This is a genomic window from Stenotrophomonas sp. CFBP8994 (assembly GCF_034044835.1).
GTDB classification, from domain to species: Bacteria; Pseudomonadota; Gammaproteobacteria; order Xanthomonadales; family Xanthomonadaceae; genus Stenotrophomonas; species Stenotrophomonas rhizophila_A.
In genome coordinates this window covers 115,344-229,369 of record NZ_JAXCWT010000006.1, presented here as the reverse complement: position 1 = coordinate 229,369, position 114,026 = coordinate 115,344, and the positions used below count along the sequence as shown (strand labels likewise).

The following is a 114,026-nucleotide window of genomic DNA, read 5'->3' as shown; positions in this document are numbered from 1 at the left end:
TCAGGCGCAGCAGGCGCGGCCCGATCACGTTGCAGGTGAGGATCACCCCCAGTGCCCCGGCCACGTAGCACAAGGCATCGGCAACGCCGACATGGGCGATGTAGCGGGCCTTGAGCGCGTCATCGATGGGCAGGCGCTGGATGGCCTCGCTGGCCGTGCCCATCGCCGGCGATTCGGTCAGGGCGCCGGACATCATGCCGGCCGCCAGGCCCGGATCGAGCTTCAGCGCGTGGGCGACGACCAGGGCGGCCAGCAGCCCTACCACGGGCATGAATACCGCCAGCACCGCATAGCGCCAGCCATCGCCCTTCATCGCGGACAGGAAGCGCGGACCGACCTCGTAGCCGATGCCGAACAGGAACAGCAGGAACACCAGCGATTTGGCGGTGGCCGCCACCGGGACATGGAATGCCCAGCCAATCAGCATGCCCACCAGCAACGAACCGGTGACACCGCCGAGGTTGAACCCATGGACCTTGATGCCGCCCAGCCAGTGGCCCAGCGCCAGGGCCAGGTACACGGCAAGTTCCGGATAGCGGTCCAGCAGCGATGCGAAGCCGTCCATGTGCGCCCCTCCGGATGGGTGGATCAGAGTCCCGGCGGATCGTAGTAGACCAGCAGCCGGAGGTCGTCCAGGTCGCTGGTCTGCGGACCCTTCTGGCTGACGTGCGCGTAACGCACCCGCATCATCAGGCCTTTCAGCGGCCCGTCGGCCGCCGTCCATTGGGCGTTGAGGTTGTACTCGTCCTTGGCGTAGTCGGTGGGCGCGTCCGGATCGGAGCCATCCACGTACAGCGCATAGAAGCTCAGCCCCTTGACCGATTGGACGTTGTACGCCGCACGCAGCAGCCAGGCGCCTTCGCCATTGCGGTTGAAATCCTCGACCTGCACGCTGGTGTAGCCGGGATAGCCGCTCCACGGGTTCTGCATGTTGGTGCCGCCACTGGCACGGGTGTAGCCGGTGGTGAACAGCGCTCCCTTGTAACCCAGTTCCAGCTTGCCACCCCATTGGCGGGCGGAGAATTCATCGCCGCGCAGCAGGTTGTCGCCCGCACTGTCCTGGTCGGAGTACTGCAGCGCCAGGTTGAGTTTGGCGGTGTCGCCCAGCGGAAAGGCGTACTTCGCCTCGGTGTAGAAGATGCTGATGATGTCGTTGCTGTGGTAGTAGATCGCACCGGCGCTTAGCCGGTCGCGGGTGTAATTCGCGCCAAGCGTATACACGCCGCGGTCGACCCAGGAAGGCGCGCCGGCGTCCCTGGCCATGGACACGAAAGTGTCGGCGTTGCGCTCCTTGATCTTGTCGAAGTAGCCGGCACCGAATTTCCATTGCGGTGCGCCGCCGTCGCCGCCGTACACTCCCTGCACGGTCAGGGCCTGGAAGGTGTTCGGGGTCATGCGCGCGTCATTGCGGTTGACGTAGGGGGTATCGATGCCGAAGCGGCCGAGCTTGAGCCGGGTGTCATCGTTGATCAGGAACTCGCCATAGGCTTCGCCCAGCACGGTGTAGCCTTCCTGGCCGGGTTTGAGCAGCAGGGTGCCGTCCTTGTCATCCGGTCCGTACAGGCGCTGGGAGGTGTAGCCGGTGGCGCCGAAGGCGAGGCGTTCGCGGAAGTAGCCGGTCTTGAACCCGGCCGAGCCGCCCAGTGCCCACGCCGTGCTCTGGCTGTCGTCGTACTTGTCGCGGTCCAGGTAGAAGGTGCGCGCCTGCACGTCGAAGGCGGTGTCCTTCCACGCCTGGCGGCGCATTTCGCGGATCCAGGCAGCGCGGTCGCGCGGGACGAACGCTTCGTCGAGGGGGGTCTGGCCCTGTTCGGTGGAACTGGGGGACGCGTCGGCCGGGGCCGGGTCATCGGGCGCAGCGGACTGCGCCCAGGCCAGGGCGGGCAGCAGCGCCGCTGCGGCCAGCATGCATGCGAGTGGCTTCATGTCCGTCTCCTAGTGCGAGAGCAACATCGCGAAGTAGCCAAACACGGTGTACAGCACGCCGGACACGGCATAGCCGACCGGGAAGCCCACCCAGGGCACGGTACTGTCGATCTCCTTGGCGGCCTCGCGCGCGGGACCCGAGTGCGACCGGGAGCCGGCCACGCCGCCCATCAGCACGGCGGGATTGATCTTGAATAAGTGGTACCCCACCGCCCAGGTGATGAAGGGCGGCACCGTGCTGGCGACGAAGCCCGCCAGGAAGATCTTGAGCGCGATGGCGCCGGTCAGCTGTTCCAGCAGCGTCGCGCCGGCATTGATGCCGACGATGGCGATGAAGGTCACCAGGCCCAGGTCCTCCAGGATGTTGCGGGCGGCGTTGGGCGTGCTGCCGAAGAAGCGCAGCCGCGACACCAGCGACGACACCAGGATGCCCGAGAGCAGCAGGCCGCCCGCGTTGCCAAGGCCGACCGAGAAGTCGCCGATCGGCACGTTGATCTTGCCGATCAGCAGGCCCAGCACCATGCCCCCGGACAGCGTCAGCAGGTCGGTGGTAGTGCTGGGACGGGCGATCTTGCCGAGCATGCCGGCCGCACGGTCCACCGCACTCTTCAGACCGGTGACGAACAGCACGTCCAGGCGCTTGAGTTCGGTTTCGGCGCCGGCCGGGATGGGTTCACCGGAACGTTCCAGCCGGGTGACCTGCAGCTGCCCCGCGAAATCCTCGCCGGCCAGGCTCCTCAGCGGCTTGCCGACGAAGTCCTTGTCGGTGACCAGGATCTCGGCCTGGTCCAGCGGAATGTTCAACGCCTTGGGGTCGTCCACCTCCGCACCGAGCAGGCCGATGTTGTCGGTGAGGTCCTGCAGCCGTCCACCCAGCGCGACCACGTCGCCCTGCTGCAGCACCAGGCCGGGGTCCGCGCCCAGCGTTTCCTCGCCGCGGCGCACGTTGACGATGCGGTACTGCGGATACCTGCTGCGGAACTGGCCGATGCTCTGCCCGGCGCTGGTGGCGTTGTCCAGCCGGTAGGCACGCAGGCCACCGCCGCGGTAGCCTGACAGCGCGGCATCATCGACGTTGCGCACGCCGTGTTCCAGCTCGTACTCGCGTGCGGCCTTGCGTGCATCCACGCCCCACCAGCGCGGCAGGTACTTGCAGACCAGGATGATGCCGACCGTGCCCCAGATGTAGGTGACGCCGTAGCCCAGCGCGATCATTCCCGAAACCTGCTCGGCGGTCGTCCCGGGCGGCAGCTGGTAGGCGCCTTGTTCGACCGCCATTTCGGCGGTCCCGATCGCGGCCGACATCGTCTGCGACCCGGCCAGCACGCCACCGGCCGCGCCGGCCGGCAGCCCGAGCAGCCCGGACATCAGCACCACCAGCAGCAGGCCCAGCACGGCGCAGATCACCGCCAGGACGGTGAACTTGATGCCGTCCTTCTTGAGGCTGTTGAAGAACGCCGGCCCCACCCGCAGGCCCACGCCGTACATGAACAGATAGTAGAAGAGCGACTTGGCGAAGTTGTCCAGCTGCAGCTTCACGCCGTAGGTGGACGCCCAGGTGGCCAGCGCCGCGCCGACCACCACCGCTGCGGCGACCATGCCCAGGCCGTAGCCCTTGACCGAAAACTTGCCCGCCAGCACCGCCATGCCGACGGTGAAGAACAGCAGGATATAGGGGTTGTCAGCGAGAAACTGGAAGAAACCTTGCATGACGTGTGCTCCTGTCCGGGGGACGGCGGTTCACTGCAGGGAACCGGCACGCAGGCCGGCCAGCGCATCGGGTTTGATCAGTTTGATTCCCTGCGCGGCGTGGTAGCCGTGGATCTCCTTGACATCCAGCTTGCGCATGAAGGCAATGGTGTCGGCGGTGATCACCTGGCCGGGCACCATGATCGGGAAGCCGGGCGGGTAGGGGATGACGAAGTTGGCAGAGACCATCTGCGGTCCTTCGGCCAGCCGCCGGTCGACGTCGTCGCTGTGCAGCCGCACGAATTCGCAGTTGGCTTCCTCGTAGGCCATGAAGAAGGCCGGGCGCATGTGGCCTTCGTTGCTGGCCCCGTCCGGCGCTTCGCGGAAGGCATCGTGGAACTGGCTGAAGTTGGGCAGGTCGGGCACGTCGGTCATCAACGCGCGGACCCGGTCGGCGAAGACCTGGCGACCGTTGGCGCCTTCCTGTGCCAGCCGCGCTTCGATTTCGCGCGAGAGGTCGGCAAGGGCCTTGATCAACAGCGCCGCGTCGCTGTGGGTGTTGTTGATGTTGGTCTGGACCAGGATGCTGTTGCGCGAGGTCTTGTTGATCTGGATGTCGAAGCGCTCGGCCAGCAGGCCCTTGAACTGGGTGCCGTCGAAGCCGGCCGCGCCGCAGATCACGGTCAGCCGGGTCGGGTCCAGCGCGAACTCATCGTCGTCCCACGCCTGCAGCGTCTCCACCCAGCTGGCATTGGGCGGCCCGTAGTCGCGCAGGCCGGAGGCGCGGAACTCGGCCGGGATCATGTCTTCGGGCGTGGCGACGTGGAAGTACTTCGAGATCAACGGGTGGCCGTTGATGGTGCGCCGCAGGCGCAGCGCCAGGTCGGTCATCTTCAGCGTCAGGCCGTAGCCTTCCAGTTCCATCTGCCGCCGTGCCAGGTCAAGCGAGGCGATCAGCTGCAGGTTGGGCGAGGTCGAGGTATGGGCGAAGAACGCTTCTTCGAACGGGCCTTCCACCTCGTGGAAATCCTCGTCCCAGACCAGCATCATCGACCCCTGCCGGAAGGCAGACATCGACTTGTGGGTGGAGTTGGTCTGGTATACCCGGATGCGCACCTTATCCGGATCGGGCAGCAGATGTTCATCCAGCTGGGCCGGGTCGCCGGGCTCGACCTTGCCGCGCTGCGCCTTCCAGGCTTCGTATTCGGTGCGGTACGCCTTGCTGCGATAGCGTTCGGTCAACGCGGCCGCGGCGCCCAGACCGGTCCGCCGACGGTGCAGCGGGCTGAAGCGGGCGAAGCCGAACCAGGCTTCGTCCCACAGGAAGATCAGGTCCGGCTTGATCGCCAGGCACTCCTCCATCACCCGTTGCGGGTTGTACATGTGGCCGTCGAAGGTGCAGTTGGTCATGTCGATGACCTTGACCCGGTCCAGCTTGCCGCCGGCCTGGCAGTCCAGCAGCGCCTGTTTGATGGTGCGCAGCGGGACCGCGCCGTACATCGAATACTGGGTCAACGGGAACGCTTCCACGTAGTAGGGCTGCGCGCCGCTGAGCACGAAGCCGTAGTGGTGCGATTTGTGGCAGTTGCGGTCGACGATGACGATGTCGCCGGGCTTGCACACCGCCTGCACCACGATCTTGTTCGAGGTGGAAGTGCCGTTGGTGCCGAAGTAGGCGCGCTTGGCGCCAAAGGCCCTGGCCGCGGCGGTCTGCGCGCGTTTGATGGTGCCGGTGGGTTCCAGCAGGCTGTCCAGGCCACCGGTGGTGGCCGAGGATTCGGCGAACAGGATGTTGGTGCCGTAGAAGTGGCCCATGTCGCGGATCCAGTTGGAGCCGAAGATGGACTTGCCGCGTGCGATCGGCAGCGCGTGGAAAGTGCCGATCGGGCGCAGCGCGTACTTCTTGAGGTTGTCGAAGTACGGCGTTTCGTAACGGTCGGCGATGCCATCCAGCAATGCCAGGTGCACTTCCATGGGTTCTTCGACGTGGTGGAAGACGCGGCGCAGCGGCGCGGCTTCGTCGCTGCCGGCCAGACGCTCCGGGGAGCGGTCGGTGAGCAGGTAGAGGTCCAGCTCCGGTCGGAAGTGCTTCAGGGCGCGGGCCAGCGAGGTGGACAATGCGCCGGCCGTCGACGGCTCGTCGTCGCTGCCGAGGTTGCGGGCGAGGAACTGCTTCAGGTCCGGGATGTCGAGCAGCGAGGTGAAACGGAATCCGTCGACGATGACCACCGCCTGCACGTCCGCATTGACCATTGCCGCCAGCGCGGCATCCTCGAAACTGCCGGCGTGGGTGACCGCGTAGTGGAACTGATCGTCGACGCGGCGCATGGCGCGCATTTCCTCGCGGGCACGTTGCCACAGCGCCGGTTCGTTGGGGGTCACGATCAACACTTCGAAGTAGGGCTTGTCCGGCGCGCCCAGCAGCTCGGGCGGCAGCGCATCGAGCAGGGTGCGGTCGCCGTCGTCGTCGGCGTTCCAGGCCTGTTCGTCGCGGCGGAAATCGCCGGACAGGATCGCGGCCGAAAGCTTGCGTGCCAGCCGCGCGAACTGTGCGGCGTCGTTGTCGGCCAGTGCCGCGGCCAGCGCGCCCAGCAGGCGTTCGCCGGGGTAGGCCCAGCACTGTTCGAGCGGGCGCAGGTCGGCCAATGCTTCGACGCAGGCGCCACGCCGTTCGGCGCTGTCGGTGCCTGCAGCCGCCCACGCACGCGCATACGCGTTCAGTTGGCGCCAGTGGTCGGCGCGCATCGAGGCGGCAGCCAGCACCGTGGACAGTTGCGGCAGGGCAGCAGGGTCGGCATTCATGGCAGGGCTCCGGCGGGGAACGAAAGGAATCCGCCACGCGCTCGAGCAGGCGCGGCGGCCACTACGCAGCGCAGGCTAGACCCCTGCCGCAGGGCCGGGAATTGGCCCTTGGTGCCATGCCCGGCGTATGGCCCCAAGGGCCAATTGCCGGCCGGGTGGCCCACGCCTAGCGTGGTTCATCGTCCTCGTTCCTGGAGCTGCCCCATGTCCACCCGCACCGTGTCCCGCGCCGCCGCCCGCCTGCTGCTGGTGCTGGTCGGCCTCACCTCCCTGGCCGCGCTGGCCGCCGATCCGGCCAAAACCAGGCTCAAAGGCGTGATCACGGCCGTGCAGGGCGACACCATTACCGTGGTGGACCAGGCCCGAACCGCACACATCGTGCAGGTGTCGGCCGACACGGTGTACAAGAAGACCAAAGGGCTGACCAACGTCATCCATGAAAAGACCGATGCCAGCGTCCTGGCGGCGGGGCTTCCGGTCACGGTCGAAGGCAGCGCCGCGGGCGATGCGCTGGCCGCGCGCGAAATCAGCTTCCGCTCCGAGGACCTGCGCACCACCCGGCAGATCCAGGCGGGCATGGCGCCCACCACGGAAGAGGTCGGTGCGATGAACAAGCGCATGGACGAGTTCGGCACGTACGAGCAGCTGGATGCGGCGGAAGTAACGTTCGACTCGGGCAGCGCAAAGCTCTCGGCCAAGGCACGTGGCGACCTGGATGCATTCGCCGCCAAGGCCAAGCAGACCCACAACTACGCAGTGGTGCTGCAGGGCTTCACCGATTCCACCGGCAACGCCGCCGCCAACCAGCGCCTGAGCACCCAGCGTGCCGCAGCGGTGGCCAACTACCTGCAGCAGAATGCCGGCCTTGCACCGGGCAGGGTCCGCGCTGGCGACGGCATGGGCGTGGCACCGGATGCGGGCAGCGGCAGCAACGGCGCAGCGCGCAAGGTGGTGGCCAAACTGGTCGTCGACAAAGGTGTACAAGCGGGCGTCAAACCCTGAACCCTGGCCGCAGGCGCACGGCGCATTGAAGTGGAGGTCGCATGCACACCTACCTGACATGGGCACGGCTACCCACGCTGGTGCTGGCACTGGCCTGCACGGCGGTGACGGTGCGCCCTGCCGTCGCTGCCGCACCCGTGCCCGCCAAAGCAGCGGCGAGCCAAGGCACCTTCACGCGCGAACAGCTGGACCAGATGCTGGCGCCGGTGGCGCTGTATCCGGACGCGCTGCTGGCGCAGGTGCTGATGGCCTCCAGCTATCCTGGCGATGTCACCGATGCGGTGGCGTGGTCAAAGGCACATCCTGATGCCAAGGGCGAAGACGCGGTGCGCCAGGTGGCCAACCAGGCGTGGGATCCCAGCGTGCAATCACTGGTTGCGTTCCCGCAGCTGCTGGCGGTGCTGGGGCAGGACCCGGCCTGGGTACAGAAGATGGGCGACGCATTCCTGGCCCAGCCCGACGCCGTGATGGATTCGGTGCAGCGCCTGCGCCGGCAGGCCCAGACCGCGGGCCACCTGGACAGCAATGAACAGCAGAAGGTCAGCACCCAGCCCGCGGCGTCCTCCGCGCCACAGACCATCGTGATCGAATCTGCCGACCCGCAGGTGGTGTACGTACCCAGTTACAACCCCAGCGTGGTGTACGGCAGCTGGGCCTACCCGGCCTACCCGCCGTACTACTACCCGCCGCCGCCGTATTACTACCCCGGCGGTGCGCTGCTCAGTTTCGGCATCGGCGTGGCCGTGGGCGGTGCGCTGTGGGGCGACCTGGACTGGGGGCACGGCGATATCGATATCGACGTGGACCGCTACAACGAGTTCAACAGCAACCGCCAGATCAACCGCGACGACAGCAGGTGGAAGCACAACGCGGCCAACCGTGACGGCGTGCCCTATCGTGACGGGGCTACCCGCGAACGCTTCGATGGAGCGCGCGACAGTGCGGCGCAGCGGCAGGACTATCGAGGTCGTGATGATGCACGGGCGGCCGAGCGCGACCGCGCACGCCAGTCGATGGAACGCCGTGGATTCGATACGCCCGCCACCACCAACCGTGAGGCGCGCGACCGCGCCGGTGCGTCGCAGCGAGAGCTGGGCCAGCGCCCTGCGCAGGGGCGCAACCCGTCCGGCAGCAATCAGTTCCGCAACCAGGGGGGCGCCGGCCACGGTCGCCCGCCGGGCAGCCATCCGGAGAATGCGTTCAATGGTGCGCGCAATCCCGGCCAGTCGCTGGGTGATGCCGATCGCGGGCATCGCAGCGTGCAGAGTTCGCAGCGTCCCGCCGGCGCACGCCCGCAGGGGCGGCCGATGAATCGGCCGGCCGCTCCGCGCGGTGGTGGCGGCGGCGGTCGTCGTCGTTGATCGGAGATCTGCCATGACCCTTCGTCTTTCCCTTTTGAGCGTGGCCTGCCTGCTGCTGGTCGCGCCCGCCCAGGCGCAACAGCCCTATCCCAGCGCCGCTGCCGCGGCCGATGCCCTGGTGGCAGCGCTGCAAGTGCGCGACACGCAGCCCGGACAGGTCTCGGTGGTACTGGGCGACGACTGGGAGGATTACGTGCCGCGCGACGATATCGAGCGCAAGGACGTGGACACCTTCATCAGCCAGTACCAGCGCAGGCACGCGATAAAGCCCGTCGACGCCAGCCATGCGCTGGTCAGCGTGGGCGCCGAAGGCTGGACGTTGCCGGTGCCACTGGTGAAACAGGGCAGCGGCTGGGCCTTCGACCTGGCTGCGGCCGCACCCGAACTGCGTGCGCGCCGGATCGGGCGCAACGAGCGCGAAGCGGTGCAGGCCGTGCTGGCCTACCATGACGCGCAACGCGAATACGCACGCCGTGACCGCAACGATGACACGCTGCCCGAGTACGCCGCCCGGCTGCGCAGCAGCCCCGGTACGCATGACGGCCTGTACTGGCCTGCAGACGCGGGCGGCGAGAGCCCGCTGGGGCCGTTGTTCGGCGGCGAGACGCCGGACGATGAGTGGCATGGCTACCACTACCGGATCCTGCAGGGGCAGGGCCCTTCCGCACCGCGAGGGGCGTACCCCTACTCGGTGGCCGGCGCCATGACCCGCGGCTTCGCGCTGGTGGCCTGGCCGGCGCGCTACGGCGACAGCGGCGTGATGAGCTTCACCATCAGCCATGCCGGCCAGGTCTATGAGAAAGACCTGGGGCCGGACACCGACCGCGAGGCCCGCGCCATGACCCTGTTCGATCCGGACAGCAGCTGGACGCAGGTCGATACCGCCGACTAGGTTTCGTCGCTGGCCGGCGCCGGCCGTCCTTCCCAGTGCGCCTTCGGCACCACCTTGGCCTGTTCCGGGTCGCCTTCGTAGTTGGGCGACATGATCTGCACTCCTGCCGCATTGAACGCGTCCTGGATATGCGCATGCAGCGCGCTGCGCACCTGCCAGCGGCGTTCGACCTCGACCACGCGCACGCGCAGCACGTAGCGCACCGCGACGTCGCCCAGTTCGGACTGCACCACGTGCGGTGGTGGATCGGCCAGCGCCCCGTCGGTGGCCGCTGCGGCCTGCAGCAGCAGCCGGTGCACCTGCCGCCACGGCGCGTCGTAGCCGATGGTGAGCGCGCTTTCCAGCCACAGGCCAGGCCCCTGCGGATCGCGCGAGTAGTTGCGCAGCTCGCCGGCAAGCACCACGTTGTTGGGGATGCTGACCTCCACCCCCAGCGGGGTGCGCAGGCGGGTGGTGAACAAGCCGATCTGTATCGCCAGGCCTTCGGTGTCGCCCACGCGCACGACATCGCCGACCATCAGGGTGCGTGAGTAGAGCAGGGTGAAGCCGCTGGCGGCCTGGCCGACGATGCTCGACGCACCCAACGACACCATCAGGCCGACGAACACGCTCAGCCCCTTGAACGCGTCGGTCTCGGCACCGGGCAGGTAGGGGTAGGCCATCGCCAGCGCGAACAGCCAGATGACCACGGTGATGATCCGCCGGGTCGGTTCGGCCAAGGGCTGGTCGATGCCCACGAACTGGAACCGGCCGCTTGCCACCCCGTCAAATACGATGCGTACCGCCTGCACCACCAGCCGTGCGGCCAGGAAGATCAGCGCCGCCGTGAACAGGTCGGGCAGCGCCTCCAACACGCCACGGCCAAAGCGGGCGACGCGTTCGCCGATCCAGCCGCCCATCGCCGCCGACCAGGGCTGGGTGTAGGGGAAGCGACTGAACACGAAGCGCAGCCATTCCTCCAGCACCACCAGCACCACCAGCCAACCCACCAGCCGCCCCAGGCTGCGCGCGCTGGTCACCAGCCCCAACAGCAGCTGCCGCGCCGAAACGCTGCGCAGCTGCTGCACACGCTGCTGGACCCAGCCATCCACCCGTCGGCGCATGCGCCGGCTGCACCAGCGCAGCCCCCACAACACGCCGATGGCAATGGCGGTGGCCAGCAGCGCCCACGCGGCGCCTGCCAGCAGCCGCTGCGGCAGGCGGGCCTGCTCGGCGGCCGCCAACGCCACCTGCATGCGGGCCACGGTGCGGTCGCGCAGTTCGGGCAGGGTTTCATTGCCCAGTGCGTTGCAGTCGGCCGGGGTCAGCACGGTGACCAGCTGCCCGCCGGCCAGGATGACCACGCCCTGCGGCACCGGCTGGGCCCGCAGGGTGGCCTGGCCGGGCAGGTCGACGATGCGTGCAAGGTTGGCTTCGGTGGCGCGTGCACGCATCTCCGGCGTGTTGCCGTACAGCGGTGCGCGGAAGGTCACCAGGTCACGGTTGAACCAGCGCGCCGTGGCCGGCGCGGGCGCGCCGCCCGCGATGAGCGCCCAGGCCAGCAGCCAGGCGCCGCAGGCACAACGCACCACCAGCCGAAGCGCGGGCATGTCGATCAGAACCGGTAGATCACACCCACCCGCACGCCGCTGTCGACGAAGCGCAGGTTGCCATCCAGCCGCGAGGCATCCACGTCCGCTTCGATGCGGCGCACCGTGTAGTCGAGCGAGAAACCCCAGTTGTCCCACGGGAAGTACTCCACGCCGCCACGGCCGAAGGTGACGTCGGCATCGACGTCATTGAGGCTGGCGCTGAAATAACCCGCGTCGGCGCTCAGGCGCCAGTGCTCGCCAGGTGCCCAGCGCCAGCTGCCGCCGATCGTGGGCGCCGGCAGGTCAGCATTGACGTTGTTGCCCGCGCGGGCATTGACGGGGTCACCGTTGACATCGGCGGTGGCGCTCAGGTCCAGGTCCATCTGGTACCAGATCAGGCCCACGCGGGGACCCAGGGCCCAACGCCCGTCGCCCCACGCCCACCAGGTGTAGTAGCCCTCGTAGGCATCCAGGTCGAACTTGGCGCGGATCCGGGTGTGGGTGGCGTAGTGCTGGCCGTTGAAGTCGATGTCGCGGTCGGTGTTGCGCTCGGCATCGGCGCTGTCGCGGTACCAGGACAGGCCGAACTCATGCTTTTCCCACGGGCGCCAGCTCAGCGCGATCACGCCGATGGCGTTGTTGTTGTCCAGGCCCAGGTCGCGGTGGAGGTCGATGCGGGTGCCTTGGCCGGTCTGGCCGTCGGCCCGCACTTTCGTATCGAAATCGGTGATGTAGCCGCCGGCGCGGACGCTGAAAGTATCCAGCGGTTCAACCGCCCAGCACGGGGCGCTGGCGAGCAGCAGAAGGAACGAGGGCAGCAGGTGCGGGCGTTTCATGGCAGGCTCCCGGGGGCGCGATGGGTCAGGGGGATCGATCGGTGCTGCGCAGGCCGACCAGGCGCGCGACCAGCAGCGCCAGGTAGAGCTGGCCGGCAATCGCTTCGAGCGTGGCCAGCCCCCGCGCGACCTGGCTGACCGGGGTGATGTCGCCGTAGCCGAGTGTGGCCAGGGTGACGAAACTGAAATACATCGCGGTGCCGATGCCCAGGCCATGCGCCGTGCCCTGGCCGCCCACCGCCATGGCGCTGGGTGAAATGGCCGACAGCGCGGCGAAGACCACGCCGCCACATACGCCCAGCAGCAGGTAGGCGCTCAACGCGGCGGCCAGGTGCTCGGTGCGCACGCGCTGGCTGGACAACGAAAAGCGCACCGCGTGCCAGGCCGCGATGGTGGCCAGCACGCCCCACAGCACCGCGCCTGCCATGGCCACCGCGCCACCGGCGTCGCTGGCCAACCAGCGCAGCAGCTGGGCGACCAGCACCAGCACCAGCAGCACGTGGCGCTGCAGGCGCTGCCCGATCGGAAACAGCGCCGCCAGCAGGCTTGCGCACAGCAGCAGTTCCATCAGCCGGTGGCCGAACGACACCGCCTCCAGCAACGGGCCCAGGGTGACTGTCACCAGCAGCGCACCGAACAGGAAGGCGTAGCGGTGGCGGTGGATCAGCAGGGCGGGCGAGGAGCGCATGCGCGGTCATGATCCCGTGTCCGGCACGAACCAGAACAGCGTGGCCAGGATCACGTACAGCCCGAGCAGCTGGACCCCGCGCAACCAGTCGGCACGGCCGTCGCTGGCGACCTGACCGGTGATGATCACCGCCACCAGTACGCTCAGCACCAGGCCGGGGCCGAACTCCAGGCTCATCGGCTGCGGACCGATCACGTAGCTGAGCAGCACCAGCAGCGGCGCGACCAGCAGCGCCAGCTGCACGCCCGAGCCCAGCGCGATGGACAGGCTCAGGCTCATCTGGTTGCGGCGTGCGGCCACCAGCGCGGTGGCCTGTTCGGCTGCGCCGCCGATCACGGCCAGTACGAACACGCCGGTGAATGCATCGGAGAAGCCCAGCTGCTGGCTGGCCGGTTCGACCACGCCGACCAGGATCTCGCTCATCCAGATGATGCCGATGCTGGTGCCGCCCAACAGCAGCAGGGCGCGGGCGTTGGACAGGCCGGCATCGTGGCCGTGGCCGGCGGCGGGGCCGCTGCCCTCGCTTGCCGCGCTGCGCAGGGTGAACACCACGGTGGCCAGGTACACCAGCAGCAGCAATACCGACAGCACCAGGCTGATCGACTGCAGCGCGGCATCGGCCTCGGGCACCACCGCGCGGTAGGACGCCGGCAGGATCAGGGTGATCACCGCCAGGGTCAGCATGGTGGCCTGCATGCGGGCGTTGGCGGCGTCGTAGCGCTGCTGGCCGTGGCGCAACCCGCCCAGCACCATCGACAGGCCGAGCACGAACAGGATGTTGCCGATGATGGTGCCCGCGATGGACGCCTTGACCATGCCGTGCAGCCCGGCGCGCAGCGCCGCCAGCGCAATGATGAATTCGGCGGCGTTGCCGAAGGTGGCATTGAGCAGGCCGCCGATGCTGGGCCCGAGCCGCGTGGCCAGCGCGCCGGTGGCGCGCGACATCAGCGCCGCCAGCGGCACGATCGCCAGCGCGGTGGCGCCGAACACCAGCAGGGCGTTGCCCGGCAGCAGGTAGTGCAGCGCGATCGCCAGCGGTACCAGCAGCAGCATCCAGTACATGCACTTACTCCGGGGAGGGGGAGGGCGGGCTGGCAGGCGCCGCGGCGTCTGCCGTGGCGTAGTCGCCGCCCAGGGCCAGGTACAGATCCACGCGCCGGCTCAGCCGTTCGCGGCGCACGCCCAGCAGCGCCGAACGTGCGGCCAGCGCCTGCATTTCCTGGGTGGCCACCGCGCGGTGGTCGGCCCGGCCGATCCGTTCGGAATCGCGCACCTGCCGCACCACCTGTTCGTTGTTGGCCAGCACCTGCCCGAGCAGCTGTTCGCGCTCGGCCAGCACGCGTTCGGCGGTCAGTGCGTCTTCCACCTCGCCCAGCGCCAGCAACGCACGCCGCGCGTAGTCGGCCACCGCCTGCTTCTGTTCGGCCGAACGCAGTTGCACCTGGCCGCTGAGCGCACCGCCCGTATAGAGCGGCATGATGCCGGTGGCCGAAACGCTGGAGGTGGTCTGTTCCAGGTCGTCCCGGGTGCGCACGGCCGCGTTGCTGAGCCGTCCGTAGCCGGCCGACAGCGACAGCGTGGGCAGCATCGCCGCGCGCGCCTCGCCAACCCGGTCGAAGGCGGCCGCCACCCGACGTTCGGCGGCATGCAGGTCCGGGCGCCGGTTGAGCACATCGATGGGCATGCCGGCCGGCACTTCGCCGGGCAGCGCGGTGAGCGCGGCCGGCGCGGCCAGCGTCGCGCCAGGGTAGCGGCCCAGCAGGATCTCCAGCGCGCGGCTGGCGCTGTGGGTGGCCAGGTCGGCCTGCTGGCGGGCATCCAGGTAGCTGGCGGCGCTGGCGCGCGCGGCCAGGGTTTCATTGGAACTGCCTGCACCCACCCGTTCGCGCTGTTCGGCCAGGCCGACCAGCTGCTCGCCGCTGCCGGCCATCTGTCCGGCGATGTCGTACTGCAGGCGTGCTTCGGTCACCGTGAACCATGCACGTGCGACGCTGGCGGCCAGCGATTGCTGGGCATACCGGTAGTCGGCGTTCTGCGCATCACTGGCGGCCATGGCGGCATTGCGTGCGTACCGCAGGCGCCCCCACAGATCGATCTCCCAGCTCAGGCGCAGCATCAACCCGCTCAGCAGCGGCACCAGGTCGGCGATCGGCTTGGAGCCGCCGCGGCCGATCAAGCCAATGGCGGGGCGCAGCTGGGCCTGGGCGATGTCGACCTGGGCATTGGCCTGTTCGACCCGCGCCGCGGCAATCAGCAGGTCCGGATTACGGGCCAGCGCTTCGTGCACCAGAGCGGTCAACTGCGGGTCGGCAAACGCGTCGAGCCAGCCGCGGTCGACCTGGGCCTGGCTGGCCTGCGCCGACCAGTTCGGTGGAATGGCCACCGTGGCCAGCGCGTCGGCGCGGATCTGCTCGCTGCCCGGCTCCGGCGCGGTGGCACAACCGGCCAGCGCCAGGGCCAGCGCCAGCATCAGCGGGCGGGGCAGGGCACCACAGCGGCGGCGCGGTGCGGTCATGTCAGTGCAGCTTCAGGACCAGCCAATCCAGCTTGCTGCCCACGCGCAGGATCACCCGGCGCACGATGTGGATCAGCTTGCCGTGCTCGGTGTAGATCGCGCCCTGGCCTTGTGCTCCCATGGCGATGAACACATCGCGGTCGCGCCCGTCCGGGCGCAGCCGTACCGCGATGCGCCCCGGCGGCAGCGGACTGGTGCCGGTCTGCGGAATCATGCCGCTGATCGGCAGCTGGCCGGTGCCGGATGCCCACACCACCGAATCCACCCGGCACTTGATGATGCGGTTGGGATAGACCTTCAGCGCGATTTCCGCTTCGTTGCCCGGCGCCACGTTGCCCAGTTCGTTCTGCGAGTACATCGCCAGGATCCACTGCTCGCGCTCGACGAAGGTCATCACCGGGGTCAACGGCAGGCTGGCGGCGTAGGAGCCTTCGCGCAGCTGCAGGTTGATCACGCTGCCATCGGCCGGGGCGCGCACCACGGTCTGCTCCAGCTGCCAGCGTGCTTCCACGATCTGCGCCTGCAGCTGGACCATGCCGGCCTGGGCCTGCGCCACTTCGGACAGTTCGCCGTCGCGGGTCTGTGCGGATAGCTTCTGCTGCACCTGCGCCATCTGCGCGGTGGTGGATACCAGGTCCGAGCGCAGGCTGGCCGCTTCGGTCTGTGCCTGCTCATGGTCGAAGCGGCTGCCGGCACCGCTGCTGGCCAGCTCACCGGTCTGGCGTTGGCGGCGTTCGGCCAGCTGCAGGCGCACGGCCAACGCCTCGCGGGTGGCGCGCGCGCCGCGCAGTTGTTCGCCCAGTTCACGCTGGTAGGCATCGGCACTGTCCACTTTGGCCGACAGTTCAGGCAGCTTCGCTTCCAGCGCCGCCAGCTGCTGCTGGTAGGGCACCGGGTCGATGCGGAACAGCACCTCGCCCTTGCGCACCGGGCGGTTGGCTTCCACCGGCACCTCGATCACCCGCCCGGTGACGCGCGGCACCACCTGCACCACGTAGTTGATCGCACGCACGTCCGAGGAGGAGGGTGCCACTACGTTCAGGACCAGGATCAGCGCGGTCATCGCGAAGATCGGCAATGAGACCACGACCACCTGCGACACGAAGTTCCACGGCAGCCACTTGAACTTGAAGAAGATCAGCCAGACGAAGAACGAATAGATGAGCAGCAGGATGACTTCCATGGTTCAGCCCTCCGGCCGTGTAGACGGGCCCGGGCGCAGGCGCTCCATCTCCGCCAGGCGCCGTTCGAGTGCATCTACCCGCTGCTGCCACGCAGACGCGTCCACGGGGGTGGGCAGGTCCGGTTCGACCGGCACCACCCGGGCATCGTGCAGGGGCGCCAGTGCGGCGTCGCCGTGTCCGTGGTCGATCTGGTCGGTGCCATAGGCCAGCTTGTGAAGCACCGGGCGGGTATAGGCCCACAGCCACGCCAACGGCCACAACAGGCCACCGAACAGCAGTGACAGCAGGCACAGGGTCTTGATCGCATCCAGCTGCGGGTGGTGGCGCTTGTGCGCGATCTTCTCGGGCAGGATGTGCACCATCCAGAACACTGCAATCAGGACCACCGGCACCACCACCAGGGCCAGCCAGGCGATCACGTTGGCCGCCGTATCCAGCGCCTCGCCACTGAGAAATGAAGCGTGCGCATCGGGGGCTGCGCCGAGCAGCAGGGCGGGCAGCAGCCACGTGGCGGCGGAAGCATCGACGGAACAGCGGGGACGGTTCATGGGGACTCCGGCCGACTGCGCGGGGGGGAGGGAGGGTTGCGCGCGCCGCGTTCGATCGCCGCCTGCGTGGCGTTGATCAGCGCATCGCCATCCACGGGTTTGCACAGGTACGCGTCGGCGCCCCCGGCCAGCGCCTGGTGGCGGCTGGCGGCACTGTCGTCGGCGCTCAACACGACCACCGGGATCGCCAGCTGCTGGGCGCGCAGCGCGGCCTGCACCTCGAATCCGCTGGGGCCGGGCATGCGCAGGTCCAGCACCACGCAGTCGGGCAGGCTGCTGGCCGCATGGCGCAGGAACTCCGACCCCGATTCGTAGGCCAGTACGTCGTACCCGGCCGAGCGAAGCAACCGGCGCAGTGCAAGCCGCACGTCGTCTTCGTCGTCGACCACCGCAACCACTGGCGCTCGCTTGGTCATTGGCGGTCAAGATCGCCCGTGCCGGACCCGGCCAGCAATTGGCCCTTGGCCCCATGCCGGCGCGGTAACCGGTAGTTTTGCTGGCTGGGCTGCGTAGTTATGCGGATGACCATGAGCTGGCCGCGGGCTAGGCTGGAAGCCAATTCACTGCCCGGAGTGTCGTGTGATGAAAGCCTTTGCGATCGCGGTCCTCGCCACCTCGCTGGTGGCCTGTGCCACCACGCCAACCGTTCACACCGACTTCGATCCGGGGGCGAACTTCGCCTCGTTCAAGACCTACAGCTGGGCGATGAAGCCGCAAGGTGGCTCCCCGCTGATCACCCAGCGCATCGTGGACGGCATTGACTCGCGGCTGGCGGCCCGTGGCTGGCGGCAGACCCCCAGCGACGGCGACGTCGCGCTGGCCGCGCATATCGTGACCAGCCAGCGCCAGACCCTGGACACCTTCTACAGCGGCAGCAACATGGGCGGTTGGGGCTGGCGCGGCGGTGGCTGGGGCGGTGGCATGGGCATGGGCAGCGCGACCACCACGGTGCGCACCTATGACGTGGGCACGCTGGTGGTGGACATGTTCGACGCGCGCAGCAAGCAGGCGGTCTGGCGCGGCACGGCCAGCGCCACGGTGCCGAGCTCACCGGAGCGGGCCAACGCGGCGGTGGAAGCGGGCCTGGACAAGCTGTTCGCCGGCTTCCCGCCGGGCAGTGCACCGGCCAGGTAATGCGCTGACACCCTTCGACGTTTCACCGCGCGGCGCCGCACCGGGGCCCATCCCTCCCACCGGTCCGGCGCCGCGCACTTCCATCGAGGTGCCTCTTGGCGATTCCCACGCCTGCGGGCATGCGCCTGCTGCTGGCCTGCCTGCTGGCGCCGGGTGCATCGCTTGCCGCCGGGCCGGCCACGACGCTGGACGGCACGCAGTGCGGTCACCGCGACAGTGGCGACACGCGTCCCCGCATCGGCGTGGCGCTGGGCGGTGGCGGTGCACGCGGCATCGCCCATGTGCGCATCCTGCGCCAGCTCGAGGCGCTGCATATTCCGGTGGACTGCATTGCCGGCACCAGCGCCGGCGCGCTGGTCGGTGCGCTGTATGCGTCCGGCAAGACGCCGGCGCAGATCGAGCAGGTGGTGCTGGATACGCAGTGGATGGCGATGTTCAGTGACACCCTGCCGCGTCGCGAGCGGTCGCTGCAGCGCAAGGCCGACGACTACCAACAGCTGGCGCCGATCGGCATCGGCCTGGGCGGGCAGGGCAAACGGGTGCAGATCTCCGGCGGCGTGTCGCAGGGAGAACGTCTGATCGCGCTTTTCGAGACCGCCACCGGCGGCAGCCGGGTCACCGGTGATTTCGACGACCTGTCCATTCCGTTCCGTGCGATCGCTACCGACCTCAACACCGGCGAAGCGGTGATCCTGGACCACGGCAGCCTGCCGATGGCCATGCGCGCCAGCATGTCGTTGCCCGGCATCTTCCGGCCCATCACCATCGACGGGCGCGTGCTGCTTGATGGCGGCGTGTCCAACCAGGTGCCCATCGACGTGGTGCGGGCGATGGGCGCCGACCGGGTGATCGCGGTGGATGTGGGCACGCCGCTCAGCGCGCTCGACCGTGACGCCAGCCTGGTGGACGTGATCGGGCAGCTCAGTGGATTTCTGACCACGCGCAATGCCCAGCGCCAGCTCGACACGCTCGGCCCGCAGGATCTGTTGATCACACCCCAGCTTACCGGCAAGGTCGCTACCGGCGATTTCGACAAGGCGCCCGAAGCGCTGGCGATCGGTCAACAGGCCGCGGACCAGGCGGCCCCAGCGCTGCGTGCCTTCTCGCAGCCGGCGCCGGTGTACCAGCGCTGGTACGCCACCCGCGAAACGCGCGCTGCGCCGTCGGCTCCTGCGCCCATCGCCTACATCGAGGTCCGCAACCACACCGGTTATGCCGATGAGCTGCTGTTGTCCTACCTGCCGGTGGAACTCGGCAAGCCGCTGGACAGCAAGGCCATGCAGGAAGGCGTGCTGCGTGCGTACGGCATGGATACCCTGGCCAGCATCAGCTACGAGCAGGACCGCCGCGACGACGGCCAGGTCGGGGTGGTGATCACCGCGTATGAGAAGCCCAACGGCCCGATCTACCTGGAGGCCGGCTGGACCCTGAGCAACGACCTGGATGGCAACCACGAAAGCAACCTGCGCGCCGGCCTGCTGTTCGCGCCGCTGTCGCCGTATGGCGCCGAGGCGAGGGTGACCCTGCAGGTGGGCAGCGAACCGGCGATACGCGGGAGTTACTACCATCCCTTCGACGTGGGCAACCGCTACGCGTTCGAAGCCCTGGGCGGTTACGAAACCCGCAGCTTCAATGTGTTCGACGACGCGGGCAACAAAACCTCGCGCTACCGGGTCAGCCGCACCGGTGCGGGCGTGGACCTGGTGCGCAATGTGTCCAACGTGCTGTCGGTACGCGCCGGCATCGAGCGATACACCGGCAGCGCGCGCATGGACATCGGCTCGCCCCGGGTGCCAAGCACCGATTTCGACGACGGTGGGCTGACCGCCAGCGTCACCTACGACAACATCGACAGCCTGTACTTCCCGCGCGACGGCTTCCTGGTCAACCTGGGGACCTACCAGTCGCGTGAGGCCTTGGGTGCCGATACCCGCTTCGGCCAGATCGACCTGGATGCGGTGGGCGCGTTTCCGTTCGGACGCAGCGCGGTGCAGCTGGGCCTGCGTTACCACGTGACCTCCTCGGGCACCGCACCGGTACAGAGCATCTACCGGTTGGGCGGGCGCTGGCGGCTGGCCGGGTTCCAGCACAACCAGCTGACCGGCCAGGACTATGCGCTGGGGTTTGCCGGCTACACCTATGAACTGGGCAAGGTGCTGGGCCGGTCCGCGCAGGTCGGTGGCACGGTGGAGTACGGCAATGCCTGGCAGCGCCGTTCGGACATGTCGATCAGCGATGGGATATGGAACGGCAGCCTGTTCCTGGGCTTCGATTCGTGGATCGGGCCGCTGATCTTCGGCCTGGGCATGCGCGAAGGCGGCGACCGGGTGGTGTTCATCGAGTTGGGGCAATCGCTGTAGCGCATCCCGGTACGCCGAAGGCGTTACAGCACCTGCGACAGGATTACGGCCAGTGCGCCGATCCAGCACACCAGCACGAACCAGGCCAGCACTGCGTTGGCGGTGATGCCGCGCTTGCGCACCAGCAGGCTCACCACCAACGCGGCCACCAGCGGCACCAGGAACAGGGCCAGGAACCAGATCCAGGGGTGCTGCAGCGTCATCGTGGCGCGTCCACCACGATGTACTGCACGGTGGTGCCCACGTAGCGTGGCTGGTACCAGCCATTGCTGCACTGCTGATAGCCGATGCCATCCACCACGATGGTGGTGCAGTCCACCGGCAGCGAGTACACCACCGAGCGGGTGGTCGCGGCCATGCTGGACTGTGGCAGCGCACGCAATGCCTTGCCCATGCCGGTCAGCGCGCCGATGGCCTCGGGATCGACGGCGGCGGACGCTGCGGTATCGGCAACGGACGGCGCAGCGCTGGCGGTATGCGACGCCAGCGGAACGGCCAGCAAGGCTGCAAGCAGCAGGCAGCAACGGCAAGGACGCATGGTGCTCTCCTGTGGGTCCGGGCCTGCCAGGCAGGCCATGCCCCACTGTGCGCACCCGCTACGGAGCGGACAACCGGAGTTACACCGACGCGGCCTAGGTATTTCTACCGGTCACGGCGCGCGACGTGGATCACCGCCACCACCGGCCACCCACGCGTCCACGGCCTGCTCCACCACGGTCATCGGCATCGCACCGTTGCCGAGGATCAGATCATGGAAGGCGCGGATGTCGAAGCGATCGCCCAGCTGCTTCTGCGCCTTGGCGCGCAGCGCCAGCAGGCGCAGCTGGCCCATCTTGTAGGACGAGGCCTGGCCGGGCTGCACCAGGTAGCGGTTGACTTCGATCCGCACGTCGGACTCGGTCATGCCGGTCTTCCCGCGCATGTAGGCCACGGCCTGCTCGGGCGTCCAGCGCTTGCGGTGCAGGCCGGTGTCCACTACCAGGCGCACCGAGCGGAACATCTCGGCCTGCAGGCGGCCGATGTCGCCGGCCGGATCGTCGCGGTAGACGCCGGCTTCTGCCATCAGCTGCTCGGCATACAGTGCCCAGCCTTCGGAAAACGCACTGGGATTGAGGCTGCGGCGCAGCAGTGGCAGGTCGGTCAGGGTCTGCCCGATCGAGATCTGGAAGTGGTGGCCCGGCGACCCCTCGTGGTAGGTCAGGGTGGGCGTGCTCCAGCGGGTGTTGGAGGCCATGTCACCCAGGTTGATGAAGAAGGTGCCCGGGCGCGAGCCGTCCATCGCCGGCGGGTAGTAGTAGCCGCCGGGCGAGGTGGCCTGCATGTGCGCCGGCACCGGCTGCACCAGCAGCTTCTGCGGCGGCAGGTGGCCGAAGTAGGTGGGCAGCAGCGGGTCGAGGTCACGCAGGCGCTGTTCGATATCGCCGATCAGTTCCCTGCGGCCGGCATCGCTGTCGGCGTAGCGGTAACGCGGATCGTCGCCCAGGGCCCGGATGCGCTCGGCCACGGTGCCATCGCGCAGGCCGATCTCGCGCAGGCGCGCGTCCATGCTCTTTTCCAGGCGCGCCACTTCGTCCAGGCCGATCTGGTGGATGGCATCGGCGCCCAGGTCGGTGCTGGTGTACCAGCGCAGGGCCGCATCATAGAACGCATCGCCGTGCGGCAGCGCCCACATGCCCTTGTTGCCGGGGTGGGTGGCCTGCAGTGCCTGCACGCGGTCGAGCAGGCGCTGGTAGCCGGGGTTGACCGAATCGCGAACGGCCACGGTCGCCTGTTCGAGCAGCGCGGCGCGCTCGGCGACCGGAATCGCCGGCAGTTTGTCCAGCTTGCGCTGCAGCGAAGCCACCCACAGGCTGTCCTCCGGCGCCGGTTTGAGCAGTGTGCGGAACTGGCTGGCCGCGCCGGCCAGGGCCAGTTCCGGCGGCACCACGCCCTGCGCGGCCTGCATGTCCACGTTTGCGCGCACCTGGTCCAGCTTGCTGCCCATGGCGTCCAGGCGGGCGATGTAGTGGCGCGCCGTGGTCACATCGGTGACGGCGTGCTGGTTGTCGAAGAACTGCGGAAGGTTCACCGGCAGGCTGAACAACTGGTCCACCGCATAGGTGCTGCCCCCCACCGGCAGCCATGCCGCGGCCCACGGCACCGCCATCAGGTCGATCTGTGCCTGGTAGAACCAGCGCGCCAGGCCGTCGCTGAGCTGTTGCTGCGGGTCCAGCGGTGCACCCTTCCAGGCCTTGATCGCAGCCAGGTTGTCGGCCAGGAAGCGCCGGTTGACCTCACGCTGGGCCAGCGACACGTCGGTGAGCCGGTCGGAGGTATCGGCCGCGCCGTCGCCGCTGATCCCGAGCAGGGTTTTCAGTTCGGGATCGGCTTTGATCGCGGCCATGGTCTGCGCATCGAGCAGTGCATTGAAGCTCTGCGCGTGCGGCACGCCTGCAGTAGCGGGTGCAGCCTGTGCAGCGGCGGTGACCGGCAACAGCGCGGTGGCGATGGAGAGGCAGAGCAGGGCGGGGACGGCGAGCGTGAATGACGGCACGGGGCGGACTCCTGCAGCGGGCGGGTGCCCCGCAGCCTAAGCCAGTGCGGGCGCCGCGTCAGCTGCGCCGTTCGAAGCCATCGGCGCTCCAGTCCTCGCTGCCCACCCCGTGATGGATCACGAACAGGCTGTCCGGGTCATAGCGCCGCTTGGCCGCCAGCAGGCGAGGGTAATGCGGGCCCCAGAACGACTGCTGCCAGTCGCGCTGGAAGAAGTCGCACTCGGACACATAGGTCGGTGCACGCGGCAGCACCGCGCGCAGGGCGGCGTAGGAACGCCCGACCCGCGCTGCCCCTTCGCGGGCTTTGGCTTCATCCACCGTTCCGCCACTGCCCGCGTACACCGGGCCACCGGCATTCCCGATCAGCGCCAGCGCGAAGGCATCCAGCACCGCCGGATGGGTCGCGGTGTCGCCGCTGGCGGCAAGGGCGTCGGCCGGGGCGCCAAACAGCCCCTTGTTGCAGTGCAGTTCGACCGGCATGTGCGCGGCCGCGCTGCAGATCGCTGCCGCCGCTGCATCGCGCTGTGCATCGCCGAGCAGCGCCGAGGGCATCCACGCCGACGCATAGCCATGCAGGTACCAGCCCACCTGGCCCTGGTCGCCCTTCCAGAGCATGTGGGCAGGCGCGGCGCCCGGGCGGGTGTCCCCGGCGATCAGCGTCGGGGCATGCTTGCGGAAGAAGTCCGCGTCCCACATGTGCTGGGCGGGCAACGCCAACGCCTGCAGGGGATCGATCACGGTGTATTGCGGGCGCGCGGCCACCCACGCTTCAAACGGGGCCCACACCGCGGCGGCCTGTTCCTGGCTCAGCCCCTGGAACACCATCGACGCCCCGAAGGTGCGATGGCTGTCGAAGCGCAGCTGTTCGCCCCACTGCGGCGTGCACAAGGCATCGCGGCAGAAGCGCAGTACTTCGGCGGCCAGCGCCTGGAAGCTGTCGTCGCTGTCGGCCCGCACCTTCATCGACACCCCGCCAAACGTGGCGGGCAGTACATGGGTGCGCAGCGTGATCCGGGTCACCACGCCAAAGCTGCCGGCGCAGCCGCCCTTCAGTGCCCAGAGCAGCTCGGGATCCTGGGTCGCGTTGACCACCCGCACACGGCCGTCGGCGGTGACCACTTCGGCTTCGAGCAGGCTGGCCGCTGCGGTGCCGAAACCCTTGGAGAAGCTGCCGAAGCCGCCGCCGGTGACCAGCCCGGTCACGCCCACCGAGGTGCAGCCGCCGCCCTGGACGTAGCGGCCGGCGCGGGTGGTGACCGCATCGTAGGCATCGATCCACATCGCCCCGGCACCGAGGCTGACCGCCGGCTGCGCGGCGGTACCGGCGGGCGCGCCCTGCGCCACGAAGGCATCGTGCAGTTCCACCGCGTTCATGGCGCGCGTCCAGACCAGCAGCGAATCCGGCGCGCAGGAGGTGCCGTGGTAGCTGTGCCCGCCGCCCTTGACCACCAGCCGCAGCCGGTGCCGCCGCGCGAAGTCGACTGCCGCGGCGACATCGGCGCTGTTGGCGGCAGCTACCACCCGCGCGCTGGGCCGCGACAGCCAGGCCCCGTGGTAGCCACTGGTCTGGGTCAACCCAGGCTGGTCGCCGATGAAGAACGGGTTCTGGATCTGCGCCAGTGCCTCGGCGCGGGTGCCGGCATCGCCGAGGAAGGGCGACACCGGGATCGACAGCCGTCCACCGACGGCGTTGGAGAGCTGGTCCCATTCGCTGGCAGAGGGCCACCCGGCGGTACCGGGACGGACACGGGCGAGGGCATTCCTTGACCCGGCTGAATTGCCCGCGGCCGCTTTTTGAACCAGCGGGAGCAAGGGCAGGGCCAGCCCGGCTTTCAGGCAGTCACGACGTTTCATGGCAGTCACAGGCAGAGGGCGATGAACCCAGCATGTGCTCGTCAACCCTTGCTGTCATTGGCGTGGGGCCGAATGACGGTCACCCGGGACGAATGGCGGCCGCGGGGTGACGTGGGTGTTGGCCGCTTCGCGGTCACGCGGCCCGGATCGACCAGCACGCGGCGGTGAACACCACCCGATCACCCCGCACGAACGGTGCGAACGCGTCGACCACGGTCGACAGCACCCCCTGCCGGACGTCCGGATCCAGCCCTTCGGCGCGCAGTGCCTGTCCGACCGGTCCCAGCAACGACACGTAGGTCGGCAAGGCGTCGCGGGCGATGCTGCATTCCACGTCGAGCGGGGCGATGTCGATGTGATCCCAACCACTGTCATCCAGGATCTTCCGCACGACGCCTGCATCGGCAAACGCAAACTGTCCCGGCCCCCCTTCGGCCCGTGCCGGCAGGGTCAGCAGCGGCGCTGCCGCGCGCTCGGCGGTGGTCATGAACGGATTATCGGCCGGACTGCGCCAGGCAATGGCATGCAGGCGGCCACCACGCCGAAGCGCCTGCCGTAGGTTGCCGAACGCGCGCACCGGATCATCGAAGAACATCACCCCGAACCGCGACACGATGCGGTCCAGGCTGGCGGGGGCAAAGGGATGCTGCTGGGCATCGCCCACGGCGAAATCGATGGTTTTGCCCGCCGCCAGCGCCCGCTCGCGCGCCACGGCGATCATCGGCGCGGAAATATCCACCCCGCTGCAGCGGCCCTGCGGACCCAGCCGATCGGCAATGGCCAGGCAGACCGCCCCGGTGCCGCAGCCGACGTCCAGCACGCGCGCATCGGGCTCGGCGGCAATGGGATCGGCAAGAACCGGCTCGAAGCCGGCGAACATGCCGTCGAGCAGCGACTGCGCCTGTACCCAGGCATCGCCGGCCGGGCCGTTCCAGAGGTCGTGCTGCGAAGGCGGGGATGCGGCGTGGGGCATGTTGGGCACTCCGGGAGGATTCCGCGCACTGTGCCACCTCAACCGTGATTGAGGTCAAGCGCCGGGCAGGGCCTGCGCATCACCCCGGATCACCCCATCAACGTCCCGGCCAACAGCTTTACGTTGAGCACCACGATCACCGCGGCAATCACCCAGGCCAGCGTCAACAGCCAGCGTGGCGCGACCAGCGTGCCCATCCGTGCCTTGTCACCGACGAACATCACCAGCGGAATCACTGCGAACGGCAGCTGCATCGACAACACCACCTGGCTCAGCACCAGCAGCCGCGCCGTTCCCTGTTCGCCATAGATCGCGGTGACGATCACCACCGGCACGATGGCGATGCCACGGGTCAGCAGGCGGCGCGCCCAGGGCGCGATGCGCAGGCGCAGGAAGCCCTCCATCACGATCTGCCCGGCCAGGGTGGCGGTCACCGTGGAGTTGATGCCCGAGGCGAGCAGCGCCACCGCGAACAAGGTCGATGCCAGCCCGACCCCCAGCATCGGCGCCAGCAGCTCATGGGCCTGTTCGATCTCCTGCACATCGGTGCGCCCGTTGGCATGGAACACCGCCGCGGCCAGGATCAGGATCGAGGCATTGATGAACAATGCCAGCATCAAGGCGATGGTGCTGTCGGTCACCGCCCAGCGCAGCGCGCTGCGCCGGCCGCTGTCGGTGCGCGGGTAGGCGCGGGTCTGCACGATGGACGAATGCAGGTACAGGTTGTGCGGCATCACCGTGGCCCCGATGATGCCGATGGCCAGGTACAGCGCATGCGGGTTGGTGACCACCTCCGCGCGCGGGATGAAACCGCCCAGCACCGCCTGCAGCGGCGGCGCGGCCAGCGCGATCTGCACCGCGAAGCAGGCGAAGATCACCAGCAGCAGGGCAATCACGAACGCTTCCAGCGCACGGAAGCCACGATGCATCAGCCACAGCACCAGCACCACGTCCACGGCGGTGATGATCGCGCCCATCATCAGCGGCAACCCGAACAGCAGCTTGAGCGCGATGGCGGTGCCGATCACCTCGGCCAGGTCGCAGGCGATGATCGCGATCTCGCACAGCACCCACAGGCACAGATTCACCGGTCTGGAGAAATGGTCGCGGCAGGCCTGCGCCAGATCGCGCCCGGTGGCGATGCCCAGCCGGGCCGACAGCCCCTGCAGCACGATGGCCATCAGGTTGGAGAGCAGGATCACCGACAGCAGCAGGTAGCCGAACTGTGCGCCACCGGCGATATCGGTGGCCCAGTTGCCCGGGTCCATGTAACCCACCGACACCATGTAGCCGGGGCCCAGGAAGGCCAGCAGCCGGAACCACCAGTGGCCGCCCCTGGGTACGGCCACGCTGGCGTGCATCTCGCCCAGGCTGGGGCGATCGCCGGTAGCCTGCGGCCATGCGCTGGTGGTCGGGGAGGTGGGGTCCGCGCTCATGCGGGCGAATATAGCAGAGGCTATGTTATCAAGGTGAGGGCATCGGCCACGAACGCATGCCATGGGTATGCGGCAGGCTGGCCTTCATGGCGTCGATGAAGGCGCGCAGCCGCGAGGGCATCTGGCGCGCGGCCGGATAAACCAGATGCACCGGCAACGGCGGCGCCTCCCAGCCAGGCACCAGCTGCACCAGTCGGCCGTCGCGCAGGTCATCGCCCACCAGCCACGCCGACACCACCGCCGCGCCCAATCCGGATACCGCCGCGCGGCGCGCCACGAACAGGTTGTCGGTGAGCAGGCGCGGCTGGATGTCCACCCGCAGCGCTGGACCGTCATCGGCCGGCAGCAGGGTGAAACGGTCGCGGTAGAAGGTGGTCAGGGCGATCCACGGCAGGCCGGGCAGCAGGGTCGGGTCGCGTGGGTCGGCCGCTTCCAGCAGCGAGGGCGCGGCGATGACGATGCGCGGCACTTCGGCCAGCGGAACCGCCACCAGTTGCGGTTCCTCCACGCGTCCCACCCGGATGGCGCAGTCGATCCCGTCGGCAATGAAGTCCACCGGCTGGTCCTCCAGCATCCACTCCAGCGTGACCTGGGGATGGCGGGCCATGAACTGCAGCATCGGTTCCAGCAGTTGGGCCTGGCCGAAGGCATGTGGCACCACCACCCGCAGGCGCCCGCGTGGCACGTCCACGTCACCACGCAGGTCGGCCTGGATCGCGTCCCAGTCGTCCACCAGGGCCCGGGCGTGCGCATAGCAGCGTTCGCCGTCTTCGGTCAGCGTCATCTGGTGGGTGGAACGCTTGATCAGGTGCAGGCCGAACAGCCGTTCCAGGGTCTGCAGGCGGCGGCTGACGGTGGGCTGGGTGGTGCCCAGCTGTACGGCGGCGGCGGAGAGGCTGCCGCTTTCGACGATGCGGACAAAGGTGGCCAGCAGGTCGATACGGTCCGCACCCGGTGCCGCGGAAGGAGTGCTCATACAACCTTCGTATGATGGATATGTACCGAAGCCTACTACACGCCTTCTCGTTCAAGGAGGATGCTGGCGCCACTTTCTTCAGGCGTGGAGTGGCTCATGTCCAGCGTGCATATTCCGGCGGTCGCCGTCCCCCGGCCTGCGGTGCCGTCGCGGCTGATCGTCGCGATGGCGGCCGGGGCCGGGTTTTCGGTGGCCTCGATCTACTACAGCCAGCCCATGCTGGGCGTCATCGCCAGCGGGCTGGGCAGCGACGCGCAGTCCACGGGCATGGTTCCGACCCTGACCCAGCTGGGCTACGCGTTGGGCATCCTGCTGCTGGCGCCGCTGGGCGACCGCGTCGACCGCCGGCAGCTGATCCTGCTCAAGTCGCTGGTGCTGGCCGCCGCGCTGGCCGGCGCGGCGCTGTCGGGCAGCCTGCCGACGCTGCTGCTGACCAGCCTGCTGATCGGGTTGATGGCCACCGTGGCCCAGGACGTGGTGCCCTCGGCGGCGATGCTGGCACCGGAAGCCGAACGCGGCGCGGTGGTGGGCAAGGTGATGACCGGCCTGCTGCTGGGCATCCTGCTGTCGCGCGTGGCCAGCGGGCTGGTCGCCGAGGCACTGGGCTGGCGGGCGATGTTCGGTATTGCCGCCGGCTCGGTGGTGGTGATGGCGCTGGTACTGGCGCGCGAGCTGCCGCACCTGGCACCGACCACGTCGTTGCGGTATCCGGCGTTGCTGCGTTCGCTGGCCCACCTGTGGCGTGGACAGCCGCAGCTGCGCCGTGCGGTGTTCGCGCAGGGGCTGCTGGCGGTGGGCTTCAGTGCGTTCTGGTCGACGTTGGCGGTCATGCTGCACGACCGCTACCAGCTGGGCAGTGCGGTGGCCGGTGCCTTCGGCATTGCCGGTGCTGCGGGTGCGCTGGCGGCGCCGCTGGCCGGGCGCTGGGCCGACCGGCTGGGCAGCCACGCGGTGGCGCGCATCGCCATCGGGATTGCGCTGCTGGGCTTTGCGATGCTGCTGCTGGATGCGTGGTTGCCGCGGGTGGCGATCGTGCCGTTGCTGGCCATCAGTGCGGTGGTGTTCGACTTTGGCTTCCAGGCCGCGTTGGTCTCGCACCAGACGCTGGTCTATGGACTGGCGCCGGAAGCGCGCAGCCGGCTCAATGCGCTGCTGTTCACCGGGGTGTTCCTGGGCATGGCGGCCGGTGGTGCGCTGGGCGCGGTGGTGCTGGCGCACTTCGGGTGGCCGGGCGTGGCGACGCTGGCAACCGTGTCGGCAGGCGCCGCCCTGCTGGTCCGCATGCGCTGAGGCCGCAGTTGCCGGCCCTAGCGGTCGTGGGTGGCGTCGTCCAGGCTGATGATGCCGCGCTTGAGGGCCAGGGTGACCGCGTGGGTGCGGTCGCGGGCCCCGAGCTTTTCCATGATGTTCTTCATGTGCGCCTTCACCGTCTGTTCGGAGATGCGCATCTGTTCGCCGATGCCCTTGTTCGAGCGACCGCTGGCGACGTGGCCCAGCACTTCGGTTTCGCGGGGGGACAGGCTGTCCTCCACCACGTGCGCGGCGATGCTGGCGGCCAGGGTGGCCGGAATGCCGGCGCGGCGGCCGCTGTGCACGGTGCGGATGGTGTCCACCAGTTCGTGGCGCAGCATGTCCTTGAGCAGGTAGCCGCTGGCCCCGGCCTGCAGCGCACGCACCGCCCGCACATCGCCGCGGTAGGTGGTGAGCACGATGATGCGCGCGCGCGGGTCATGGTGGCGGATGCGGGTGATCGCTTCCACGCCGTCCACGCCGGGCAGCTGCAGGTCCATCAGCACCACGTCCGGGTGCAGGGCCAGGTACTGGGCCACGGCCTCCTCGCCATCGGCGGCTTCCCCGAGCAGGCGCATGTCCGGCTGCATGTCCAGCAGGGCAGCCAGGCCATCGCGCAGCAGGGGATGGTCGTCGACCACCAGGATGCCGATCGACGGGGAGGAAGGGGTCATGCGGAATCTCCAGGGTGCGCCGCCAGCGCCAGGGAAGGATTGTCGCAGGCGCGGGGCCGGCCACGCCCCCTCTTTCGGGTGAGCGCCTCCCCCAAAAGAGTAGCTGCGTTCACCACCCAAGGGGGGTAGGGCAACCGGGCCGCGGCCGCCACCATGGCCTTACCCGCCCACCAAGGATTTCCCATGACCACCGCCACCGCCGTTCCCGGCGCCTCGCTGCTGTCGCCCGCCGACCACGCCCTGGTGCTGATCGACTTCCAGTCGCAGATGGCGTTCGCCACGCGCACCATCGATGTCGCCGCGCTGCGCAACAATGTCGCGCTGATCGCCAAGGGTGCCGCCGGCTTCAAGGTGCCGGTGGTGCTGACCACCGTGGCCGAAAAGTCGTTCTCCGGCCCGATGTTTCCGGAGATCGCGCCGATTTTCCCCGGCCAGAAGGTGTTTGACCGCACCTCGATGAACTGCTGGGAAGACCAGGCGGTGATCGATGAGATCAACCGCATCGGCAAGCAGCGCGTGGTCATCGCCGGTCTGTGGACCAGCGTCTGCATCGTCGGGCCGGCGCTGTCGGCGATCGACCAGGGCTTCGAGGTGTACGTGATCACCGACGCCTGCGGCGATGTCAGCGACGAAGCGCACGAACGTGCGGTCACCCGCATGGTCCAGGCCGGCGCGGTGCCGCTTACCTCGGTGCAGTACCTGCTGGAACTGCAGCGCGACTGGGGCCGCAGCGCCACCTACGACCTCACCACCGGCATCGCCCGCGAACACGCCGGCGGCTATGGCCTGGGCATCCAGTACGCCAAGAGCATGTTCGGCGCACAGGAAGGCGGCCACTGAGCATGGGCGGCGCCACCGGCCTGGATGTGGGGCTGCTGGTGCTGCGGCTGGCGGCAGGAGGATTCCTGCTGCCGCACGCGTTGGGCAAGCTGTTCGGCTGGTTCGGGGGTCCCGGGCTGGCCGGTTTTGCCGAGGAACTGCGCGGGTACCACCTGCCGGCGCCGGCACCGGTGCCACTGCTGCTGGCCGTGGTGCAGGTGCTTTCCGGCCTGGCCGTGCTGATCGGCTGGCAGGCCCGCCCGGCCGCCACGGTGGGCGCGCTGTTCCTGGCCATGACCGCCGTGCTGGCCCTGCCCAAGGGCTGGTTCTGGATGCGGGGCGGGATCGAGTATCCGTTGTTCTGGACACTGGCCCTGTCGGCCATTGCCCTCGCCGGTCCGGGCGCGCTGGCGTTGCACCTTTGATTGAAGAGAGAAACCCATGACGACGCTGCTCCTCCGCAATGCCCGCATCACCACGCTGGACCCGCGCCTGCCGCAGGCCGACGCACTGGCGGTGGTGGACGGGCGCATCGCCGCGATCGGCACCGAAGCCGAGGTGCGCGCCGGGCTGGCCGAGGCAACCGTGATCGACGCGGGCGGCCGCCGCCTGGTGCCCGGGCTCAACGACAGCCACACGCACCTGATCCGCGGCGGCCTCAACTACAACCTGGAGCTGCGCTGGGACGGGCTGCGCTCGCTGGCCGACGCCATGGCCATGCTCAAGGCGCAGGTCGACATCACGCCGGCACCGCAGTGGGTACGCGTGGTGGGCGGATTCACCGCCGAGCAGTTCGTGGAAAAACGCCTGCCGACGCTGGCCGAGCTCAACGCCATCGCGCCGGATACGCCGGTGTTCCTGCTGCACCTGTACGACCGCGCGCTGCTCAACCGCGCCGCGCTGCGCGCCTGCGGCTACGACAAGACCACGCCGGACCCGCCGGGCGGGCAGATCGTGCGCGACAGCCTAGGCAATCCCACCGGGCTGCTGCTGGCCAAGCCCAACGCACTGATCCTCTACGCGACGCTGGCCAAGGGGCCGCGCCTGCCGATCGAGTACCAGGCCAACTCGACGCGGCATTTCATGCGCGAGCTGAACCGGCTGGGGATCACCTCGGTGATCGACGCCGGCGGTGGGTTCCAGAACTACCCCGAGGACTACCAGGTCATTGAGCAGCTGCATCGCGACGGTGAACTGACGGTGCGCATCGCCTACAACCTGTTCACCCAGAACAAGGGCAAGGAAGCGCAGGACTTCCAGCACTGGAGCGAGATCCTGGCCCCGCGCCAGGGCGACGACTTGCTGCGCCACAACGGTGCGGGCGAGATGCTGGTGTTCTCCGCGGCCGATTTCGAACTGTTCAACGAGCCGCGACCGGAACTGCCGCCGGGCATGGAGCCGGAACTGGAGGAAGTGGTCAAGCTGCTGGTGGAAAAGCGCTGGCCGTTCCGCATCCATGCCACCTATGACGAGAGCATCGACCGCATCCTGGATGTGTACGAGCAGGTCAACCGCGAGATCCCGTTCGATGGCCTGCACTGGTTCATCGACCATGCCGAAACCATCACCCCGCGCAACATCGACCGCATCCGCGCGCTCGGCGGTGGCCTGGCGATCCAGCACCGCATGGCCTACCAGGGCGAGGCGTTCGTGCAGCGCTACGGCGCCGACGCCGCACGCCACACGCCTCCGGTACGGCGCATGCTGCAGGCCGGCGTTCCGGTCGGTGCCGGTACCGACGCCACCCGCGTGGCCAGCTACAACCCGTGGGTGGCGCTGTCCTGGCTGGTCACCGGTCGCACCGTCGGCGGACTGGCGCTGTATGGCGAAGAGAACCTGCTCGAGCGCGAAGAGGCGCTGCGGCTGTGGACCCAGGGCAGTGCCTGGTTCTCCGGCGACGAGGGCCGCAAGGGCACGCTGGCGGTCGGCCAGCTGGCCGACTTCTGCGTGCTCTCGTCGGACTTCTTCGCGGTGGACGATGCCGGCATCGCCGATATCACCAGCGTGCTGACCGTGGTCGGCGGGCGGGTGGTGCACGGCGATGGTGACTTTGCCCCGCTTGCGCCGACCCTTCCTCCGGCGATGCCGGACTGGTCGCCGGTGAACCGCTTCGGCGGGTACCACGTGGGCGGCGCCGCCACCGGCCTGGTCGCGCATGCGCATGCGCACGCCCACGGCGGCGCCTGCCGCACCCATGGCCACGGCCATGCAGCGGCGCACCCGGTGCCGACCGACGCGCCCACTGCGTTCTGGGGCGCGCTGGGATGTTCGTGCTTCGCGTTCTGAGCCTGGCGTTGGCGACGGCACTGCCGTCGCTGGCATCTGCCTGCACGCCTGGCGATACCGGTCGCTGCATCGCGCTGGACGGCGGCGGCGACGTGCAGGTGGATGCCTCGCTGCGCCTGCGGGGCATGTATTACGACCCGACCCGGTTCGGCATACAGGGTAGAGAGGACGGATACGGCCTGCTGCGCGCGCTGGGGTCGGTGGCGGCGCACCGCGGTCGCTGGGATGGGCTGGTGCAGCTTGGCGTGCACGCAGAGCAGGGGCGCGCCGGCGGGCCCGGCGGCACCGACCAGGGCGCGCTCGACCTGCAGCAGGGCTTCGTGCGCTGGCAGGGCGACCATGCAACGTGGCAGCTCGGCCGGCAGGAGGCCGCTTATGGCAGCTCGCGCCTGCTTTCGGTGCGCGATGGGCCCAACATCCGGCTGGCGTTCGATGGCGTGCGCGGGCGGTGGCAACAGGGCGCGCTGAAACTCGACGTGATGGCGCTGCGCCCGGTCGACAACCGCAGCGGCGCCTTCGATGACCGCGGCGACCGTGGCCAGTACCTGCTCGGCAGCTACGCCACCTGGCAGCCTGGGCGGCCGGGCACCGGCATCGACCTGTACGTGCTCGACTACGCTCGCGATGGCGCACGCTTCGCCAGCGCGGTCGGCGACGAACGCCGTACCTCGCTCGGCACGCGCGCCTTCGTGCTGCAGCCACGCTGGGACGCCAACATCGAGCTGGTCGCGCAGCGCGGCACCCTGTCGCGTGCCCAGGGCAACCTGGCGATCCGCGCCTGGACGCTGGCCACCGACAGCGGGCTGCGCTGGCCCACGCGGCGCTGGCAGCCGCGGCTGGGCGTCAAGCTGGACATCGCCAGCGGCGACCAGGACCCCGGCGATGGCCGCTTGAACACCTTCAACGCGATGTACCCCAAGTCGGCGTACTTCAGCGAAGCCAGCCTGCTGGCGCCGGCCAACCTGATGGACGTGCAGCCGACGCTGACCTTGACCCCGCGCCCGGGCCTGACCACCGACATCGGCTGGCAGCTGGCGTGGAAGCATCGCCGCAGCGACGCGGTCTACACCACGCCGGCGCCACTGGCCGCGGTGCCGGGCACGGCCGGCACGCCGCGCCGCATCGGCCAGCAGTACAAGTGGGAAACCAGCTGGGAGGCCAGCGATCACTGGACCTGGAAAGGCCAGCTGGCCTGGTTCGAGGCCGGTCCTGGCCTGCGTGCGGCCGGTGGCCGCGACACCCTGTTTGCATCGGTAGTAGGAGCATGGCAATGGTAAGTACACATGACAGCGCCGCCCCCGGCGCGTGGTCGCCGCTGAAGATCCGGCTGTTCCGCGCGATGTGGCTGGCCATCCTGGGCAGCAACGTCGGCACCTGGGTCAATGACGTTGCCGCCGCCTGGGTGATGGCCGAGCGCACCGGATCGCCGCTGATGGTGGCGCTGGTGCAGTCGGCCACCACGGTGCCGGTGGTGCTGCTGGCGCTGGTCGCCGGCACGTTGGCCGACATCGTCGACCGCCGGCGCTACCTGCTGTTCACCCAGGGCTGGATGCTGCTGGTGGCCGCCACGCTGGCCACCCTGACGGCACTGGGCATGCTCACGCCCCCGCTGCTGGTCCTGCTGACCTTCGCGATGGGCTGTGGCGCGGCCATGGCGATGCCGGCACAGGCCGCCATCGTGTCCGAGCTGGTGCCGCGGCCGATGCTGGCATCCGCGGTGGCGTTGAATTCGATCGGCATCAACATCGCGCGCTCGCTCGGCCCGGCCATCGGCGGCCTGATCGTGGCGCAGCTGGGCGCGGGGTGGGCGTTCGGCCTGAACGCACTGAGTTTCGCGGCCATGCTGTGGGTGCTGTTCAACTGGAGACCCGATGCGCTTGCCTCCGCCTTGCCGCCGGAAGGCTTCGGTGCCGGGCTGCGCGCCGGCGTGCGCTACGCGTTGCGCGCCGGCCGCCTGCAGGCGGTATTGATCAAGTCGGCAGGATTCTTCTTCTTCGCCAGCGCGGTGACCGCGCTGCTGCCGCTGGTGGTACGCAGCGAACTGCACGGCGGGGCAGGCACGTACGGGCTGCTGCTGGGCTGCATCGGCATCGGCGCGGTCAGCGGCGCGCTGGTGCTGCCGAGCCTGCGCGCACGGCTGGACCGTGACCTGCTGGTGCTGCTGGCCACGCTGGCCTGCGCGCTGAGCCTGTTCGGGCTGGCCTGGCTGCGGCACATGGCGCTGTTGCCGCTGGCGATGCTGGTGAACGGGTTTGCCTGGATCACGGTGCTGTCCTCGCTGCAGATCGCCGCGCAGACCGCGGTGCCGGCGTGGGTGCGGGCGCGCGCGCTGTCGCTGTACATCATGGTGTTCTCGCTGGGCATGGCTGCCGGTGGGCTGAGCTGGGGCAGCATCGCCCAGCGCACCTCGATTCCGCTGGCGCTGACCCTCGCGGCAGTGGGCGCGGTGATCGGCGGGTTGCTGGTGTGGCGGGTGCGCATTGCCGGCAGCGAGGAACTGGACCTGCGCCCGACCGGGCATTGGCCCGCGCCCGAGCTGGCGGTACCGGTCACCCACGACCGCGGCCCGGTGCTGGTGACGGTGGAGTACCACATCGATGATGCCGACCGTGTCGCGTTCCATGCGTTGTTGGGTGAGCTCGGCCGTACCCGCCGCCGCGATGGCGCGGTGATCTGGGGCGTGGCCGAGGACGTGGCCACGCCAGGCATCCACCTGGAATATTTCGTGACCCCGTCCTGGATCGAGCACCTGCGCCAGCATGAGCGGGTCACCGCTGAAGACCGGATCCTGCAGGAGAAGGTCAGGGCGCTGCACCGCAACGAGCATGCGCCGATCGTGCGCCATTTCGTAGGCGGCACCGGCGCCTTGAAGGCGTTGCAGCACGGTCACGAGCATCCGGCATTGGGTTGATGGCATCTTCTTAACCGCAATGCGCGTATGGTCGATGCTCTTTGAGCTGGAGTGGATGCATGCGCTGGATCGTGTTGTTGGCCGCCTTGGCCATGCCGTTGGTGGCGTGGTTGTCCCAGACCGGTCAGTTCGGCCCGACCAACGGTGCGATCTCCGACCGCTATCCCACGTTGCTGGTCGCGGCCGGCTATGCGTTTTCGATCTGGGGCCTGATCTTCCTGTGGGACGTGGCCTTCGGGCTGTGGCAGCTGCGCCAGCGCCGGCCCGATGACAACGCCGGCGCGCGCGGCTGGGCCGCCGCCGGGTTCGCGCTGACGGCGGCGTGGATGCCGGTGTTCTCCAACCAGGCGTTCCTGCCGGCGCTGGCCATCATCTGGCTGGCGCTGGTGTGCCTGCTGGTTGCCGCGGTACGCGCGGCGCCGGCCACCGCCAGTGCCGGGCAGCGCGCCTTCGCCGCCTATCCGCTGGCGCTGCACGCGGGCTGGCTGACCATGGCCGCCTTCCTCAACACCGCCCAGGTGATCGTGGCCTACCAGTGGCTGCCGACCGGCGACATGCTGTCGTGGAGCGTGGTGCTGCTGGCGCTGGCCACGCTGCTCGCGTGGGTGATGAATTACCGCCTGCGTGGGCACTTCGCCTACCCGGCGGCGGTGATCTGGGCGCTGGTGGGCGTGTACATCAAGCAATCCGGCTGGCGCCTGCCGGGTGCCGATACCGTTGCGGTGCTGGCGCTGGCCGTGGCCGCGCTGCTGGTGCTGCAGACCCTGCTGCTGCGCACCCGGGCCTGGCGCGCACCGCGCGTGGGCGTGGTCGCCGCACACCGCCATCGTCGTTGATACAGGAGATCCGCATGCGCGCTGCATTGCATGAACAGTTTGGTGACCCGACCGTCGTCCTGCATGGCGGTGAGGCCGCCACGCCTGAACCCGGTGCGGGCGAGGTGCGCATCCGCACCGTGCTGGCGCCGATCCACAACCATGACCTGTGGACCGTGCGCGGCCAGTACGGTTACAAGCCCGAGCTGCCTGCCATCGGCGGCAGCGAAGGCACCGGCGTGATCGACGCCCTGGGCGAGGGCGTGACCGGCCTGCAGGTGGGGCAGCGGGTCAGTGCGGCGTCGGTGCATGGCACCTGGGCCGAACAGTTCATTGCACCAGCGCGGATGGTGATTCCGATGCCGGACAGCATCAACGATGAAACGGCCGCGCAGCTGATCGCCATGCCGCTCAGCGCGTTGATGCTGCTGGAATTCCTGCAGGTGGGAGCCGGCCAGTGGATCGTGCAGAACGCGGCCAATGGTGCGGTCGGCAAGGCATTGGCGATGCTGGCCAAGGCGCGTGGCGTGCACTGCGTGAACCTGGTGCGGCGCGATGCGGGCGTGGCCGAAATGGCGGCGCTGGGCATCGACAACACGATTTCCACCGCGCAGGCGGACTGGCTGGCGCAGGTGCAGGCGCGGGTAGGCGAGGGTGCGGCGGCGGCGGTCGATTCGGTCGGCGGGCGTGCCAGCGGCGAGTTGCTCGGGCTGCTGGGCGAGGGCGGCACGCTGGTGTCGTTCGGCTCGATGACCGGCGAGCCGATGCAGCTGGGCTCGGGTGACGTGATCTTCAAGCAGGCCGTGGTGAAGGGCTTCTGGGGCAGCAAGGTGAGCCAGAACATGGCCCCGGAGAAGAAACGGGCGCTGGTGGGCGAGCTGCTGAAGCTGGCCGCCACGGGCGGGTTGAGCCTGCCTGTAGATGCCGTGTTCGGGCTGGATCAGGTAGCCGAAGCGGCGAAAGCCAGCCTCGAACCGGGCCGCAACGGCAAGGTGCTGCTGCGCCCGTGACGGCGTGGCGTTACACGCGCAGCGCGTCGATCACCACGCGCAGTGCGCTGGAGGACTGCCGGCGGCTGGGGTAGTAGGCATGGAAGCCGTCGAACACATCGCACCAGTCCTGCATCACCCGTTGCAGGCGCCCGGCGGCGATATCCTCCAGCACCATGTCTTCCAGCAGGTAGGCCAACCCGGCACCGGCCAGTGCGGCGCGGTGCATGGCGATGCTGCTGTTGAAGGTCCACTGGCCCTGTACGCGCACGTTGACGTTCTGCTCGTCCTTGCGCAGGTCCCACACCATCAAGCCGCCATGGGTGGGCAGGCGCAGGCCGATGCAGTCATGCGCGGCCAGGTCGCCCGGCCGTTGCGGTGCGGCGTGGGTCCGGAAGTACGCCGGACTGCCGACGATCGCCATCCGCTGCGGGCCGGTGACCGGCACGGCGATCATGCCCTGCGCGACCCGTTCACCGAGCCGGATGCCGATGTCGTAGCGCTGTTCGACGATATCGGCCAGCCCGTAGTCGATGGTCAGTTCCACCTTCAAATCAGGGTAGCGGGGCAGTACATCGGCCAGGCGGGGCCACACCACCGTGTTGGCCACGTGTTCGGACGCGGTGATGCGGATGGTGCCGGCGGGGTGGTCACGGTACTCCGCCACCGCCGCGATTTCCGCTTCGATTTCCTCCAGCCGCGGTGCCACGCTCAGGTAAAGACGCTCGCCGGCCTCGGTCATCGACACGTTGCGGGTGGTGCGGGTCAACAGCCGCACCCCGAGCCGTTCCTCCAGTGCGCGTACGGTATGGCTGAGCGCGGACTGCGAAACACCCAGCTGCGCCGCAGCGCGGGTGAAGCTGCGCTCGCGTGCCACGGTCACGAAGACCTGCAGATCGTTGAAATTTTCGCGGGCCATGAGGGCAGCGGAGGCGCATGACGGTCATGCCAGCCCATGATGGCCGGGAGCCACGGCGATTGGTAGGGGCGTGGGGTGCAGGCTAAAATCGCGGTTCTTCCGTGACAACCGCGAGCCCGCCATGAATGACACCCGCTTCTATCCCATCGGTACCCCCGGCCAGCCCTGGGGCGCTGCAGAGAAGGCGGAGTGGCGGGCGCGGCAGTTGCCGGTGCGGCGCTATGCCGACAATGTGCTGCCGGTGCTGGAACGGCTGCGCGCCGGGTTCGAGGTGGTCCAGTACGGCACCCTGGAGTACGCACCGGACCGCTACCCGCTGTTTGCCGTGCGCAGCCGCGACTGGAACCCGGCGCTGCCGTCGGTGCTGGTCACCGGTGGCGTGCACGGCTACGAAACCAGCGGCGTGGAAGGCGCGCTGCAGTTCCTGGCCACGCGTGCGGCCGACTACGCCGGGCGTGCCAATGTGCTGGTCGCGCCGTGCGTGAGCCCGTGGGGCTACGAGCGCTTCCAGCGCTGGAATGCCGATGCGACCGACCCGAACCGCTCGTTCGTGGCCGACAGCCCGGCGCAGGAGTCGGCGGCGCTGATGGCGCTGGTGGCACCCCTGCGTGACGGCATGGTGCTGCACATCGACCTGCACGAAACCACCGACAGCGACGAAAGCGAGTTCCGCCCGGCGCTGGCCGCGCGCGATGGCAAGCCGTTCGCCCCGGGCCTGATTCCCGATGGCTTCTACCTGGTGGACGACACCGAAAACCCGCAGCCGGCGTTCCAGCAGGCGGTCAACGCGGCGGTGGAGCAGGTGACCCATATCGCCCCGGCCGACGACAAGAACGAAATCATCGGTTCGCCGGTGGTGGCGCCTGGCGTGATCGAGTATCCGCTGAAGAAGCTGGGGCTGTGCGCCAGCATCACCGGCGCGCGCTTCACCACCACCACCGAGGTCTATCCGGACAGCCCGCGCGCGACCCCGCAGCAGTGCAACGATGCACAGGTGGCGGCAGTGTGCGCGGCGATTGATTACGCGCTTGCCCATTGATTGAGCGTTGCATGCACACAGGGCGTGAGCCTACGCCCTCACCCAGCGTGCGGTGATGCCGACCAGCAGCAGGGCAGCGGCCACCAGGCAGAAGGCCGTTACCAGGCTGCTGGCCTGGGCGACGAAGCCGATCAGTGCAGGGCCCGCCAGCACACCGGCGTAGCCCAGCGTGGTGATGGCGGGGATGGCCAGGCTTTCGGGCATGGTCTTCTGGTTGCCAGCCATGGAGAACAGCGCCGGCACGATGTTGGCGCAGCCCAGGCCGATCAGTGCGTAGCCGAGCAGGGCCGGCAGCAGGGCGCCGGCAAAGGTGGCGATGCCGAAGCCGGCCGCGGCCACGATGCTGCCCAGCAGGATCGCGCGCAGGCGACCGAGTTTCGCCACGATGCCGTCGCCGACCAGGCGGGTGAGGGTCATGGCGATGGCGAAGGTCATGAAGCCCAGGCCGGCGCGGTCCGGTGGTACCTGCTGCACTTCATGCAGGAACACCGCGCTCCAGTCGAGCATGGCGCCTTCGGCAAGGAAGGCGACGAAACAGAGCACGCCGATCGCCAGCACCACGCCATGCGGGATCGCAAACACCGGCGCGCCACTCGGCGCGCGGTCACGCCGCCAGTACGGCACTGAAACCGCCAGCACCACCACCATCGCTATCGAAGCGAGCACGCACACCCACAGCGGTGGCAGCCGCAGCGCGAGCAGCGCGGTCATCGCAGCGGCCCCCACCGCACCGCCGATGCTGTAGAAGGCGTGGAAGCCGGACATCATCGGCCGCCCGCTGTCGCGCTCCACCATCACCGCCTGGATGTTCATGGTGCAATCGCAGGCGCCCACACCGGCGCCGAACACGAACAGGGCCAGGCCCAGTGTCCACGGCGAGGGCGCGACCGCCAGCAGCGGCAGGCTGGCCATCACCATCAGCAGGGTGGCGATCATCACCGCGCGGCAGCCATGGCGGGCGGCCAGGATGCCGGCCAAGGGCATCGCCAGCAGCGAACCGGCGCCCAGGCACAGCAGGACCAGCCCCAGAGAGCCTTCATCCAGCCCGGTACGGCTCTTGGCGAACGGCACCAGGGGTGCCCAGGCGGCGGTGGCGAAGCCGGGCAGGAAAAACGCCGCACGGGTGGCGTGCTGTTCGGCGCGCGTGCCGCGCGCGGAAAGAGCGGAATCGATCATCACGGCAACCTCAGTACGGCGCAGCGCGCTGGATGTAGACGCCACGACGCGCGAATGCGGCTACCTGCGCGTCAGGAGCGTCGTGCTCGATCACCAGCAGGTCGATCTGCTCGACCCCGCCCACGCGGTAGGCGGCCTGCGTGCCGAGCTTGTCGTTGGTGGCTACTGCAACGCAGCGGCTGCTCGCCGCCAGCGCTGCCCGCTTGAGAGGAGCTTCTTCGCCATCGATGGCCCACAGGCCCGCCTCCGCATCGACCGCGCAGGTGCCGATGAAACAGACATCTGCGCGCAGCCCGGCCACCGTCTCCAGCGCCTGCGCACCGATGCAGGCACCTGCGCGGGGATCCAGCCGCCCGCCGATCAGGGTCACCTCGATCCCGCCGCGCGCCAGCAGCGCCAGGGCGATGTCGGGAGCATTGGTGATCACATGCAGGCCCTGCTGTTGCGGCAGGCACGCGGCGATGGCGCTGTTGGTGGAACCGGCATCGAGCAGGATGCGCTCACCTGGGCGGACACACGCAGCGGCGGCCAAGGCCAGCGCGTGCTTCTGCGCCGGCTGCTGCGCGTGGCGTGCGGGCAGGGGCGGGAATTCCACTGCCGCCGGCAGCGCACCGCCGTGGACTTTCCGGCAGAGCCCCTGGCTGGCCAGCTCGCGGAGGTCGCGTCGGATCGAGTCCTCCGACACCTCCATCTGCAGCGCGAGCTGGGCTGAAAACACGCGGCCCTGTTCGCGCAGCAGGCGCAGGATGGTCTGTTGGCGTTCGCCGGGTAGGGTATCGGGAGTCATCATGCGCGAACTGTACCTGATTCAGTGCGCGAATGTGCATGAATGTGCGTGATAGCGCGTGTATGCGCAGTTGCGGTTCAGTCCAACCGCTGCAGCTCCGGCGTGACCAGCGCCGCCATCCAGTCCATGAAGGCGGCCACCCGGCGTGGCAGATGTCGTCGCTGCGCGTACAACAGGGTCACCGGCATGGGCTCGGCCACGCACGCCGGCAGCACTTCCACCAGCGTCCCAGCGGCCAGCGCCACGCGCGCACCCAGCCGTGGCACCTGGATGATGCCCAGCCCCGCCAGCGCCGCGGCACTGTAGGCCTCGCCACTGTTGACCGTAATCGCGCCGCGCATCGGCACACTGCGGTAGGCCTGGCCGTCGTGGTACTCGAAGCCCGGCGAGCGCTGGCCCAGCGTGCCCACGTAATGCACCAGCGCATGGTGGGAGAGATCCTCCAGCGAGTACGGCATCCCCCGTGCAGCCAGGTACGCCGGGCTGGCGCAGTTGACGATGTGCATCACCCCCAGCGGGCGCGCCACCAGCGTGTTGTCGTCCAAAGGGCCGACCCGGACCACGCAGTCGAAGCCTTCGCGGACCAGGTCGACGCGGCGGTCGGTACCGCTCAGCTCGATCTCCAGTCCCGGGTGCCGGGCCAGGAAGTCCGGCAGGTGGGGAATCACCAGCTGCCGGGCCAGCCCGCTGGACATGTCCACCCGCAGCCGGCCCTTGAGCTGGGTGTCACGGCGGAACATGCCCTGCAGATCCTCCATGTCGTCCAGCAGGTCGCGGGCGCGCTGCTGGAACTGCGCGCCGTCGGCGGTCAGCCGCACCCGGCGGGTGGTCCGGTGCAGCAGCTGCACGCCCACTTCCGCTTCCAGCCGCTGCACGGCCAGCGACACGCTGGCCTTGGGCAGGCCCAGCTGCTCGGCAGCGGCGGTGAACGAGCCCAGTTCGGCAACACGCAGGAAGCTGCGCAGGTGGTCGAGGCGGTCCATGGATTGTTCGCTCTGGCTGGACAGTCAAATCAGGATCGCGCGGTTTATGTGATGGCGCAATGCCAATAGTCTGGCGTCACACCTCACCCAGGAGCACCCCATGTCCCACTCCCCCTCACGCGTTGTCCTGATCACCGGCGGCAGCCGCGGTCTCGGCCGCAATGCCGCCCTGGCGCTGGCCGCCGACGGTGCCGACATCCTGCTGACCTACCGCAGCCGGGCCGATGCGGCCGACGCCGTGGTCGCCCAGATCGAGGCGCTGGGCCGACGTGCCGCCGCGCTGCCGCTGGACATGGCGGACAGCGCTGGCTTTGCCGGCTTCGCCGAGGCCGTGCAGGCGCAACTGCAGGCCTGGGGCGCGGCCGGCCTGCAGGGGCTGTTCAACAACGCCGGCGAAGGCCTGTATGCCGGTTTCGCCGACACCACGCCGGCCCAGTTCGACGAGCTGGTCGCCGTGCACCTGAAAGGGCCGTACTTCCTGACCCAGGCGCTGCTGCCGCTGATCGCCGATGGTGGCCGCATTCTCAACGTGTCCAGTGGCCTGGCCCGCTTCTCGCTGCCGGGCAGTTCGGCCTACGCGATGATGAAGGGCGGCATCGAAGTCTTCAGCCGGTACCTGGCCAAGGAACTGGGCGCGCGCGGCATCAGCGCCAACACGCTGGCACCCGGCGCGATCGAAACCGACTTCGGCGGCGGGCACGTGCGCGACAACGCCGACATCAATGCGATGGTGGCCGGCAACACCGCGCTGGGTCGCGCAGGGCAGCCGGACGATATCGGGCCGGTCGTCGCCGCGCTGCTGTCGCCGCGTACGGGCTGGATCAACGCGCAGCGCGTGGAAGCGTCGGGCGGCATGTTCGTCTGAGTGCGAAAGCGTCGCATTCGCGCAAGACGGTATGATGGGCGGCCTTGTCGCCCCTGCAGAGACTGTCTTGCGCGCTTCCGTACCGTTGCACCCGATGGGCCGTGTGTTTGCCGTTGTCGCCTTGTTCGAGGCGTTTACCTGGGCCGGGCTGCTGGTCGGCATGTACCTGAAGTACCACGCCGCCGAGCCGACCACCGCCGGCGTGGCGCTGTTCGGGCCGGTGCATGGCGTGGCCTTCATGGTCTACGTGGTGGTCACCGTGCTGGCGGCGGTGAAGCTGCGCTGGCCGTGGTGGGCCGCCGGCCTGGCGCTGCTGGCAGCGGTGCCGCCGCTGGTGACGCTGCCGCTGGAAGGGTGGTTCAAGCGGCGTGGCCTATTGTCCACGCAGCTCACCACCGATAGCTGAGTCCCAGCTGCGCGCTGCGCTGGAAATAGCCCTGGCCCTGCTGCAGCGACAACCCGCCCCACGCGCCAAACCCGTTGGCGAACACGAGCGAGGCGCCGGCACTGAATTCGCCGCGGTTGCGCGGAATGCGCGCATCCACCCGCTCATCATCCATGCGCACGCGCGCGTCTGCGCCGGTGCGGATCCAGTGTGCGGCGATGTACGGCTGCACGCTGGCCGCCAGGCCGTCCCACCGGGTCACGCCGGAAAGGCGGACACCCACGCGGCCGAACGTGCCGTTGGCGTCCTCGGTGGTGACCAGGGTGCCGTTCTGTTCAAGATGGCGCACATCGTTCCAGCGCGTGTAGCCCACCTGCAGTTGCGGCTCGATGAACACGCCACCCTGTTCGCCGCGGCCGAGGCGGAACGCGTGGCCGGCTTCCAGCGCGCCCTGCCAGGCGCGGGTGTCGTAGCGTTCGGTGGCCAGCCCGGCGCCTTCCACCCGGTTGGAAAAGCGCGCGTGCTGCAGCGAGCCGTCCAGGTAGAACCCGGTGTACGGATCGGCATCGCCGGCGGAGCGCCATGTGGCATACACGCCCAATGCGGCCCCGCGCACCTTGCCGCGCGCGTAGTACCCGGTCAGTGTGCTGGTCGAGGTGCTGGAGGCATTGCCGCTGGACAGCATCACCCCGAACGCGCTGCCCTGGGCATTGCGCAGCAGGTCGGTACCCACGCTCAGCGCCTGGCTGCTGCCATGTACATCAAGCTGGGAACTGTCGGCATCGAAGCGCGAACGCGCGCCGTCCACGCGCACCCAGGCACGCCCGCTGTTCTGGCCCGCGTGGCGCTCGTGATAGCCGAGCCGGAACATGCCTTCGGCAGCCTGCAGGTTGGCCAGGTACGCGCCCGGTTCCGGCCGCAGCACCGGCACCGGCTCGGGGTCCACGCACTCGGGCAGGGTGGGATCGATCGCGCACGGGTCCGGTTCCGGATCCACGCAGCCCGGCGCTGTCGGATCGATCAGGCAGGGGTCGGGTTCGGGATCGACACAGCCGGGCTGGGTCGGGTCGGCGTCGCACGGGTCGGGCAGTTCCGAGCGCAGGTACCAGTTGCCATCGGCAGCGCTCTTGAACAGGAAGTACTCGTACTGGCCGCCCACCGCGCGCCCGGCAAGGTCGAAGGTGCCATTGGATGCCCCGCCGATCTCGATCAGGCTGATGCCCTGGCTGGTCTGCGCCCCGGCGCCGCCCACGTTGTTGACCCGTACGTTGGTCTGGCCGCTGGTATCACCCTCGATCAGCAGCCGGTCGGATGACGCGTCGTCGCCGGCCAGCACCGTGTTGAACAGCAGCGTGCCGCCGTCGCCGACGTAATTGCCGGCGACCTGCAGGGTGTTGAAGGTGGTGCCGTCACCCAGCGCCAGCAGCGAAGCCCCGCTCAACGACAGGTCCTGCACCGTGCTGTTGCCGGTCAGTCGCCATTGAGCGTCGGCCAGTGCCACCGTGTTGCCGTTGACGATCGCGCCGGTCAGCGATGCGCCTTCGGCCAGCGCAATGTTGACCTCGGCGCTGCTGGTCCCGCGGGTCTGCCCGATGATGTCGCCGACCAGCGCGGAGGCCACTACCTCCAGGTTGGCCGTAGCGCCTGACCCCACCTGCAGGATCACGCCGTTGCCGGCCTCGACGGTGGAGCCGTTGGCGATGCGGAGGTCGGCATTGCCGGACTGCGGCATCACAATCGCCGGGCCGGTGGTCGAGACAAGGCGCGACTGGTCCACCACCACGGTGCTGGTGCCGGCCGCGCTGCCGGTGATCGACAGGGCACTGTTGCTGCCCTCCAGGGTGCTGCCCTGCGACACGACCAGCGTGGCATTGTTGAGCGCCACGCCCACGCCGTTGTTGGCGCCGCTGCCGCTGCCCGCCGTGCCACGCACCTGGCTGCCCGCCAGGGTGAGGCTGGCACCGCGCGTGACGGTGGCGCCGGTGGTGCCGGTGACTTCGGAGCCCGACAGCGTTGCGACAGGCCCGGCCGTGCCGGTGCCGACCATCGACAGCGCGGTGCCGCTGGACGTGATCGTCGAGGCGTCCATGACCAGCTCGCCGCCGGTCATGGCCACCCCGGCCAGCGAGCCCGACAACGCGCTGTTGCTGACGCGGGCGGTGCCGCCGGCCATCTCCAGCCCGTAGCCGAGCGCGCCACTGGCGCTGCCATCCGAGCTGGCCTGTACGTTGTCCAGCACCAGCAGTGCACCATCGTCCACCTGCAGCGCTTCGCCGCCGGCGGTAACGGTCGTGTTGGTCAACGTGAGTTCGCTGCCGTCGCCGGTGGCGCTGAAGCCGCGCCCGGCAGAAGTGACGGTCACCGCGTTGATGCCCATGGTGCTGCCAGACGAGACCCCGCCAGCGTCGGCGAAGGGCGAGGTGAAGGTCATCGTGCCGCCGTTGATGTCGGCGCTGCCGCCGTTGGCGACGCGGATCCCGAACAGCCCGCTGATGTCCACGTCGGTGCCGATCAGGCTCGCATTGTCGACCTGGGTGGGACCTGCCAGGCCACCGGCGGCGATGGTGAGTTCGGCGCCGTCGGACACGGTCCAGTCCTCACGCAGGTCGCCGGGCTGGATGGTGTGCGTGCTGCCGGGGCCGGTGAGCGTGGCTGCTGCTGCAGCAAGGGGCAGGGTCGCGAGCGTCACGGCGATGGCCGTAACGAGCATGCGGCGCGGGCCGCATGGGGTAATGGCTGTCATGACTGGACTCCGAAACGGAACTGGGTGGACCGCACGACCCCCGTAGCACCACAACGTCGTACCAGGATCAGCGAGGGACCGAATCCTCCGGTCCAAAGGCCGCTGTATCCATGCAACATCTTGTATGCGTCATCTATCACTACCGCCTGTTCAGCATGAGCACGTCTATGTGGGGCTCGCGTGAAGGCGGAGGTGCTATTTCCAGGGCAACCCGCGCAGCTGCAGGGCGCGCTGGTGCATCAGCTCGGCGTGCAGGCGCACGTAGTCCTCGTCGGTGAACGCCTGTGCCATCGGTGAGCGTGCGGCCTCTGCGGCCACCCGCGCGCGCGCTTCGTCGAGATCATCGCTGCGCAGGGCGAGGTCGGCCATCACGATCACCTTGCCGGGTTGCACTTCCACATAGCCACCGGACACGTACACGTGCAGCGGCGGTTCGGGCGTGAGCGGATACGCCGACACCATGCCTTCGCGCAGCGTGCCCAGCAGCGGTGCGTGCCGGGCCATTACTCCGAAGCGGCCATTGCTGCCCGGCATGCTCACCTCGCGCACCTCGCCGTTCCACAGTTCACCGGCCAGGCTGAGGATCTGCAACGAGAAGCCCTGTGCGTCGGCAAGCAGCGCGGGCAGGGGGGGTGACGCCATGGGGAATGTCCGTGGAACGTTGCCAGCAGCTTAGTCGGGCGGGCGGAAGACGGCGTTGATCCGCATCATGAACACCGGAACCATTGATCGCGCAAACCTAAATGCGAGCTGTTATCATTTGAAACGATAGCCACGCCGGTCCTTGAATCGACGAAGCCGAATCAATCAAACGCCCGCCTTCGCGCGGTGCGTGTCCATTCCTGATCGGTCGTGGTGATGCATGCGTTCAACTCCCGTGGTTTCCGGCTTGCCGGCTCTGGTCTTCGCCGCGTGGGTCGGCACCATGGCGATGATGGCGTTCGTCGCGGTGATCGGCCCGGTGGTGCGCCTGCTGGGACTGTCCGAATGGCACGCGGGGTTGTCGGTGACCGCGGCCGGCGTGCTGTGGATGCTGTCGGCCCCACGTTGGGGCGCACTGAGCGACCGCATCGGGCGCCGCCGTGTACTGCTGATCGCACTGGCCGCGTATGCGGTGGTCTATATCGTGATGGCGGTGTTCGTGGACACCGCGTTGCAGGCACCGCCGGCGGTGTGGCTGTCGGTGCTGGTGCTGGTGGGCACGCGCGCCCTGGTCGGCCTGTTCTATGCCGCCGTGCCACCGACCGCCGCGGCGCTGGTGGCCGATGAAGCCGCACCCGGGCAACGTGCCGGTGCGATGGCCAAACTGGGCAGCGCCAATGCATTGGGCATGGTGATCGGGCCCGCAGCAGCGGGCTGGGTCGCGTTCCACGACCTTGCGCTGACCCTGTACGTGGCGGCACTGCTGCCGGTGCTCGCGCTGCTGGTCATCGCCTGGCGGCTGCCGTCGGCGCCACCGCCGGCGGCGCCCACCAACGGTCCGCGTGCCGCGCTGGCCTGGTACGACCCGCGCCTGCGCCTGCCGGTGATGGCGGTGTTCGCGGCGATGATCTCGGTGACCATTGCCCAGGTCACGGTGGGGTTCTTCGCCATCGACCGCCTGCAGCTGGCGCCGGCGGCAGGCGCGCGCATGGCCGGCCTGGCGCTGACGGCGGTCGGGGTTGGGCTGATCGTGGCCCAGGTACTCGTGATGACCTTCAAGACCATGCCGCCACGCCGTTGGATCGCGCTGGGTGCAGTGATCTCCGGTATCGGATTTTCGTCGGTGGCGCTGGTGCAGGCGCCCTGGCAGCTGCTGGCCACCTATGCGCTGGCGGCGTTCGGCATGGGGTTTGTGTTTCCCTCGTTCCAGGCCTTGGCCGCCGATTCGGTGCAGGCGCACGAGCAGGGCGCGGCTGCCGGTGCGGTGGCTTCCGTGCAGGGACTGGGCATGGTGATCGGGCCGATGGTGGGCACGCTGCTGTATCGCGCGGCCCCCAGTGCGCCGTACCTGCTGGTGGGTCTGGTGCTGTTGGGGCTGGCGGTTGCGGCTACGCTGGATGGGAGGCGCGCGGCATGAACGACGCAGTGCGCGCGGACAGCGACACCATCGCGCAGGTGGGCGATCCCGGTGCCGGCGACGCAGCGCAGCACTTCCTGCTGCGCCTGCCTGGGCGCACGCTGGATGCACGTGGCTGCCACGCCACGCTTCCGTCCGGCGGCACCGCCACGCTGGATGCCCGCGCGCGGGCCTTCTTCGCGCGCGAAGGGCGCACACCGGCACTGCTGGTCGGCGCGGTGCCGTTCGATCCGAAGGGTGACGACGCGCTGTACCAGCCCGCCTCACTGGCGCAGGGGGTGGCGGAGGTGGTGACGCCGGCACTGCCGTTCAGCGGTGACATCCACGCCGAGCCGAACGCCGCGCAGTACGCGGACGCGGTGCGGCACGCACTGGCAGGGTTGCACGACCGCGACGGAGAACTCAAGAAAGTGGTGCTGGCCCGCACGCTGCGTGTGCACAGCCGCGCGGTTATCGACCCGCGTGCGTTGGTGGCGCGGCTGGGCCATGACCCGGACGCGGTCACCTACCTGTGTCCGCTGCCGGTGGCCGCCGGCGATGCGCCAGCATGGCTGGTCGGTGCCAGCCCGGAGCTGCTGGTGTCGCGCCGTGGACCGCAGGTGTTTTCGCATCCGTTGGCCGGCTCAGCCCGGCGTCGCCCGGATCCGGATGAGGACGCCCAGGCGGCCCGCGAGCTGTTGGGTTCGGCGAAGGACCATGACGAACACCGCTATGTGGTCGACGCCATCGTGGCGGCGCTGCGTCCCTATTGCGAGTGGATAGACGCTGCAGCGCGGCCGACCCTGCACGCCACCACCACCCTGTGGCACCTGGGCACGCGCATCGAAGCACGCCTGCGCGATCCGTCCACCTCGGTGGCCACGCTGCTGGCTGCACTGCATCCCACGCCGGCGGTGTGCGGCACGCCTGCCGCACTGGCGTTGGATACCATTCGCCGCCTTGAGCCGGTGCAGCGCGGCTTCTATGCAGGCGCGGTGGGTTGGATGGACGCGCACGGCGACGGTGACTGGTACGTGGCGATCCGCTGCGCACGCGTGCAGGGCCACCAGGCCCGCATCCATGCAGGCGCCGGCATCGTCGCCGGTTCGGAGCCGGCCGCGGAGGTTGCCGAGACCGGGGTGAAGTTCGGGGCCTTGTTGGCCGCGCTGGGCGCGGACGCCGCCCCACGGATTGAAGGATGGACACTCTGATGAATGCAGTCGTTTCTCCGGTGCGTGTGCCACTGCGCCAGGCCTGGCCGCCGGCGCTGGTCGCCCGCTACCGCGCCGCCGGCTATTGGCGTGGCGAAACGTTCCCCGGTTTCCTGCGTGAGCGCGCCAGACAGTTCGCCGACGACGTGGCCGTGGTCGGCGGCGGGTCCCGCCTGACTTACGCACAGCTGTGGCAGGAGGCAGGGCGCATCGGTGCTGGCCTGCTGGCCGCTGGCTTGGCGCCGGGTGACCGGGTGGTGGTGCAGCTGGGCAACACGGTCGAATTCGTCAGCGTGGTCTGCGGGCTGTTCCGCGCCGGGTTGATCCCGGTATATGCACTGCCGGCGCATCGCCTGACCGAGATTGCGCACGTGGTGCGCACGGCCGAAGCCAGCGCCTACATTGCTGCGTCGGCATACGAGGGTTTCGACTACCGCACGCTCGCGCGCGAACTGCAGGCGTCCATCTCCAGTGTGCGCCACGTGCTGATTGTCGGCGATGCAGCGGAATTCCTTTCCTTCGCCGAGCTCGCCGGACCCGCTGACGCGCTGCCGGCAGACCCCGACCCGCAGTCGGTGGCGTTCCTGCAGCTCTCCGGTGGCAGCACCGGCCTGCCCAAGCTGATTCCGCGCACCCACGACGACTACCTGTACTCGTTCCGCGCCAGCAACGCGATCTGCGGCATCGGCCGCGACAGCGTGTACCTGGTGGCGCTGCCGGCCGCGCACAATTTCCCGATGAGTTCGCCGGGCTTCTTCGGCGCACTGTATGCCGGGGCACGGGTGGTGCTCAGCCCCGGCGCAGGCCCGGACACCGCGTTCCCGCTGATCGCGCGCGAGCAGGTGACCTGCGTGGGCCTGGTGCCGCCGTTGGCGCTGCTGTGGGCACAGGCAGCAGCCAGCACCCCGCATGACCTGTCCAGCCTGCAGGTGCTGCAGGTCGGCGGGGCCAAGCTGGTGCCGGAAGCCGCGCGCCGGGTCATCGACGGGCTGGGCTGCCAGCTGCAGCAGGTGTTCGGCATGGCTGAAGGCCTGGTCAACTACACCCGCCTGCACGACGCGCCGGAGTGCGTGCTGAACACCCAGGGCCGCCCGATCTCGCCCGACGATGAAGTGCTGGTGGTGGACGACCACGGCCACCCGGTCGCGCCGGGCGAGGTGGGCCACCTGCTGACGCGGGGCCCGTACACGATCCGCGGTTACCACAACGACCCCGGCGCGAACGCGCGGTCGTTCACCGAAGATGGCTTCTATCGCACCGGCGACAGGGTCCAGCAGCTGCCGGGCGGCTACCTGGTGGTGCAGGGTCGCGCCGGCGACCACATCAACCGTGCCGGCGAAAAGATCTCGGCCGAGGAGATCGAAGACCACCTGCTCGCGCACGCCAGCGTCTTCGACGCGGCGGTGGTGTCCATGCCCGATCCGTACCTGGGCGAGCGCAGCTGTGCCTTCGTCATCACGCGCGGCGAGCGCCCGACCGCAGCCAGCCTGAAGGCGTGGGTGCGCAGCCGCGGTCTTGCGGCTTTCAAGGTGCCGGACCAGGTGGTGTTCGTGGACGCCTTCGGCACCACGGCGGTGGGCAAGGTCAGCCGCCGCGAACTGCGTGCGCAGCTGCGTGCGCGCCATATCGAACAGACAGGAGAACCGCGCTGATGGCGCTGCCCACCATTCCATCCTACGCGCTGCCCACGGCGGCCGAACTGCCGGCGCCGCGCGGACCGTGGCAACCTGACCCGGCGCGCATCGCGCTGCTGGTGCATGACATGCAGCGCTACTTCCTGGCCGCGTTCGGCGCCGATGCCGCGCCGCTGGCCCCGGCAACCGCCAACATCGTCAGGCTGGTCGCGCACTGCCGGGCGCAGGGCATACCGGTGTTCTACACCGCCCAGCGCGGCAACCAGGACCTGCGTGACCGCGGCCTGCAGGCAGACCTGTGGGGGCCGGGCATGCAGGCAACCCGCGAACACGAGGCGATCATCGCTGCGCTGGCGCCCGCCGAAGGCGACCACGTGCTGGTCAAGCACCGCTACAGCGCCTTCCAGCGCAGCAACCTGGAGACGATGATGCGCGCACGCGGCCGCGACCAGCTGCTGGTGACCGGGGTGTACGCGCATATCGGCTGCACCGCCACCGTGGCCGAAGCGTTCCAGCGCGATATCGAAGCGTTCATCGCGGCGGATGCGGTGGCCGATTTCTCGCGTGCCGACCATGACCAGGCGCTGCACTGGATCGCCCGCACCTGCGGCGTGCCGATGACCACCGACCAGCTGCTGGAGCGCCTGGCATGAATGACACCCTCACCGCACCCCTGACCCTGGAACGGATGCGCGCCGATGTGGCCGGCATGCTCGGCGAAGCGCCCGACGCCGTCGGCGATGACGACCACCTGATGGACCTGGGCCTGGATTCGATGCGGGTGCTCGGGCTGGTGCTGGCCTGGAGCAATACCGGCATCGCCCTGGAGTTCGGCCACCTGGCCGAGCACACCACGCTGGCCGGCTGGTGGCAGGTGGTGCAGCAGCTGCAGGCCAGGGCCAGCGCCGGGGCATGAGCGCGCAGATGGCCAGCGCCGAGGGCGCAGGGCGGCAACGGTATCCGCTGAGTGAGGCGCAGACCGGGCTGTGGTACGCGCAGCGCCTGTCGCCTGCGCCCGCAACATTCAATACCGCACACGTCGTGTGGTTTGAAGGCGCGCTGGATGTCGACCGTTTCCGTGCGGCTGCCGATGCAGCCGCCGCTGAAGCCGAGGCACTGTGCCTGCGCGTGGCCGAAAACGAAGCGGGCGTGCCGCAGCAGTGGCTGGACCCGGAACACATTCCGCGTGTGCAGGTGGTGGATCTTTCTGTCCAGACCGATCCGCTGCACGCCGCGCGCGAGGTGATGCAGGCCGACCGCCTGCAGCCGGTCGATCCCGGCCGCGACCGCATGGCCCAGCAGCGCCTGTTCGTGCTCGGTCCGCGGCGTTTCGCGTGGTATCTGCGGGTGCATCACCTGGCCACCGATGGCTATGGCATGGCGCAGTTCAGCGCCCGGGTGTGTTCGCTGTACGCCGGCGAAGCCAGCGATGGCCTGCAGCCGCTGCGGCCGGTGCTGGACGAAGATGCGCAGTACCGCACCGGTGAGCGCCGGGTGGCCGATTCGGGCTACTGGCGGGCCTACATGCAGGACGCGGCACCCGCAGAGGGACTGGGGGGTGGCATGGCAGCGGCAACAGCCGATGCGCTGCGCGTGACCGAAACCATCAACGTGCCGCTGCGCGAACAGCTGTTGGCCGCTGCGCAGGCCATGGGCCAGCCCTGGCCGGACCTGCTCACCGCGTTGACTGCCGAGTACTGCCGACGGATGACGGCCAGCGATGAGGTGACCGTCGGTGTGCCTTACATGGGGCGGCTGGGCAGCGCCTCGGCACGGGTCCCGGCGATGGTGATGAACGTGCTGCCGCTGCGCGTAGCCGCGACCGCAGATGAAACCGTTGAGGCCAGGGTGCGCGATACCGCACGGGCACTGGTGCGGGGCCGCCGGCATGGCCGCTACCGGGGCGAGCAGATCCGGCGCGACCTGGGCTGGAGCGGCCAGCAGCATCGGCTGCACGGCGCCCTGGTGAACGTGCAGCCGTTCTACCGGCCGCTGCCGTGGCCGGGGGTCACGGCGCAGCTGGAGGTGCTGTGCACCGGACCGGTGGACGACATCACCTTCGGTTTCCGCGGGGATGCACTGACGTCGCTGGCATTGGAGATCGAGGCCAATCCGCAGCAGTACACGCGGCCGGGGATCACCGCGCATGCCCGACGGCTGCTGCATTTCGTGTCGTCCGCGCTCGACGTGCAGGCACGCGGTGGCCCGCTGGCAGACATTGCGCTGTGCACGCCTGACGAAGCGCAGCACTGGCTGTACACCGTCAATGCCACGCAGCATGCAGTTGCCGATGTGTCACTTGCCGCGCTGCTGAACCTGCAGCTGGCCGAGTCGCCAGACGCAACCGCGCTGGTGTACGACGGCGAGGCATTGAGCTACGCGGCGCTGGAACAGCGCAGCCGTGCGTTGGCGCTGCAGCTCCAGGCAATGGGCGTTACCCGCGAGTCGCGCGTTGTGGTGGCCCTGCCGCGTTCGTTGTCGCTGCTGATCGCGCTTGTGGCGGTGGTGCGCGCCGGGGGCGCGTACCTGCCGGTGGACCTGGATCATCCAGATGCGCGGTTACGGAAGATCCTGGCGTCGGCGCAGCCGCAGTGCGTGTTGGCGGAGGCAGGCGACGCCCATCGTTTCGTGGGCGCGCCCGTCCTGTCGCCGTCGCAGTGGGCGACCTGCAGCGACGCGGCGCTCACCGATACCGTGCAACCGGGTGACGCGGCCTACGTGATCTACACCTCCGGCTCCACCGGCGAGCCGAAGGGCGTCGTGGTGGAACACCGCGCCATCGTCAACCGCCTGGAATGGATGCGCAGCCAGTACCGGATCGGGCCGGAGGCGCGCATCCTGCAGAAGACGCCGGCCACCTTCGATGTCTCGGTGTGGGAGTTCTTCCTGCCGCTGATCAGCGGTGCCACGCTGGTGATCGCATCGCCCGGCCTGCACCGCGACCCGCAGGCGCTGACCCGATTGATCGCGGCCGAACGCATCACCACGCTGCATTTCGTGCCGTCCATGCTGGATGCCTGGCTGGCCGTGCCCGATCTTCGGGGCCTGCCGCTGCAGCAGGTGTTCACCAGTGGCGAGGCGCTCGACGCCGGGTTGCGCGACCGTTTCCATGCGCGCGTGGATGCGGAGCTGCACAATCTCTACGGCCCCACCGAGGCGGCGGTGGATGTCAGTTACTGGCCTGCTTCCCGCGAGGACCGTTCCGACCCGGTGCCGATCGGCTACCCGGTCTGGAACACCCGGCTGTACGTGCTGGATGCACAGCTTCGGGCGCTGCCGGCGGGCGTGCCCGGCGACCTGTATCTCGGCGGGGTGCAGCTCGCGCGTGGCTACCTCGGGCGCGACGACCTGACCGCCGAGCGCTTCCTCGACGATCCGCACGTTCCCGGAGGGCGCCTGTACCGCAGCGGCGACCGGGCACGCTGGCGTGATGACGGGGCGCTGGAGTACCTGGGCCGCGGTGACCACCAGGTCAAGCTGCGCGGCCTGCGCATCGAGCTGGGCGAGATTGAATCCGCGTTGCGCGGGCTGCCCGGCGTGACCCGCGCCGAGGTGCTGCTGCGCGACCAGGACCCGGGCATGCCGGCACGCCTGGTGGCGTACGTGTCCGGCGACGTACTGGACGCAGGAAGCCTGCGCCGTGCGCTCGGCACGCAGTTGCCCGAATACATGGTGCCGGCGGCCATCGTGGTGGTACAGGCGTGGCCGGTAACGGCCAACGGCAAGCTCGACCGCGCCGCGCTGCCACTGCCGGATACCCACGCGGCCGGCCGCAGCGCGCAGACGCCCACGGAACAGGCACTGGCCGCGCTGTTCCAGCAGGTGCTCGGGCTGGCGGCGCCGGCTGCAGCGGACGCGGACTTCTTTTCGCTGGGCGGCGATTCGCTGTCGGCAGTACACCTGCTGCTGGCGATCCAGCAGCGTTGGCAGCAGGACCCGGGATTGGGTGCGGTATTCGCCACGCCGACGGTGGCGGGCTTGGCTGCACGCCTGGAGGCGCCGCTGCAGGACGCCGACCACGGCCTGGCGCCAGTGATCACACTCGCGCGCGGTGAGCCGGGCAGGGTGCCGCTGTTCGTGATCCATCCCGCAGGCGGCATCGCCTGGAACTACCGCGAGCTGGGCCGTGCGCTGCACCCGGCGCGCGACGTGCACGGCCTGCAATCGCCGGTACTCGACCCCGCGCAGCCGCTGCCGGCGGGGATCGATGCGCTGGCGGCCGACTACGCCGCACGCATCCTCGCGCTGCAGCCGCAGGGCCCGATGCACCTGCTGGGCTGGTCGGTGGGCGGCATCATCGCCCAGGCCATCGCGGTACAGCTGCAGGCGATGCAGCGTGAGGTGGGCGCGCTGGTCCTGCTGGATGCCTACCCCAGCGAATGCTGGCGCGCGGAACCCGAGCCGGATCCGGTGGCGGCGCTGCGTGCGCTGTTAGCCATTGCCGGCTACGACCCGGAGCGCCACCCCGAGCTGGACAGCCGCGAGCGCATCGTCGCGTTCCTGCGCCGTGGCGACAGTGCGCTGGGCAACCTGCCCGGGCACGTGCTGGACGGCGTGGTGCGCGCGGTGACCGGCACCAACCGGTTGATCCGCGAGCATCACCATCGCCACTTCGCCGGCACCCTGGTGCACGTGCGTGCCGGCAATGACCACGCGCAGCGGCCGCACCTGCAGTCTGCCTTGTGGCAGGCGCACGCCTCGCGGGTGGAAGCATTGCCGCTGCCGTTCCTGCATGCCGAGCTGACCGGCCGTGATGCCGTGGCGCAGCTGGCGCCGTGGCTGTCGGCGCGGCTGCAGCACTGGGACCGCCTTGAACGACAGGACAGGACATGAAGCTGACAGGATTCGAGAACACGATTGCACTGGTCACCGGCGCCAGCGGCGGCATTGGCGCTGCGCTGGTCCAGCAGCTGCTGGACAGCGGCTGCAGGGTGGTCGCCACCGACCTGGCCGCACCGGCGCTGCCGCCCCACCCGCGACTGCATCCGCGGTCACTGGACGTGACCGATTCAACGGCGGTCGACGAACTGGTTGGAGCGGTTGAAGCCACCCTTGGCCCGATCGGCTTCGGCATCAGCGTTGCCGGCGTGCTGCAGGTCGGCGAGGTCACCGGCATTGATGACGCGCAATGGCACGATGTGTTCGCGGTCAATGCCGATGGGGTCTTCCATCTAAGCCGTGCGCTGGCGCGGGTGATGGTGCCGCGTGGGCAGGGTGCCATCGTGACGGTGAGCTCGAATGCCGCCGGCGTGCCGCGCCATGGCATGGCCGCATATGCGGCGTCGAAGGCGGCGGCGACCATGTTCACCCGCTGCCTGGGTTTGGAACTGGCGCCGCACGGCATCCGCTGCAACATCGTGGCGCCGGGGTCGACGCTGACCCCGATGCAGACCGGCATGTGGGCCGATGACCACGGCGCGCAGCGGGTCATCGATGGCAGCCCGGCGACCTACAAGGCCGGCATTCCGTTACGCAAGCTGGCTACCCCGGATGACATCGCGCAGGCGGTGATGTTCCTGCTGTCCGACCAGGCCGGTCACATCGCCATGAGCGACCTGTACGTGGACGGCGGCGCGACCCTGCGCGGCTAGCGCGCGGTGCGGCTGCGGCGCGGCTTGGCCGGGGTGCGGCCGGGCACGCTGTCGCGGCTGGGCAGGGTGCCGCGCTGCTGCATCTGCTCCAGCCAGGCCAGGTTGTCGATGTAGGCCAGGAAGTGCTGCAGGTACGCGGGCGACACCTCGCCCATCCAGCCGATGGCACGGTGCACCAGCACGCTGGAGTTCAACGGGCCGCCATCGCTCGGGGTCTGCGCCAATGTCTGCCGCACCTGGCCGGCGGTGCGCAGCGCGGCCCACGCACTGCGGAACTCGGCCAGGGCCGGCAGTGCGGGGTAGTCGGGGTTGTGCGTGGCGCGCGGTTGGCCCAGCGCGTCCAGCGTATCCGCCGTTTGTGAGCGCTTCGCGGGCGCGCTTGCTCCGGGCGCGGCAGCCACGCGTTCGGCGTAGGCAGCCAGCAGCGTCTCCAGGCGGGCATCCAGCACGCCGCGCAGCGAACCGCTGGCCAGCTGCGCGCGGCGCTGCAGCGCTTCCAGGAAGGCGAACTGCACCGGATCGTGGCGATCCAGCTGCTGCCCGCGCCAGTGCGCGAGCCGGTCGCTGGCGGCGGTACGGTTACCGTCCATCGCCCGCCACGGTCGGCTTCGGGCGTGGAATCGGCGCCATTTCGACACGGCGATTGCGTGCGCGGCCTTCTTCGTCGGCGTTGGAACCCACCGGCTGTTCGGCACCGAACGCGGCGGCGAACACCGAACCGGCCGGCACGCCTTCGGCGATCAGGGTGCGGGTCACGGTCAATGCGCGCTCGGCCGACAGTTCCCAGTTGTCGGCGAACTGGCGGTTGCTGTCGCGTACCGGACGGTCATCGGTGAACCCGCTGACCATCAGGATCTCTTCGCGCGATGAAAGATACCCGGCCAGCGGCGCAGCCAGGCTGCGCAGCAGCTCGCGGCCTTCCGGCTGCAGCTGGTCGGAATTGAGCGCGAACAGCACGCTGCCGCGGATGCCGATGCGGCCATCCACCAGCGTTACCCGCCCGGCGGCGAGCGGGCCGGCGAGGGCCTGTTCCAGGGTCTGGCGCCGCTTGGCTTCGGCCTGGCGCTGCGCCACTTCCTCATCGAGGCGATGCGACAGCTCCAGCTGCAGCGCCACCACGCCGACCAGGATCAGCACGAACGCGCCCAGCAACACCGACATCAGGTCGCCGAAGGCGGCCCAGATCGGCGCGCCGGTTTCGCCTTCCAGCTCGATCTCGTCGCTCATGCGGTGGCGGCCCCGGCGCTGCGGCGGCGGCCGGCCAGCTGCTGCAGTTCCTCGATGATCTGCTGCTGGGAGAGCACGCTCAGGTCAATCACTTCACGCGCCTGGGTCACGTAGTAGGCCAGCTGCTCATCGCTGCGGGTCATCGAGGCATCCAGCGCGCCGGCCACCTGCTGCAGCTGCTCACCCAGCCCGGTGCTGGCCGTGCCGAAGCTCTGCATCGCAGTGCCGAACGCCTCGGCCAGGCTGGCCACTTCCACCGCGCTGCCGCTCAGTTGCGCGGCCACGCCATCCAGTTTGCCGGTCTCGGCAGCGATATGGTCGGTGAACTGCGTGCCCACGCGCTCCAGCAGATCGGCCGAGGTGCTGACCAGCGCGTCCACGGCGGTGCGTTGTTCGGTGGACGCGTGGTTGACTGCATCCAGCAGCGTTTCCAGCGTGGCCAGCAGGCGGGTGCGTTCGTCGAGCATGGCGGTGTCGCGGACCATGCTGTCGGACAGCTTCTGGCGCAGTTCGGCGACCACCTCGGCGGCCGCCTTCGGGGCTTCCGAGGCGAGCGTGACCAGCCGCGAGATCTCGCTGATGGTCTCGGCCGCATGCGCCTGCGCCTGCGTGCCGATCTCGTGTGCGGTACGCGACAGGGTTTCGCAGACTGCCTGCTGGCTGGCCGCAACCTGCGCACCGTTGTTGGCCCATTGCTGGCCGAGCTGTTCCGACAACTGGGTGAAGGCATCGCTCCAGGTAGCCAGGCGCTGCGCGTCGCGCGCCTCAAGCCGATCCTGCAAGCCGCTGTGTGAGGCCTGCAGGCCGTCCACCAGCGAGCGTGCGTGCCCATCGAAGCTGGCCGTGGCCGCGACCAGTGCCTGCTGGTTGCGTTCGGCCAGTTCGGCGTTCACCGACTGCTGGCCCTGCAGCGCATCGCGCCACGCCTGCGCGTGGGTGCTGGCGCTGCTGTCCATGCGCTCGGCGAGGGTGTCGACCCAAGCAGCCAGACGCGTACCCACCGAATCGAGCAGGCGGGCGCCGTGCTCGCCCTGCAGCTGGCTGAAACCTTCAAGCGTGCTGCGCAGATCGCGGGTAAGGGCGGCATGGCGCTGCGCCTGTTCGGTCTGTGCCCCGGTCCATGCATCCACGCTGGCGTCGAGACGGGCGGCCAGGGTTTCCAGCAGCTGCACGGCACGCTGGTCGTGCTGCTCGCTGAGCGTGGCCAGGGTAGAACGCAGTTCTGCCGACAGGGTGTCGTGCGCCTGCTTCTGACTGCTGAGCGCAGCGTTCCAGGTCTCGCTGGTGGCGGCGCGGCTGGCTTCGAAGCCACTGGCCAGGCCGTCGAGCTGCGCGCGTACGGCATCGCCCACGGTGGCCTGCAGGGCAGTGGTCTGCTGGCTGATGCCGGCCATGGTCTCGGCCATGATCGGCTGCAGCGCCTCGCCGACCGCGCGCGCACTCTGCGCGACGCTGGCCTGCAATGCCTCCTGCACCGAACCGGCGAGGCGTTCATGGGCGGCCTCGGCGCGGGCATGGAAGGCGTCCTGGTTTGCCGACAGGCGTTCACCCGCCGCGCCGCTCTGCGCTTCGATCGCGGCACTCATCGCTTCCAGGCGGTCCACCAGCGCCGGCATCAGGCCTGCCTGCGCCTGCAGCAGGCGGAAGGCTTCGGCGCGCTGCCACGCCTGCGAATGCAGGTGCAGGGTGGTGGCGATGCGGGTATCCAGCTGCTGCACGCCCAACAGGCGTTCGCGCCGGCACAGCGCCGACAGCAGGCCCAGCATGGCCGAGGTGGCCACGCCGGCAATCGAGGTGCCGAACGCCACGGCCAGGCCTTCCACCGGCGCGCCCAGCGAACCGCGGATGGACTGCAGGTCGGTGGCGCTGCCCAGTGCCAGCCCGGTGCCGCGCAGGGTGGCCATCATGCCCAGCAGGGTGCCGAGCATGCCCAGCAGCACCAGCAGGCCGACCAGATACGGGGTCAGCACCGGCGCCGGCAGCGCCACGCGCTCGCCTTCCACGCGCAGGCGCACCGCGTTGCGCAGGCCTGCCGGTACCTTCTCCAGCCACTCGCCCAGGTTGGCCGGCGCCGTCGCCGCCTCAGCCACCGCGACGCCGAGCCCTGCGGTAGCCGCCCGGTAGCGGTGCAGTTCCACTGCACCGGCCACATAGCAGGCGGCAATCACCAGCGCCACGGCCAGGCCGACCGGGTTGCTGCCCACGTAACCGGCACCGATCCAGCACACCGCCAGCAGGCCGGCAAGGAAAACAACGAGGTAGAGAGGAGTTCTGAACATGACAGCCCGGTTAGTGGGGGCGAAGCGCTGCAAGCAGGCCTTCGATGGGGTGAAAACGGACATCCAGCTCGGCCAGCAGCACGGCCTGCATGTCGTTCCTGAACAAGTGCAGCCAGCCGCTGTCGGGATCGACCTCAGCGGTGCCGGCGTCGTCGCGCAGACGCTCGAAATGGGCGCCGAGCAGGGCCGGCACGCTGGCCAGCAGCTGCTGCTCGCGCGGGCTCAGCGCCTGCTCCATGGCGGCGTCCACCTCGGCCAACCGGGGCAGCTCGCCGGGCCCGGCACTGAGCCGGTCCCGCAGCAGGCCGCGCAGGCGCCCGGTGGCGGTGAGCATGGCGCGCTGCACGGTGAGACAGCGCTGGCGGTAGGCGGTGGCGTCGGTCGCGGCCGGTTTGCCTGCCGCCGGCGGGGCGGTGATGCTTTCGACCAGGGTGGCGCGTACCCGCGCGCATTCCGCGTCAAGCGCCTCGACGGAACCCGGTGCGGCGTCGGCCACGGCCGGCAGCCGCCCGTCGAGCGCGCGCGACAGGGCCACGGCCCGGGTCCAGTCGATCCACTGGCTGAGCCGGTCGGACAGGTCGGGCCCGGTACGCGGGGCATTGCGGTCGGCCAGCGCCGCCAGCAACCGGATGAAGGGCGGGCCGGGGACAGGCGTGCGGTGCTGCTTCTTCGCCATGGTTCCGGTCAAAAACCGCGAATTTTACACTGTAATGACCGACCGACTCCCTGAATGCCCTTGCACACACGGTGAACACGCGCCTATGCACCGCGCTTACATCCGTTTGCCTACGGTGGGGGCGGGCCAACACATCGCCCGTTTTTCCATCCAAGGAGTTCAACCATGTCCACCCTGCAGATCCCCAAAGGTACCCTCGTCATCGTCGCTGATGGCGGCTCGGCCCGCGTGTTCACCAATGTGGGCGATGGCCGCACCCTGCAGCTGAAGCAGGAGGAGGAACTGGAGGTCAAGGACATCAGCGCCGAAGGCGTCTCCGGCCAGGGGCCATCCGGCTCGGTGCCCAAGGACATGAGCATTTCCCAGCTCAATGAAGCCACCTTCGCCAAACAGCTGGCGCAGCAGTTGAACGATCACGCGCTCAAGCACCGCTATGAGCATCTGATCCTGATCGCCGACCCGACCACGCTGGGCCACATCCGGCCGCAGCTGCACAAGGAAGTACAGAGCCGGATGCTGAAGGAGATCGCCAAGGACTACACCAATTCCACGCTGGACGACATCCAGCGCGCCCTGGCGGCCTGAGTCATGGCCTACGCACGCAGGTTCACCGATCTGCTGGAGCCTGCCCGCGCCGAGGTGGAGGCTGGCACAGGCTGGCAGCTGCTGGAATTCGGCACGGACTGGTGCGGGCATTGCGCGGCGGCGCAGCCGGTGGTCAGGGACTTTGTTGAAAAACACGGCCTCGACCACCGCAAGGTCGAAGACGGCAAGGGGCGCCCTCTGGGGCGCGCCTTCACGGTCAAGCTCTGGCCCACGCTGGTCCTGCTGCGCGACGGGCAGGAGGTCGAGCGGGTGGTCCGCCCGACCGCCCAGGCAGATATGGATGCCCTCGAACGCGTCCTCGGGTAGATGAATATCCCTTTATTCCCAATTTACCCAAAAGGGGTATAGTGGCCACATCCTTCCGCTGGATGTCCGTCATGAGCCTGCCCCTGGATGTTCCCGGCCTTGAAAAGGCCACTGCCTCATCGGTGAAGACCCGGGGCTGGCCGAGCCTGATGCGCACCGTGCGCGAAAAGCAGGCCCTGGTGATCACCAACCACAACCACCCCGAAGCGGTGATCGTGGACATCAAGGCCTACCAGGAGCTGCTGGCCCGCGCGGCCGGCAACCCGGATGACGCGCGCCAGGGGGAGCTGGATCGCCTGCGTGCGGAGTTCGATACCACCCTGGCCAGCCTCAATACCGACGGTGGGCTGGGCAAGGTGATGGGCCAGCCGATCCGTCGCGGGCGCAGGACCGCCCTTGGCCCGTCGCTCTGATCGGTGGCGCGGATCCTGGTACTGGCCGGCGTCAATGGCGCCGGTAAAAGCTCGCTGCTGGGCACATGGCTGCGCGACGCCGGGCTGACCTGGTTCAATCCGGACAGCTTCACCCGGCGGCTGGTGGAGCAGGGCTGGCCGCTGGACGAGGCGAACGCGGCCGCGTGGAGCGAAGGCGCGCGCCGGCTGCGCCAGGCGATGGCCGATGGCACCGATTTCGCGTTTGAAACCACGCTGGGCGGCAACACCATTCCGCGCCTGCTGCGCGATGCCTGCCAGACCCACGACGTGGCGATCTGGTTCTGCGGCCTGCACAGCGTGGCGCTGCACATCGAACGCGTGGCCGATCGGGTCAGCCAGGGCGGACACGATATTCCGCACGACAAGATCCGCGCACGTTTCGATTCCGCGCGCGAGAACCTGATCGAACTGCTGCCGCATCTTGCCGAGCTGCATGTGTACGACAACAGCGCGCCCGCCGATGCAAAGGGCAGGGCGGCACCGTTGCCGCTGCTGCAGCTGGATCGCGAGGGATTGCATTTTCCGGTCACGGTGATCGATCTGCTGCAGACGCCCGATTGGGCCAAGCCCATCGTGATGCGCGCGATGGAACGGCAAAGCGGGGCCTGATGCAGAGCGGTAGGGTCGCATCCCAATCGACCGCCGTGGAATTGCCAACATTCGATTACGGCATGACCGTCGGCGACATCACGCTTCTGCCTCGGCACAGTCCATGCGTTACCGAACGCGGAAGCGCTGAGGGCAGTCGTTCGGGAACCGACTCTACCAATGGACGTCAACGATTGCCCCAACTTTACCAATGGCTGAAAAACGCCTTGAAACAAGCGTTTGGACAGCATGTGAAGAATCGATAAAGGCCACATGCACACACTGTGGTAACATGTGCACTTGATCATTGCCTCGGGCCATTGCCCGTCTCTCGGTCATCCTTCCTGCAGCGCCGTGGTGTACCACGCGGCCGTCCGGGAACGCCTGTTGTTACCCCTCTTCGCGCCTCGTGCCGCGTTCTTCCAGAGGCGGTGTTTACCTGTGCCTTGCGCGGGACCTCGGGTGCGTTGATGACCCTGCTTCCAGGAGAAAGCAGATGCAGGAACTGCATGCCGCACATGCCCATTTCGGGTGGTTCAAGCGCCGCCGCCAGATGAAGGTCGACGAAGTCACCGTGGTCGATCGCCCCATGCTCAAGAAAGCCGTGGGTGCCGCCGCGCTCGGCAATGCGATGGAATGGTTCGATTTCGGTGTGTATGGCTATCTTGCGGTCACGCTCGGCCAGGTGTTCTTCCCCGCCAGCAGCCCGACCGCGCAGCTGATCGCCACTTTCGCCACCTTCACCGTGGCGTTCCTGGTCCGCCCGCTGGGTGGGCTGGTGTTCGGCCCGCTGGGTGACAGATACGGCCGCCAGAAAGTGCTGGCCTTCACCATGATCCTGATGGCGCTGGGCACCTTCAGCATCGGCCTGATTCCGTCCTACGACAGCATCGGCATGTGGGCCCCGGCCCTGCTGCTGCTTGCGCGCCTGGTGCAGGGGTTCTCCACCGGCGGCGAATACGGCGGCGCGGCCACGTTCATCGCCGAATATTCCACCGACCGCAACCGCGGCCTGATGGGCAGCTGGCTCGAGTTCGGCACGCTGGGTGGTTACATCGCCGGTGCGGCCACGGTGACCGTGCTGCACATGGCCTTGAGCAGCACGCAGATGCTGGACTGGGGCTGGCGCCTGCCGTTCCTGATCGCCGGCCCGCTGGGCCTGCTCGGCCTGTACATGCGCATGAAGCTGGAAGAGACCCCGGCGTTCCGCGCCTATGCCGAAGAGGCCGACAAACGCGACCTCGAACGCCCGGGGCTGGGCGCGCTGCTGCGCGTACATTGGCCGCAGCTGCTCAAGTGCGTGGGCCTGGTGCTGGTATTCAACGTCACCGACTACATGCTGCTCACCTACATGCCCAGCTACCTGAGCGTGACCATGGGCTATGCAGAGAGCAAGGGCCTGCTGCTGATCATCATCGTGATGCTGGTGATGATGCCGCTCAACGTGGTGGGCGGGTTGTTCAGTGACCGCCTGGGCCGCCGGCCGATGATCATCGGCGCATGCATCGCACTGTTCGCGCTGGCCATTCCGTGCCTGCTGCTGGTGGGCAGCGGCCACGACGGGCTGATCTTCCTCGGCCTGATGCTGCTCGGGTTGGCGCTGGTGTGTTTCACCAGTTCCATGCCGTCCACGCTGCCGGCGCTGTTCTACACCCCGGTGCGCTACAGCGCGCTGTCGATCGCGTTCAACGTCTCGGTGTCACTGTTCGGTGGCACCACGCCGCTGATCACCGCCTGGCTGGTGGAGCGCACCGGCGACCCGCTGGTGCCGGCGTACTACCTGATGGGCGCGGCGGTGATCGGCCTGGTCACCATGCTGTTCGTCAACGAAACCGCCAACCTGCCACTGCGCGGCTCGCCGCCGGCGGTAGCCAGCGAAGCCGAAGCCCACGCCCTGCTGCGCAGCGACGAGCCGGTCACCGTAGACGCCACGCAACCCACCCTCCCGGAAGCGACCCGTAGCGACACGCCACGCGTGTCTGGCGCAATCTAAAACCACCGACGCCGCCCGAACCCTGGCCCAGCCAACCCACCCCAAGCGACACCCCCGCGCCGCAACATGCGGCGCGGGGACAACCAATGCTAGGATCGGTTCACCTTGAATCGATCTAAATCCATATGAGCAGAGCGGGGAAGTCGGGGTTGGTGGCACTGGCCATGGGCGCCATGCTGGTGGCAGGCACCGCAGCAGCGGCGCCGCAGAGCGCAGGCGAACGCGCCTACGCCGCCGTGGATCCATTCATTGGTACCGGGGGCGAAGGGCATACCTATCCCGGCGCGACGGTGCCCTTCGGCATGGTCCAGCTCAGCCCGGACACCCGCATCCAGCCGCGCGAAAAAGCCTACGACTGGGCCGCCGGCTACCGCCATGACGACAGCAGCATCGTCGGCTTCTCGCACACCCACTTCTCCGGCAGCGGCCATTCCGACCTGGGCGATGTGCTGGTGATGCCGTTCACCGGCGACCCCGGCCTGGAGCGTGGCGATCCGGAAAAGCCGCGCAGCGGCTACGCCTCGCGCTTCGACCACAAGGATGAAAAAGCCGAGCCCGGCTACTACGCCGTGACGCTGCAGGACTACAAGGTCCGCGCCGAGCTCACCGCCAGTGCCCGCACCGGCGTGCATCGCTACACCTACCCGAAGGGCGAGGAGGCCAAGCTGCTGCTCGACCTGCGCACCAGCCTGTACGACTACCCCGGCAAGATCCTGTGGTCGCGCCTGCGCCTGCGCGAGGACGGCACCGTGACCGGCTTCCGCGAGACCCGTGGCTGGGCGCCGGGCCGCCAGTTGTATTTCGCGATGCGCTTCTCGCGCCCGCTCACCGGGCACGCGCTGCACAACACCGAGACCGACATCGCCTACAAGGGCTTCCCGCCGCCGGGGCAGAACCACCCGGAGCAGCGCCCGCAGATCGAAGGCCGCCAGCTGGTCGGTACGTTCGACTTCGGCAAGCTCGATGCCCCGCTGGTGGTCAGCGTGGCGATCTCCTCGGTGAGCGAAGCGGGCGCCATCGCCAACCTCGACGCCGAAGCGAAAGACCAGAACTTCGACCGCATCCGCGCCGACGCCCGTACGCAGTGGCAGCAGGCGCTGTCGGTGCTGGACATCGAGGCGCCCGCGCATGACAAACGCAGCGCCTACACCGCGCTGTACCACAGCCTGCTCGGCCCGACCCTGTTCATGGACGTGGACGGCCAGTACCGTGGCTCGGACAACGCCGTGCACCGCGCCGAGGGCTATACCAATTACTCGACCTTCTCGCTGTGGGACACCTACCGCGCCCTGCACCCGCTGCTGACCCTGGTGCAGCCGGAGCAGCGCACCAGCGACATGGTCAATTCGCTGCTCGCGCACCAGCACAACAGCGCCTACGGCATGCTGCCGGTGTGGGCGTTCCACGGCCAGGAAACCTGGTGCATGATCGGCTACCACGCGGTGCCGGTGATCGCCGATGCCTACGTCAAGGGCATTCGTGGCTTCGATGCCGACAAGGCGCTGCAGGCGATGGTGGCCACCGCCAACTACGGCCCCTACGATGGCATCGCGCAGTACCGCGAGCTGGGCTGGGTGCCGATCGACGAAGAGGGCGAGGCGGCCAGCAAGACGCTGGAGTATGCCTTCGACGACTGGACCATCGCGCGCATGGCCACGGCCATGGGCAAGACGGATGTGGCGGCCGAGTTCGACAAGCGCGCCGGCAACTGGCGCCATGCCTTCGACGCCGAAACCGGCTTCATGCGCGCACGCAAGCGTGACGGCAGCTTCCGCACCCCGTTCGATCCCAGCGCCAGCGGCTACGGCACCGACTACACCGAAGGCAACGCCTGGCAGTATTCCTGGTACGTGCCGCAGGACGTGGCCGGCCTGGCCGAGGTGCACGGCGGCGCCGACAAGCTGCTGGCGCGGCTGGATGCGGTGTTCGATGCCAAGGTCGATCCGTCCATCTTCGAGCACATGGAAGACATCACCGGCCTGATCGGCTGGTACGCGCACGGCAACGAACCCAGCCACCACGTCGCCTACCTGTATTCGTACGCGGGCCAGCCGTGGCGCGCGCAGGCGCGCTTGAAGCAGATCATGGACACCCAGTACGCCGACCGCCCCGATGGCCTGGCCGGCAATGACGACCTGGGCCAGATGTCGGCCTGGTACGTGTTCACCGCGCTGGGCTTCTACCCGGTGGCACCGGGCAGCGCCGAGTACATCATCGGCCGCCCGTTCCTGCCCACGGCGGTGCTGAACCTGCCCAACGGCAAGACCTTCCGCATCACCACCGACGGCATGGGCAAGGGCCACGAGTACGTGGGTTCGGTGACGCTCAACGGCAAGCCGTTGAACCGAACGTTCCTGCGCCATGCGGAAATCCTGGCCGGCGGCGAACTGCACTTCACCCTGCAGGCAACGCCGAACAAGGCATGGCCGGGGCAGGGCGCGGAACAGCCGTACTCGATGTCGCGCTGACGCCGCTCAGCTGTCCTCGTCCCAGCCATCGCCGTCCCCGTCCACCGGGGGCGGCGATGTCGTTTCCACGTCCGGGTCGACCGGTTCCAGCAGCGTGTAGTCGTCGCGCTTGAGGTCGCGGAAGGCGCGTCCGACCGGATACGCCTCCAGTGCCGGCGAGCGTACCCGCAGCGACGCAGGGGTGTTGGCGGCGCCGGAAAGCCATGCCAGTGCCAGCTCGGCGGACAGGAACACCGGCCCATCCGGCGTCAGTGGCTCCGGAATGGCGCGGTTGGGAGCGGTGAGCACGCTGAAGGAATCCATCGCGTGGCCGTCGCCGTCCTCCCAATGCTCCCAGAGGCCGGCGGCCAACAGGGCCAGGCCATCGCGCCGCTGCACGAACAGCGGCCACGGCGGCCGGCGTTGGCGGTCCAGCTTGTAGTAGCCGGTCATCGGAATCACGCACGGGCGTTCGGCCCAGGCGTTGGAGAAGATACGGCTGCCCGGCGCCCGGTCCAGGCGGGCGGTGACCGTGGTGTAGGGCGTATCCGGCGTCTTCGACCAGCGCGGCACCAAGCCCCAGACCATGTCGGTCACGACCAGCTCGCCATCGGCATTGCGGGCCAGCACCGATGCCGTGGACCCCTTGCCGATGTTGTACCGGTCCGGCGCTGCGGCAACGGCAGTGGCGAGCTCGCTTGGCAGTCCGTCAGGGACCGATTCCGGCTCGGCAATGGCTTGGGCGAAACGACGCATGGGTGCAGGGTAGGGCGCGTGCCGTGAGCGTGTGGTTGAGTGGCGGCGCGGGCGGCGCTAGAGTCGCGGGGTGGTTTTTTCGCGGTATCTGCCCATGCCTCATCGGAAAAAAGACATCCCGCCCGTTGACGCCGCGGGCCAGCGCCTGCCGCTGGGCCCCGAGTCCGCCGTGCTGTGCCGGGCGCGCGACTACGCCGCCGGCACGGTGATTCCGCTGCATCACCATCCGGACCGCCACCAGCTGGTCTACGCCGCCTCCGGCGTGCTGGTGGTGCAGGCCGGGGCAGGGCGTTGGGTGGTGCCCAGCACGCGCGCGATCTGGATGCCGGCCGGGATCGGCCACAAGGTGAGCTGCATCGGCGCGGTGCGCATGCGCAGCCTGTACATCCTGCCGCAGGCCATCGCCGATGCGCCGCCCAGCGCAGCGACCGTGTCGATCACACCCTTGCTGGCCGAACTGATCGGCGCGGCCGCCATCGTGGAGCAGCCCTACGTTCCGGACTCACGCGACGGCCATCTCATGCAGCTTATCCTGGATGAACTGCAGGCGCTGCCGGTGCTGCCACTGCATGTTCCGGAACCGGTCGACCCGCGCCTGCAGCAGATCGCGCAGCACTGGGATGCCGCGCCCGACGACGCCTCCACGCTGCAGGACTGGGCCGTTCGCCTCGGCGTGGACGCCAAGACGATCCAGCGCCTGTGCGCGCGCGAACTGCACATGACGTTCGGTCAATGGCGGCAGCAGATCCGGCTTGTCCGCGCCCTCGAACGCCTCGCCCATGGCGAGAAGATCATCGACGTAGCGCTGTCGCAAGGCTACGCGAGCCCCAGCGCGTTCACCGCCATGTTCAAGAAGCGCTTCGGCCAGCTGCCCAGCCAGTTCTTCGAGTAGTGCCGGCCGCTGGCCGGATCCCCGCCACCCAAGCGAAAGGTCGTGCTGACGGTAGTGCTGAATGTCGGTCGGCAAAGCACTGAAGCTGCCGACCGTTGGGTCGGCAGCGAGAGACATCTGTATCAATCAGGGGCGCGGCGTTGGTTGCCGGGAATGGGCAAACGGCTGGTACAGCTGTGACGCGCGTCGGTCGATGGCCGCCTGTTCCATCTGCTGCAGTCCAGGAAAGCGCCGCTGCAGCTCGTCACTTGCCTTGGAATCACCGAGAATGTAGGCGACTCTCAGATACGCGCCAGACTCTACGATGCCGCCCAATCCCGGTGTCCCATACACTCTCGACATTGCGTAACAACCATAGATGCTGCCTCGCTGAGTCGCATCGAAGATGTACACGAGACCAGCATCGGTATCTCCTTGCGAAGCCAATCGTTGGCCATAGTTGACCATCGCCGCCAGCGAGCCTCTATCAGCCTCGCGCTTCAGCTGATGATCTGACATGGCCTCGAGTCGATTCAGCAGCTCGGAGGATGGATACCCATTCTGTAACAGCCACCGGGCCTCTTCGGGTGTATTTGCGCCGAGAATATCCGCGTCGCAAACAGGACCCGCTTCGCAGATGTATGCCAATGACAAAAGCTCCTGCGATGGAGTTGAGCTGCCAGGAGGAGGGGGCGCTGAGGAATTGTCCGCACTTGGCTCGGAAGCCACCTGGGCAGCCTTCTCCAATTCCGCTTCCTTTGCCGGTGCGTTCTCGTGCCGAACGCAGCCTGCGCTTGTCGTCAGGACTATCATGATTGAGATCGACAACACGTGCCTGTGGTTGCGCATGGAGAACTTCCTGGTCAAATGCTGCATTGCTTTTCCCCCGCTGCTCAACGCCTCAATTCTTCGGGCAATCAGAAATAGCAGGTCGCACGATATACGGCCGGCAGCTCGGGACGGAACGTCAAGCCCCTGAAGAGAGGCTGGATGTGAGTAGACGTACGGCTTGCTTCCATCCAGTGCGCGAACCATGGCCGCGAATTGGCTCGGCTTCTTCGGACGATAGAGCGTGAAGTTGGTCACGCAGCTTCGCCGCCAAGGCAGGCTGAGGTGAGGCAGGCCTCAATCTCAGGAAGAGATGCTCGCGCCCAGGGCGAGCGCGACGGAACTCTACGGGTAACACTTGCTTGCATTGGACAATCCATGTGCCGAGTCTCGCTTTGCTCCTGGCAGGAAAGTTGAATTACTTTCCGGCATCCGCAATTGAGTGCGGAGGCTGAGCAGCGTATTTCGGCGCACGCTGGATATCCAATTGATCTTCACGGCACTTGTGGGCCGGAGTGATATTTCCCGTCGATCGTTCGCTAGCGAGCTGCAGCTGTGAGCTTCCAACAACGCGAAAAGTCTGACGCGAAACGGTAGTGCCGACTGTTAGTCGGCAACTATGTCAGCGCCCGTTGGTCTTCGGCAGAAACGCAGTAACCAACCCCAACAACGGCAGGAACGAAGTGAGGTGATACACCCACACGATGCCATGGATGTCAGCCAGCTTGCCCAACCCGGCCGCGCCGATCCCACCGATACCGAACATCAGCCCGAACATGAGCCCGGACACCATCCCGACACGCCCCGGCACCGCTTCCTGCGCATACACCACCAGCGCGGCAAACGCAGATGACATCACCAGCCCGACGGCAACGGCCAACACCGCGGTGCCCATCAGGTTGGCATAGGGCAGGGCAAGCGCGAACGGCGCCACGCCCAGGAACGAAATCCAGATCACTGCCTTGCGCCCGATCCGGTCACCCACCGGGCCGCCGATGAAGGTGCCCAGCGCGATCGACGCCAGGAACACGAACAGGTACATCTGGCTCTGCTGCACGCTCAGGTGGAAACGTTCGATCAGGTAGAAAGTGAAGTAGTTGGTGATGGAGGCGATGTACACGAACTTGGCGAACATCAGCACCGCGATCACCGCGATGGCCTGCACCACCTTGCCGCGGCTCAGGCCGATGCCATGCGAGCGCGCCAGGCTGTTCATCTTGGCCTGGCCGTGGCGCACGGTCCAACCGGTCAGCCGGAACAGCACGAAGATGGCCACGGCGGCGATCAGCAGGAACCAGCCAATGGCGCGCTGGCCGTGCGGAATCACCACGGCAGCGGCCAGCAGCGGGCCGATGGCCGAGCCGGTATTGCCGCCGACCTGGAAGGTGGACTGCGCGGTGCCGAAACGCCCGCCCGAGGCCATGCGCGCCACCCGCGACGCTTCCGGGTGGAACGTGGCCGAGCCCACGCCCACCACGGCGGCGGCCAACAACAGCATTTCGTAACTGCTGGCCATGGCCATCATGCCGATGCCGACGAACGTGGCGATCATGCCGGAGGGCAGCAGGTAGGGCAGCGGGCGCTTGTCCGTGTACATGCCCACCCACGGCTGCAGCAGCGAGGCGGTGAACTGGTAGACCAGCGCGATGGTGCCGATCTGGCCGAAGGTCAGCGCGAACTGGCTCTTGAACATCGGGTACACGGCCGGCAGCACGGCCTGGATCATGTCGTTGAGCAGGTGCGCGAACGCGGCGGCACCGACGATGCGGATCGCAAAGCCCTGGTGGGCGGGATCGGACGCGGCAGGCAGTACCGGCGAAGCAGGGACGGCGGGTGAAGTGGACGGCGAGGTTTCTGTGCTCATGGGACCATTGGAACTACAGCTGGGGCCATGGCCGGCCACGCTGCCAAGGGTCCGGCGCGTGATCCAGCCTGGACCTGGTGGGGGACAAGCGGAGCACGAGGGTAAGCCGGACGCACGCTGCCGTCTCGCGCGATAGGGACCACTATCGTCGCGTTAGGGACATCACGCATGATGGCGGCATGAGAATCCGCTACGCCGCGTTGTTGCTTGCCATCCTGACGACCCATGCCGAAGCGGGACCGCTGCTGGAGCCCGGCATTTACCGGCTTTCGTCCGAGGCGCCCCAGGTAGAAACGGCGGCACCGCCGGCCGCAGGCGAAATCCAGCAGGACCTGCTTGCCACCGCGATTCCCGACGCGGCGAAGGTGCGCTACGCCTTCGTGTCGCGTGATCCGGGCGCGGCGGTGAACAAGCTGGTGTTCGTCACCGATGCGGCGTACCGCTACGACATCAACAGCGCCAACCGGCTGTGCCCGGCCTATGCCTTTCCCGATTGGAACGAACGTTCCGAGGCGCAGCCCTTCTGCCGCACCAACATTGGCAGCGCCGACAGCGAAGCGGCGCTGGCCTGGACCGAACGCGGCTTCACGCTGCGCTGGGCCGACCAGAAAACGCTGATCCGTACCGAGCAGGTTCCCGCCAGCCGCAAGCCCACCCCGGATGAGATCGGCGCCTGCGCGGTGGGCGGTGTGTGTGCGCCCGACGCTTACGGCAGGTCTGTGCACCACTACCAGGTCACCCACTATCGCGACGGGTTCGCCCTGCAGGCGCCACGACCCTACATCGACGTTTTCGCGGCGACCGTGGACACCCCGGTCTACCGAAGCGCCGGGGATGGCATGGCATCCGGCACGCTTGCCGCGGGGCGCTATGCCGGTGTGCTCAGCAGGGGCGCCGAGTGGATCGCCATTGAAGAAGTGGCGGCAGACGGCGCGGCGACGCCCGGCTGGATCCGTCGAGATGATCTTGCCGCCGGGGATGTGCGTATTCCCCAGCAGGCAACCACCGACCACCTGCGTTTCGTGCTGGTCGTTGCGCCCGCCGACGACGATCAAGCAGTGCTGCAGGCCATCGACATCCTGGACGCCACGACCGGCCTGCGCCGGCAGATCCTGCGCGACATCGATGCCGAGCCGCTGAGCGCCGGCCCGGACGTGGTGCAGCTGGTGGACGCCAACTTCGACGGCTGGCCGGACCTGAGCGTACCCGGCTACGCCGGCGGGGCAGGCCCGAACGCCACGCGGAACCTGTATCTGTTCGACCCGGCGGCCCAGGCCTTCGTGTTCGAGCCAACGCTGTCGAGCCTGCCACAGCTGGCCATCGACCCCGCTACGCGCACCCTCATCTCCGCCTCGCGCGGCGGCTGCTGCTCGCACGCCACCCAAACCTACCGTTACGTGGACGGGCAGCTGCAGCAGGTGGCCAGCTGGGAGGAATCGCTGTCGCCCGATGGCGAACACCTGCAGACGACGGAGGGCACGCTGCGCAACGGAACGATGAAGTACCGCACCCGCACGCGGACGCTGCCCGCCGACTGGCGCTGAGCACATCAACCGCCCGTCACGCAGGCGGTGGCAGGATACCGGTTGCATTCCCCTCAGGAGACAGCCGTGTCCACAACCGCCGTCGTGACCCGCCACTGGGTCATCCATCCGTTCCATGCCGCCGTGCTCGGCGGCGTGCTGCCGCTGTTCCTCGGCGCGCTGCTGGCCGATTACGCGTACTGGAACACCTACGAAATCCAGTGGAGCAACTTCGCCTCCTGGCTGCTGGTCGGGGCGATGGTCATGACCACGCTGGCGCTGGTGTGCGGCCTGGTGGGCCTGGTGCGCGGCAGCCGTAACGGCGTCTACGTCATCGTGCTGGCGGTCACCTGGATCGTGGGCTTCATCAACTCGCTGCACCACGCACGCGATGCCTGGGCGATCATGCCGGCTGCGCTGCTGTGGTCGGTGATCGTCACGGTGCTGGCATTGATCGCCACCTGGCTTGGTTTCTCCAGTGTCCGTGTGCGCGTCGGAGGTGTCCTGTGAACCGCGCCCCGAAGGTATTCGCACTTTCCGTACTCGCCGTGGCCTTGGCCGCTTGCAGTGGCAAGGCCCCGGAGCTGCAGCAGCTCGGCGCCAACCCGGAACTGCCCAAGCCCCATCGCGGCGTGATGCCGGACATGACCATTGCCCAGCCGACCGCGTGGGGCGATACCGTGCCCACCGTGCCGGCCGGTTTCAAGGTCGCGGCGATCGCCACCGACCTGGCCATTCCGCGCCAGACCCTGGTGCTGCCCAACGGCGATATCCTGGTAGCCGAAGGTCGGGGCGGCAGCGCGCCCAACCTCAAGCCGAAGGATGTGATTGCCGGCAAGATCAAGGCCAAGGGCAATACGCAGGTGAAGAGCGGCAACCGCCTGACCCTGCTGCGGGATGCCGATGGTGACGGCGTGTATGAGCTGAAGACGGTGTTTGCCGACAAGCTCAATGCCCCGTACGGGCTGGCCCTGGTGGGCAACGCCCTGTACGTGGCCAACCAGGATGCGCTGGTGCGCTTCGACTACACCGAAGGCCAGACCAAGGCCAGCGGTGCGCCGACCAAGGTGACCGACCTGCCGTCGGCCATCAACCACCATTGGACCAAGTCGCTGGCCGCCAGCGCCGATGGCACCCACCTGTACGTGGGCATCGGTTCCAACAGCAACATCACCGAACGCGGCATGGCGGCGGAAATCGACCGCGCCCAGGTCTGGGAGATCGATGCGCAGACCGGTGCGCACCGCACCTACGCCAGCGGCATCCGCAATCCCACGGCACTGGCCGTACAGCCCGGCACCGGCACGTTGTGGGCGGTGGTCAACGAACGTGACGAAATCGGGCCGAACCTGGTGCCGGATTACCTCACTTCGGTGCGCGACGGCGGCTTCTATGGCTGGCCCTACAGCTACTGGGGCAAGCACGTGGACCGCCGGGTGATGCCGCAGAACCCGGAGAAGGTGGCGTCCGCGCTGACCCCGGACTTCGCGCTGGGCTCGCACGTGGCCGCGCTGGGCGTGGCGTTCGCCAACCCGGCGGTGGGCGGCAACTTCACCGACGGTGTCTTCGTCGGCCAGCACGGCAGCTGGAACCGCAATCCGCCGGTCGGCTACAAGGTGGTGTTCGTGCCGTTCCGTGATGGCAAGCCCGCCGGCGAAGCGATCGATTTCGCCACTGGCTTCCGCGGCGATGACGGCAAGACCCGCGGCCGCCCGGTGGGCGTCAGCGTCGATCCGCGCGGTGCGGTGATCGTGGCCGATGACCTGGCCAACACCATCTGGCGGATCACGCCAACCGCAGCTCCCGCCACGCCAGCCGCACCGCCTTCGGCAACTCCGTCGACGCCGCCGGCAACCCCATCGGCGCCTTCGGCCCCGACGCCGTAGCGCCAGGCCCTGCCTGGTTGCTTTGCGCCTGCGGCCCAACGCCGCAGGCGCAGACGTTCACTCCACCCAACGCACGGCCTTCAAGGCAGCCGCAAGCTTGTCGCGCGCTTCCTCAGTGCTGAACGGCGGTGTACGGGGCGGGTCGTACACCTCCGGCCGGGTACCAGCCACGACCAGATCAATCGCATAGCACCGCCCATGCTGCACGGCGCGGTAGCTGTCGGCCGATACGTAGTGACTCATCGCTGCGTCGCCCACCGGGAAGTGGGTGAAGCTCACGCCGTCAATGTCGACCGTGTCGGCTGGCCCCGTAGCTTCTGCGGGAGGCGTCAGGCAGTCGGCGACGGCACCGGCGTCGTCGCTGCGTCCGACGCGAAGCTCGGCCGCCGTCACCTCGTTGGACCCGTCCAGCACCAAGGCAGCCAGTGGCGAACCGGTGCTGCCCGAGGCATCGAACAGCTTCCAGCCATCCAGCGTCAGGTAGCTGCGGGTGAAATCCCTGCGCAGCTCCATGCCAGGAACTGCAGCCAGCGCGATGCCGGGTGGCGTTTCACTGATGGCATAGGCGGGCGGTGACGACGTTGCACGCGCCTCGTGGGTGACTGCCGCCTTCGCCGCACCCGGATCCCCGCCGGTAGGTTGTGGCGGTCCCTCCGCGTCGGGCGAAGGCGTACAGGCGGTAGACGCCAGCACGGCGGCCAGCAGCAGCGGACGAGAGGAAAGGATGGGCATCGGAAGCGGCACCAGGGAAGGGAAACCCAAGCATGCGCCCGCCCAGGTTGCGCGGAGTGAAGCAGGCAGAAGCCTGGGTGCGATGGCCCCGTGAGCGGACTCTTGACGCGCACGCAGCGCAATGCCGGGAATACTGGCGACTCCCTCCTGCTGGAGTACGCCATGGCCCGTCGCAGGCGCCTCCGTATTGCCACCTTCAACGTCAACGGGATCAAGACGCGGCTTCCGCACCTGTTGGCGTGGCTGGAGAAAGAGAAACCGGACATCGTGGCGCTGCAGGAGCTCAAAGCCAGCCAGGATGCGTTTCCTGAAACCGAGATCCGTGACGCAGGCTACGGCTGCCTGTGGCAGGGGCAGCGTGCCTGGAACGGCGTGGCGTTGCTGGCGCGTGGGCAGGACCCGATCGAAAGCCGGCGCGGGCTCCCGGGCGATCGCACCGACGACCAGAGCCGCTATCTGGAGGCGGCGGCGCACGGCGTGCTGGTGGGAGGTCTTTACCTGCCCAACGGCAATCCGCAGCCCGGGCCGAAGTTCGAGTACAAGCTGAAGTGGATGGAGCGGCTGCACAAGCACGCGCTGGGACTGGTCGGCCTGCCGCATCCGGTCGCGCTGATCGGCGATTTCAACGTGGTGCCGACTGACGCCGACATCTACGATCCCAAGTCGTGGCGGCGGGATGCCCTGTTGCAGCCGGAGGCGCGAGAGGCGTACGCCGATCTGCTGGCACAGGGCTGGACCGACAGTCTCCGCCACGTCTACGGCGAGCAGACGATCTACACGTTCTGGGATTACTTCCGCCAGCACTACGAACGCGACCGTGGGCTTCGCATCGACCACCTGCTGCTGAACCCGGTGCTGGCCGACGGACTGAAGGACGCCGGTGTGGACCGCTGGGTTCGTGGTCTGGAGAAAGCAAGTGACCACGCGCCGACCTGGATCGAAGCGCTCGCGCCGCAATGATTGCAACGGAGGCGTGACGGCACGCGGCCGAGAATGAAGGATTCAGGCGGGCGGCGGCAGACGCGAAGGTCATGATGCGAACGCATCTGCTCATGCCGTTCAAGCATCGACAACCTGCGACAAGCGCTGCATTGCAGGCACATTGCGCCTGCGAAGCGTGTTGGGGTCACGATGTTGTCGCATCAAGTTCACGCGGTGTTTATTCCGCACACAGGTAGATTCCAACCAAGGTTCGCGCGCGACGTTTCCGGCGCCGCAGAAAACCCCCGCCCTTGGCGCAATGCCGATGGCACCCCCACCGCGGTACCACCTTCGAGATTCCCCCCATGTCGCATCTGCGTCAGATCGCTGTTCCCGTGGCTTTGCCCGTTCCTGCTGGCGGCGAAGGCGGCACACGCGTTCGCCGCTCGCCCCGGCTGCGCGCCGTGGAGAGCACCCCGCCGCCGCTCGGTCGTGTCGATCCTGCTCGGCGCGTCCTGTTCGTCACCTCCGAGATGGCGGACTACGTCAAGGCCGGCGGGCTGGGCGACGTTGCCGCGGCCCTGCCGCGTGCGCTGCGCACCCGATCGGATGTGCGGGTGCTGATTCCGGGCTACGACGAAGTCATCGCGGGGGCGCCGGACCTGCGGTTGGTGGGCCGCGTGCCGGCACGGGCCGGAATTCCCGCCTGCGACATCGGGGAGACGTTTGCGGGTGGCGTGCCGGTGCTGGTGCTGGTGTGCCCCGGGCTGTTCCAGCGAGGTGGCAGTCCATACGTAGATGGCAGCGGGCAGGACTGGAGTGACAACGCAGTGCGCTTTGCCGCGCTGTCGCGCGCCGCGGCGGTGATCGCCTGTGGCAATGCCGGCATGGATTGGCAGCCGGAACTGCTGCACCTGAATGATTGGCCGTGCGCACTGGCCGCCGCCTATCTGCGCTGGTACGGCTCGGACGTGCCCGCGCTGCTGACCGTCCACAACCTGGCCTACCAGGGGTTGTTCCCGCTTGAAGACGCCGCCGTGCTGGGCGTTTCGCCCGAGCAGGCCGAGAGCATCACCTTCCATGGCCGGCTGTCGTTCCTGCAGGCGGGCATCGTGCATGCCGACCATGTGAACACGGTCAGCGTGAGCTACGCGCGCCAGATCACCGGCCCCGAACAGGGCTGTGGGCTGGACGCGCTGCTGTCCGGCCACGCGGCGAGCGGTCGCTTGAGCGGCATCGTCAACGGCATCGACAGCAGCTGGGACCCGCGCACCGACCTGCACCTGAGCGAACACTTCGACCTGCACCGCTGGGAAGGCCGGGTCGCCAACAAGCGGCGCGTGCAGCGTGCGCTGGGGCTGCCGCACAGCGACGGGCCGCTGTTCGCGGTGGTCTCGCGCCTGGTCCACCAGAAGGGCCTGGACCTGAGCTGCGCGGTGGCGCACCAGATCGCCGCCGCCGGGGGCCAGTTGGCCATCATCGGCGGCGGTGAACCGCGCATCGAAGCGGAAGTGGCCGCGCTGTCGCGACGGTTCCCCTCCAGCGTGGGCGTGTACCCCGGGTTCGACGAAGGCCTCGCCCGCAAGATGTTCGCCGGGGCCGATTTCCTGCTCATGCCCTCCCGCTTCGAGCCGTGCGGGCTGAGCCAGATGTATGCGCAGCGGTTCGGCTGCCTGCCGATCGCGCACGCCACCGGCGGCTTGATCGACACGGTGGAGGACGGCGTGACCGGCCTGCTGTTCAACTCGGCCGACGCCGACTCGCTGCGCCGCTGCGTGCAGCGTGCGTTCCGCACCTACCGCATCCCCGGGCTGCTGTCGGCCATGCGCCGCGCCGCCATGCTGCGGCCGAGCAGCTGGGACCTGGCCGGGACGGAGTACCTGAGGCTGTATGAGCGTGTGCTGGATGCGCGCGTGCCGGAGCTGCAGGCATGAGCGAGCACGCCTTCGTTGCGCGCGACGCCAGCTTCGCATCCGATCCGACCGAATCACCCGGCACTACGGACGACACCGCGCTCACCCCGGCGCAGCTCGACGCACTGCGCAGCGGGGACCCGGACGCCGCCCGTCGGCTGCTGGGCGCAGTGGCCACCGGAAACGGCGGTGTGCGCTTCGCCGTGTGGGCCCCCAATGCCAGCCGGGTGGCCGTGGTAGGCGATTTCAACGGCTGGGACGCGGAGCGGCACCCGCTGCGCCTGCATCCCGAGGCGGGGGTCTGGGAAGGGTTCGTGCCGCGCGTGGCGGTCGGTGCCCGCTACAAGTTCGCGGTCACTGCCGGTGACGGAAGCTCGGTGGCGTTCAAGGCCGACCCGATGGCGCGTGCCTGCGAACTGCCGCCCGACACCGCCTCCCGCGTTGTCGGTCCGGCGACGCACGCCTGGCAGGATGGCGCGTGGATGGCCGCACGCGGCGTGGCCGGGGGCCAGGCCATTTCAGTCTATGAAGTGCACGCGGGTTCCTGGCGCCGCGATGCGGACGGCCAGCCGCTCGGCTGGTCCGCATTGGGCGATGCGCTGATTCCGTACGTGAAGGCCCTCGGTTTCACCCACATCGAACTGCTGCCGGTCAGCGAGCATCCCTTCGGCGGGTCCTGGGGCTACCAGCCGCTGGGCCTGTTCGCGCCGACCGCGCGCCACGGCGGCCCGGAAGACTTCGCGGCGTTCGTTGACCGCTGCCACGTGGCCGGGCTGGGCGTGATCGTCGACTGGGTGGGAGCGCACTTCCCGAGCGATGCACACGGCATGCAGCGCTTCGACGGCACCGCGCTGTACGAGCACGAAGACCCGCGGCTCGGATTGCATCCGGACTGGAACACGCTGATCTACAACTACGGGCGCACCGAAGTGGCCGCGTTCCTGATCGGCAGCGCGTTGGAGTGGATCGAACGCTTCCACATCGACGGGCTGCGCGTGGATGCGGTGGCCTCGATGCTGTACCGCGACTACAGCCGCGCCGAAGGCGAATGGCTGCCGAACGTCAACGGCGGTCGCGAAAATCTGGAGGCGGTCGCCTTCCTTCGCCAGTTCAATGAGGCGATCCGGACGCGCTTCCCGGAGGTGCTGGTCATGGCCGAGGAATCCACCGCGTGGCCGGGCGTCACCGCACCGGCCAACGCGAACGGCCTGGGGTTCACCCACAAATGGAACATGGGCTGGATGCACGACACCCTCGCGTATCTGCGCCGCGATCCGATCCACCGGGGCCACCACCACGGTGAAATGACGTTCAGCGCCATCTACGCCTTCAGCGAGCGCTTCATCCTGCCGCTGTCGCACGACGAAGTGGTGCACGGCAAAGGCTCGCTGCTGGCGAAGATGCCGGGTGAGCGTGCTCAGCAGTTCGCCAACCTGCGGGCCTGTTATGGGTTCATGTGGGCGCACCCGGGCAGCAAACTGCTGTTCATGGGCGGCGAGTTCGCCCAGCCGGCGGAATGGAACCACGACGCTGCGCTGGACTGGGACAGTGCGGCGCGGCACGAACATGCCGGCATCGCCCGGCTGGTCGGCGACCTCAACCGCTTGCTGCAGCAGGAACCGAGCCTGCGCCTGGCCAACGATGACGATGCCGGATTCGAGTGGAGCGTCAGCGATGACCACCAGAACAGCGTGCTTGCGTTCGTACGCCATCCGCCGCGCGGCGAAGGCCGGGCGACGCTGGTGGTCTGCAACTTCACCCCGGTGGCGCGGCATGGCTACCTGCTGGGGGTGCCGTCCGCCGGTGACTGGGTGGAGATCCTCAACACCGACAGCGCGTTCTATGGCGGCAGCAACCTGGGCAATGAGGGTCGCGTGGCGACCATTGCGCAGTCGATGCACGGCCACGCGCAGTCGCTGCCGTTGACCCTGCCGCCGCTGTCGGTGCTTTACCTGCAGGCCAGGGAATGAGTGCAGCGCAGGTGCGGTGGGGAGCCTGGCAGGATACGGACGGCGGTTGGCGTTTCGCACTGTGGGCACCGGCGGCCACGTCGGTGGATCTGCTGCTGGAAGACCAGGTGCTGCCCATGCAGGGCAGCGATGGCGGCTGGTTCGCGCTGACGGCGCCGGGTGCGCCCGGCATGCGCTACCGCTACCGCATCGATGGCGGCGACACGGTGCCCGACCCGGCCTCGCGTCAGCAGCCTGACGGCCTGTTCGGACCCAGCGCGCTGGTGGCCGACGACTTCGACTGGCAGCATCCGGACCGGTCCGGCCGGCCGTGGCACGAGGCGGTGATCTACGAGGTGCACGTGGGCGCCGCCGGCGGGTCGTTCAACGCGGTGCGCGAACAGCTGCCGCAACTGGCCGACCTCGGATTCACCGCGATCGAGCTGATGCCGGTGGCCACCTTTCCGGGTGAGCGCAACTGGGGCTACGACGGCGTGCTGCAGTACGCGCCTTCGCCGGCCTACGGCACGCCTGACGAGCTCAAGGCACTGGTCGATGCTGCCCATGGCCTGGGCATGATGGTGCTGCTGGACGTGGTGTACAACCATTTCGGGCCCGACGGCAATCCGCTGCCGGCCCTGGCGCCGGCGTTCTTCCGCAGCGACCTGTGCACCCCGTGGGGCAACGCGGTCGATTTCCGCCGCCCCGAGGTGCAGTGCTACTTCATCGACAACGCGGTGATGTGGATGCGCGATTACCGGTTCGATGGCGTGCGCCTCGACGCGGTGCACGCCATCCATCCGCTGGCGTTCCTGAACCTGCTGCGTGACCGGGTGCGCGCGGCGCTGCCCGGCCGCGAGGTGCTGCTGGTTCTGGAGAACGAGAACAACCAGTCGGGGTTGCTGGCCAGCGGGTTCACCGCGCAGTGGAATGACGATTTCCATAACGCGTTGCACGTGCTGCTGACCGGGGAGCACGAAGGCTACTACGGCGACTACGCCGACGATCCGTCCGGCCGCCTGCGCCGGGTGCTGGCCGAGGGCTTTGCCTGGCAGGGCGAGACCACCCGCCGTGGGCGTGCGCGGGGCGAACCCAGCGCGGGCATTCCGCCGCAGCAGTTCGTGGTGTTCTGCCAGAACCACGACCAGACCGGCAATCGTGCGCAGGGCGAGCGCCTGCTGCAGCTGGTGGGGCCGCGCCGGACCGCGTTGGCGATGGCATTGACCGCCTTGACGCCGATGATTCCGATGTTCTTCATGGGCGAGCCTTGGGGCGCGCGCTCACCGTTCCTGTATTTCACCGACCACCGCACGCCGCTGGACGAGCAGGTGCGCGAGGGCCGCCGCGCCGAATTCGCGCACTTCAGCAGCTTCAAGGATGAGCACCGACGTGCGCTGATCCCGGATCCGAATGCGCCGACCACGCTGGCCCTGTCCCGTGCCCCGTGGCCGACGGACGACGATCCCGACGCCGCGGCCTGGCTGGCCTGGTTCCGGGACCTGCTCGCGGTGCGTGCGGCCTGGCTCGGCCCAGCCGCCAGCGCGCAGTCGCTGGGTGCTGATGTGCTGGCGCCGGGCGTGCTGCGCGCTGGCTGGCAGCTGCCCGGAGCGCAGTGGTGGATCGCGTTCAATGCCAGCGATGCCACCGTGCCGGTGACGTTGCCGGCCGGACGCGAAGTGTTCAGGCTCGGCCCACCGGTCCGTGAGGACGGACTGGCGCCCGACAGCCTGTATGCCGTGGTGGTGGCTGCAGCATGAGCACGCAACCGGGATTGGGCGCATTGGCGGAGGCGGTCGGCCTCGCCGTGGACTGGGTGGATATCGCCGGGCGTCCGCAACGCGTGGATGACGCGGTACTTGGCGCGATCCTCGACGCCTTGGAGATTCCCAACGCCACGCCCGCGCAGCGTCGCGAGGCGCTGTCCGCGTTGGGGTCGCGCCGCCAGGTCCCGCTGCTGCGCACTGCCGTGGTCGGGACGCCGGTGGATGCCGGCGCCGCAGATGCGCCCTGCGTGTGGGAGCACGAGGACGGCAGCCGGGAGGACGGCCACACCAACGCGGCGGGGCAGGCGACGGCGCCGGCACGTCCGGGCTACTGGACCCTGGCCTGTGGTGCACACACGCAGCGTGTTGCGGTGGCGCCGCTGCGGTGTTTCGGGGTCCACGATGCGGTGAGCCGCGCGCATCCGTGGGGCCTGGTCCTGCAACCGTATGCGGCCCGTGGCCCACACGATGGCGGCACCGGCGATACCGCTGCCTGCGCGGCGTGGGCGCGGCAGGCGGGCGCGGCCGGCGCGGATGCGCTGGCACTCGGGCCAGTGCACGCCGGCGGCGGCATGGACGCAGACTACAGTCCCTATTTCCCGGGCGACCGGCGCTTCCTGGAGGCGGTGTACGCCGCACCGGTGGAGCAGTTCGGTGATGCGGCGCTGCAGGTGCTGGAGCGCGACCCCGCGCTGCGCGAGCAGCTCGCCGCACTGCGCGCCGCACCCCTGATCGATTGGCCGGCGGCGGCGATGGCCAAATGGGCATGGCTGGGTGCGGTGCGCGGCGCGATCTCCGATGACGCGGAAGCGACCAGCGACCTGCAGCGTTTCGTCAGCGACGGTGGCCCGGCGCTGGCGCGGCATGTGGCGTTCATGCATCCGCGCCTGGGCCTGTCGTCGTCGCTGTACCTGTTCGGACAATGGATGGTGAGCCGCGGCTGGCAGCGTGCACAGGCGCAGGCGCACGCGAGCGGCATGGGGCTGGGCCTGATCGCCGACCTCGCGGTGGGCTTCGATCCCGCCGGCGCTGAAGCCGACGCCGCCGGCAGCGCACTGCTGCGCGGGCTGGTGCTCGGCGCGCCGCCCGACAGATTCTGCGCCGCAGGTCAGGTCTGGGGCGTAACCAGCTATTCGCCGCACGGGCTGGCCGAACAGGGCTTCGCACCGTTCATCGCGCTGCTGCGTGCGGTAATGCGCGACCGTGGCGGAATCCGGATCGACCACATCCTCGGCTGGCAGCGGTTGTGGGTGGTGCCCGATGGCGCCGGGGCAGGACAGGGCGCCTACCTGAGGTATCCGCTGCAGGACCTGCTCAACATCGCCGCGATTGAATCGTGGCGCAGCCGCTGCATCGTGATCGGCGAGGATCTCGGGGTGGTGCCTCCGGGCATCCGCCAGGCACTGGCCGCACGCGGCGTGCTCGGCATGGATGTGCTGCCGTTCGCACGCGATGAAGACGGCGGCTTCCTGTCGCCCGGGGCATGGCGCGCGGATGCCGTGGCGATGACCGGCACCCACGACCTGCCGACCCTGGTCGGCTGGCGACGGGGGCTGGATCTTGGCTGGCGGCACCGGCTCGGCGAGCTGGACGAGGAGGAACTGCGGCAACAGGCCGCCGAGCGCAGCGCCGATATCGCGCGCCTCGATGAAGCCATGAAAGGGCGTGCCCTGGATGAGATATCCGGCCGCCGCGCAGCACTGGAATACGTCGGCGCCAGTCCATCGGCGCTGGCGCTGCTGCCGGTGGAAGACGCGCTGGGCATGGCCGAGCAGGTCAACCTGCCGGGGACGGTAGGGGTCCACCCGAACTGGCGCCAGCGCCTGCCCACCGAAGGGGTCGAGCACACCTTGGAGGACGCCATGCAACGTTTCGCTACCGCCCGCGCGCAGGTGGGCCCATGAGCCGGGTGCGCGCCACCGCGCGCCTGCAGCTGCATGCAGGATTCACCCTGGACGATGCCGCGCGCCAGGTGGATTACTACGCCGCGCTGGGGATCAGTCACCTGTACCTGTCGCCGATCTGGCGCGCCGTGCCCGGGTCGACCCATGGCTACGACGTGGTGGACCCGACCGAAGTGAACCCCGAGCTGGGCGGCGAACGTGCCCTGCGCGCGCTTGCCAACCGGGCGCGGGCGAGTGGCATGGGGCTGGTGCTGGACATCGTGCCCAACCACATGGCCGCGCACGCAGACAACCGCTGGTGGTGGGACGTGCTTCAACACGGCCGCGGCAGCGCGTATGCCCACTGGTTCGATATCAACTGGAAGGCGCCGCTGGCAGGCGGCGCGCTGCAGCTGCCGATCCTGGATCGACCGCTGGACGCGGCCATCGAGGACGGCGTGCTGCGCGTGGAGCAGGAGGCTGGCGTTGCGGTGCTGCGCCACCACGAGGCGCGGTTGCCGCTGGCGCCCGGCACGGTGCCCGATGCCGCCCCTGCCGGGCTGCGCGGCGTCATCGGGGCCCAGGCCTACTGCCCGATCTGGTGGCGGCTGGGCGACGACCGCTTGAACTACCGGCGCTTCTTCACCATTTCCAGCCTGGTCGCCCTGCAGGTGCACCACGACGCGGTGTTCGACACCGTGCACCGCCTGCCGCTGGCGTTCCTGGCCGAGGGGCTGGTGGACGGCCTGCGCGTGGACCACGTGGACGGCATTGCCGACCCGCAGGCCTACCTGCAGCGACTGCGCACCGCGATGGACAGCGCCTGCGCCACGCACGGCGTTGCGCCCCTGCTGTGGGTGGAAAAGATCCTGGCGCCGGACGAGGAACTGCCGGCGTCGTGGGCCTGCGACGGGACCACCGGCTACGATTTCATGGACCAGGTCTCGGCCTGGCTGCACGACGCGTCGGGCGAGGCAGCGCTGGCCCGGCAGTGGCAGCAGGCCACGGGGCGCACCACGTCGTTCGGCGAGGAAGAACGGCGGGCGCGCGATGAAATGCTGGCGCGTGGCCTGCGCAGCGAGTTCGACACACTGCTGCGACACCTGCTGCGCATGGAGCGCGCCGCGTTGCCGGCCAGCGCCCGGTTCGGGCGTGCGCTGCTGTCGCGTGCGTTGACCGCGCTGCTGGTGCGGTTCCCGGTTTATCGGACGTATGCCACGCCAACCTGTTTCGACGAACCCGACCAGCGTCGCTGGGACGCGGTGCTGGACAGCGTGGCGCGCGAGGAACCGGCGGATACAGTGCTGGCGGCGGGCTGGATCGCCGCCTGCTTCCGCGACGACGCTGGCGATGCGCGCGCACGCGCCACGCTGCGGCGGCGCTTCCAGCAGCTCAGCGCGCCGCTCAACGCCAAGGCGGTGGAGGACCGCGCGTTCTACCGCTACGGCGTGCTGCTCTCGCGCAACGAGGTGGGCAGCCGTCCCGACCATTTCGCCCTGTCCACGCGTGCCCTGCATACGCGCACGCTGATGCGCGCCCATCGCCACCCGCAGGCCATGCTGGCCACGGCCACCCATGACCACAAGCGCGGTGAAGACAGCCGTGCGCGGTTGGCGGTGCTGTCCGAGCAGCCGCAGTGGTGGGGCAGGCTGGTGCGGACATTGGATCGTCGCGCTGCACGCATCGGGATGGCCCTGCCGCCGCCGGCGGTGCGCCACATGCTGTGGCAGACCCTGCTCGGCGCGTGGCCGATGCAGGGCCTGCACGATCCGCGCAGTTTCGCGGAAAGGGTCGTGCAGTGGCAGCTGAAGGCGTTGCGGGAGGCCGATCTGTTTTCCTCCTGGACAGACCCGGATACCGCCTTCGAGGCGCGCACGCAGGCCTTCATCGAACAGCTGCTGCTGCACCCGGCCACGGCCTCGCTGCGCGGCACCCTCCAGCAGGCGGCCGAGCATGTCGGTGCCGCCGGCGCCCGCAATGGGCTGGCCCAGCTGGCGCTGCGGCTGACCCTGCCGGGCGTGCCCGACCTGTACCAGGGCACCGAGGGCTGGGACCTGTCGCTGGTGGATCCGGACAATCGCCGCGAGGTGGACTACGCGCGCCGCCGCGCCTGGCTCGACGACGCACGCCGCTGGCCGCAGCTGCTGGCGCAGTGGCAGGACGGCGCGGTCAAGGCGCGCCTGCTGCGGCACGTGCTGGCCCTGCGACGCGAACAGCCGGCGCTGTTTGCCGAAGGCACCTACCAACCCCTGCATGCGGACCGCGAGGTGGCGATGCTGGCCTTCCAGCGCGAACACGCCGGCCAGCGGCTGCTGGTGGCGGTGGCGCGCCACACCGCGGCGCAGCCTGCCCGGCAGGGCGCCGCGCTGTCCGCGTCGCATTGGGGCGGGGCAACCCTGACGGTCCCGCCCGGGCATTACCGCAACCTGCTGACCGGCGCGGCGCTGGTCAGTGATGGCACTCCCCTGCGCCTGCGGCAGCTGTTCGACGGCAGCCCGGTCGCGATTCATTCAACCTGCTGAGATACGACGATGGACGAGCAACAGAAAGCCGAACGCACCCGGGAACTGGCCCGGCAGATCTGGGAGGCGGAAGGCCGCCCGGAAGGACAGTCGGCACGTCATTGGCAGATGGCCGAGCGGCTGGTCGCCGCCGAGATCGAAGCGCTCCTGCACGACCAGGAGGTGCCGCGATGAGTACCGGCAACGCAGGACAGACGCGTGTCAGGGCAGGGCGACCGTACCCGCTGGGCGCCACCTGGGATGGGTTGGGCGTCAACTTCTCGCTGTACAGCCGGCACGCCACGCAGGTGGAGCTGTGCCTGTTCAATGAACGCGGACGCGAGGTGGAGCGGATCCGCCTGCCCGAATACACCGATGAGATCTGGCACGGTTACCTGCCGGACGCGCGGCCCGGCCAGCGCTACGGTTACCGCGTGCACGGCCCGTACGCGCCGGAGGCCGGCCATCGTTTCAACCCGAACAAGCTGGTGATGGACCCGTACGCCAAGCAGCTGGTCGGGCAGATCAAATGGGCGCCGCATCTGTTCGGCTACACCCTGGGCCACAAGGACAAGGACCTGAGCTTCGACCGGCGCGACAGCGCGGCCTACGTGCCGCGCTGCGTGGTGGTCGATCCGGCGTTCACCTGGGGCGCCGACCGCAGCCCGGCCACGCCGTGGGACCGGACGGTCATCTATGAGGCGCACCTGCGTGGGTTGTCGATGCAGCACCCGGCCGTGCCCGAGGCCATGCGCGGCACCTTCTCGGCGCTGCGTTCCGACGCGCTGTCCGACCACCTGCGGCAGCTGGGCGTGACCGCGCTGGAGCTGCTGCCGGTGCATGCGCACGTGGACGACCAGTACCTGGTCGAGCGCGGACTGAAGAACTATTGGGGCTACAACACGCTGGGCTTCTTCGCGCCAGATCCGTCCTTCCTCTCCACCAGCACCATCGCCGAGTTCAAGCAGATGGTGGCCAGCCTGCACGACGCCGGACTGGAGCTGATCCTCGACGTGGTGTACAACCACACCGCCGAGGGCAACGAACTGGGTCCGACGCTGTCGTTCAAGGGCATCGACAATGCCAGCTACTACCGCCTCGCCGATGATCGCCGTTATTACATCAACGACACCGGCACCGGCAACACGTTCGACCTGACCAACGCGGGCGCACTGCGCATGGTGATGGACTCGCTGCGCTACTGGGTGCAGGACATGCACGTGGACGGCTTCCGCTTCGACCTGGCCACCATCCTCGGGCGCGAACGCGCCGGCTTCGATCCGTCCGGCAGCTTCCTCGATGCGGTGCGCCAGGACCCGGTGCTGAGCCAGGTGAAGCTGATCGCCGAACCCTGGGACATCGGGCCCGGCGGGTACCAGCTCGGCAACTTCGCGCCGGGCTGGGCCGAGTGGAACGACCGCTTCCGCGACAACCTGCGCGCGTTCTGGAAGGGCGACGAAGGCCAGCTTTCCGAGTTCGCCACGCGCCTGATGGGCTCGGCGGACCTGTTCGACCACAACGGGCGCCGGCCGTCGGCGTCGGTCAATTTCGTGACCGCGCACGACGGCTTCACCCTGCACGACCTGGTGAGCTACAACGACAAGCACAATCTGGACAACGGCGAGGAAGGCCGCGACGGGACCGACCACAACATTTCCTGGAACCACGGCGCGGAGGGGGCGACCGACGACCCCGGCATCCTGGCGCTGCGTCGCCGGCAGATGCGCAACCTGCTGGCCAGCCTGCTGCTCGCGCAGGGCACGCCGATGCTGCTGGCCGGGGACGAGTTCGGCCGCACCCAGAATGGCAACAACAACGCGTATTGCCAGGACAACCCGATCAACTGGATCGACTGGGAGCGCGCGGCGAGCGAAGAAGGCCAGCAGCAGTCGCTGTTCGTACGCCGCCTGCTGGCGCTGCGGCGACGCTACCCGCAGCTGCGTCGCAGCCGCTTCCTCGACGCCCGCGACGGCCACGGCACCGACGCCGCGCACTGGATCCGGCCGGACGGCCAGCCGATGCAGGAAGGCGACTGGCACGCACCGCAGCAGCGGGCCTTGATGCTGCAGCTGCCGGCGATGCCCGCTGATGGCGACGGCAACGGCAACGGGGTGGAGGGCATCCAGCTGTTGCTGCTGGTCAATGCCGCTGCGGAGCCGCAGGCCTTCGTGCCGCCGCCGCTGGACAACACGCCCTGGCGGCTGTTGATCACCTCCGTCGACGACGCGCCGGTGCAGGCCGACGAGCACGGGCACTGGCACCTGCCGGACCGCGCCATCGCGTTGCTGGCCAGCCGGGGCAGCAGTACGCACTGACCGCGTTGCCTCCCGCGTTCAGGGCTCGTCGGCGGGGAACATCCCGGGCGGGCGCGACAGCCACACCGGGCCTTCGCGGGCCCGGTCGTAGCCGACCTGGTAGAGCACGGTCATGCGCGCCGGATCAAAGCTGGCGGCGTCGGCCAGCGCAAGACGCGAATCGATGGTGACCCAGGCAAAACGCGCACCGTCGCGCCGGGCGTAGGCGTACTCGCGGAACAGGTCGCCGATCATCCCGGCGCGGCCGGCAACGTCGATGGAACGGAAGGCTATGCCGCGCAGCGAACGCTCCGCCGGGTCCGACGCCGCGGCCAGCTGGCCGTTGTGGATCATGAAAGTATCGTAGGTGGCCGGCGCGCGTGACAGCCGGTTGTAAATCCGCTGCGGATCGATGATGCCCGCATGCAGGAAGATGTTGGCGGCGACAAAGCCGTCCACATGCATTTCGTCGTAGCGCTTGCCCAGCACGTCGACCTCGATCAGTACCGGCGGAAAGGCGATCGGGATCGAGGCCGACGCCAGCATCACCCGTCGGAACAGCCTCAGCGCCTCGGGCGATCCGCGCATGGCGATCAGGCCCATGTTCCAGACCACGAACTGGCGCGAATCCAGATCTGCCGTCCCCATGTAGAGACGACGCCCGGCCCGGTGTTCGGCGGCGATCCGGGCCAGCAGCGGCGCGTCGATGGCGCGTGCGATCAGTGCCTCCAGCGGCGCGGTGTTGGCCAGTGCATCGCGGCGAAGCAGCGCCATCAGCGGGTTTCCGGCGGCGAACACGTCGGCGTCGGAGGTGGTGGTGTAGAAGCGTCGCAGGGCCTGGTCGTGGTCCGGGCCGAGAAACGCATAGGGCGCCATCAAGGCGCCGGTGGATACGCCGGTGACGATCTTGAAGGTGGGGCGGGTGCCGGTCGCGGTCCAACCGTTGAGGAAGCCCGCGCCGAAGGCACCATTCGCGCCTCCGCCGGACAGGGCCAGATGTGGATAGTGGATGCGCCCGTCGGCGGCCACCGGAAACTGATCCGCGCGCTCATCGCGGATGGACTGCTCGAAGTCGAGCTCCATGTCGCGGTTCGGCCGGCCGGCCCAGGCACGCACGTCCGGCATGCCGGGTACCACGGCCCAGGCGATCTGGTCGGCGGGCACCGGGGTGCGGGGCAGGGTGGCGCAGCCGCCGAGCAGCAGGCACACCGCCAGGACAGCGGCCAGAAGCGGGAGGCGGCGGTAGGCATGGATCGCATCCATGCGCCCAGCGTGGCATCCACCCGGACCCGGTTCCACAGTAATTCCCGCAGCGTCTCTACAGATCCCAGGCGGGTGGGGTGCCGAAGCCTTCCAGCAGGAAAGCGGTCACCTCGCGCACCTTGCGCGAGCGCAGCTTGTTCTCAGGTGACAGCAGCTGGATGTAGGAGGTCTCGGTCGCGACCGAGCCTTCCCACGCCCCGAGCAGCGGCACCAGTTGCTGCTTCGCAAAGCTTTCGCGGCGGTACAGCCAGCTGGGAAACAGCACCACGCCGTGCCCTTCGAGCGCGGCGGCGAGCAGCACTTCGGCGTTGTTGCTGCACAACGGCCCGCTGACGTTGATGCCTTCGAATGCCTGCGACGCTTCCTCGCGGAAGTACCAGCGCTGGGTGCCGAACTGGCCCTTGTAGAGCAGGCAACGGTGTTCCAGCAGGTCGGCGGGTACCCGCGGCGTGCCGTGCGCGGCCAGGTAGGCCGGACTGGCGGCCACGATCTGCTGCTGGGCAGCGACGGTCCTGCCGATCAATCCCGAGTCCACCTGCGGCCCGATCCGCACCGTGATATCCACGCCTTCCTGCACCGGGTCGATGTACGCATCGGTGAGCTGCAGTTCCACATCCAGTGCCGGGTGCGCGGCCTGCAGCGCGTTGAGCAGTCGGGCCACGTGCAGCCGCCCGAAGGCTTCCGGCGCGTTGATCCGCAGCCGGCCACTCAACCCTCCGTCATCGCGCCCCAGGTCGTCCACGGCCGCATCCAGCAGCTCGATCGCCTCCCGCACCTGCAGGTGGAAGCGCTCGCCGTCCTCGGTGAGCCGCACCGCGCGGGTGCTGCGGTAGAACAGCTGGCGGCCCAGGTCTTTTTCCAGCGCGGCGATGAAGCGCGACACCGAGGAGGCCGGTACCCGGAAATGTCGGGCGGTGGCCAGGAAGCTGCTGGTGCTCGCCACCATCAGGAAGTAGCGCAGGGCCTTGAGCTGCATGGGGTTTGCTCCATAAATGCCATTTGAGCAATTGTGATTTGCCCGTTGGCTGGATTGTAGCTGTATCGGCATCTGCCTAGCATGCACACCTGCCCGCACTGGCGGGCCCCTCCCCAGGAACACCGCAATGACGTCCTTGTTCACCCCGTTCGATCTCGCCGGCACGCCGCTCCGCAACCGCGTGGTGATGGCGCCGCTGACCCGCGCCCGCGCGCCCAACGACATCGCCGACGAGCGCATCGCGCTCTATTACGCGCAGCGCGCCACCGCCGGCCTGATCGTCAGCGAAGGCACCCCCATCTCGCAGGAAGGGCAGGGTTACCTGTTCAATCCGGGCATCTTCCGCCCGGAACAGATCGAGGGCTGGCGCCTGGTCACCAACTCGGTGCATGCCGTGGGCGGCCGCATCGTGGCCCAGCTCTGGCACGTGGGCCGGGTTTCGCACCCGACCATCCAGGCCGACGGCCGCCTGCCGGTGAGCGCCAGCTCCAAGCAGCCGGTGGGCGCGCAGGCGTTCGGCTACGACGAGACCGGTACGCCGACCCTGGTGGCACCGCCGGCGCCGCGCCAGCTGGCCACCGACGAGATCGCACGCATCGTGGGTGAGTTCGCGCAGGCGGCGGCCAATGCCATCGACGCCGGTTTCGACGGCGTGGAGATCCACGGCGCGAACGGTTACCTGTTCGAGCAGTTCATGAACCCGCTGGTCAACGACCGCACCGATCAGTACGCGGCCGACACCATGGAAAACCGCCTGCGCTTCACCCTGGAGGTGATCGACGCGGTGGTGGCCCGCATCGGTGCGGCGCGCACCGGCATCCGCCTGTCGCCCTACGGGCAGCTGTTCGACATGCCGCTGCACGACGGCATCGAGGAAACCTACGGCGTGCTGAGCAAGGCCATCGGCGAGCGTGGGCTGGCCTTCGTCCACCTGATGGACCAGTCCGGGTTCAAGGTGGGCGATGTGGTGGTCGACCCCGGCGCCGAAGGTGGCTTCCAGGGCCTGCTGCGCACCATCAAGGGCAACCTGCCCAACACCGCGTTGATCCTCGCCGGTGGGCTGGACCGTGCACGCGCCGAGCAGTTGATCGACGCCGGCCTGATCGACCTGGCCGCCTTCGGCACGCCGTTCATCGCCAACCCGGACCTGGTGGCACGCCTGCAGAACGGCTGGCCGCTCAACACCCCGGACCGCACCACGTTCTACGGCGGTGGCGCGAAGGGCTATACCGATTACCCGGCGTACGCCGCGGCCTGATCGGCGAACGCATCGGTGGCGCGCACCAGCGCGTCCACCGTGGCCGGCTCGGTCGCGCTGTGGCCGGAGAGCACCATCTCCAGCCTGGCTTCCGGCCATGCCTCGGACAGGTCCCAGGCACTGCGCGGTGGGCAGATGATGTCGTAGCGCCCCTGCACGATCACTCCGGGCAGGTGGCGGATGCGGTCGATGTCGCGCAGCAGCTGGCCGTGTTCGAGAAAGGCGTTGTGGCGGAAGTAGTGCGCCTCGATCCGCGCCTTGGCCAGGGTCTCCAGCGGGTCGGCGTCGGACACGGCATCGACCTCGTGCACCAGCGTGGCGGCGAAGTCTTCCCAGCCCAGCCAGGCCTGCGCGGCCGCGATGCGGGTGGCGCTGTCGTCGCTGTCCATGCGTTGCCAATAGGCTTCAATCATGTTGCCGTGCGCTTCCTCCGGCAGATGGGCGGCATAGCGCGCCCAGCGCTCGGGAAACACCCAGCGCGCACCGCCATCGGCTTCATTGAACCAGCGGTTCTCTTCTGCACGGCCCAGGTAGACGCCGCGGACGATCACACCGGTGGCACGGTCGGAGTGCGCCTGCGCATACGCCAGTGCCAGCGTGGAACCCCACGAGCCACCGAACACCAGCCAGCGTTCGATGCCCAGCCGGGCACGCACGGTTTCGATATCCGCCACCAGATGCGCGGTGGTGTTGTCGCGCAGTTCGCCGAACGGCGTGGAGCGGCCGCTGCCGCGCTGGTCGATCAGCACGATCCGGTAACGCGCCGGATCGAAGAAGCGCCGGTGCGTCGGCGATACCCCTGCACCGGGGCCACCATGCAGGAACACCACCGGGATGCCGCCTGGGGTTCCGCATTCCTCCACATACAGCGTATGCAGGTCATCGACCGGGAGGTGGTGCTCGCGGAACGGGGTGGTCGGCGGATAGAGCGTGCGCATGGCGAAAAACCTTGGGACGGGTGCCCGCCAAGGATAGCCCAGGCATCAGTCAGTCGCGGTCCACGTCGACATCGACATCCCGTGCGGTATCGCGCAGCAGTTCGACGGTAAAGCGCGGTGAGCCGCGCTGCGCCGTGATGACGACATCCTCACCGTCCACGACGACGGCCGCATAGCGTTCGCCAAGCCGGTTCGCCAGTGCATCGCGGGCGGCACGCGCGATCTCGCGGTCTGACTCGCCCTTGCGGATGGGAACATCGACGTGCATCGGCGACTCTTCCTGCACCCACAGGCGGAAGCTGATGATGCCGTCTGAATCGGCTGCGTCGTGGAAATCCAGCCGCCAGCGGTCGGCCGGCTCCGGTCGCGGTGCCTGGTTCGCGTTCGGCATGAGGAGCGGAGCAAACTGCGCATACGCAGGCGCATCCGGGGCAGGCAACGCGCACAGGGTGATCAACACCACCGCCAGGGTGTTTCTGATCGCCTGCGGATTCATGCTGGACGCTCCGCTGTTGGCCGAGGGGCCAACCCAGTGTGAGCCTTGCATGAAAAACCGTCGGCCGCATCGGAAAATCTGCGTGGCCGTGATCGGTATTTCTACGCAGCGGAAGGTAAGGTGGGCAGCCATGACGCCTTCGCCCGCTGCCGCCCTGATGTTGTTCGAACCCGCTACCCGCGCCTGGTTCGCCTCGGCATTTCCCGCGCCCACCCCGGTACAGACCGCGGCGTGGCGCGCCATCGGTGCGGGCGAGCACACGCTGGTGATCGCGCCGACCGGATCTGGCAAGACCCTGGCGGCGTTCCTGCACGCCATCGACCAGCTGTACCGGGCACGACAGCAGGAGGCCGCGCGCCCCGGCGCGTCGAAGGCGCCGCCGCGCCGCACCCGTGTGCTCTACCTGTCGCCGATCAAAGCGCTTGGCGCCGATGTGCAGCGCAACCTGCAGGTGCCGTTGCAGGGCGTGGACGCCGAGCGGGAACGGCGGGGCGATCCCGCGGTAGCGCTGACGGTCGGCATCCGCACCGGCGACACTCCCGTGGCTGAACGTGCGCGACTGCTGCGGAGGCCGCCGGACATCCTGATCACCACGCCCGAATCGCTGTTCCTGATGCTGACCTCGAAGGCGCGCGAGACCCTGCGCGAGGTCGATACCGTGATCGTGGATGAAATCCATGCGGTGGCGGGCAGCAAACGCGGCACCCATCTGGCGCTCAGCCTGGAGCGGCTGGACGCATTGCTGCAGGTGCCCGCGCAGCGCATCGGCCTGTCGGCCACGGTGCGCCCGGTGGAGCAGGTGGCGGGGTTCCTGGGCGGCGACCGGCCGGTCACCGTGGTCGACCCGGCCAGTCCGCGCAAGCTGGACGTCAGCATCGTGGTGCCGGTGGAGGACATGGCCGACCTGCCACCGCACGCGGGACCCGGCGCGGAACGGGAGCCGGGCGGACGGGTGGGCTCGATCTGGCCGCACGTGGAAGCAAGCATCCTCGACCAGGTGCTGGCGCGGCGCTCCACCATCGTGTTCGCCAACTCGCGCGGGGTAGCCGAGAAATTGACCGCGCGGCTCAACGAACTGCATGCCGAACGCACCGCACGCGCGGCCGGCCAGCCGCCTGTCGCGCCCGTACCCGAGCAGTACGGCTCGTTCACCGGCAGCACGGTGTCGCGCGTGGTGGCCAGCCCCGAGCTGATCGCGCGCTCCCACCACGGCTCGGTCTCCAAGGAACAGCGGCGCGACATCGAGCAGTCGCTCAAGGACGGTTCGCTGCGCTGCGTGGTGGCGACCTCCAGCCTGGAGCTGGGCATCGACATGGGGCTGGTGGACCTGGTCATCCAGGTCGCGGCGCCGCCGTCGGTGGCCAGTGCGCTGCAGCGGATCGGCCGGGCCAGCCACCAGGTCGGCGGTACCTCCACCGGGCTGGTCTACCCGCGCACGCGACGTGACCTGATCGACGCCACCGTGGCGATCGAGCGGATGCTGGAAGGGCGCATCGAAGCGGTGGATCCGCCGCGCAACCCGCTGGACGTGCTGGCCCAGCAGACCGTGGCGGCGGCCTCGATGGAGCCGCTGGATGTCGACGCCTGGTATGCGCGCGTGCGTCGCGCGGCGCCGTACCGCAGCCTGCCGCGCAGTGCGTTCGATGCCACCCTGGACATGCTGGCCGGGCGCTACCCGTCCGACGACTTCGCCGGATTCCGCCCCCGCCTGGTGTGGAACCGGCAGAGCGGTGAATTGAGCGCACGGCCGGGGGCCAAGCAGCTGGCGGTGACCAGCGCCGGGACCATTCCCGACCGTGGCATGTACAGCGTGATGCTGCCCGAAGGCGAAGAACGTGCCGGCTCGCGCCGGGTTGGCGAGCTGGACGAGGAAATGGTCCACGAATCACGGGTCAATGACGTGATCACGCTGGGCGCCACTTCCTGGCGGATCGAGCGGATCACCCATGACCAGGTCGTGGTCACGCCCGCGCCCGGGCGCTCGGCACGGCTGCCGTTCTGGCGGGGCGAAGGCGTGGGCCGCCCGGCAGAACTGGGTGAGGCGGTGGGCGCATTCCTGGCCGCGCTGGATGCCGAAGCGGGCAACGACACGCTTGCGCCGGCGTTGCTCACGCGGTTGCAGGGTGCGGGTCTGCAGCCCAATGCGATCGCGAACATCATTGGCCTGCTGGATGAGCAGCGCGCGGCAACCGGCGTGCTGCCGACAGACCGCCGGCTGGTGGTGGAACGCTGCCGTGATGAATCCGGCGATTGGCGGGTGATGCTGCATTCGCCCTATGGACGGCGCATCCACGATCCCTGGGCGCTGGCACTGGCAGGGCGCATCCAGGAACGCTGGGGCGTGGACCCGGCGGTGGTGGCCAGCGATGACGGCATCATCGTGCGCATTCCCGATTCGTCAGGGCGGCTGCCCGGCGCCGAGCTGTTCCTGTTCGAGCCCGAACGGCTGCGCCGTGAGGTGACGCTGGCCGTGGGCGGTTCAGCGCTGTTTGCCGCACGGTTCCGCGAGTGCGCGGCGCGGGCCCTGTTGCTGCCGCGAAGCAAGCCGGGAAAACGCTCACCGCTGTGGCAGCAGCGCCTGCGCGCTGCCGAGCTGCTCGCCATCGCGCAGCGCTATCCGGAATTCCCGATCCTGATCGAGGCGGCGCGCGAGTGCCTGCAGGATGTCTACGACCTGGATGCGCTGGACACGCTGATGCAGCGGCTGGCCGATGGCCGCATCGAGATCGCCGAGGTCACCACCGAGGTGCCGTCTCCGTTTGCCGCCAACCTGCTGTTCGGCTACGTGGCCGAGTTCATGTATGGCACCGATGTGCCGCTGGCCGAGCGCCGCGCGTCGGTGCTGTCGCTGGATGCCGGGCTGCTGGGTGACCTGCTCGGCCAGGTGGATCTGGGTGAACTGCTTGATCCCGCCGTTGTGGAACAGGTGGGGCTGGAGTTGCTGCGGTTGGCACCGGGGCGGCAGGCGAACGGCAGGGAAGGGCTTGCCGACCTGCTGCGCGAGCTGGGCCCGTTGAGCGAAACGGACATCGCAGCGCGCCTCATCGACGCAGACAGCGTCGGCACGCATCTGCGTTTGCTCCAGGGCGAGCAGCGCATCGTTTCCGTCCAGGTGGCCGGGCGGCCGGTCTGGGCCGCCGTGGAGGACGCCGCCCGCTTGCGGGATGCGCTCGCCGTTGAACTACCAGGCGGCATACCCGCCGTGTTCCTGCAGCCTTCCAGCGACCCGTTGGGCGAGCTGCTTGGACGCTACGCGCGCACCCATGCGGCATTCACCACGGGCGATGCAGCCCGCCACTGGGGGCTGGGCGTGGCCGTGGTGGATGCGGCGCTGGAGCATCTGGCCGGACAGGGCAAGGTGCTCAGTGGTCATTTCGGCGCGGGGAACGCGCGCGACGACGGCGCCGATGCTGCAACGGTTCCGTTGGCGCGCCGCGAATGGGTGGGCGAAGCGGTGTTCCAGCGCCTGCGCCTGCGCTCCCTGCAGGCCGCGCGTGAAGCGACGCGTCCGGCCAGCCGTGAAGCGTATGCAGCGCTGCTGCTGGAGCGGCATGGGCTGGTGGCCGACGCGACGGTGGCATCGCGCTCCAGCGCGGTACCCGCGCACGGCGCGCTGGAAGGTGGCGATGGCGTCCTGCGCGTGATCGAGCTGCTGGCCGGCGTTCCGATGCCGGTGTCGGCGTGGGAGCACCAGATCCTGTCGGCACGGGTGGCCGACTACACCCCGACGATGCTGGACGAACTGCTGGCGACCGGCACGGTGGCGTGGGTGGGTCATGGCCGCCTGGGCGAGGATGACGGCCTGGTGTCGCTTCACGTGCAGGAGGGCATGGGCGAAACGCTGCCTGTCGCGCAGGCGATCGAACCTTCGCCCTTGCAGGCGGCGCTGTTGACGGTAATGGCGGATGGCGGTGCGTTCTTTGCACGACAGCTCGCCACTGCGGTGCAGGCGCGCCTGGCTGCTGCCGGAGCGGACGGCGTCGTGGTCGATGCCGAGACGCTGCACACCGCGCTGTGGGAACTGGCATGGGGCGGTCGGGTGACCACCGATCTGTGGACGCCGCTGCGGCACCTGTCGGCCTCGCGACCCGCGCGCCCGCGGGCGACGACCTCTGCGCGACAGAACCGCTACGCGCGGGGCAGGGCGATGATGGATCCGCTCGGCGCTGCGGGCGGCCTGCAGCCGATGGCGACCACGTTGGCCACACCTACGCTCGCGGGTCGATGGTCGCTGCTGCAGCGGCCGTTGGTCAGCGATACGGTGCGTGCGGTCGCGCTGGCGAACGGGCTGCTGGAGCGCCACGGTATCGTGACGCGCGGCGCGGCCATTGCCGAAGGCATCGCCGGGGGGTTCCCCGCGCTGGTGCAGGTCTATCGCGGCATGGAAGATGCCGGCCGGGTGCTGCGCGGGCGGTTCGTGGACGGGATGGGCGGCGCACAGTTCGCCGAACGTGGCATGGTCGATGCCCTGCGTGAGGTAGCCGAGGCGCAGCAGCCCGGGCGGGTCGGGTTCAGCGTGGGACTGTCCGCGGCGGACCCTGCCAATCCGTTCGGACCGGTGCTGCCATGGCCGGCGCACCGCGTGTCACAGCGGCCGGTACGACGGCCCGGTGCACTGGTGGTGATCGGCGGCGGTCGCCTGCGCATGTACCTGGCCCAGGGCGGGCGGCAACTGCTGACGTGGTTCGAGCCGGGCGCGCCTGGCGAAGACGCGGCGCTGACCGCGGCCGCCCAAGCGCTGGTCATCGCACTGCGACGCGGGCGGCGCATGACGTTCACCCTGGAACTGATCGACGATGCGCCCATCCAGCGCGATGCGGTGACCGAGGCACTGCGTGCGGCGGGTTTCTCAAGCGCACCACGCGGCCTCGACTGGCAACCCTGAAGCCACGGTGTCAGTCGTCGATCAGGCCGAGTTCGTGCGCGGCGCGCAGATCGTCCGGGGTATCGATATCCAGCGCGAGGGCAGGGGCATGCAGCACACCGACCGTTCCGGGTTCGAGCGCGCGCAGCCGTGCGCGGAAGCCGCTGTCACCCTGGCCGTCGGCGAGATCGGCGAACCACGGGCCGGGCACCACCGCCGGCACGCCGAGCGTGCCCAGCAGCAGGGTGGCCGCGCAGCCTGAGGTTGACTGGCTGGCACTGTCCAGCAACGCCTGCAGATGCGCAGCCTCCAGCGCGGGCTGGTCGCAGGCGACCACAAGCACCCGTGCGGAGGCCTGGACCATCGGCGCGGCGACCACCAGGCTGCTGCCCATGCCGCGCTGCGGCTGTGGATTGAGCGCCTGCACGCATTCGAGGTCGGCCACCGCATCGGTGAGCGGTCCAGACGCCTCGGGCAGCACCACCACCAGCACCGAAGGTACGGTGCCTGCTGCCAACCGGACCATGCGGTGCAGCAGGGTCTCGCCATCGCGGCGCAGGAGCTGTTTAGGGCGGCCCAGCCGCGTGCTTGCGCCTGCGGCGAGCACCACGGCGGCATGGGCGTTGATCACGGCACTTCCGGCACGCCGTGCCGCCATGCCTGCAGCTGGGCGGCAATGCTCAGCGCAATGGCCTCCGGCCCGCGCCCGCCCAGCCCCAGCCCGATCGGCGAACGCAGGCGAGGGGACAGCGCTGCCCGAGCTTCCAGGGGCAGCAGTTTGAACAGGTCGTCGCGCCGTCGGCCTGGCCCCAGCAATCCGATGAAGGGAATGGAGGTGGCCGCCAGTGCGTCCAATGCTTCCCGGTCCAGCTCGAAATTGTGGTGCATCACCAGCACCGCATCCGGAAGCGGCCCGTTGGTCCACCGCGTGCTGCAATCGGTAAACGAACCCGCGGTAGCACCCGACCGTTGGTCGGGTTGCACGACAGCAGCAAGCCGCCCCTGCCACCGCGGGCGCGGCTCACGCACCTCAACCCGCCATCCCAGGCCCATCAGCAAGGGCACCAGCGGCGCGGCCTCCGGGCCCGCGCCCAGCACCACCACGCTCGGCGCACGCCGCCATTGCAGCTGCCACTCCCGGCGAGGTGCTTCCCAGTCGACCGGCGGACTGGCGATGTCATGGGAGAGGCCCATGTCGCCACAGCGCCACTGCAGCACACCCGTGCCGTGCAGCGTCAGTTCAAGCGTTTCCTCTCCCCGCAACCACGGGTCAAACACGCTGTCGATGCCGGCAAGCGACGCCAGCGGAATCAACACCACCCGTTGCCGCCCACGGCATCCCACCGCGTTGCCGGCAAACAACGCATCATCGTCGCGGGTATCGATCTCCATCCATGCCAAGGTGTTCTCGTCCACGGCCTGCATCGCGCGGCGCTCAATCTCCGGCTCCAGGCAGCCACCGCTGAGCCAGCCGACGTGGCCGTGATCGGAAAACAGCACCACCGTGCCGGCGCGCGTATAGGTGGAACCTTCGGTTTCCAGCACCACCGCCAGCGCCGCGCGACGACCCTCGCGCAGCGCATCGAGGGTCGCCTTGAACACGAGGCCGGGGTTACCGTCCTCGGCATCCAGGGGCGTACTGGCCAGGCCGGCACTCATCCCAGCGCGGGCAGCCCGGCCAGCAGTTTGTCCAGCGTGATCGGATATTCGCGCACGCGGGTGCCGGTGGCGTTGTAGATCGCATTGGCCACCGCCGCACTGACACCGCACAGGCCGAGCTCGCCCACACCCTTGGCCTTCATCGGCGACGACACCGGGTCGGTCTCGTCCAGGAACACCACCTCCTGGTGGGGAATGTCGGCATGCACGGGCACTTCGTAGCCGGCCAGGTCGTGGTTGACGAAGAAGCCCAGCCGCGTATCCACCGCCAGCTCTTCCGACAAGGCCGCGCCCACGCCCATGGTCATGGCGCCGATCACCTGGCTGCGCGCGGTTTTGGGGTTGAGGATGCGCCCGGCGGCGCACACCGCCAGCATGCGCCGGATCCGGCTTTCGCCGGTGGCGACATCCACGCCCACTTCCACGAAGTGCGCGGCGAAGGTGGACTGCTGGAATTTCTCTTCCAGCTCGGCGAACTCGATGGTGTCTTCCACCACCAGCTCGCCGTCGGCTGCGGCCTTGCCCAGCGCGAAGCGCTTGCCGCCGGCGCTGACCTGGCCGTCGGCAAAGGTCGCGGTGGCAGGGTCCAGTCCCAGTTTCGTCGCCACCGCCTCGCGCAGCTTGGTGCACGCCGCGAACACGCCGGCAGTGGAACTGTTGGCGCCCCATTGGCCGCCGGAACCCGCCGAGGCCGGGAAGCTGGAATCGCCCAGCTTCACCGTGACCTTCTCAATGGGCACGCCCAGCATCTCTGCGGCGGTCTGGCCCAGGATGGTGTAGCTGCCGGTGCCGATGTCGGTCATGTCGGTTTCCACCGTGACCTGGCCCGTGGCATCCAGGCGCACGCGCGCACCCGACTTCATCACCAGGTTGTTGCGGAAGCCGGCGGCAACGCCCATGCCCACCAGCCAGCGGCCATCGCGCTGCTGGCCGGGGCGCGCATTGCGCTTGTCCCATCCAAAGCGCTGCGCACCGTCGCGCAGGCACTGCACCAACTGGCGCTTGGAGAAGGGTCGTTCCGGATTGGCCGGGTCCACCTGGGTGTCATTGCGGATGCGGAACTCGACCGGATCCAGGCCGAGCTTCTCGGCCATTTCATCCATCGCGATTTCCAGCGCCATCAGCCCCGGGGTTTCGCCCGGCGCGCGCATGGCGTTGCCTTCCGGCAGGTCCAGGTGCGCCAAACGCAACCCGGCCAGCCGGTTTGCGCCTGCATACATCAGCTTGGTCTGCTGGATCGCTTCTTCGGGGGAGCCGCCGGGCAGGTTGCCCGACCACGATTCGTGACCGATCGCGGTGAGCGTCCCCTGCGCGGTAGCACCCAGCCGGATGCGCTGCAGCGTGGCGGGACGATGGGTGGTGTTGTTGGCGATCTGCGGGCGCGACAGCGCGACCTTGACCGGGCGCTTCGCTGCGCGCGCACCCAATGCCGCCAGCAGCACGTCCGAACGGACGAACAGTTTTCCGCCAAAGCCGCCGCCGATGTACGGCGAAACCAGGCGCACGTTCTCCTTCGGCAGTCCCAGGGTCTTGGCCAGGTCGGTCTTGCCCCAGTCGATCATCTGGTTGGAGGTCCACACCGTGAGCTTGTCGCCTTCCCACGCAGCGAGGGTGGCGTGCGGTTCCATCATCGCGTGCGACTGGTCGGGGGTGTGGTACAGCGCATCCAAGGTCACCGGTGCCTCGCCGAAGGCCTTCTCGAAATCGCCCACGCGGGCGTCCGGGTCGGTCTTCTGGAAGTTGGTGCCGGCCTTCTTCGCCGCGGCCAGGTCGTAAGCGCCTTTCTGCGTGGTGTAGCGGACCTTGACCAGGCCGGCCGCGGCGCGCGCCTGTTCAAAGGTCTCGGCCACCACCAGCGCCAGCGCCTGGTGGTAATGCGAGATCTCCGGCCCGCCCAGCAGCGCGGCGGTATTGCGTTGCGACTTCTGCAATGGCCCGGCGTTGTCGGCGGTGACGATGGCCAGCACGCCCGGGGAGCGGCGTGCGGCATCCAGTTCCATGCTGCTGACCCGGCCCTTGGCGATGCCGGCGGTGACCACGTAGCCGTATGCCGGCGCGGCCACCGCGTCGTGGCGTTCGTAGGCATAGGGGGCATGGCCGGTGGTCTTGAGCGGACCGTCGATACGATTCAACGGCTGGCCGACCACCTTGAGCTGGTCGATCGGATTCTTTCCTGCAGGCGTGTCGAATTTCATGGCTTATCCCTTCGCCTCCAGCAGCACGGCGGCGAGCGTGCGTTCGGCCAGCTGCACCTTGAAGGCGTTCTGTGACGAGGGCGTCGCGCCTTTCAGCAGCGAGGCCATGACGGCAGCCGCGCCCTGCGGCAGCAGCGCGTCGGCTTCCGGCGTGCGCCAGGGCTTGTATGCCACACCGCCCAGGGCGACCCGACCACTGCCGTCGCGCTGGACCACCGCCGCCACCGACACCAGCGCAAAGGCGTACGAGGCGCGGTCGCGCACCTTGCGGTAGATGTGCGTCCCGCCAAGCGGAGCAGGCAGCACCGCGGCGGCGATCAATTCGCCCTTGTCGAGCACGGTTTCCACCTGCGGCGTGGTGCCGGGCGCGCGGTACAGGTCATTGAGCGGGATGCGCCGGCTGGAGCCGTCCGGGCGGATGGTTTCCACCACCGCGTCCAGCGCCATCATCGCCACCGCCATGTCGCTGGGATGGGTGGCGATGCAGGCCGGGCTGGCGCCAACCACCGCCAGCTGCCGGCTGATCCCGCCGATGGCCCCGCAGCCACTGCCCGGCAGGCGCTTGTTGCACGGCTGCGCGGTGTCGTAGAAATACGGGCAGCGGGTACGCTGCAGCAGGTTGCCGGCGGTGGTGGCCTTGTTGCGCAGCTGGCCGGAGGCCCCGGCGACCAGCGCGCGGGTGAGCAGGGCGTAGTCGCGACGGATGCGCGGGTCGGCCGCCAGATCGGTATTGCGTACAAGCGCACCGACGCGCAGGCCGCCTTCGGCGGTGGCTTCGATGGTATCCAGCGACAACCCGTTGACGTCGATCAGGTGCGCGGGCGTTTCGATCTCCAGCTTCATCAGGTCCAGCAGGTTGGTGCCGCCGGCAATGAAGCGCGCGCCCTGGGTGCGGGCCGCCGCAGCGGCCGCTTCGGCCGGCGAGCTGGCACGTTCGTAAGTGAAGGCCCTCATGCGCGCGTTCCTCCGACGTCTTCGATCGCTTCGACGATGTTGGAATAGGCGCCGCAGCGGCAGATGTTGCCGCTCATGCGTTCGCGTATCTCATCGGCGCTGAGCGTGGCGCGGGCGCCGAGGTCATCGGTGACGTGGCTGGGAATGTTGTCGCGCACTTCCTGCAGCACCGCCACCGCCGAGCAGATCTGCCCAGGGGTGCAGTAGCCGCACTGGTAGCCATCGTGCTTGACGAACGCAGCCTGCATCGGGTGCAGTTTGTCCGGGGCGCCCAGCCCTTCGATGGTGGTGATCTTCGCGCCCGGATGCATCACCGCCAGGGTCAGGCAGGCATTGATGCGGCGACCGTCCACCAGCACCGTGCAGGCACCGCATTGGCCATGGTCGCAGCCTTTCTTGGTACCGGTCAGGTGGAGGTGCTCGCGCAGTGCATCGAGCAGGGTAACGCGGGTGTCCAGCTGCAGCGTGCGCAGCTTGCCGTTGACCTCGAAGGCCACCTCGGCGGTCACCGGTGCGCGTGCGCCGGCGGTGTTTCCCTGGGCTTCTGCGACCACGGTGGGGATGACCATGCTGGTGGCCGAGCCGGCGCCGAGTTTCAGCACGTCGCGGCGGGAAAGGGAAAGCTGGGGGGGCGTGCTCATGGGGTGGCTCCTCGTTGGCTGCTGCAGCCTGGCTCACGGGATCGGTACGATGATGATGGTTCAGGGGCGGTCGGCATGCGGTGAAGCGCCATGTGAATGGGGGTTGCCGCCGTGCGAGCAGACCACCCACTCGCTGTCGCCTTCCACGTACAGCTCTTTCTTCCAGACCGGCAGCCGGTGCTTGATCGCATCGATGATGTAGCGGCATGCACCGAAGGCGGCGTCGCGGTGGGGCGAGGAAACGCCGACCCACACCGCCAGCTCGCCTACCGCCAGGCGACCGCTGCGGTGGACCCCGATCGCATCGATATCGCCGAAGCGCTCGCGGGCTTCGGCCAGGATGGTCTCGCCCTCGCTCTGCGCCAGGGCGGCGTACACCTCGTATTCCAGGCCTTCCACATCGCGGCCGTCGTTGCGGTTGCGCACCCAGCCTTCGAACGCACAGAACGCGCCGTGCGCGGGATTCTGCAGGGCCGAACGCAGTGCCGGCACATCCAGCCCCACCGCGCTTACCGAGAACCCGCTCATCCGCCGTTGACCGGTGGGATGAACACCACGGTGTCGCCGTCCTGCAGCGGGTGGTCCCATCCACAGAAGCGCTCGTTCACGGCTACCCTGAGCGTGGACGCCGGCAGGGTGAAGCCGTGCCGGGCCTGCAGCTGCGCGTAGAGCGTGCCCAGCGAATCGGCGTCGGTCTCCACGCGTTCGGCACCCCTGTTGGCCTGTTCGCGCAGTTGCGCGAAGTAATTGAGTTCGACCTGGGGCATCAGCTGGTTTCCAGTTGTTGGCGTGCCTGCAGCAGCTCGCCGGGGGTGTTGACGTTGTCCAGGGCACTGCCAGGCGAGGGCAGCGCGTGGATCTGCAACTGCAGCAGCGCTTTGCGCGGGCAGTAGTTCCCCGCGTCGAAGCGCTGGCGCAGCAGCGGCGCGGAGGACGGTTCCCAGATCGCGCAGAGCGGCTCGGGCAGGTCGTCGTGGCGGCTGACGAACGCCGTGGCGTCCTTCACGGGTTGCCGTGCCGCCACCAGCGCGCGCAGCGTGCGCGCATCCAGCAGGGGCAGGTCGCAGGCGATCACCAGCCATGCATGACCGGGGAATGCCTGCTGCGCGGAGAGGATGCCAGCGACGGGACCCACGCTGTCGACACTGTCCACCAAGGTTGGCAGGCTGCCCCTCAGCGTTTCGCCGCGCTGGTCCGGGCGAAGCGAGACGAAGGCCTGCACCACCTCGACATGCCTGAGCAGTGCCCAGGCACGCAGCAGCTGTGGCTGTCCGGCATAGTCGAGCAGTGCCTTGTCGGCCTGCATGCGGCGGCTGGCACCGCCGGTCAGCAGCAGGGCAGACAGCGGTGCGTTCATGACGGGTACGCCAGGTCGGACTTGCCGCCGCGTTTGGCCACCAGCCGCACCTGCTCGATCACGATGGCGTGCGACAGCGCCTTGCACATGTCATACAGCGTGAGCGCGGCAATGCTGGCCCCGGTCAGGGCCTCCATCTCGACACCGGTGGTGCCGTGGCAGGCCACCGTGCAGTCGATCACCGCACTGTCGCCCTCCATGTCGATGGTGATATCGCAGCGCTGCAGGGCAAGCGGGTGGCACAGCGGAATCAACTGCGAGGTGATCTTGGCGCCCATCACCCCGGCAATGTGGGCCACGGTCAGCACCGCGCCCTTGGGCAGCACGAAGCCGGCTTCGCGCAGCTGGGTGGCGACCTCGGGCGGGAAGCGCACGCGGGCCTGGGCGTGTGCCACGCGGTCGGTGGCGGTCTTGCCGCCCACATCGACCATGCGCGGCCGTGCATCGGCGTCCAGGTGCGAAAGCAGGGTAGGGTTGGGTTCCATCATCCACCTATGTAGTGCATTTCGATGCGGCGTCCTGGCGTTGACGCCGGGCGGCCGCGCAGTTCGCTGTAGCGGTCGTTGCGGGCCGACCACACCCCCGCCAGCACCGCGCGCAGGGCGGCGTCATCCGCGCTGGCGCGCAGCAGGCCGCGCAGGTCGGTACCACGGGTGGCGAACAGGCAGGTGTAGAGCTGGCCTTCGGAGGAAAGGCGCGCCCGCGTGCAGTCGCCACAGAAGGGCGTGGAGATGGACGAGATCAGGCCGATTTCACCGCCCCCATCAACGAAACGGTAGCGGGTGGCGACTTCGCCCGGATGGCGCGGCGGCAATGCCATCAGTGGCCAGCGGGCGTGGATGCGCGCGTGCAGTTCCTGCGAGCTGACCACGCTGTCCACTGACCAGGCGGTGCGGTTGCCCACGTCCATGAACTCGATGAAGCGCAGCACCACGCTGCTGCCGCGGAAGCGTTCGACCAGCGCCAGCGCGCCGGCGTCGTTGAGCCCGCGCTGCAGCACGGCGTTGATCTTGACCCCGTCACGGAAGCCAGCGGCGCAGGCCGCGTCGATCCCCCGCAGCACGGCGTCCACGTCGCCACGCCCGCCGCTGATCTGGCGGAACAGCGCGGGATCCAGCGTGTCCAGGCTGACCGTGACCCGGTCCAGGCCCGCATCCGCCAAGGCCTGCGATTGCCGATCGAGCAGCACGCCGTTGGTGGTCAGGGCGATATCGTCGATGCCGTCGATGCGACGCAGGCGCCGGATCAGGTCGGGCAACTGCGGGCGAAGCAGCGGTTCGCCGCCGGTCAGGCGCAGCTTGCTCACGCCCAGCGAGGCGGCCTGGCGGCACACGCGCTCGATCTCATCAAAGCTCAGCCGCGCCTCCGGCGGCAGGAAGGCATAGTCCTCGCCATAGGTCGCCGCCGGCATGCAGTAAGTGCAGCGGAAATTGCAGCGGTCCATGACCGAGATGCGCAGGTCGCGCAGGGGGCGGTTGCGGCGATCCAGGAGGGGTGCGTGGACGCTCATCTCACCACCGGTGCAGCCGCAATGGCTGGCCTGCCTGGCCCGCGCTGCCGGCAACCAGCTCCAGCACGCCTGCGGTGCCGGCCAACGCCGTGAAGTCACCGGAGTTGCGCGAGGCCACGGGCTCGGCCACCGCATTGCCGGCGCCATCGTCGCGCAGATGGACCGGAATGAACTGGGCCAGGGCAAAGGCGGGCAGGGCGGTGGCGAGGGACACCTGCTCCGGTGCAGCGGGCGCAGCGCCCATGCCCGCCAGCAGCGCCGGGCGCACGTAGCGGATCAGGCAGACCAGCGACGAAACCGGATTGCCCGGCAGCGCGAAGACCCGCTGTCCTTGCGGCCCCACGCCGAACCACATGGGCTTGCCCGGCCGTTGTGCGATGCCGTGGAAGTGGCAACGCACGCCCAGCGCCTCCAGCGTGTTGGGCAGGTAGTCGCGCTGTCCCATGGAAACGCCGCCGGACAGCACCAGCGTGTCGTGCGACGCCAGCAGCCGGCCCAGCGCCTCGGCAAGCAGGGCAGGATCGTCTGCGAGGTGGTGCAGGGAGGCGCGGCCCAGGCCGGCCGCCTGCAGCGCGGCCATCAAGGCCAGGTCGTTGGAACGACGGATGCGTCCGGGCGGCAGCGCTGCGTCCACGTCCACCAGTTCATCGCCGGTCGCGACGATGGCCACCTTCGGCAACCGCGCCACGGTGACCCGGGCCACGCCGTTGGCAGCCAGCAGCGCCATCTGGGGCGGTCCTATGTGGATGCCCGGCGCCAGCACCGGCGTGCCGGCGGCGCAATCGCTGCCACGGCGGTGGATGAACCGGCCGGCGACCGGCACGGCGGTGGCGCGCAGCGCATAGCCGCCAGCGGTGCGCTCCAGCTGTTCGATCGGCACGATGCAGTCGCACCCCTCGGGCAGGACGGCGCCGGTGGAAACCTCGATGCAGCTGCCGGCGTCTTCCAGCACCTGGCCGTGCATGCCGGCCATCTGCGCACCGGCAACCCGGAGCAGGGCGGGCATCACCGGCTGCCAGCGCGTGGCCACGCCATCCATCATGACCCGGTCGAACGGCGGCTGCGCGCCTTCCGCTACCACCGGTTGTGCCAGCACGCGGCCGACCGCATCGGGCAGGGCGATCTGTTCGGTGACAACGTCGGGGGTGCTGGAACGAAGCACGGCATCGGCTTCCTCTACGCTGATCAACGGCCTCATCAGTGCGTGCGGGTGGCTTGGGATGGCCCAGTCTGGCGATTCCGGCGTGATCGCCATTTCACGTCAGCGCATCACCTTGTCCGGGGTGATCGGGGTGCTGCGGATGCGCTTGCCGGTGGCGTGGAAAATCGCATTGCTGATCGCGGCCGATACCCCCACCAGGCCGATTTCGCCCACGCCCTTTGCGCCCAAGCTGCTGACCACGCGGTCATCCTCCTCGACGAACAGCACGTCCACGTCGTGGATGTCGGCGTTGACCGACACGTGGTACTGGGCGAAATCCCGGTTCATGAAGCGGCCGAACCGATGGTCGGCCTCGGTGTGCTCGTGCAGGGCCGCGCCGATGCCCCAGACCACGCCGCCGATGATCTGGCTGCGTGCCGTGGTCGGGTTGAGGATGCGCCCGGCGGCAATGGCACTGACCACCCGCATCACCCGTACGGTGCCCAGGTCTTCGTCGACCCGCACTTCCACAAACACCGCACTGTGGGTGGCGCGGGTGAACTTCCGTTGTTCCAGCAGGTTGGGCAGCAGCAGGTAGCTGGCCTCGACGCTGGCGCGCTCAGCGCCGGCCAGCAGCGCGGTCAGCGGAACCGCGCTGGCGGGGTCGTCGCGCAGCGCCAGGGTGCCATCGCGGAACACCACATCCTCCAGGCGGGCGCGCGCGAACGCGGTTCCCGGCGCCAGCCGCGCCAGTGCCAGCAACCGGCGACGCAGTTTGGTGCAGGCGCCTTCCACCGCCGAGCCGACGGTGCTTACGTGCGACGAGCCCCCTTCGATGGGCGCCACCGGCAGCGTCGAATCGCCCAGCTGGAAACTCACCTGCTCCAGCGGAAGTCCCAACGCTTCGGCGGCGATCATGCTCATCACGGTGTAAGTACCGGTGCCGATGTCGCTGGCGGCGCTGCTTACCACCAGCCGTCCGTCGGCGTGCAGCACGGCGCGCGCGCGGGCGAACATCTGCATGGCATCCCATTGGCCGGTGGCCATGCCCCAGCCGACCCACTCATTGCCTTCGCGGCGCGAACGCGGCTGCTGCGGGCGGTCGGCCCAGCCGAAGCGGGCTGCGCCCTGCTCGTAGCATTCACGCAGCGCCTTGCTTGAATAGGGCTTGCCGTCGGCCGGGTTGACCTCGGCATAGTTCTTCAGGCGCAGTGCCAGCGGGTCCATGCCGAGGCCAGCTGCAAGCTCGTCCATCGCCACTTCCAGCGCATGCACGCCGTGTGCGGCACCGGGTGCGCGCATGTCGATCGGGGTGTACTGGTCCAGGTCCACCACTTTGTAACCCAGGTGCACGTTGTCGCAGGTGTACAACTGGCCGCTCCAGTTCACCACCACTTCCACGTAATCCTCGATGCGCGAGGTTTCGCCCACGGCTTCGTGCCAGATCGAGTGCAGGGTGCCGTCGGCGTCCGCGCCCAGCTTCACCCGTTGCACGGTCTCGGCGCGGTGGCCGAAGGTGAACATCTGCTGCCGGGTCAGCACCACCCGCACCGATCTCTCCAGCGCCAGCGAGCCCATCACGGCCAGCGGCAGCTGATACTGCGGGCGCAGCCCCGCCCCGAAAGCGCCACCCACATACGGGTTGCGCACCGTCACTTTCCGCTTGGGCAGGCCGAACACATGCGATACGTACCACCGGCTGTTCTGCGACCCCTGGGTCTTGTCGTAGATGGTCAAGTGTCCGTCGTCGCCGCGGATCACCGTGCTGGCGAACAGCTCCATCGGGTTGTGGTGTTCCACGCCGTGGTAGAAATCGGCGGTGACCTGGAAGGGCGCCTGCGTGAATGCGTCGTCGGGCTTGCCCTTGTCCTTGGGCGGGGCCGAAAAGCCTGCCTTCAGCTTCCTCGGTGGGCGTGCGCGGGCCATGGCGGCCACCAGGTTGGTGTCGTGCTCGTCGACCTCGTAGTGCACTTCCACGCGTTCGGCAGCCTCGCGGGCGGCTTCAAACGTCTCGGCCAGTACCAGCGCGACCGGCTGCCCGCTGTACAGCACGGTGGCGTCGTACAGGGGGCGGAACGGGCTGCCAGCGGGCGCGGTCATGTCCTTGTAGAACAGACCTGCGCTGCGCATCCGCGGGCGGTTGTCGTGGGTGAGAATGCGCAGCACGCCGGGGACCGCCTCGGCGGCATCCAGGCTGAAGCCCAGAATGCGCCCCTTCGCGATGGTGCTGTTGACCGCCACGCCGTATACCAGGTCCGTTGCAGGCCACTCGGCGGCATAGCGCGCCTGGCCGGTGACTTTCGCACGCCCGTCGATGCGGGGCGTACCGGTGCCGGTGGGCACGTGTCCGGTACCTGCCGGGGCCACCGGCGGATGGAGCGGGTTGGGAAGATTCATGCCGGCGTCTCCGGTTGGGGGCGCGAGCTGCCCTGGTTGTCGACGGTGCCGCGTGCGGCGGTTTCGAGCGCGCGGATCACCGTGCGGCGGGCCAGCGGGATCTTGAAGGCGTTCTGGCCCTGCGACACCGCGCCCTGCACAAGTGCCTCGGCGGCGGCAGCGAAGGGTTCGGGTCCAGGTCGTGCGCCTTCCAGTACCGCTTCGGCGGCAGCCACCCGCCACGGCTTGTGTGCCACGCTGCCCAGTGCCAGGCGCGCCGCGCGGATGGTGCCATCCGGCGCGATATCCAGTGCGGCCGCGACCGAGACCAGCGCGAAGGCGTAGGACAGGCGCTCGCGAACCTTGAGATACGCGCTGTGGGCGGCAAAGCGGGTGGCCGGTGGCAGCTCGATGCGGAGGATCAGTTCATCGGCGGCGAGCGAGGTGTCGACGTCGGGCGTATCTCCCGGCAGGCGATGGAAATCGGCGAACGCAATCTCGCGCTCACCGCGCACGCTGGCAACGTGCACCACTGCGTCCAGAGCGGCCAGCGCCACGCACATGTCAGACGGATGGGTGGCGATGCAGTGCTCGCTCGCGCCCAGGATGGCGTGGTGGCGGGTCAACCCGCCGATGGCGGAGCAGCCGCTGCCCGGCTCGCGCTTGTTGCAGGGCGTGGCCCGGTCATAGAAGTACGTGCAGCGTGTGCGCTGCAGCAGGTTGCCACCGTTGCTGGCCATGTTGCGGATCTGCGGCGACGCCGCTGCGAGCATGGCGGCCGACAGCAACGGGTAGTCGCGCTCGACCAGCGGGTGCCAGGCCGTGTCGGCGTTGCGCGCCGTCGCGCCCAGACGCAGGCCGCCGTCCTCGCGCGCCTCGATCCGGTCCAGCGGGAGCCGGTTCACGTCGATGAGTGCGCCCGGAGTGACCAGCTGCAGCTTCATCAGATCCAGCAGGTTGGTGCCGCCTGCGATGGGCCGGGTATCGTTGCTTCCGAGTGAGCCGGCCAGGGCCTGCAGGGCGTAGGCGATCGAATCGGGTCGCTGGTAGGTGGCGGGAATCATGCGGGCACCGTGCCCGGAACCCATTCAGACGCCGGGGATTCGGCCGCCAGTGGTTGTTCGCTTTCCAGGACGGACATCACCGCGTCCGTTATCTGCGGGTAGGCGCCGCAGCGGCAGACGTTGCCGCTCATCAGCTCGCGCACCTGGTCGCGGCTGCACGCCTTGCCCTCGTTGATCAAGCCCTGCGCCGAGCAGATCTGCCCCGGCGTGCAGTACCCGCATTGCAGCGCGTCGCAGGCGATGAAGGCCTGCTGCAGCGGATGCAGGTCGTCGCCGTCGGCGAGACCTTCGATGGTCTGCACCTGTGCGCCATCCTGCATCACCGCCAGGGTCAGGCAGCTGTTGATTCGCCGCCCATCCACCAGCACGGTGCACGCGCCACACTGCCCGTGGTCACAGCCCTTCTTGGTGCCGGTCAGCTGAAGGCGTTCACGCAACAGGTCAAGCAGGCTTACCGAGGATTCGACCTGAAGCGCATGCGGGGACCCATTGACGGTCAGGCTGAGCGGGTACAGCACGCGCGGTCGGGGGGCAGGGCGTGGGGGAGTGGCGGCAAGCAGGGGGGCGACAGACTCGCTCATGGCAGTTCCGGCTGGGGCGATGCGTCCCACCGTGCGCCATGCCGCGTCCAACGGGGGTGGAGGCGCAGTGCAGTACACGCGAAGATGCAATTGACTGCCCTCACGTAGACTTACTGAACCATCCGATGGGCTGAACGATCGGTATTGGGCTGACAAGCGTTCTCAAGTGCACGTGCGTGCAGCAGGATCGAGCCGGATGGACACCACGGTGCGGGTCCTGTCGGGATTGAATCGAAGGTCGATCTGGTGGCGCTCGCACAGGCGATGGACAATCGACAGCCCAAGGCCGTAACCGCTGCTTGCCACGCCTTTGCTGAAGGGCTGCAGGGCGTCCGCATCGATGCCGGCACCCGGATTGGTGATCTGCAACCAGCCCGCTTCCACCGTAATGCTTACCTCTCCCTGCAGCGTGTGCGCGAAGGCATTGCCGATCAGGTTGGACAGGATGACACGAAGTGCGGTGGGCGGCAGGCAGGCCTTTGCATCACCTGCCACGTCCAGCGCGAGGTGCACCGGGCGATCGCCAAGAAGGCCGGTCTGGTCCACGATCACCCGCTCGATCAGTGGCAGCAGGGTGATCGATTCCACGGGTTCCTGCAGATGCTGTTCGCGGGCCAGCATCAGCAGCGCGCTGATGGTGTGTTCCAGTTGCAGCACCGATTGGTTCATGTGGCCGAGCTGCAGGTGAAGCGCGGGGTCCAGATCGGCACGGGCCTGCATGCGCTCGCACGCACTGCGGATGACAGCCAGCGGCGTGCGCAGTTCATGACTGGCATCCCGCGTGAACTCGCGTTCGCGGTCCACGAAGGCCTCTATGCGTACCAGCAGCCCCTGCAGCGTGCGGGCCAGTGCGCCGACTTCATCGTCGGGAAGGCTCTCGGCGAACCCCGTCGGCAGATGCGTGGGACTGGCTCCGGCGACCACGTCGGAAAGCCGTGACAACGGCGCGGTCATCCGTCGAGCCAGCCATGCGCCCAGCAGCAGGGCGATCCCAAGCACGCCAAGGCTCGACCAGCCCAACCATTGCAGGATGCCACCCCGCATCGGCCGCACCACCAACTGCTGGCTGACCTCCGC

At 68.8% G+C, this 114,026-nt stretch carries 95 protein-coding genes and 1 pseudogene (2 of these 96 cut by a window edge); 43 read left to right on the top strand and 53 right to left on the bottom strand.

Annotation, left to right across the window (positions count from 1 at the left end):
- The 4 genes in view from SOM39_RS17175 to SOM39_RS17160 are tightly spaced (at most 30 nt apart) and all read right to left on the bottom strand, a layout consistent with a single transcriptional unit that may run on beyond the window.
- Positions 1-565, bottom strand: partial view of an aspartate-alanine antiporter gene (locus tag SOM39_RS17175; RefSeq protein WP_068852493.1) — the beginning only. It extends 1,124 nt beyond the left edge of the window; only the first 565 of its 1,689 coding nucleotides appear in the window; the start codon lies at positions 563-565; the stop codon falls past the left edge of the window.
- Between the two features lie 23 nt (positions 566-588).
- The gene (locus SOM39_RS17170) at positions 589-1,926 is read right to left on the bottom strand and encodes an OprD family outer membrane porin (protein WP_320459065.1); all 1,338 of its coding nucleotides are present in this window, start codon (positions 1,924-1,926) and stop codon (positions 589-591) included.
- Positions 1,927-1,935: 9 nt separating this feature from the next.
- Entirely contained in the window at positions 1,936-3,636 is a 1,701-nt protein-coding gene (locus SOM39_RS17165; protein WP_320459064.1) for a TrkA C-terminal domain-containing protein, read from the bottom strand.
- Positions 3,637-3,666: 30 nt separating this feature from the next.
- Positions 3,667-6,417 (bottom strand): hypothetical protein, encoded by a 2,751-nt coding sequence (locus SOM39_RS17160; protein WP_320459063.1) that lies wholly within the window; start codon positions 6,415-6,417, stop codon positions 3,667-3,669.
- A 204-nt stretch (positions 6,418-6,621) separates the two neighbouring features.
- Between SOM39_RS17160 and SOM39_RS17155 the strand changes: the two genes are divergently transcribed.
- From SOM39_RS17155 to SOM39_RS17145, 3 genes are read left to right on the top strand one after another with little or no spacing between them, the layout of a single operon-like run.
- On the top strand, positions 6,622-7,419 hold the full coding sequence (locus tag SOM39_RS17155) for an OmpA family protein (protein ID WP_320459062.1): 798 nt from the start codon (positions 6,622-6,624) through the stop codon (positions 7,417-7,419).
- A 41-nt stretch (positions 7,420-7,460) separates the two neighbouring features.
- On the top strand, positions 7,461-8,780 hold the full coding sequence (locus tag SOM39_RS17150) for a DUF3300 domain-containing protein (RefSeq protein ID WP_095363896.1): 1,320 nt from the start codon (positions 7,461-7,463) through the stop codon (positions 8,778-8,780).
- A 13-nt stretch (positions 8,781-8,793) separates the two neighbouring features.
- Positions 8,794-9,672, top strand: a complete 879-nt coding sequence (locus tag SOM39_RS17145) for a DUF2950 domain-containing protein (RefSeq protein WP_320459061.1) — start codon at positions 8,794-8,796, stop codon at positions 9,670-9,672.
- Here the strand turns inward: SOM39_RS17145 and SOM39_RS17140 are convergent.
- Genes SOM39_RS17140 through SOM39_RS17105 form a run of 8 tightly spaced genes read right to left on the bottom strand, consistent with a single transcriptional unit; the run spans position 9,669 to position 17,430 of the window.
- The gene (locus tag SOM39_RS17140; RefSeq protein WP_320459060.1) at positions 9,669-11,261 is read right to left on the bottom strand and encodes a mechanosensitive ion channel family protein; all 1,593 of its coding nucleotides are present in this window, start codon (positions 11,259-11,261) and stop codon (positions 9,669-9,671) included. The genes SOM39_RS17145 and SOM39_RS17140 overlap by 4 nt on opposite strands.
- Before the next feature lie 5 nt (positions 11,262-11,266).
- Positions 11,267-12,079 (bottom strand): outer membrane beta-barrel protein, encoded by an 813-nt coding sequence (locus SOM39_RS17135; RefSeq protein ID WP_320459059.1) that lies wholly within the window; start codon positions 12,077-12,079, stop codon positions 11,267-11,269.
- 25 nt (positions 12,080-12,104) lie between these two features.
- Entirely contained in the window at positions 12,105-12,767 is a 663-nt protein-coding gene (locus tag SOM39_RS17130) for a potassium channel family protein (RefSeq protein ID WP_093535812.1), read from the bottom strand.
- A gap of 6 nt (positions 12,768-12,773) precedes the next feature.
- Entirely contained in the window at positions 12,774-13,829 is a 1,056-nt protein-coding gene (gene cax, locus SOM39_RS17125; RefSeq protein ID WP_093535810.1) for a calcium/proton exchanger, read from the bottom strand.
- A 4-nt stretch (positions 13,830-13,833) separates the two neighbouring features.
- Positions 13,834-15,282: an efflux transporter outer membrane subunit gene (locus SOM39_RS17120; RefSeq protein WP_320459058.1), complete on the bottom strand. Its 1,449-nt coding sequence runs from the start codon at positions 15,280-15,282 to the stop codon at positions 13,834-13,836.
- A 1-nt stretch (position 15,283) separates the two neighbouring features.
- The gene (locus SOM39_RS17115; RefSeq protein WP_320459057.1) at positions 15,284-16,465 is read right to left on the bottom strand and encodes an HlyD family secretion protein; all 1,182 of its coding nucleotides are present in this window, start codon (positions 16,463-16,465) and stop codon (positions 15,284-15,286) included.
- A gap of 3 nt (positions 16,466-16,468) precedes the next feature.
- Complete coding sequence (locus tag SOM39_RS17110; RefSeq protein WP_320459056.1) at positions 16,469-17,014, bottom strand: DUF3302 domain-containing protein; 546 nt, start codon at positions 17,012-17,014, stop codon at positions 16,469-16,471.
- A complete protein-coding gene (locus SOM39_RS17105) occupies positions 17,011-17,430 on the bottom strand; it encodes a response regulator transcription factor (RefSeq protein WP_320459055.1) in 420 nt (139 codons plus the stop codon). Before SOM39_RS17105 ends, SOM39_RS17110 begins: the two co-directional genes overlap by 4 nt.
- A gap of 166 nt (positions 17,431-17,596) precedes the next feature.
- Between SOM39_RS17105 and SOM39_RS17100 the strand changes: the two genes are divergently transcribed.
- Both SOM39_RS17100 and SOM39_RS17095 read left to right on the top strand, forming a co-directional pair.
- The gene (locus SOM39_RS17100; RefSeq protein ID WP_093535802.1) at positions 17,597-18,148 is read left to right on the top strand and encodes a DUF4136 domain-containing protein; all 552 of its coding nucleotides are present in this window, start codon (positions 17,597-17,599) and stop codon (positions 18,146-18,148) included.
- A 95-nt stretch (positions 18,149-18,243) separates the two neighbouring features.
- On the top strand, positions 18,244-20,508 hold the full coding sequence (locus SOM39_RS17095; protein WP_320459054.1) for a patatin-like phospholipase family protein: 2,265 nt from the start codon (positions 18,244-18,246) through the stop codon (positions 20,506-20,508).
- Between the two features lie 23 nt (positions 20,509-20,531).
- On the opposite strand, the gene SOM39_RS17090 is transcribed toward SOM39_RS17095, so the two are convergent.
- From SOM39_RS17090 to SOM39_RS17060, 7 genes are all read right to left on the bottom strand, one after another.
- Positions 20,532-20,711 (bottom strand): hypothetical protein, encoded by a 180-nt coding sequence (locus SOM39_RS17090; protein ID WP_184123379.1) that lies wholly within the window; start codon positions 20,709-20,711, stop codon positions 20,532-20,534.
- Positions 20,708-21,046: a hypothetical protein gene (locus tag SOM39_RS17085; RefSeq protein ID WP_320459053.1), complete on the bottom strand. Its 339-nt coding sequence runs from the start codon at positions 21,044-21,046 to the stop codon at positions 20,708-20,710. Before SOM39_RS17085 ends, SOM39_RS17090 begins: the two co-directional genes overlap by 4 nt.
- Positions 21,047-21,157: 111 nt before the next feature.
- Positions 21,158-23,041 (bottom strand): DUF885 domain-containing protein, encoded by a 1,884-nt coding sequence (locus SOM39_RS17080; RefSeq protein WP_320459052.1) that lies wholly within the window; start codon positions 23,039-23,041, stop codon positions 21,158-21,160.
- Positions 23,042-23,099: 58 nt separating this feature from the next.
- Positions 23,100-24,896 carry an FAD-binding protein gene (locus SOM39_RS17075; protein ID WP_320459051.1) on the bottom strand — a complete coding sequence of 599 codons (1,797 nt, stop codon included), beginning with the start codon at positions 24,894-24,896 and terminating at the stop codon, positions 23,100-23,102.
- Between the two features lie 133 nt (positions 24,897-25,029).
- Entirely contained in the window at positions 25,030-25,869 is an 840-nt protein-coding gene (locus tag SOM39_RS17070; RefSeq protein WP_320459050.1) for a class I SAM-dependent methyltransferase, read from the bottom strand.
- A gap of 89 nt (positions 25,870-25,958) precedes the next feature.
- Positions 25,959-27,305 carry an Nramp family divalent metal transporter gene (locus SOM39_RS17065; RefSeq protein WP_320459049.1) on the bottom strand — a complete coding sequence of 449 codons (1,347 nt, stop codon included), beginning with the start codon at positions 27,303-27,305 and terminating at the stop codon, positions 25,959-25,961.
- Between the two features lie 28 nt (positions 27,306-27,333).
- Positions 27,334-28,281: a LysR family transcriptional regulator gene (locus tag SOM39_RS17060; protein ID WP_093535782.1), complete on the bottom strand. Its 948-nt coding sequence runs from the start codon at positions 28,279-28,281 to the stop codon at positions 27,334-27,336.
- Positions 28,282-28,446: 165 nt separating this feature from the next.
- Here SOM39_RS17060 and SOM39_RS17055 point away from each other — a divergent pair, with 165 nt between their 5' ends.
- Positions 28,447-29,571, top strand: coding sequence for an MFS transporter (locus SOM39_RS17055; protein ID WP_414715894.1), 1,125 nt, complete (start codon positions 28,447-28,449; stop codon positions 29,569-29,571).
- Positions 29,572-29,588: 17 nt separating this feature from the next.
- Here SOM39_RS17055 and SOM39_RS17050 read toward each other — a convergent pair whose 3' ends face one another.
- The gene (locus tag SOM39_RS17050) at positions 29,589-30,245 is read right to left on the bottom strand and encodes a response regulator (RefSeq protein WP_068852421.1); all 657 of its coding nucleotides are present in this window, start codon (positions 30,243-30,245) and stop codon (positions 29,589-29,591) included.
- Positions 30,246-30,428: 183 nt separating this feature from the next.
- Here SOM39_RS17050 and SOM39_RS17045 point away from each other — a divergent pair, with 183 nt between their 5' ends.
- From SOM39_RS17045 to SOM39_RS17015, 7 genes are read left to right on the top strand one after another with little or no spacing between them, the layout of a single operon-like run.
- A complete protein-coding gene (locus SOM39_RS17045) occupies positions 30,429-31,085 on the top strand; it encodes a hydrolase (RefSeq protein ID WP_093535780.1) in 657 nt (218 codons plus the stop codon).
- A gap of 2 nt (positions 31,086-31,087) precedes the next feature.
- Positions 31,088-31,489 (top strand): DoxX family protein, encoded by a 402-nt coding sequence (locus SOM39_RS17040; RefSeq protein ID WP_320459047.1) that lies wholly within the window; start codon positions 31,088-31,090, stop codon positions 31,487-31,489.
- A 16-nt stretch (positions 31,490-31,505) separates the two neighbouring features.
- Positions 31,506-33,350 (top strand): amidohydrolase, encoded by a 1,845-nt coding sequence (locus tag SOM39_RS17035; RefSeq protein WP_320459046.1) that lies wholly within the window; start codon positions 31,506-31,508, stop codon positions 33,348-33,350.
- Complete coding sequence (locus tag SOM39_RS17030; protein ID WP_320459045.1) at positions 33,329-34,627, top strand: alginate export family protein; 1,299 nt, start codon at positions 33,329-33,331, stop codon at positions 34,625-34,627. Before SOM39_RS17035 ends, SOM39_RS17030 begins: the two co-directional genes overlap by 22 nt.
- A complete protein-coding gene (locus SOM39_RS17025; RefSeq protein WP_320459044.1) occupies positions 34,621-36,261 on the top strand; it encodes an MFS transporter in 1,641 nt (546 codons plus the stop codon). The genes SOM39_RS17030 and SOM39_RS17025 overlap by 7 nt, the downstream gene beginning before the upstream one ends.
- 59 nt (positions 36,262-36,320) lie before the next feature.
- Positions 36,321-37,097, top strand: a complete 777-nt coding sequence (locus SOM39_RS17020) for a hypothetical protein (RefSeq protein WP_095363916.1) — start codon at positions 36,321-36,323, stop codon at positions 37,095-37,097.
- Between the two features lie 14 nt (positions 37,098-37,111).
- Positions 37,112-38,086 (top strand): zinc-binding dehydrogenase, encoded by a 975-nt coding sequence (locus SOM39_RS17015; RefSeq protein ID WP_210132669.1) that lies wholly within the window; start codon positions 37,112-37,114, stop codon positions 38,084-38,086.
- Between the two features lie 10 nt (positions 38,087-38,096).
- On the opposite strand, the gene SOM39_RS17010 is transcribed toward SOM39_RS17015, so the two are convergent.
- Positions 38,097-38,984: a LysR family transcriptional regulator gene (locus tag SOM39_RS17010; protein ID WP_095363918.1), complete on the bottom strand. Its 888-nt coding sequence runs from the start codon at positions 38,982-38,984 to the stop codon at positions 38,097-38,099.
- A 121-nt stretch (positions 38,985-39,105) separates the two neighbouring features.
- On the opposite strand from SOM39_RS17010, the gene SOM39_RS17005 reads away from it, so the two are divergent.
- Positions 39,106-40,023 (top strand): M14 family metallocarboxypeptidase, encoded by a 918-nt coding sequence (locus SOM39_RS17005; protein WP_320459043.1) that lies wholly within the window; start codon positions 39,106-39,108, stop codon positions 40,021-40,023.
- A 30-nt stretch (positions 40,024-40,053) separates the two neighbouring features.
- On the opposite strand, the gene SOM39_RS17000 is transcribed toward SOM39_RS17005, so the two are convergent.
- From SOM39_RS17000 to SOM39_RS16990, 3 genes are all read right to left on the bottom strand, one after another.
- On the bottom strand, positions 40,054-41,199 hold the full coding sequence (locus SOM39_RS17000; protein ID WP_320459042.1) for an MFS transporter: 1,146 nt from the start codon (positions 41,197-41,199) through the stop codon (positions 40,054-40,056).
- Positions 41,200-41,209: 10 nt separating this feature from the next.
- Positions 41,210-41,989 (bottom strand): DeoR/GlpR family DNA-binding transcription regulator, encoded by a 780-nt coding sequence (locus tag SOM39_RS16995; RefSeq protein WP_320459041.1) that lies wholly within the window; start codon positions 41,987-41,989, stop codon positions 41,210-41,212.
- 74 nt (positions 41,990-42,063) lie between these two features.
- A complete protein-coding gene (locus SOM39_RS16990; RefSeq protein WP_320459040.1) occupies positions 42,064-42,969 on the bottom strand; it encodes a LysR substrate-binding domain-containing protein in 906 nt (301 codons plus the stop codon).
- Positions 42,970-43,069: 100 nt separating this feature from the next.
- Here SOM39_RS16990 and SOM39_RS16985 point away from each other — a divergent pair, with 100 nt between their 5' ends.
- Positions 43,070-43,834 (top strand): SDR family NAD(P)-dependent oxidoreductase, encoded by a 765-nt coding sequence (locus SOM39_RS16985; RefSeq protein WP_320459039.1) that lies wholly within the window; start codon positions 43,070-43,072, stop codon positions 43,832-43,834.
- Positions 43,835-43,928: 94 nt separating this feature from the next.
- Entirely contained in the window at positions 43,929-44,240 is a 312-nt protein-coding gene (locus tag SOM39_RS16980; RefSeq protein WP_414715893.1) for a DUF3817 domain-containing protein, read from the top strand.
- Here SOM39_RS16980 and SOM39_RS16975 read toward each other — a convergent pair.
- The gene (locus tag SOM39_RS16975) at positions 44,224-46,962 is read right to left on the bottom strand and encodes an autotransporter outer membrane beta-barrel domain-containing protein (protein ID WP_320459038.1); all 2,739 of its coding nucleotides are present in this window, start codon (positions 46,960-46,962) and stop codon (positions 44,224-44,226) included. The two genes, SOM39_RS16980 and SOM39_RS16975, sit on opposite strands and share 17 nt — an antisense overlap.
- A 195-nt stretch (positions 46,963-47,157) precedes the next feature.
- Positions 47,158-47,604 (bottom strand): ATP synthase F1 subunit epsilon, encoded by a 447-nt coding sequence (atpC, locus tag SOM39_RS16970; RefSeq protein ID WP_249832583.1) that lies wholly within the window; start codon positions 47,602-47,604, stop codon positions 47,158-47,160.
- Positions 47,605-47,824: 220 nt separating this feature from the next.
- Between atpC and SOM39_RS16965 the strand changes: the two genes are divergently transcribed.
- From SOM39_RS16965 to SOM39_RS16935, 7 genes are read left to right on the top strand one after another with little or no spacing between them, the layout of a single operon-like run.
- Entirely contained in the window at positions 47,825-49,021 is a 1,197-nt protein-coding gene (locus SOM39_RS16965) for an MFS transporter (RefSeq protein WP_320459037.1), read from the top strand.
- Positions 49,018-50,211, top strand: a complete 1,194-nt coding sequence (locus SOM39_RS16960; protein WP_320459036.1) for an isochorismate synthase — start codon at positions 49,018-49,020, stop codon at positions 50,209-50,211. The genes SOM39_RS16965 and SOM39_RS16960 overlap by 4 nt, the downstream gene beginning before the upstream one ends.
- Positions 50,211-51,863 (top strand): (2,3-dihydroxybenzoyl)adenylate synthase, encoded by a 1,653-nt coding sequence (locus SOM39_RS16955; RefSeq protein WP_320459035.1) that lies wholly within the window; start codon positions 50,211-50,213, stop codon positions 51,861-51,863. The genes SOM39_RS16960 and SOM39_RS16955 overlap by 1 nt, the downstream gene beginning before the upstream one ends.
- Positions 51,863-52,498 carry an isochorismatase family protein gene (locus SOM39_RS16950; protein WP_320459034.1) on the top strand — a complete coding sequence of 212 codons (636 nt, stop codon included), beginning with the start codon at positions 51,863-51,865 and terminating at the stop codon, positions 52,496-52,498. Before SOM39_RS16955 ends, SOM39_RS16950 begins: the two co-directional genes overlap by 1 nt.
- Positions 52,495-52,761, top strand: a complete 267-nt coding sequence (locus SOM39_RS16945) for a phosphopantetheine-binding protein (protein ID WP_093535746.1) — start codon at positions 52,495-52,497, stop codon at positions 52,759-52,761. The genes SOM39_RS16950 and SOM39_RS16945 overlap by 4 nt, the downstream gene beginning before the upstream one ends.
- Positions 52,758-56,678 (top strand): amino acid adenylation domain-containing protein, encoded by a 3,921-nt coding sequence (locus SOM39_RS16940; protein ID WP_320459033.1) that lies wholly within the window; start codon positions 52,758-52,760, stop codon positions 56,676-56,678. Before SOM39_RS16945 ends, SOM39_RS16940 begins: the two co-directional genes overlap by 4 nt.
- Complete coding sequence (locus SOM39_RS16935) at positions 56,675-57,436, top strand: 2,3-dihydro-2,3-dihydroxybenzoate dehydrogenase (RefSeq protein WP_320459032.1); 762 nt, start codon at positions 56,675-56,677, stop codon at positions 57,434-57,436. Before SOM39_RS16940 ends, SOM39_RS16935 begins: the two co-directional genes overlap by 4 nt.
- Here the strand turns inward: SOM39_RS16935 and SOM39_RS16930 are convergent.
- From SOM39_RS16930 to SOM39_RS16915, 4 genes are read right to left on the bottom strand one after another with little or no spacing between them, the layout of a single operon-like run.
- Positions 57,433-58,026, bottom strand: a complete 594-nt coding sequence (locus SOM39_RS16930) for a DUF2894 domain-containing protein (RefSeq protein ID WP_320459031.1) — start codon at positions 58,024-58,026, stop codon at positions 57,433-57,435. The two genes, SOM39_RS16935 and SOM39_RS16930, sit on opposite strands and share 4 nt — an antisense overlap.
- A complete protein-coding gene (locus SOM39_RS16925) occupies positions 58,016-58,663 on the bottom strand; it encodes an OmpA family protein (protein WP_068852349.1) in 648 nt (215 codons plus the stop codon). Before SOM39_RS16925 ends, SOM39_RS16930 begins: the two co-directional genes overlap by 11 nt.
- The gene (locus tag SOM39_RS16920; RefSeq protein ID WP_320459030.1) at positions 58,660-60,942 is read right to left on the bottom strand and encodes a DUF802 domain-containing protein; all 2,283 of its coding nucleotides are present in this window, start codon (positions 60,940-60,942) and stop codon (positions 58,660-58,662) included. Before SOM39_RS16920 ends, SOM39_RS16925 begins: the two co-directional genes overlap by 4 nt.
- A gap of 10 nt (positions 60,943-60,952) precedes the next feature.
- Positions 60,953-61,630, bottom strand: coding sequence for a DUF3348 domain-containing protein (locus SOM39_RS16915; RefSeq protein WP_320459029.1), 678 nt, complete (start codon positions 61,628-61,630; stop codon positions 60,953-60,955).
- 153 nt (positions 61,631-61,783) lie between these two features.
- On the opposite strand from SOM39_RS16915, the gene SOM39_RS16910 reads away from it, so the two are divergent.
- The 6 genes from SOM39_RS16910 (at position 61,784) to SOM39_RS16885 (ending at position 68,013) form a co-directional block, all read left to right on the top strand.
- Complete coding sequence (locus SOM39_RS16910) at positions 61,784-62,203, top strand: host attachment family protein (RefSeq protein WP_093535732.1); 420 nt, start codon at positions 61,784-61,786, stop codon at positions 62,201-62,203.
- Positions 62,204-62,206: 3 nt separating this feature from the next.
- Positions 62,207-62,530, top strand: a complete 324-nt coding sequence (locus tag SOM39_RS16905) for a thioredoxin family protein (RefSeq protein WP_320459028.1) — start codon at positions 62,207-62,209, stop codon at positions 62,528-62,530.
- A 71-nt stretch (positions 62,531-62,601) separates the two neighbouring features.
- Entirely contained in the window at positions 62,602-62,943 is a 342-nt protein-coding gene (locus tag SOM39_RS16900) for a type II toxin-antitoxin system prevent-host-death family antitoxin (RefSeq protein ID WP_068852335.1), read from the top strand.
- Between the two features lie 3 nt (positions 62,944-62,946).
- Entirely contained in the window at positions 62,947-63,573 is a 627-nt protein-coding gene (locus SOM39_RS16895; protein ID WP_320459027.1) for a hypothetical protein, read from the top strand.
- 475 nt (positions 63,574-64,048) lie between these two features.
- Positions 64,049-65,545, top strand: coding sequence for a glycine betaine/L-proline transporter ProP (gene proP, locus SOM39_RS16890; RefSeq protein ID WP_184123412.1), 1,497 nt, complete (start codon positions 64,049-64,051; stop codon positions 65,543-65,545).
- Positions 65,546-65,670: 125 nt separating this feature from the next.
- Positions 65,671-68,013 (top strand): GH92 family glycosyl hydrolase, encoded by a 2,343-nt coding sequence (locus SOM39_RS16885; protein WP_320459026.1) that lies wholly within the window; start codon positions 65,671-65,673, stop codon positions 68,011-68,013.
- Positions 68,014-68,019: 6 nt separating this feature from the next.
- Here the strand turns inward: SOM39_RS16885 and SOM39_RS16880 are convergent, their stop codons facing one another.
- Positions 68,020-68,748: an SOS response-associated peptidase gene (locus SOM39_RS16880; protein ID WP_320459025.1), complete on the bottom strand. Its 729-nt coding sequence runs from the start codon at positions 68,746-68,748 to the stop codon at positions 68,020-68,022.
- Between the two features lie 94 nt (positions 68,749-68,842).
- Between SOM39_RS16880 and SOM39_RS16875 the strand changes: the two genes are divergently transcribed.
- Positions 68,843-69,640, top strand: coding sequence for a helix-turn-helix transcriptional regulator (locus SOM39_RS16875; RefSeq protein ID WP_320459024.1), 798 nt, complete (start codon positions 68,843-68,845; stop codon positions 69,638-69,640).
- Positions 69,641-69,766: 126 nt separating this feature from the next.
- Here SOM39_RS16875 and SOM39_RS16870 read toward each other — a convergent pair whose 3' ends face one another.
- The gene (locus SOM39_RS16870) at positions 69,767-70,705 is read right to left on the bottom strand and encodes a hypothetical protein (protein WP_320459023.1); all 939 of its coding nucleotides are present in this window, start codon (positions 70,703-70,705) and stop codon (positions 69,767-69,769) included.
- A 364-nt stretch (positions 70,706-71,069) separates the two neighbouring features.
- Positions 71,070-72,311 (bottom strand): MFS transporter, encoded by a 1,242-nt coding sequence (locus tag SOM39_RS16865; RefSeq protein WP_320459022.1) that lies wholly within the window; start codon positions 72,309-72,311, stop codon positions 71,070-71,072.
- A gap of 179 nt (positions 72,312-72,490) precedes the next feature.
- Between SOM39_RS16865 and SOM39_RS16860 the strand changes: the two genes are divergently transcribed.
- The 3 genes from SOM39_RS16860 (at position 72,491) to SOM39_RS16850 (ending at position 75,720) form a co-directional block, all read left to right on the top strand.
- Positions 72,491-73,855, top strand: a complete 1,365-nt coding sequence (locus tag SOM39_RS16860) for an XAC2610-related protein (RefSeq protein ID WP_320459021.1) — start codon at positions 72,491-72,493, stop codon at positions 73,853-73,855.
- A 66-nt stretch (positions 73,856-73,921) separates the two neighbouring features.
- Positions 73,922-74,344, top strand: coding sequence for a DUF2231 domain-containing protein (locus SOM39_RS16855; protein ID WP_320459020.1), 423 nt, complete (start codon positions 73,922-73,924; stop codon positions 74,342-74,344).
- Complete coding sequence (locus SOM39_RS16850) at positions 74,341-75,720, top strand: sorbosone dehydrogenase family protein (protein ID WP_320459019.1); 1,380 nt, start codon at positions 74,341-74,343, stop codon at positions 75,718-75,720. The genes SOM39_RS16855 and SOM39_RS16850 overlap by 4 nt, the downstream gene beginning before the upstream one ends.
- Before the next feature lie 57 nt (positions 75,721-75,777).
- Here the strand turns inward: SOM39_RS16850 and SOM39_RS16845 are convergent, their stop codons facing one another.
- The gene (locus SOM39_RS16845; protein ID WP_320459018.1) at positions 75,778-76,452 is read right to left on the bottom strand and encodes a hypothetical protein; all 675 of its coding nucleotides are present in this window, start codon (positions 76,450-76,452) and stop codon (positions 75,778-75,780) included.
- Between the two features lie 162 nt (positions 76,453-76,614).
- On the opposite strand from SOM39_RS16845, the gene xth reads away from it, so the two are divergent.
- The 8 genes and pseudogenes from xth (at position 76,615) to glgX (ending at position 89,697) form a co-directional block, all read left to right on the top strand.
- Entirely contained in the window at positions 76,615-77,412 is a 798-nt protein-coding gene (gene xth / locus SOM39_RS16840; protein WP_320459093.1) for an exodeoxyribonuclease III, read from the top strand.
- Positions 77,413-77,738: 326 nt separating this feature from the next.
- On the top strand, positions 77,739-79,307 hold the full coding sequence (glgA, locus tag SOM39_RS16835; protein ID WP_320459017.1) for a glycogen synthase GlgA: 1,569 nt from the start codon (positions 77,739-77,741) through the stop codon (positions 79,305-79,307).
- 41 nt (positions 79,308-79,348) lie between these two features.
- Positions 79,349-81,256: pseudogene (glgB, locus tag SOM39_RS16830) on the top strand (1,4-alpha-glucan branching protein GlgB); the annotation flags it as partial.
- The gene (gene treZ / locus SOM39_RS16825) at positions 81,253-82,992 is read left to right on the top strand and encodes a malto-oligosyltrehalose trehalohydrolase (RefSeq protein ID WP_320459016.1); all 1,740 of its coding nucleotides are present in this window, start codon (positions 81,253-81,255) and stop codon (positions 82,990-82,992) included. The pseudogene glgB and the gene treZ, both read left to right, overlap by 4 nt.
- Entirely contained in the window at positions 82,989-84,902 is a 1,914-nt protein-coding gene (locus SOM39_RS16820) for a 4-alpha-glucanotransferase (protein ID WP_320459015.1), read from the top strand. Before treZ ends, SOM39_RS16820 begins: the two co-directional genes overlap by 4 nt.
- Positions 84,899-87,403 (top strand): malto-oligosyltrehalose synthase, encoded by a 2,505-nt coding sequence (gene treY, locus SOM39_RS16815; protein WP_320459014.1) that lies wholly within the window; start codon positions 84,899-84,901, stop codon positions 87,401-87,403. The genes SOM39_RS16820 and treY overlap by 4 nt, the downstream gene beginning before the upstream one ends.
- Before the next feature lie 9 nt (positions 87,404-87,412).
- Complete coding sequence (locus tag SOM39_RS16810) at positions 87,413-87,577, top strand: DUF2934 domain-containing protein (RefSeq protein ID WP_083214152.1); 165 nt, start codon at positions 87,413-87,415, stop codon at positions 87,575-87,577.
- A complete protein-coding gene (gene glgX, locus SOM39_RS16805; protein ID WP_320459013.1) occupies positions 87,574-89,697 on the top strand; it encodes a glycogen debranching protein GlgX in 2,124 nt (707 codons plus the stop codon). The genes SOM39_RS16810 and glgX overlap by 4 nt, the downstream gene beginning before the upstream one ends.
- Before the next feature lie 18 nt (positions 89,698-89,715).
- Here glgX and SOM39_RS16800 read toward each other — a convergent pair whose 3' ends face one another.
- Positions 89,716-90,939, bottom strand: a complete 1,224-nt coding sequence (locus tag SOM39_RS16800) for a patatin-like phospholipase family protein (RefSeq protein ID WP_320459012.1) — start codon at positions 90,937-90,939, stop codon at positions 89,716-89,718.
- A gap of 55 nt (positions 90,940-90,994) precedes the next feature.
- Entirely contained in the window at positions 90,995-91,915 is a 921-nt protein-coding gene (locus SOM39_RS16795) for a LysR family transcriptional regulator (RefSeq protein WP_320459011.1), read from the bottom strand.
- Positions 91,916-92,042: 127 nt separating this feature from the next.
- Here SOM39_RS16795 and SOM39_RS16790 point away from each other — a divergent pair, with 127 nt between their 5' ends.
- A complete protein-coding gene (locus SOM39_RS16790) occupies positions 92,043-93,173 on the top strand; it encodes an alkene reductase (protein WP_320459010.1) in 1,131 nt (376 codons plus the stop codon).
- Here SOM39_RS16790 and pip read toward each other — a convergent pair.
- On the bottom strand, positions 93,149-94,111 hold the full coding sequence (gene pip / locus SOM39_RS16785) for a prolyl aminopeptidase (RefSeq protein WP_320459009.1): 963 nt from the start codon (positions 94,109-94,111) through the stop codon (positions 93,149-93,151). The two genes, SOM39_RS16790 and pip, sit on opposite strands and share 25 nt — an antisense overlap.
- A gap of 49 nt (positions 94,112-94,160) precedes the next feature.
- Positions 94,161-94,739 carry a hypothetical protein gene (locus tag SOM39_RS16780; RefSeq protein ID WP_320459008.1) on the bottom strand — a complete coding sequence of 193 codons (579 nt, stop codon included), beginning with the start codon at positions 94,737-94,739 and terminating at the stop codon, positions 94,161-94,163.
- Between SOM39_RS16780 and SOM39_RS16775 the strand changes: the two genes are divergently transcribed.
- Complete coding sequence (locus SOM39_RS16775) at positions 94,738-99,492, top strand: ATP-dependent helicase (RefSeq protein ID WP_320459007.1); 4,755 nt, start codon at positions 94,738-94,740, stop codon at positions 99,490-99,492. The two genes, SOM39_RS16780 and SOM39_RS16775, sit on opposite strands and share 2 nt — an antisense overlap.
- 10 nt (positions 99,493-99,502) lie before the next feature.
- Here the strand turns inward: SOM39_RS16775 and SOM39_RS16770 are convergent, their stop codons facing one another.
- The 15 genes from SOM39_RS16770 to SOM39_RS16700 form a co-directional block, all read right to left on the bottom strand.
- Positions 99,503-100,102 (bottom strand): nucleotidyltransferase family protein, encoded by a 600-nt coding sequence (locus SOM39_RS16770; RefSeq protein WP_320459006.1) that lies wholly within the window; start codon positions 100,100-100,102, stop codon positions 99,503-99,505.
- Positions 100,099-101,130: an XdhC family protein gene (locus tag SOM39_RS16765; RefSeq protein ID WP_320459005.1), complete on the bottom strand. Its 1,032-nt coding sequence runs from the start codon at positions 101,128-101,130 to the stop codon at positions 100,099-100,101. The genes SOM39_RS16770 and SOM39_RS16765 overlap by 4 nt, the downstream gene beginning before the upstream one ends.
- Positions 101,127-103,325, bottom strand: coding sequence for an aldehyde oxidoreductase molybdenum-binding subunit PaoC (paoC, locus tag SOM39_RS16760; RefSeq protein ID WP_249832556.1), 2,199 nt, complete (start codon positions 103,323-103,325; stop codon positions 101,127-101,129). The genes SOM39_RS16765 and paoC overlap by 4 nt, the downstream gene beginning before the upstream one ends.
- 3 nt (positions 103,326-103,328) lie before the next feature.
- On the bottom strand, positions 103,329-104,279 hold the full coding sequence (locus SOM39_RS16755) for a xanthine dehydrogenase family protein subunit M (protein WP_320459004.1): 951 nt from the start codon (positions 104,277-104,279) through the stop codon (positions 103,329-103,331).
- Complete coding sequence (gene paoA / locus SOM39_RS16750) at positions 104,276-104,920, bottom strand: aldehyde dehydrogenase iron-sulfur subunit PaoA (protein WP_320459003.1); 645 nt, start codon at positions 104,918-104,920, stop codon at positions 104,276-104,278. The genes SOM39_RS16755 and paoA overlap by 4 nt, the downstream gene beginning before the upstream one ends.
- Positions 104,921-104,980: 60 nt before the next feature.
- The gene (locus tag SOM39_RS16745; RefSeq protein ID WP_068852258.1) at positions 104,981-105,448 is read right to left on the bottom strand and encodes a molybdopterin synthase catalytic subunit; all 468 of its coding nucleotides are present in this window, start codon (positions 105,446-105,448) and stop codon (positions 104,981-104,983) included.
- On the bottom strand, positions 105,445-105,687 hold the full coding sequence (locus SOM39_RS16740) for a MoaD/ThiS family protein (protein WP_068852256.1): 243 nt from the start codon (positions 105,685-105,687) through the stop codon (positions 105,445-105,447). The genes SOM39_RS16745 and SOM39_RS16740 overlap by 4 nt, the downstream gene beginning before the upstream one ends.
- Positions 105,687-106,277 carry an NTP transferase domain-containing protein gene (locus tag SOM39_RS16735; protein ID WP_320459002.1) on the bottom strand — a complete coding sequence of 197 codons (591 nt, stop codon included), beginning with the start codon at positions 106,275-106,277 and terminating at the stop codon, positions 105,687-105,689. Before SOM39_RS16735 ends, SOM39_RS16740 begins: the two co-directional genes overlap by 1 nt.
- Positions 106,274-106,762: a cyclic pyranopterin monophosphate synthase MoaC gene (gene moaC / locus SOM39_RS16730; RefSeq protein WP_320459001.1), complete on the bottom strand. Its 489-nt coding sequence runs from the start codon at positions 106,760-106,762 to the stop codon at positions 106,274-106,276. Before moaC ends, SOM39_RS16735 begins: the two co-directional genes overlap by 4 nt.
- Positions 106,762-107,787, bottom strand: coding sequence for a GTP 3',8-cyclase MoaA (moaA, locus tag SOM39_RS16725; protein ID WP_320459000.1), 1,026 nt, complete (start codon positions 107,785-107,787; stop codon positions 106,762-106,764). The genes moaC and moaA overlap by 1 nt, the downstream gene beginning before the upstream one ends.
- Before the next feature lies 1 nt (position 107,788).
- Positions 107,789-108,985: a molybdopterin molybdotransferase MoeA gene (locus SOM39_RS16720; protein WP_320458999.1), complete on the bottom strand. Its 1,197-nt coding sequence runs from the start codon at positions 108,983-108,985 to the stop codon at positions 107,789-107,791.
- Between the two features lie 63 nt (positions 108,986-109,048).
- Positions 109,049-111,325 (bottom strand): xanthine dehydrogenase family protein molybdopterin-binding subunit, encoded by a 2,277-nt coding sequence (locus tag SOM39_RS16715; protein ID WP_320458998.1) that lies wholly within the window; start codon positions 111,323-111,325, stop codon positions 109,049-109,051.
- The gene (locus SOM39_RS16710) at positions 111,322-112,392 is read right to left on the bottom strand and encodes a xanthine dehydrogenase family protein subunit M (RefSeq protein WP_320458997.1); all 1,071 of its coding nucleotides are present in this window, start codon (positions 112,390-112,392) and stop codon (positions 111,322-111,324) included. Before SOM39_RS16710 ends, SOM39_RS16715 begins: the two co-directional genes overlap by 4 nt.
- Positions 112,365-112,949 (bottom strand): (2Fe-2S)-binding protein, encoded by a 585-nt coding sequence (locus tag SOM39_RS16705; RefSeq protein WP_320458996.1) that lies wholly within the window; start codon positions 112,947-112,949, stop codon positions 112,365-112,367. Before SOM39_RS16705 ends, SOM39_RS16710 begins: the two co-directional genes overlap by 28 nt.
- A 162-nt stretch (positions 112,950-113,111) precedes the next feature.
- Positions 113,112-114,026 carry the 3' portion of a HAMP domain-containing sensor histidine kinase gene (locus SOM39_RS16700; RefSeq protein ID WP_320458995.1) on the bottom strand. It continues 366 nt past the right edge of the window, so 915 of the gene's 1,281 nt are visible here — the last part of the coding sequence; its start codon lies beyond the right edge, outside the window; it ends in the stop codon at positions 113,112-113,114.

What these genes read in the sequence shown, in the direction of transcription:
- SOM39_RS16905 (WP_320459028.1), top strand. Translation starts at nt 62,207, where the DNA reads ATGGCCTACGCACGCAGGTTCACCGATCTGCTGGAGCCTGCCCGCGCC.
- SOM39_RS16810 (WP_083214152.1), top strand. Translation starts at nt 87,413, where the DNA reads ATGGACGAGCAACAGAAAGCCGAACGCACCCGGGAACTGGCCCGGCAG.
- SOM39_RS17110 (WP_320459056.1), bottom strand. Translation starts at nt 17,014, where the DNA reads ATGAACCGTCCCCGCTGTTCCGTCGATGCTTCCGCCGCCACGTGGCTG.
- SOM39_RS17035 (WP_320459046.1), top strand. Translation starts at nt 31,506, where the DNA reads ATGACGACGCTGCTCCTCCGCAATGCCCGCATCACCACGCTGGACCCG.
- SOM39_RS16950 (WP_320459034.1), top strand. Translation starts at nt 51,863, where the DNA reads ATGGCGCTGCCCACCATTCCATCCTACGCGCTGCCCACGGCGGCCGAA.
- SOM39_RS17105 (WP_320459055.1), bottom strand. Translation starts at nt 17,430, where the DNA reads ATGACCAAGCGAGCGCCAGTGGTTGCGGTGGTCGACGACGAAGACGAC.
- SOM39_RS17130 (WP_093535812.1), bottom strand. Translation starts at nt 12,767, where the DNA reads ATGCGCTCCTCGCCCGCCCTGCTGATCCACCGCCACCGCTACGCCTTC.
- SOM39_RS16930 (WP_320459031.1), bottom strand. Translation starts at nt 58,026, where the DNA reads ATGGACGGTAACCGTACCGCCGCCAGCGACCGGCTCGCGCACTGGCGC.
- SOM39_RS16960 (WP_320459036.1), top strand. Translation starts at nt 49,018, where the DNA reads ATGAACGACGCAGTGCGCGCGGACAGCGACACCATCGCGCAGGTGGGC.
- SOM39_RS16885 (WP_320459026.1), top strand. Translation starts at nt 65,671, where the DNA reads ATGAGCAGAGCGGGGAAGTCGGGGTTGGTGGCACTGGCCATGGGCGCC.
- SOM39_RS17025 (WP_320459044.1), top strand. Translation starts at nt 34,621, where the DNA reads ATGGTAAGTACACATGACAGCGCCGCCCCCGGCGCGTGGTCGCCGCTG.
- SOM39_RS16775 (WP_320459007.1), top strand. Translation starts at nt 94,738, where the DNA reads ATGACGCCTTCGCCCGCTGCCGCCCTGATGTTGTTCGAACCCGCTACC.
- paoC (WP_249832556.1), bottom strand. Translation starts at nt 103,325, where the DNA reads ATGAAATTCGACACGCCTGCAGGAAAGAATCCGATCGACCAGCTCAAG.
- SOM39_RS17065 (WP_320459049.1), bottom strand. Translation starts at nt 27,305, where the DNA reads ATGAGCGCGGACCCCACCTCCCCGACCACCAGCGCATGGCCGCAGGCT.
- SOM39_RS17075 (WP_320459051.1), bottom strand. Translation starts at nt 24,896, where the DNA reads ATGAAACGTCGTGACTGCCTGAAAGCCGGGCTGGCCCTGCCCTTGCTC.
- SOM39_RS17085 (WP_320459053.1), bottom strand. Translation starts at nt 21,046, where the DNA reads ATGCGTCCTTGCCGTTGCTGCCTGCTGCTTGCAGCCTTGCTGGCCGTT.
- SOM39_RS17090 (WP_184123379.1), bottom strand. Translation starts at nt 20,711, where the DNA reads ATGACGCTGCAGCACCCCTGGATCTGGTTCCTGGCCCTGTTCCTGGTG.
- treY (WP_320459014.1), top strand. Translation starts at nt 84,899, where the DNA reads ATGAGCCGGGTGCGCGCCACCGCGCGCCTGCAGCTGCATGCAGGATTC.
- SOM39_RS16875 (WP_320459024.1), top strand. Translation starts at nt 68,843, where the DNA reads ATGCCTCATCGGAAAAAAGACATCCCGCCCGTTGACGCCGCGGGCCAG.
- SOM39_RS16985 (WP_320459039.1), top strand. Translation starts at nt 43,070, where the DNA reads ATGTCCCACTCCCCCTCACGCGTTGTCCTGATCACCGGCGGCAGCCGC.
- moaA (WP_320459000.1), bottom strand. Translation starts at nt 107,787, where the DNA reads ATGAGCGTCCACGCACCCCTCCTGGATCGCCGCAACCGCCCCCTGCGC.
- SOM39_RS16965 (WP_320459037.1), top strand. Translation starts at nt 47,825, where the DNA reads ATGCGTTCAACTCCCGTGGTTTCCGGCTTGCCGGCTCTGGTCTTCGCC.
- SOM39_RS16910 (WP_093535732.1), top strand. Translation starts at nt 61,784, where the DNA reads ATGTCCACCCTGCAGATCCCCAAAGGTACCCTCGTCATCGTCGCTGAT.
- SOM39_RS17165 (WP_320459064.1), bottom strand. Translation starts at nt 3,636, where the DNA reads ATGCAAGGTTTCTTCCAGTTTCTCGCTGACAACCCCTATATCCTGCTG.
- SOM39_RS16920 (WP_320459030.1), bottom strand. Translation starts at nt 60,942, where the DNA reads ATGTTCAGAACTCCTCTCTACCTCGTTGTTTTCCTTGCCGGCCTGCTG.
- SOM39_RS16745 (WP_068852258.1), bottom strand. Translation starts at nt 105,448, where the DNA reads ATGAGCGGGTTCTCGGTAAGCGCGGTGGGGCTGGATGTGCCGGCACTG.
- SOM39_RS17160 (WP_320459063.1), bottom strand. Translation starts at nt 6,417, where the DNA reads ATGAATGCCGACCCTGCTGCCCTGCCGCAACTGTCCACGGTGCTGGCT.
- SOM39_RS16800 (WP_320459012.1), bottom strand. Translation starts at nt 90,939, where the DNA reads ATGGATGCGATCCATGCCTACCGCCGCCTCCCGCTTCTGGCCGCTGTC.
- SOM39_RS17010 (WP_095363918.1), bottom strand. Translation starts at nt 38,984, where the DNA reads ATGGCCCGCGAAAATTTCAACGATCTGCAGGTCTTCGTGACCGTGGCA.
- SOM39_RS16820 (WP_320459015.1), top strand. Translation starts at nt 82,989, where the DNA reads ATGAGCACGCAACCGGGATTGGGCGCATTGGCGGAGGCGGTCGGCCTC.
- SOM39_RS16975 (WP_320459038.1), bottom strand. Translation starts at nt 46,962, where the DNA reads ATGACAGCCATTACCCCATGCGGCCCGCGCCGCATGCTCGTTACGGCC.
- SOM39_RS17140 (WP_320459060.1), bottom strand. Translation starts at nt 11,261, where the DNA reads ATGCCCGCGCTTCGGCTGGTGGTGCGTTGTGCCTGCGGCGCCTGGCTG.
- SOM39_RS16755 (WP_320459004.1), bottom strand. Translation starts at nt 104,279, where the DNA reads ATGAGGGCCTTCACTTACGAACGTGCCAGCTCGCCGGCCGAAGCGGCC.
- SOM39_RS16955 (WP_320459035.1), top strand. Translation starts at nt 50,211, where the DNA reads ATGAATGCAGTCGTTTCTCCGGTGCGTGTGCCACTGCGCCAGGCCTGG.
- SOM39_RS16715 (WP_320458998.1), bottom strand. Translation starts at nt 111,325, where the DNA reads ATGAATCTTCCCAACCCGCTCCATCCGCCGGTGGCCCCGGCAGGTACC.
- SOM39_RS16860 (WP_320459021.1), top strand. Translation starts at nt 72,491, where the DNA reads ATGAGAATCCGCTACGCCGCGTTGTTGCTTGCCATCCTGACGACCCAT.
- SOM39_RS17050 (WP_068852421.1), bottom strand. Translation starts at nt 30,245, where the DNA reads ATGACCCCTTCCTCCCCGTCGATCGGCATCCTGGTGGTCGACGACCAT.
- SOM39_RS16995 (WP_320459041.1), bottom strand. Translation starts at nt 41,989, where the DNA reads ATGATGACTCCCGATACCCTACCCGGCGAACGCCAACAGACCATCCTG.
- SOM39_RS17000 (WP_320459042.1), bottom strand. Translation starts at nt 41,199, where the DNA reads ATGATCGATTCCGCTCTTTCCGCGCGCGGCACGCGCGCCGAACAGCAC.
- SOM39_RS16940 (WP_320459033.1), top strand. Translation starts at nt 52,758, where the DNA reads ATGAGCGCGCAGATGGCCAGCGCCGAGGGCGCAGGGCGGCAACGGTAT.
- pip (WP_320459009.1), bottom strand. Translation starts at nt 94,111, where the DNA reads ATGCGCACGCTCTATCCGCCGACCACCCCGTTCCGCGAGCACCACCTC.
- SOM39_RS17045 (WP_093535780.1), top strand. Translation starts at nt 30,429, where the DNA reads ATGACCACCGCCACCGCCGTTCCCGGCGCCTCGCTGCTGTCGCCCGCC.
- moaC (WP_320459001.1), bottom strand. Translation starts at nt 106,762, where the DNA reads ATGGAACCCAACCCTACCCTGCTTTCGCACCTGGACGCCGATGCACGG.
- SOM39_RS16735 (WP_320459002.1), bottom strand. Translation starts at nt 106,277, where the DNA reads ATGAACGCACCGCTGTCTGCCCTGCTGCTGACCGGCGGTGCCAGCCGC.
- SOM39_RS16880 (WP_320459025.1), bottom strand. Translation starts at nt 68,748, where the DNA reads ATGCGTCGTTTCGCCCAAGCCATTGCCGAGCCGGAATCGGTCCCTGAC.
- SOM39_RS16935 (WP_320459032.1), top strand. Translation starts at nt 56,675, where the DNA reads ATGAAGCTGACAGGATTCGAGAACACGATTGCACTGGTCACCGGCGCC.
- SOM39_RS16925 (WP_068852349.1), bottom strand. Translation starts at nt 58,663, where the DNA reads ATGAGCGACGAGATCGAGCTGGAAGGCGAAACCGGCGCGCCGATCTGG.
- SOM39_RS16990 (WP_320459040.1), bottom strand. Translation starts at nt 42,969, where the DNA reads ATGGACCGCCTCGACCACCTGCGCAGCTTCCTGCGTGTTGCCGAACTG.
- atpC (WP_249832583.1), bottom strand. Translation starts at nt 47,604, where the DNA reads ATGGCGTCACCCCCCCTGCCCGCGCTGCTTGCCGACGCACAGGGCTTC.
- xth (WP_320459093.1), top strand. Translation starts at nt 76,615, where the DNA reads ATGGCCCGTCGCAGGCGCCTCCGTATTGCCACCTTCAACGTCAACGGG.
- proP (WP_184123412.1), top strand. Translation starts at nt 64,049, where the DNA reads ATGCAGGAACTGCATGCCGCACATGCCCATTTCGGGTGGTTCAAGCGC.
- SOM39_RS17155 (WP_320459062.1), top strand. Translation starts at nt 6,622, where the DNA reads ATGTCCACCCGCACCGTGTCCCGCGCCGCCGCCCGCCTGCTGCTGGTG.
- SOM39_RS17020 (WP_095363916.1), top strand. Translation starts at nt 36,321, where the DNA reads ATGCGCTGGATCGTGTTGTTGGCCGCCTTGGCCATGCCGTTGGTGGCG.
- SOM39_RS17115 (WP_320459057.1), bottom strand. Translation starts at nt 16,465, where the DNA reads ATGGAAGTCATCCTGCTGCTCATCTATTCGTTCTTCGTCTGGCTGATC.
- SOM39_RS16765 (WP_320459005.1), bottom strand. Translation starts at nt 101,130, where the DNA reads ATGAGTGCCGGCCTGGCCAGTACGCCCCTGGATGCCGAGGACGGTAAC.
- glgA (WP_320459017.1), top strand. Translation starts at nt 77,739, where the DNA reads ATGTCGCATCTGCGTCAGATCGCTGTTCCCGTGGCTTTGCCCGTTCCT.
- paoA (WP_320459003.1), bottom strand. Translation starts at nt 104,920, where the DNA reads ATGAGCACGCCCCCCCAGCTTTCCCTTTCCCGCCGCGACGTGCTGAAA.
- SOM39_RS17100 (WP_093535802.1), top strand. Translation starts at nt 17,597, where the DNA reads ATGAAAGCCTTTGCGATCGCGGTCCTCGCCACCTCGCTGGTGGCCTGT.
- SOM39_RS17120 (WP_320459058.1), bottom strand. Translation starts at nt 15,282, where the DNA reads ATGACCGCACCGCGCCGCCGCTGTGGTGCCCTGCCCCGCCCGCTGATG.
- SOM39_RS16900 (WP_068852335.1), top strand. Translation starts at nt 62,602, where the DNA reads ATGAGCCTGCCCCTGGATGTTCCCGGCCTTGAAAAGGCCACTGCCTCA.
- SOM39_RS16795 (WP_320459011.1), bottom strand. Translation starts at nt 91,915, where the DNA reads ATGCAGCTCAAGGCCCTGCGCTACTTCCTGATGGTGGCGAGCACCAGC.
- SOM39_RS17005 (WP_320459043.1), top strand. Translation starts at nt 39,106, where the DNA reads ATGAATGACACCCGCTTCTATCCCATCGGTACCCCCGGCCAGCCCTGG.
- treZ (WP_320459016.1), top strand. Translation starts at nt 81,253, where the DNA reads ATGAGTGCAGCGCAGGTGCGGTGGGGAGCCTGGCAGGATACGGACGGC.
- SOM39_RS16780 (WP_320459008.1), bottom strand. Translation starts at nt 94,739, where the DNA reads ATGGCTGCCCACCTTACCTTCCGCTGCGTAGAAATACCGATCACGGCC.
- SOM39_RS17055 (WP_414715894.1), top strand. Translation starts at nt 28,447, where the DNA reads ATGGCGGCCGGGGCCGGGTTTTCGGTGGCCTCGATCTACTACAGCCAG.
- SOM39_RS17135 (WP_320459059.1), bottom strand. Translation starts at nt 12,079, where the DNA reads ATGAAACGCCCGCACCTGCTGCCCTCGTTCCTTCTGCTGCTCGCCAGC.
- SOM39_RS17030 (WP_320459045.1), top strand. Translation starts at nt 33,329, where the DNA reads ATGTTCGTGCTTCGCGTTCTGAGCCTGGCGTTGGCGACGGCACTGCCG.
- glgX (WP_320459013.1), top strand. Translation starts at nt 87,574, where the DNA reads ATGAGTACCGGCAACGCAGGACAGACGCGTGTCAGGGCAGGGCGACCG.
- SOM39_RS17070 (WP_320459050.1), bottom strand. Translation starts at nt 25,869, where the DNA reads ATGCCCCACGCCGCATCCCCGCCTTCGCAGCACGACCTCTGGAACGGC.
- SOM39_RS17150 (WP_095363896.1), top strand. Translation starts at nt 7,461, where the DNA reads ATGCACACCTACCTGACATGGGCACGGCTACCCACGCTGGTGCTGGCA.
- SOM39_RS16710 (WP_320458997.1), bottom strand. Translation starts at nt 112,392, where the DNA reads ATGGGTTCCGGGCACGGTGCCCGCATGATTCCCGCCACCTACCAGCGA.
- SOM39_RS16705 (WP_320458996.1), bottom strand. Translation starts at nt 112,949, where the DNA reads ATGAGCGAGTCTGTCGCCCCCCTGCTTGCCGCCACTCCCCCACGCCCT.
- cax (WP_093535810.1), bottom strand. Translation starts at nt 13,829, where the DNA reads ATGTACTGGATGCTGCTGCTGGTACCGCTGGCGATCGCGCTGCACTAC.
- SOM39_RS16720 (WP_320458999.1), bottom strand. Translation starts at nt 108,985, where the DNA reads ATGAGGCCGTTGATCAGCGTAGAGGAAGCCGATGCCGTGCTTCGTTCC.
- SOM39_RS17040 (WP_320459047.1), top strand. Translation starts at nt 31,088, where the DNA reads ATGGGCGGCGCCACCGGCCTGGATGTGGGGCTGCTGGTGCTGCGGCTG.
- SOM39_RS16865 (WP_320459022.1), bottom strand. Translation starts at nt 72,311, where the DNA reads ATGAGCACAGAAACCTCGCCGTCCACTTCACCCGCCGTCCCTGCTTCG.
- SOM39_RS16790 (WP_320459010.1), top strand. Translation starts at nt 92,043, where the DNA reads ATGACGTCCTTGTTCACCCCGTTCGATCTCGCCGGCACGCCGCTCCGC.
- SOM39_RS17170 (WP_320459065.1), bottom strand. Translation starts at nt 1,926, where the DNA reads ATGAAGCCACTCGCATGCATGCTGGCCGCAGCGGCGCTGCTGCCCGCC.
- SOM39_RS16945 (WP_093535746.1), top strand. Translation starts at nt 52,495, where the DNA reads ATGAATGACACCCTCACCGCACCCCTGACCCTGGAACGGATGCGCGCC.
- SOM39_RS16740 (WP_068852256.1), bottom strand. Translation starts at nt 105,687, where the DNA reads ATGCCCCAGGTCGAACTCAATTACTTCGCGCAACTGCGCGAACAGGCC.
- SOM39_RS17060 (WP_093535782.1), bottom strand. Translation starts at nt 28,281, where the DNA reads ATGAGCACTCCTTCCGCGGCACCGGGTGCGGACCGTATCGACCTGCTG.
- SOM39_RS17145 (WP_320459061.1), top strand. Translation starts at nt 8,794, where the DNA reads ATGACCCTTCGTCTTTCCCTTTTGAGCGTGGCCTGCCTGCTGCTGGTC.
- SOM39_RS17015 (WP_210132669.1), top strand. Translation starts at nt 37,112, where the DNA reads ATGCGCGCTGCATTGCATGAACAGTTTGGTGACCCGACCGTCGTCCTG.
- SOM39_RS16980 (WP_414715893.1), top strand. Translation starts at nt 43,929, where the DNA reads ATGGGCCGTGTGTTTGCCGTTGTCGCCTTGTTCGAGGCGTTTACCTGG.
- SOM39_RS16845 (WP_320459018.1), bottom strand. Translation starts at nt 76,452, where the DNA reads ATGCCCATCCTTTCCTCTCGTCCGCTGCTGCTGGCCGCCGTGCTGGCG.